The following is a 91,638-nucleotide window of genomic DNA, read 5'->3' on the forward strand; positions in this document are numbered from 1 at the left end:
GGCGTCCTCGCGGCCGCGCTGCAGGCCTTCCACCCGCGCCACACCCGGCGCGTGCGGGGCCGCGACGAGGCCGACCTGGCCGCGCGGCTCGGCCAGCTCCTCGCGCGCAAGCTGCCGATCCGGCTCGCGCGCCAGCTCAGCGCCCAGTTCAAGGAGCGCGAGCAGGAGGGCTTCGACAGCCGCGACTGGCGCGCGTGGGTCCAGCGCTCCGGCGATCGCGTCGGCCTGTGCCTGTCGCGCAACCTCGGCGCCGCCCTCGACATCCTCGGCCTGCCCCAAGAGCCAGGTGAACGCAGCGCCGCCCTCAAGGCCCGCGCCGCCCGCGACGGCGACCTCCGCGATCTGCTGGTGTTCGCCGTCAGCCCGGCCTACGTCGCCGCCCGGCGCGGCCTCGGCTTCGAGGTCAAGACCCGCTGACCTCGGCTCCGCGCGCCCACCCTGGGCGCGTACCGGCCTGCGCGCGGTCGGCCTCGCCGATCGCCGATCGCCGTCTTCGGCCCCGCGCGGGCCTTGCGGCGCCCGGCGAATCGTGGACAAATCGGTCCCTGCACATGCACACCGCGTCGCGCCTCACGCTCTCGCTGTCTGCGGCCCTCGCCCTGCAGGCTTGCCTCGACCCCAACGCCAACACCGAGAGCGCCTCGACCACGACCGGTCCCGGCACCCCCGGCACCGACACCACCAGCGGCGTCCCGAGCGACCCGACCACCGGCGATCCGACCGGCGACCCGCCCGTCACCACCGGCGCCGACCCGGTCTGCGGCGACGGCTTCGTCGACGCCGACGAGGAGTGCGACCTCGGCCCCGCCAACGCCGACGACGGCGACTGCACCACCGCCTGTCGCAACGCCGTGTGCGGCGACGGCCTCGTCAACCTCGCCGCCGAACAGTGCGACGAGGGCCCCGACAACGCCGACGACGGCGCCTGCACCACCGCCTGCCTCCCGGGCGTGTGCGGCGACGGCCTGGTCAAGTCCGACGAGGCCTGCGACGACGGCGTCAACGACGGCAGCTACGGCGGCTGCGCCGCGGACTGCAGCGCCCTCGCCCCGGCCTGCGGCGACGGCCAGCTCGACGGCGAATTCGAGGACTGCGACGACGGCCCCGACTGCCTGCCGACCTGCAAGTTCGCCCGCAGCTGCCTCGACTGGCAGGCGGCCGATCCGGCCGCGGTCAGCGGCGTCTTCACGATCCGCCGCGAGGGCATCATGGAGCCGCTCGACGTGTGGTGCGCGCTCGAGGCCGACGTCGACGGCGGCGGCTACACCTTCCTCAAGGTCGACGCCTCCGGCATGAACCCGAACGCGCCCTCGGCCAGCAGCGCCGAGACCACCTGCGCCGACTTCGGCATGCGACTGTTCGTCCCGCGCAGCGCGGCGCACCTGGTCGCCGCGCATCAGTTCGCCGTCGCCGACAACCTCCCGCCGGTCGGGGGCGGCATGACGGGGAGCGGCGCCGACTACCTGCAGATCCTGGGGATCTATCCGGTCACGCCGGGCGAGAGCTGCGTCGATCAGCCGCTCAACGCCGAGGCCTGCCCCGAGTGGCGGGCCGGCGACGAGCAGACCTGGTGGGTCAGCGACGCGGCCGTGGGCAGCGGCGAGCCCGACACCATCGGCGCCTGCTCGGGCTGCTCGATGCTCTACCAGTGGAACCAGGACGGCAGCGTGAAGAGCTACAAGGCCCTGCCGCAGCCGGGCGGCTTCAGCTTCCGCTTCCTGTGCGACGTGGGCGATAAATTGCCCTGACGCGCGCGGCGGGTTGTGTCATTTTTTCGCCATGGCTCGCTTACCCCGCAAAATCGCGCTCTTCGTCGCTCTGGCGCTCGTGCCCGGCTGCATCATCACGGGCGGCAACACCACCGGCGACTCCGACACCAGCAGCGAGTTCGTGTGCGACGACCCGAACTCCTACCTCGACGGCGAGACCTGCTACTGCGACCAGGGCTACGAGTACTGCACCGACGACCCCGACGATCTGTCGTGCTGTCCGATCGACGACACCACCACCTCGCCGAGCGTCGGCACCACCACCGTCGAGCCGACCTCGACGAGCGCGCCGACCACCACCGAGCCGACCACCGAGACCGAGGCCACCAGCCTCCCGGAGACCACGACCACCGGCCCGACCAGCACCACCACCGCCGAGACCACCGAGGGTGAGAGCACCACCACCGGCGGCGTCGAGTGCATGGGCGCCCAGCCGCCGCCCGACGGCTGCAGCAACGGCCAGTTCTGGTGCACGATGCCCGAGGCCTGCGGCCCCGAGGGCAGCGAGGTCTACCGCTGCGAGGGCAACGAGTGGGTGCTCGAGCCCAACCTCGCCAAGGACAGCTGCAACTTCGACGGCTACGACTTCGCCTACGGCTGCGTCGACGACGGCAAGACCGTCGAGTTCGTGTGCGGCGACGGCCCCGGCACCCCGTGCGACAACGCCGACGCCTCCACCTGCGCCGACCAGACCAACCTCAACACCTGCATCTACGGCAAGCTGGCCGAGTTCGACTGCTTCGTCCAGTGCACCGAGGTCGGCGACGACATGATGGCCCTCTACGACCACGGCTTCTGCGGCGACGACATGGGCACCTCGGTGTGCCTCTGCTGCGACATGGGCGATCCCGGCTGCCCGATCTAGCGGCGCGCGACCGAAGACGCGGGGCCGTGGAGAGCTGGGTGACGGCGGGCACGGAGCGGCGGAGCAGGTCCCTTGTATGTTCCCCACACGAGGTGAGCCCGACGAGGGGAGGCCGAAGGTCCCTGGGGCTTCGAGCCCGTTCGCGAGTACCCGGAGCTCGGTCGTCTGAGCCGCCGCGAGATCAGCGCCCTCGTCGGCGTCGCTCCCATGAACCGCGACAGCGGCCGCCAGCACGGCAAGCGCTCCATCAAGGGCGGCCGCAGCGAGGTCCGCGACATGCTCTACATGGGCGTCGTGAGCGCGGCGAAGTGGAACCCGCCGATCCGAGCCCTCTTCGAACGCCTCACGGCCGCCGGGAAGCTCTTCAAGGTCGTCATGACGGCCTGCATGCGCAAGCTGATCGTCATCCTCAATGCCATGGTCGCTCATGGCAGGCCCTGGTCGAATCCGGCTTGACGCCGCGACACAACTGCTCGCGATGGCGGCGGTGGCGGGGCCCTCCCAGGCAAAGTGCTCGGCGCCTCGGGCTTCGATGGCGAGCTGTCGTTAAGGACAGGTTCGTTCGTGCCTCGCGGACGATGCCGCCTGCGCGCGGTTGCCTGCGGTCCCTCCGCCTTTGTCCCACCGCCCCCCTCCGAACACCGCCGGCCCCGCATGGGCCCCCGCTCTCCACGAATTCGGCGTTCTGAGGGGGGCCGGTGTTCCCGGACTCTCCGGCTGGCGAGCGAGCAAGAACAGGACGAACGAGCGGGCCGGGTAGTAATGGATCTTTTCGTCCGACAGGGTCATGTAGGGCCGGGGATCGGGCAACGGACCCGGCGGCGTGCTCACTACGTAGCGCGGACCCAGATGAGCCCCGTCCTACGGCTTCAGACGACCGCGAGCCTGCTTCCTGCTGGGCGTGCAGCCGGACGTCGACGCGCGAACTCGCTCCTTGATCCCCCTGCAGGAAAGGCCCTAGCTAGCTCATGCTCCGAGACTTGTGTTTTATGAGCTTCGCTCCGCCGTCCCCCTCCTGTGCCCTCCGCCCGCTTCTGGTTGTGACGCTTGGCCTCTGGGCCATGGCGGCGCCCTCGGAGGCTCACGCAGTCGAAGTCTCGCTGGTCCCGCCGTCCGTCCCCGGCGTCACCTGCGTCAACATCACATACGACTGCGTAGAGCCCTCCTTCGTGGAGGTCTCCGTGGACGCCACGATCGCGGGTACGTACACGCCCGGCCTGGACATCTTCACGGTCCCGCGGTCGATCTGTTTCACGGAGGCTGCCTACGGTGGCGGGATCCGGGTGATCGCGGTCGAGGCGGACTGCGAGGGCCAGGTCCCCAAAAACACCACGGACAGCGTTTCGACCACCTTCGCCAACCCTCCTGTCGGCCTCGAAGGGATCGAGGACGAGCAGGTCGAGTGGAGCGCGGGTGACACCATCTCCATCCTCGTCCATGCCCAGGACGAGGACCTCGACGTCGCCGTGGACTTCAGCGCGGTCGCCAGCGACTATATGCCCGGCGACGAGATCGTCACGGACCTCGGCGGAGGCGACTACGAGGTCGACTACACGCTCTCCGTCGCAAATACGAGAAGCGCCGGCGAGTACCGCCTCCCAGTCGAGATCTCCGACGGCACCGTAAGCCGGACGTACTCCGACGCCGTCCTGGTCCGCTACACGCCGTCGCCGACCGGTGTGATCGAGTTCCAGGACGTCCTGAACGGGGACTTCGTTTTCCGCGACATGCCTACCGGTATATACACCGGCGTGTCGCTCACCTCGGCGCTGATTCGACCGCAGCCCGGCGCCCTAGCCAAGGTCTTCGCCGAGATCTGGTCGGAGAACAACCTCGATGGTACGGCGCTCATCCTCAACGCGCGTGAGGCCGGGACCGACGGCTATGCGTCGACCGAGGTTTGGATCTCGGGGTCGACGTGCTCGTCGACCCCACCCATCGGGTGCATCGCCGAGTTCGAGGTGCCGCTGACGATCCGTCCCTCGCGGATGGATGACGTCGCCGACGAGGACGAGATCGACGTCGAACTGAGCCTCGGACTTTACACCCCGACCGGCCCGGTCTTCACCGTCGCCGCACTCGTTCCGATTCCGTGGCTCGTCGACAAGCAGCCAGCGAACACCATCGCCATGAGCGGGCGACTCCTGTACGAGCGCCTCCGCCAAGGCGCCAAGGAGGACATCAACAACCCCAATCACCCAGAGTACGCGATTCTGGAGGTCACTCCGGAGGTAAATCCCGTTCGACGCGTGACGATCGAAGTCACGGACGCCTGCTCCCACACGTATACCACGCGAACCAGCGAGACGGGGTTCTGGCAGACGTACGTGCCCAAGGAGTGCGCCAACACGACCTACTCGCTCAAGGCCCGGCCGACCACCTCCAACTTCGGCATCTACCGGGTACGGACGCGCGACTTCGACGACCTCGTACCCGTCATCGAAATCGCTACCGCCAGCGTGCCGGGCACGACGAAGGCGTGGGGCACCGAGTACTTCGACTTCTCCAGCCTCAGCGTCGGCGAGTTCCGGACGTTCATGGCCGGCCTCCGTGTCCAGGAGTGGGCCAAGCCGTATCTGGTGGGTGATGCGAAGGTGAGCTCGTTCCCATGGTTGAGCATCAGGTATGAGGGCGGAGCCGAGTCCAAGCCCTCCTGCGCGCCCACTTCGTGCTACACGGCGGACACTGAGATCGTTCACGTGAACGCTGGCAACAGCAACGACGATTCACAAGACGAATTCACGCTCTTGCACGAGTGCTTCCATTGGTTTCAGCACATGTTCATGGCGAGATTGGACGGCAACGGGAGCCCGTCCACCTACGCATGGGCAGGGGCCTTCGGCGAGGGCTTCGCCTCGATGATGCCAGCGGTCCTGCGCGGCGATCGATGGGCATTCCGCGACCTGAACTTCGGCAACGAAGGCAAGGGGTATCACGATGCTGAACTCCTCGACTTCCAGGGAACCTTTACGCTCGCGGGGAACATCGCGAACAACTGGTTCCCGGCGCTTCCGTACGACCTCTACAACACGGAGAACGACAAGGGCAGCGGCGGCTGGTCATGGCGGCTCCTGTGGGACTTCTTTGACGACTCGGACCTCGAGCCCGAACACGAGTTCGCCCGATATGACGCTGACGGCACCAGCGACATCAGCGCGTCGAACCCCCCTGTCGTCGACTATGGCCTGCTGTTCGACGACATCGGCTCCGCGGCGATCTTCCAGGACGTTATTGTCCGCTACCTCGGCGGCAACCACATGCCTGCCAACACCTCCCGGCCCGGCCTCGACACGCGCGGGGGGCTCGGGCTCGACATGACAGAGTTCCTCGACGGCATTCTCTGCCGCGGGCACCATGAGTGGGAAGACATCGAGTGGATCGTGCACGACGTCATGGATTTCGCCGCCTACGACCCTGCGAACGCGCCGACGTCCTGCCCTTGATGCTGGCGACCGGTCGCTCAGGCGGAGACGCAGCGAAACCCACTATCAAGCGTCTCGGCGGCGTCGTCCTCGCCGCCGCCTTTGCGCCTTGATGTCCGCAACGAGTAGCCAATGGGGCTGAGGGAGAACCCCCCCCATCCCGCGTTGCGCCGGGCGAGAGAGGTTCCTATGGGTTCGCGAAACGGATCCTTTGGGGGGAGATCTCCGTACCCATTGTCGTCATACCCATCGGCGGCCCACTCCGCGACGTTCCCCGCCATGTCGCACAGACCATACACTGACGCTCCCTTGGCACAGAACATTCCGACTGGGGTCAGAGTCTGATACGTTTCGCGGTACGGGCACTCGGGTCCTGGAGTCATGGTGACGTAGTCCGTGGGCTGGAAGTTGGCGTGTTCACAGGTCGGCTCCGACATGCCCCACGGGTACTTGCGCCCGTCGATACCGCGGGCGGCCTTCTCCCACTCTGCTTCGGTTGGGAGCCGCTTGCCAACCCACTCGCAGTACGTCTTGGCCTGAATCCACGTCACCGACGCCGCGGGCATCTCATCGAGCCCGGGTACGAAGACACCGTTGTCTTTTTCCCCCTGATACCACTCCGCGTCCCAGCGCGGCGGCGGCGCGCACACGCCCGCGTCCATGCACTTGCGGTACGCCCCCTTCGTCACCTCCGTCTTGTCGATCCAGAACGCGGAGACGTTCACCTCCCGGTATGGTAGCTCGGACGCGGGGCACGGCCCGGTGAGCTCGTCGGTGTCGACCCCCTCACGGCAGCCCATCCAGAACAGCCCAGCGGGGACGTGCATCATGCCGTCCTTCTCCTCGGTGCACGTCCCCGTGTCCGGGTTGCAGCTCCCCTGGCTGCACGTCAGGTCGAGGTTGCACGGGCAGCCAAGCGTCCCGCACGAACAGGGCTCATCACCCTTGCACGTCGGAACGCCTCCGGTCTCGCCGCCCGTCCCTGCCGGCGTGCTCGAGCTGCCCGCTGTCGTGCCGGACGAACTTCCCGCTGTCCCTGAAGCGCTATCCGTCGTACTCGGCCCCGTAGTGCTCGACCCTGTCCCCGATGGAGCGCTGCAGCAGCATGCGGTGACGAGCCACGATGCCGCGATACATTCCAACACGAAGGACACTCGACGATGGACTGGATCCGCGAGCTTATGCATCACGGGCTCACCCCACCCGAAGACTCCCGGTACGTCAAGGACCATCGCTCAACGCGCCGGGACAAGACCGCGCAAGCCGCGAACGCCCGGATTTTAGCGACCGGCTAGCGAGCCTTCTCAGGTCGCCGTTGTCCGCCGACCGCAAATCGCGCAACCAACGCCTCGAGCTCGGGCGGGGCGGCACGCGCCGGCACTCGAGGTGGTTGGGGAGCTCGCCGGTGCAGAGGAGGAAGATGGTCCCGCCGAGCCCGAAGACATCGAAGCCCGGAGGGTCGGCCGTACGAGCGCAGCCTCGGGCGGGGTGAACCCGGGCGTGCCGTAGGCGCCCCCTCCCGGCCTTGCCACAAGTCACCGGGTTCTTGACAAGAATGCCGCAAGTACCACCGACCAGGACGCCCGCAGTGGCACCGGCGAGCGCACCGGCGATCGAGCACTTGAGCTCCCTGGCTTCGAGCGGCTCGATGGGCGTGGCGAGCGCCTCCTCGAGCTGATTTTCGGACCAGACCTGCATGATGCTCGCCGCGACCGCTTCCACCTGCTCCGGGCGGAAGTCAGAGCAGTCGACAGCTCGGCGCGCCTCGACTCTACGCCGACCCGTGACCGACGAGCACTTCTTCGCACCGCTCGACCTGTCTCTGTGACCAGGTCATCGTCGGAACCCGGGGCGCCGCACGGCCCCCTGGTCGGCCGCCCAGGCGATCCAGAACGCGTCGTCGGGCTCGACCTCCGCCCGCACGGCCCCGGCGATCGGCGCGTCCCGGAGCGCCCGCTCGACGAATTCGTCGGGCAAGAGCAGCTGGTGGACCTCGACGTAGTGCGCCAGGCCCTCCGGCCAGACCCACACGCCGTCCGTGAGGCACCGCGAGCCCATGTGCGCGTCCGCGATCCCGCAGTCGAACCGGCAGAACGAGAGGCCGCGCCACGCCGCGAACACCTCGCCGCGCCGCAGCCAGTCGGCGATCCGGCGCAGCTGGCCGGGATCTTGATCCGTCGCGACCAGCGCCTGCGGCTCGGGATAGTCGCCATGCCACTCGTCGCGCCAGTAGCCCACGGCGCGCAACGGAGGCTCCAGGGGAAGCACCGGCTCGACGCCACCGGCTCGCCCGTCTCGCCGCCTCGCTGGCATCGCCCCGCCCCGACTCAGCGGCGCGCCAGCAGCTCGGCGTGGTGGCGCAGGTGGTCGCCGATCACCGTCGCCACGAAGAAGTACCCGTGGTCGTAGCCCGGGTGCCGGCGCAGCTCGATCGGCTGGCCTGCCCGCTCGCACGCCGCCGCGAACACCTCCGGCCGGAGCTGCTCGCCGAGGAACTTGTCGGCCTCGCCCTGATCGATGCGCAGCACGTCGGCGCGGCGGCGGCCGCCCTCGATCAGCGCCGTCGCGTCGTAGTCGCGCCACAGCGCCGCGTCCGGCCCGAGGTACGCCGAGAACGCCTTGATCCCCCACGGCACCTGCGACGGCGTGACGATCGGGGCCAGCGCCGACACCGAGCCGAACAGGGCCTGCTCGCGCAGCCCGAGCACCAGCGCCCCGTGGCCGCCCATCGAGTGGCCCATGATCCCGAGCGCGCCGGGCCGCTGCGGGAAGTTGGCGGCGATCAGCGCCGGCAGCTCCTCGGCCACGTACGAGTACATGCGAAAGTGCGGCGCCCACGGCGACTGCAGCGCGTCGACGTAGAACCCCGCGCCCTGCCCGAGGTCGTAGGCCGGGTCGTCGGCGACGTCCTGCCCGCGCGGGCTGGTGTCGGGCGCCACCACGATGAGCCCCAGCTCGGCCGCGTAGCGCTGGGCCCCGGCCTTGACCGTGAAGTTCTCCTCGGTGCACGACAGCCCCGACAGGTAGACGACGACCGGCAGGGCGCGCCGCGTGGCCTCCTCCGGCACGAACACCGACAGCCGCATCTCCGTCCCCGTCGCCGTCGACGCGTGGCTGTAGGTCCCCTGTACGCCGCCGAAGCAGCGGCTCTCGCTGATCGTCTTCAGTGCCATCACGGCGACCGTAGCACCCGCCGACCCACGCGGGAAGCCACGCCCGTCACTCCACCGCGACCGGAGGCATCGACGCTCGCCTGGCCGATCGGTCAGGCGCTAGAACCGGCCGCTGAGGCCGATGCCGCCGCCGCCGCGGTTGAACGTCGGGAACAGCGACAGCTGCGACGCGCGCTCGCGGTTGAGCCGGCGGTGCTTGGCCAGCTTGACCGAGGCCAGGACGATGAGGCCCACGCCGGCGACGGCGACGAACACACCGGCGACGGTGACCAGGTCGCCCTTGACCTCGGGCCGCAGCTCGACCTGCGTCAGCACCCCGGCCGAGTCCCCGCCCGTGTCGGTGCCCGTGTCGGTGCCCGGGTCGGTGCCCGTATCGGTCCCGTCGCCCTCCTCGCGGAAGCGGACGCGGCCGCGTTCGGGGAGCGTCTCGTCGACCGGGTCGAAGCGCGGGCTGGTGCGGGCCCAGTAGGTCAGCGCCACGCCGCCCGCGGCCATCACCGTGCCGACGGCGAACGCCGCCCCGATCCACGGCGGCGCCGAGGGCTGCATGATCGCGCGGTTGAACGGCCGCCCGCCCGGCGCCGTGTCGATCTCGGGCGCGATCTTCTTGACCTTCGGCTGCGCCTCGTCGATCCGCTTCATCAATTCTTCGAGCCGCTTGCGGGCGTCGGCGGTCTCGGGGTAGCGGTCGCAGGCGGTGCCGTAGCGCTTCTTGCAGGTGCGCAAGTAGTCACCGATGATGAGCTGCCCGCGCTGGAGCATCTCGACCTCGCCGGTCTCGACGAACAGCTGCTCGTAGGCGGTGACCGCGTTGAGCAGCATCGCCGAGCGGACCGAGTGGTTCGACTCGTTCTCGGACAGGGCCTCGAGCGCCTTCACCCACAGGCGGGCCGCCTCGCGGTAGTCGCCCTCGTCGAATTGGGCCGACGCCTCGGCGTCGAACTGCAGGGCCAGGGTGTCGCTGCCGACGTTCGGCTTGCGCGACATCGTGATGCCCGAGCCCCGCTGCGGCCCCGCGCCGCTGGTGGCCCGGGCCCCGGGCGCGACCTGGCCCTCCTCGAGCGCGTCGGGGATCCCCTCGTCGCCGGCCTCCGGCATGTCGGGGTCGATCGGCCTGCTCGTGCTCGCGGTGCCGGCCGGCGCCGCTTCCTTGGTCTTCGCCGGCTTGGCCGCCACGGGGGGCGCGATCAGCGAGGCTGCGAGCACGACGCACAGGCCGTGGAGCGGACGACGCGGGAGCTGCATGGACGTCCGTGAGGATGACGCGACCCCCCGGCCTCGCGCAAGGCCCCGCCGAAATCGCCAAAACGCCTCTCCGCGGCCGCCCTGGCGCCATTTGGGCACGGCCGGAGGTCAACTTGACACGCCCGTCTGTCAACCTGGCGCTGCGCACCTGCGCACCCCCTCGGTTTGCGCCGAAAACTCGCCTCGCGCGCGCACATGTGCGAGCCCCCTGGGCGTGACCTCGAGCGAGGCAGCGGCCCCCGACTGCGGCGGCGACCCGATCGCCGAGCCCGCGGAGGGCTCGCCGTCGCCCGTGGCGGACGCGGGCGACGAGCGGCGGGCCATGGACCCGTGGCTGTTCTTCGCCGCCATGTCGCTGGCCTGCCTCGGCCTCGTCATGGTCTACAGCGCCAGCGTCTACACCGCCCGGGTGCGCTACCACGACTGGGAGTACTTCCTCGGCCGTCAGAGCGTGCTGTTCGCGCTCGGCACCGCCGTCATGGTCCTCACCTCGCGGCTCGACTACCGGCTGTTCCGCCGCTTCGCCCCGCACCTGATGGGCATCGGCCTGCTCGGCCTCCTCCTCGTGCTCGCCGTCGGCGACGAGGTCAACGGCGCGCGCCGGTGGATCCGCGCCCCCGGCATCAACATCCAGCCGAGCGAGCTCGCCAAGGTGTTCCTGGCGATGTTCCTCTCGTCCGTCCTGGCCCGCCAGGGCGAGCGCGTGCGCCGCTTCAAGGCCGGCTTCCTCCCGCCGCTCCTCGTCGCCTCGATCACCATGCTGCTGGTCCTGCTCGAGAAGGACCTCGGCACCACGATCCTCCTCGGCGCCGTGACCCTCACCGCGCTGTTCGTCGCCGGCACGCGGATCACCTACGTGGTCGCCGCCATGATGCTGGCCGCGCCGCTCGCCTGGTCGCAGATCGTCGGCGTCGGCTTCCGCAAGGGCCGCCTGCTCGACTTCCTCTCGGGCGAGCAGTCGTACCAGATCCAGCAGTCGCTGATCGCCGTCGGCTCGGGCGGCACGTGGGGCCTCGGCCTCGGCGCCGGCCGGCAGAAGCTCGGGTTTTTGCCCGAGAACCACACCGACTTCATCCTCGCCAGCATCGCCGAGGAGCTCGGCCTCGTCGGCGTATGGACCGTCATCGGCCTGTTCTGCCTGCTGGTGTGGCGCGGCCTCGTGGCCGCTCGCGGCGCCCCGGACCGCTTCGGCACCTACCTCGCCGTCGCGCTCTCGGCCCTGTTCGGCTTCCAGGCCCTGATCAACATCTCCGTCGTCCTCGACGTGATCCCCGCCAAGGGCATCACCCTCCCGTTCCTGTCGTACGGCGGCTCGTCGCTGCTCGTCAGCATGGGCGCCACCGGGATCTTGCTCTCGATCTCCCGCCGCCCGCGCCCGTGGCGGATCAGCGACCAGCGCAGCCGCGCCCCCGCGCCCGAGCGCCCGTCGCGGACGGCTCGCCTCGCGCGCACCGGCGAGCCGCCGCGCCGCTCCTGGTGGCCGTGGAAGCGCGCCCCGGCCGCCGCCGCCGCCCCCGCGCGCCGCAACACCCGCATCGCGCGCCCCTGAGCGGCCGGCGGGCGCATCGGCTGGCAAACCTCATGGGCCCGCGCTCCGCCGCGAGCATCCGCCGCGGCTTCGCCGGACCTGCGCTCCCCAGACGCGCTCGCTCACGGTTGAGCGGCGCACGGCCCACGCCTTCGCGCGGACGGCCGCCGATTCCTCAGCGAGCGCACAACGCACGGTCTTCTGGCGCACGCGTCCTGGCCCCGGCACCGGGCCGCTGGCGGGCGCCGGAGAAATCGCCAATACTCCCGCGCACGTGCCCCTGCGCGCCCTGCCCGAAGCGCTCACCTACCGCGTCGACCTCGCGCCCGGCGAGGTCCTCGCGCGGCTCCGCGGCGACGCCGACGTCCAGGTCGTCGAGGGTTTTCCGGCCCGCAGCCGCACCCGGCGCAAGTTCCTCGCCGAGCTCGGCCCGCGCAAGTTCCGCGTCTGTCAAAACCAGACCGCCGGCGTCGTCGACACCGGGCCGGCCATCATGCGGCGCATGACCCTCGAGGCCGAGCTCGTGCCCATGCCCCAAGGGACAGCCGTCCAGGTCCGCTTCACGCGCGGCCCGTTCGCCCGCCAGGCCAGCTTTTGGATCATGTGGGCCACCAGCCTGGCCTGGCTCGGCCTCACCGGCATCACCGGCGCCAAGCTGGGCCTCGTCGCCATGTTCATGGTCCTCACCGTCCCGGCCTTCTTCTACGACCTCGCCCGCGCCCGCGGCACCGACGAGGAGCGCCTCGAGCTGCTCAACCTCATGGAGCACCTCCTCGGGCCCTCGCTGGTCGGCGACAACCCGCTGGAGAACACCCCCTACCGCCGCCCCCGCCGTCTCCCGCAGGCCACCAGCTGAGGTCCGCGAGCGACCGCGACGGCCTCGCGCGGCTCCGGGTGAGCGCACGTGTTCGTGAATCGGCGGCCGCGATCGCGGCTCCGAGTCATGGCCCCCGGACGCCGCCCGAGACGGCGCCGCGCCGACCCGCGCCTCGACACTCGTTGGCCGCGCGGCTAGCTTTCCCGGGCCATGTTCCGCGTCGTCGTCGCGTCGTTCGCCCTGGCCGTCACCGGCTGCATCTTCTTCCCGCCGGCCGGCGGCACCGACAGCGACGGCGGCACCGCGGGCGAGCCGCCCAGCGAGCTGTTCATCGCCGTGGGCGACGGCGGCAGCATCGTGCGCTCGGAGAACGGCGCCGACTGGACCATCTCCACCTCGGGAGTCACCGTCGCGCTCAACGACGTCGCCTACGGCGCCGAGATGTACGTCGCCGTCGGCCAGGCCGGCAAGATCCTCCACTCCGAGGACGGCGTCGAGTGGGCCGCCTCCTCGAGCCCCTCGACGCGCGACCTCTACGCCGTGCGCTATCACGGCAGCCGCTTCATCGCCGTCGGCGGCGATTACAGCATCGGCGCCGAGACCCTCGAATCGGAGGACGGCATCACCTGGACCCGGCCCGACCTGCCGATGCCCAAGCACATGCTCGTCGACCTCGCCGGCGACGGCGTCACCCTGGTCGCCATCGGCAATTACCAGGCCGACGCCATGAACTTCGGCGCCTTCAACTGGCAGGACGGCGTCGGCTGGGTCCAGCGCATCGACGGCAGCCCCACCGGCGATCGCTACAGCGCCATCGGCCACGGCGCCCCGAACTTCGCCATGCTCGGCCCGAGCAAGGCCGCCTATTCGGGCGACGGCCTGACCTGGAATTACACCCCGCTGTTCAACCTCGCCGCCGACCCGCGCGGCCTCACCTACGGCCCGGGCGGCTGGATCGCCGTCGGTGGCGGCGGCCAGATCCTCGGCTCGAGCGACGCCATCACCTGGCTCGTGCGCGCCTCCCCGTTCATGACCACCCTGCTCGACGTCGCCAGCGACGGCGCCCGCCACGTCGCCGTCGGCGCCGGCGGCAACATCACCTACAGCCCCGACGGCCTCACCTGGACCGCCGTCACCCCGCCCGTCACCGCCGACCTCCGCGGCGTCGCCCACACCCGCCAATAGCGGCAGGTGGCGACGAGCACCTCCCGCTCGTCGCCTCGCCGGTGAGTCTCGCGCAGCCTCGCGCTCCATGAGCCGCGAATCGGCGCCTCGCTCGCGACCGTGACGACCTCGTGGGACGACGACTGCGATCACCCGGCATGAGCCTCCTGCGTCATCCGGGACGAATCAGGAGAGACCGATGAGCGAGAGCGCCGAGTATCATTTCCTGGACCTCTTGATCGATGATTGCGCAGATGGCCTGCGCAAGGTCGCCCTGTCCGCGGACAACCTCACCATCCAGTGGCGAGCGCTTCCCGCCGGCGGGCTGCGCGAAATGCTCGATCTCCTGCGAGATCGGAACGGAGACTATCTACAGTTGAACGTCGGGCGCCTGTTCGACGATGCCGCCGTGTTCCTGGTCCGGCGAGAGACCATCATCAGTTTCAAGGTGACCTCCGAGCACCGCCCGAGCGATCTTGTGCTCGTGCATCTCACAGAGGCCATGATCTCCAGGCTCGAGGATGCGTTGGTGGACGCCATCGAAGATTGGGGGCCGTAGAACCGCGTTGCTCGTCGGTCCCATGGTGGCCCGACATGCTCCCTCCTCGCTACGACGACTCGAAATGGCCCGGTCGCGGCGCTGGAGCGACGGACGCTCGCCACGGCCGGGCGAGGTCGGCCTCGCCCGCATCCCTCGCGCCGACGTCGGGCCAGGCGCCGGGCGTCAGTCGCTCGTCCGAGCGTCGCTTCCTCGCCCCACACTCGCTACCATGGCGTTCGTGTCCTCGCCGCTCTTCACCGCCCCTTCGCGGCTCCTCCTCGCCGCGCTGCTCGGCTGCGGCGCGCGCGTCGACCCGCCTCCCGCCGAGCCGACCTCCGCCGCGCCGCCCGATCCATCGGCCACCGCCCCGGCCGTGGCCGCCACCTGTCCGATCGACCAGCCGGCCGCCGAGGAGCTCCGCCTCGCCGCGGTCGTCGACCTCGGCGACGTCGCCGGCAAGCGCTGGCTGGTCGCGCGCGAGGGCGACCTCCCCGTCCTCCTCCACCTCGACGCTGCAGGTGCGCTCGCGCGGACCCGCCTCCCCGACTGGACCGAGGACATCGCCGTCGAGCGCGACAGCGGCCTGCGGCTGTTCTTCACCGACGAGCCCACCTGGGCGGCCGTCGACCTGCGCGACCGCGACGCCCCCGTCGTCGCCGCCCCCGTCGCCGTCCCGGGCCTCGTCCCCGGCGAGTATCCCAAGGGCGTCGCCAGCGACGGCGCCCGCGCCCTCGTCTCCCTCTACCGCGACGCCCGGCGCCCCGGCGGCGAGCGCCACGACGGCGACACCTTCCTCCTCGACGTCGCCACCGGCGGCCGCCTCGGCCCGCGCGCCGGCATGACCGTGTGGGCCGCCCACTGCGACGCCGGCCGCTGCCTCGGCGTCGCCACCCCCAACGGCGACCGGAAGTCGCGCACCCTCGTCGAGCTCGGCGAAAGCGGCGCCGTCCGGCTCGGCGATCTCGGCCGCTGGGACTGCAGCGGCCTCGTCACCTGGCTCGAAGGCCAGGAGTGGCGGATCGCCTGGTCGGAGCGCAAGACGATCGGCCTCGCCGCCTTCGACCTCGAGGCCGGCAAGCTCCGTCAGGACTCCTTCCCCACCGCCGATCCCGACTGCGCCGACCTCGCTCACCTCGCCCTCCCCGACCGCCACGGCCTCGTCGTCACCGCCGCCGACGCCCGGCGCGCCTTCGTCCCGATCGGCCCGGACCTGCGCCCCGGCGCCCCCGAGCTCCTGCCGAAGTTCGAGCACGCCCGCCAGCGCTTCCTCGCCCTCGGCGACGGCGTCCTCCTCGTCGACTTCGCCGCCAGCGCCGGCCTGCGCCACGGCCCCGAGGACGCCGACGGCGTCCGCGAGTACCACGACGTCTGGCAATTCGCCGGCCGGCGACAGTACGCCCGTCCTGCCCCCGGCGAATGGAAAGCCGAGCCCGCGGTCGCCCTCCCGCACGACGGCGAGCGCGGAGAGATCGCCCGCGGCTACGACGTCCACCTCCTCGCCCGCCCCGGCCACGCCGGCGTCCTGCTCGCCGGCGACGGCCTCCCCAGCACCTGGCTCCCGCTGCGCCGCCCCTGTCCTTGAGGACAGCGCGAGCGTCTCACGGCTGGCACAACATCGCCTCGACCCATTCGTTGCTGCCGAGATTCGGCGGTCCGAACGACCCGTCGGTCTGGCCGGAGATCACCGGCGCACCGAAGCTGGTCACCGCGATGTCGCTCGCGAAGTCGGACTTGTTCGTGCCGCGCTGGCGGGACCACAACTGGGTCCCGCCCTTGGAGTACAGGGTCACGAAGTAGTCGTAGAGACCGGCGTTGCTGCCGCCCAGGTTGCCCGTGGTGAACCCGCCCACGTAGATGTTGTTCGACGCGTCGATGGCGACACCCTTGGGCTCGTCGCCGGCGCCCGTACCGAACATGCGGCTCCATACCTTGGCGCCGGCCGGGTCGAACTTCACGACGAGCACGTCCCCGCCGCCCAGGTACGGATGGAGATCGTACGCCTTGTACACCTGCGCGACGACGATGACGTTGTCGTGGCCGTCGGCGGCCACTCCGTAGCCGTAGTCGGAGTCGTTCGTGCCGAACTGGCGGGTCCACTGTTTGGCCCCGGCCGCCGAGTGCTTGGTGACGAAGATGTCGCTGTTTCCGAGGGAGACGTTGCCGTCGAGCGCTCCCTGGGTGAAGCCGACGACGAGGACGTCGCCGGCGCCGTCGACCGCGATCCCCTCGACGGCCTCGAGCTGCGGCGAGCCGAGCGTACGCGTCCACTGATGGAAACCGCTCGCGTCGTATTTGAGGATGAACAGGTCGTTGCCGCCGACGTTGACGTGTCCGTCGAGGTGGCCGCCGGTGTGGCCGGCGACCAGGACGTCGCCGGCGCTGTCGACCGCGACGTCGACCCCGACGTCGGTGGCGGGGGTGCCCAGCTGGCGGGTCCACAGCTTGGTGCCGTCCGGGCCGTATTTCATGAGGAACACGTCGGCGCCGCCGGCCCCGATGTTGCCGTCGAGCGAGCCGCCGGTCGCTCCGGTGACCAGGAGGTTGCCGGCGGCGTCGCTGGCGACGCCCATGGCGTAGTCCGAGTTGGTCGTGCCGGTCTGGCGCAGCCACAGCTTGGTCCCCGCGGGCGAGTACTTGGTCACGACGATGTCGTTGCCGAACGCGTTGACGTTGCCGTCGAGTTCACCCGAGGTCTGGCCGACGGTGAGTACGTTGTCGGCCGGGTCGACCGCGATCCCGAACGCGCGGTCGTCCTTGCTCGAGCCGAACTGGCGGATCCACTGCGTGCAGGTGTCCTTGCACACGCCGGCCTGGCACGACCCGCTGCGGCAGTCGCCGTCGACCTGGCAGCCGCTCCCGGTCGGGCAGGCGTCACAGCTCCCGCCGCAGTCGGTGCCGGTCTCGTCGCCGTCCAGCAGGAGGTTCTGACACGACGGGGTGAGGCAGTCGGACGGGCACTCGTCGCCGTCGTCGGCGTCGCCGTCGTCGCAGTCCTCCTCGCCCTCCCACACGTGGCCGTCGCCGCAGCTGGCCGCCTCGCACGTCGAGAGGCAAGCGTCGCTGTCGTCGGCGTTGCCGTCGTCGCAGGCCTCCACCCCGGCCCACACGTGACCGTCGCCGCAGCCGGCCGCCTCGCACGTCGAGAGGCAAGCGTCGGTGTCGTCGGCGTTACCGTCGTCGCACGCCTCCACCCCGGCCCACACGTGACCGTCGCCGCAGCCGGCCGCCTCGCACGTCGAGAGGCAAGCGTCGGTGTCGTCGGCGTTACCGTCGTCGCACGCCTCCACCCCGGCCCACACGAAACCGTCGCCGCAGCTCGCGGCCGCGCAGGTGTCGAGGCAGGCGTCGCTGTCGTCGGCGTTGCCGTCGTCGCACGCCTCGCCGGCGTCGACCTGGCCGTCGCCGCAGCTCGCCGGGGCGCAGACGTTGGAGCAGCCGTCGTCGTCGGCGGCATTGCCGTCGTCGCAGCCCTCGCCGGGGCCGACGTGGCCGTCGCCGCAGCTCGCGGCCGCGCAGGTGTCGAGGCAGGCGTCGGTGTTGTCGCCGTTGCCGTCGTCGCACGCCTCGACCCCGGCCCACACCACGCCGTCGCCGCAGCTCGCGGCCACGCAGGTGTGGAGGCAGGCGTCGTCGTCGTCGCCGTCGCCGTCGTCGCACGCCTCGACCCCGGCCCACACCACGCCGTCGCCGCAACCGGCCGCCACGCAGTTGTTGAGGCAGGCGTCGGTGTTGTCGTCGTTGCCGTCGTCGCACGCCTCGTCGCCGCCGATCTGGCCGTCGCCGCAGTTCGGTGGCGCGCAGGCGTTGTTGCACCCGTCGTCGTCGATGCCGTTGCCGTCGTCGCAGCTCTCGCCCGGCCCGACGTGGCCGTCGCCGCAGCGGGCGTCGGTGCAGTCGGCGAGGCATGCGTCGTCGTTGTCGGCGTCGCCGTCGTCGCACTCCTCGTCGCCCTCGACGACCCCATCGCCGCAGACCGCGGGATCAGCGTTCGTGTCGGTCGAGGGTTCGGGCTCGGTCATCGTCGTCGACCCGGACGTCGGCCCGGAGTCGGTGGTCAGCTCGGTCGTCGTCGGCGCCTCGCCGCCGGTGGTACTCGTCGTCGCCAGGGTACTCGTCACCTCGCCGGTGCTCGTCGCGGCCTCCGTGTCGGTGGCCGCGACGGTGTCGGGGCTCGTCATGCCGCCGCCGTCGGCGGTGCAGGCGAACCCGGTGAGTGCAAGGACGGCGACGCGCGCCGTCTTCGAGGGCGAAGGCGTGACGGACGAGAGCATGTTCCAATGACCAGCAGGTCCCAATATCCACGCGGTTGTCGCATGATCGCGGCTGGCGGCGCAAGCCGCAAACCGGCGCCGGCCGCTCGTCTGGCCCGTGAGAGCCCTGGCTCTCCGGCCCCGCGTGACGCGAAATCCGGCGGTCCATCGCCGAACCCAGGAGGGCCTGCGGCCCTCATTCAGGACCGGCGAAACAGGGTGCCGATCGAGCCATCACTCCGCTACCCCACGATGGCCCACCTCGCCTCGACAAGCGGGGCCCGCGACGTTCTCCGCGGGGGCGGACGAGGGGCGGCGAAGCGGGAAGCAGCGGGAGGACCTGAGGCTCGCGCGGAGGCGCCGCAGGTCCATGCACCCGCGACAATCGACCGGAAGCGACCGCCACCATCGCAGCGACAGCGGCGCCGAGCACGTGCCTCGGGAGGACCCGCGTCGCAGGGACCCGCCTTCGCCGCCCCCCGTCCGCCCCCTCGACGATCTTCACGGCCCCGCGTCTTCGCCCGCGCTCTGTCGCTACGACAGACCCGCGCCCCGCGAGCGTTCCGCCCAGTCGAGCAGATCGCTCTCGCACGCGCGCCCACTCCGCCCGCCCCGCCGCCCCAACGAGCGCGCGCAGGACCACCAGCACCAGCTTCGCGCCCGCCCCCGCGAGCAGCAGGCACAGCGCGGCGCCCCGCGCGGCCCCGCCCTCGGCGGCCCCCCGACGAGGTCCTCGCGCGGCCCGTCCCGCCCGGGCATCCTCGAATCGGAGGAGCGGGCGATGCGAGGCACGACGGCGGCGATCGGCATCTTCACCACGGTGCTCGCGGGCGCCTGTCTGTTCCACGACGATCCCACCGGTCCCACGACCTCGACCGGCAGCACCGGCGGCACCACCGACGACATTCCGACCACCGGCGCCGATCAGTGTCCCAACAATTGCCCGTTCCCCGGGCCGTGCCGGCAGATCACCTGCGCCGACGGCGCCTGCGGCCTCGCCGACCTGCCCGCCGGGACAGTCTGGCCCGGCACCGTCGGTGATTGTCGGCAGGACGTCTGCGACGGCGAGGGCGGCCTGCAGAGCCAGCTCGCCGACGACCCGCCGCCGCAGGTGCCCGGCGACTGCCAGCGCTACGTGTGCGACGCCGGCGACATCGTCACCGTGCTCGACGCCTCCGACGTCCCCGACGACGCCAACGATTGCACCGACGACACCTGCGAGGGCGCCACGCCGGTCAACACCCCCAGGCCGATGCACACCGCCTGCGGCCCCGGCCTGAGCCGGTTCTGCCACACCGACGCCGCCTGTCGCCCGTGCAAGCAGGTCACCGACGCCTGCGAGGATTACGGCGCCGAGCCGCACGACAATCAGGAGACCGCCCTCAACCTCGGCACGATCAGCGACGACGACGGCGACGGCTCGTTCGCCTGCGGCACGATCAAGGGCGCCAACGACGTCGACTGGTTCACCTTCGCCGGCGACGACGCCTTCCTCAACTACGTCGACCCCGTGCGCAGCCTCGTCACCCAGGACGGCGGCGGCGGGCGGGTCTGCGTCTACCTGCAGTGCAACAGCGGCGGCACCAGCATCAATTGCGGCGGCGCCACCGACGACATCGCCCCGCTGGGCCAGAAAGGCTGCTGCAGCGCCAGCAGCGTGGCCCCCAAGCTCAACTGCGACGGCCTCGACGACAGCGCCAAGATCTGGATCCGCGTCGACACCCCGCAGAACCTCGCCTGCGTGCCGTACCAGCTCGACTATCACTTCTGAGCGCGCACCGACGAGCTCACGGGCCTCGCCGATCCCACACGCCGGATCACACCGGCCGAGTTCGCCGTCATCGACGCGAGCGGCCGGATCGAGCTCGAGTCGAGCGCGGCGGGGGGCCACGCGCACATCGTCTGGAGCGGCTGCGAATGACGGCAGCGTGATCCTGCCGTCATTCGAGAACGACGCGCGGCGGGGCCCGGCCACCACGGCGCACCTCACTGCGATCGAAACTCGGCCGCACGAGCGCGCCTCGGCGCACCCGCGCGCCTTGACAACTGTGGGCACAGTTCGGTCTCCTGCCCTCCACCATGCGCGCGCCGAACGCCCCATTGTGCCACCTCCTGCTCACCGCCGCGCTCGCCGCGGCGTGCGGCGACGGCACCGCCGGCAGCACGTCGAGCGCCGGGACCGCAGGCACCACCGACGCCACCACCGACGTGGCCACCACCGACCCGGACACGGCGACGCCGACCACCACCTCGTCCGCCGCCACGACCGTCGAGCCGCCCACCACCTCTGCCACCGCCACCGACGGCACCACGACCGCGGACGCGACCACCGGCGAGACCACCGGCGATCCCGTCGACAGCACCCCCTGCTGGCCGTTCGATGCCCCGCCGCTGAGCGAGCTGCGCGACTCGCCGAAGAAGGTGTTCGCGCACTACTTCTCGCCCTACCCGGTGTCCCTCGACAACAAGGATCCCGCCGAGGACTACTACGCCAAGCACTACCTGCGGCCCGAGGGCGAGGACGGCAAGTTCGCCTACTGCGGCGGCTTCATCAAGGAGCGCCCGCTCCCGCAGCCCCCGCGGCCGCAGGACGTCGACTACGAGCTGGCCAACTTCGAGCAGGAGGTCCGCCGCGCCGTCGCGCTCGGGCTCGACGGCTTCACCTACGACATCCTCAACACCAGCGGGACCCACTGGAACCGCCTGCTCAAGCTGCTCGACGCCAGCAGCAACGCCGACCCCGACTTCCGCATCGTCCTCATGCCCGACATGACCTCGACCTACGAGGGCAGCGACATGGAGGCCCAGGTCGCCTTCGTCGACTCGATCGCCGAGGTCGCCGGGCACCCCGCGGTGTTCCGCGCCGAGGGCGGCGAGCTGCTGCTCGCCCCGTTCGCCGCCGACAAGCGCAGCCCCGCGTGGTGGGCGTCGACGATCGACGCCCTCGCCGCCGAGGGCATCGACGCCGTGCTGTGGCCGGTCTTCGTGTCGCCATGGAGCGCCGCCACCACGAGCTTCCAGGCCGAGCTGCCGCTCCTCGGCACCTCGTCGTGGGGCCCCGCCACGGTCTCCGGCGCGACCGGCTACGCCAGCAACGCCGAGCAGGCCCACGCGCTCGGCGTGAAGTGGATGTCGCCGGTGCGCCCGCAGGACTCGCGGCCGAAGGACCTCATCTTCAGCGAGGCCGGCAACACACAGACGATGCGCCTGCTGTGGGACGCCGCCGTCGAAGGCGACGCCGAATGGGTCCAGCTCATCACCTGGAACGACTACTCCGAGGCCTCCGAGGTCTCGCCGTCGAGCGGCACGCAATGGGCCCTGTTCGACCTGACCGCCTATTACGTCACCTGGTTCAAGACCGGCCAGCAGCCGCCGATCGTCCGCGACGCCCTCTATTATTCACACCGCCTGCAGGCGACCACCGCCATGCCCGATCTCGCGCTGCAGGAGTCGGTCTACGAGCCGGTCAACGGCGGCGCCCCGCTCGACGAGATCGAGCTGCTCGCGTTCTTGACGGCCCCCGCGACCCTCGAGATCGAGGTCGGCGGCGAGGTCGAGACCACCGAGGCCGGGGCCGGGATCCAGTCGTTCCGCGTCCCGCTGGCCGAGGGCACGCCGAGCTTCCGCGTCGTCCGCGACGGCGCCACCGTCGCCGAGGCCGTCAGCGCCTTCCCGATCGACAACACCATCGTCTATCAGGACATGCTCTACCGCTCGGGCGGCAGCCTGCCCTGCGACCGCAGCCCGCTCATGCAGTAGCGCTCACTCGTAGCCGTACGGCGTCAGCGCGGCGTCGATGAGGACATTCAGCTTGTTGCCCGGATCGACGCGCACGTCGATCTGGGTGTCGGGCTGGACCCGCGAGATCGCCAGCTTCGACACCAGGCTCGTGACCTGCACGCGATAGGGCTCCTGCCCCGGGAGCGTCACCTCGAGGTCGAAGTCGATGTTGGGGTGACCATTGATGGCGCCGCCCTTCGTGCCGATCGTGACGATGCGGGCGCGCCCCGGCGTCCCGCCCTGCCACACGCGCAGCCGCTCGGCGTTGCGGGCCGAGCTCGCGCGCGCCTTGATCGTGATCGCGCCCACGGCGGTGACGACGAACAGCACCACCGCCCCGCCGATCATGAACGTGTTCTTGGTGAAGATCCCCGCCAGCACCAGGACCCAGAAGAGCGTCCCGGGGATGAAGAGGAGCGCGAGCCCGGGGTTCGTGGACGTGCCGGTCATCGCGGCGAGTATCGCACAAACTCCGCGCGTGCATCAGGGCGCCAGCACCAGCACCTTGACCTGGCTCGGCACCACGCGCACGCCCGGGCAGTTGGTCGAGTTCTGCAGCGCCATGCTGGTCACGCGGGTCACCGGCAGGCCGCCGACGAGGCACGTGAAGGCGCCGGTCAAGTGACGCGACGGGCCCATCACCGTGCCCGAGGCGACGCCCGTGGCGAGGCCCGCGTTGTCGCCATTGGTCATCGGGATCGTCGTCGCCATGTTGTGCGCCGGGGCGCACATGAACAGCACGTTGTAGACGGCGGGCACGCCCATCGGCCCGGCGGTGATGTTCGGGTACGGGACCGGCACCGGGCCGGCCGGCGAGGGTGTCAGGCAGACATCGGGGAAGCCGGTGTCGACGCCCATCATCTGTGTATTGGCGAACATGATGGCTCCTTTCGTGAGGCTCAGCCGAGGTGGATCTGGCCGCCGTCGATCTTGACCAGCTCGGCGCCGGTGACGAGCGCGTGCTCGGCCCCGATCTGGGCGCTGCACGTCGCGCGGTAGTCGATGGTGCCGGCCTTGACCTGATCGATCTGCTCGACGCTGCGCTGCGAGATCTTGCTGTGCTGGCTGATCCGGTCGGCCAGCGTCTCGACCACCTTGCCGACCACCGTCACCTTGCTCGCGTGGGTGAACAGCGTGCGCAGCACCGACGAGCACTCGTCGAGCACCACCCGCGCGAGCCGGCCGCGCGCGCGCAGCTCGTCGGCCTGCAGCTCGAGCTGCGCCTCGGCGCGGAGCGTCAGCCGGGTCGCCTCGATCCGCAGCTCCGGCGCCCCCGCGACGTCGAGCCGGGCCGCCGCGTCGCCCTCGCGCTCGAGCACCGCCGTCACGAAGCAGCGCTGCTGCCCGGGCGCGCCGGCCTCGACCACGAACCACACGCGATCGCCCACCTCCGGCGCGAGCAGGCAGCTGGCCGCCCGGCGAGCGATCCACGCCTCGCCGTCCGGCTCCTCGCTCAGCGCGATCGACTGCTCGCGCAGCTCGCGGACGATCGCGCTGCCCTGATGCGCGGGCGCGGTCGCGGGGACACGGAGACGCTGGAGATCGTGGACTTGCATTCGCTACTCCTTGGGAGGGGGCATGGTCGGGCGCCAGCCCTGGGCGGCGGCCAGCTCGGGGTCGGTCCCGAGGGTGACGGCGCGGTTCGGGATCTTCGCCCCTTCGTCCTCGACCGCGTGGAGGTTGGCACGGAACATCGACGCACCGGTGAAGTCGGCGCCGGCGACGATCGCCTGCGAGAAGTCGGCGTAGACCAGGTCGGCCCCGCGGAACGTCGCCTCGCGACAATTCGCCCGGTGCAGGATGCACTGATACATCGTCGCCCCGGCGCACTGGGCCCGCTCGAGCCGGGCGTCGACGAAGATCGCCTGCGTGAGCTCGGCCCCCTGCAGATCGGCGCCGCGCAGGTCGGCCTCGACGAACAGCGCGTTCGTCAGGCGCGCCCGCCCCGCCCTGAGCTTCGCCAGCTTCGCCCCCTTGAAGTTGCAGTTGCGCAGATCGGCGCCGCTCAGGTCGCAGCCCTCGAGCGCCGCGTCGGTGAATTGCGTGAACGGGAAGCGCATGCCGTGAAGGCGCATGCCGGACAGCGTGGCCTTGATCAGCGTGCAGCGCTCGAACTCCGCGCCCTCGATCAGCGTCGCCCGCAGATCGGTCGCCAGCAGCGTCACCGAGTCGAGCCGGCACGCCCGCAGGTCGGCGCCCGCCAGCTCGCACTCGAGGAAGGCGCAGCGCACCAGCTTGGCCCCGCCGAGGCGCGCCCGGTCGAGCCGGCACTTGACGAACGACGCCACCCGCAGATCGGTGTCGCCCAGATCGATCTCCGTCGCCACCAGCTCGTGCACCTTGGCGCCGGTCAACGTCGCCTCGCGCAAGCTGGCGGCGACGAGGCTGCACTTGCTCAGCACGGCCTGATGCAGGTTGGCGCCGGCGAGGCTGGCGCCGTCGAGGCGACACTCGGTCAGGCACGCCTCGCGCAGGTCGGCCCCGTCGAGCGCGCTGCCGGAGAAGTCGACCTCGTGGAAGATCGCCCCGCCGAGCTTGACCCCGCGCAGGTCTCGCCGCGACAGATCGATCTTCCGCAGCTCGCGACCCTCATGCACCTGCCGCGCCAGCTCGTCGGCGTCGGCCGGCGGCCGCCACTGCGTCGGGTCGTCCATGCGCAGCGACGTCATCGGCGGCGCTCCTCCCGGGGCTGCTCGACGTGCTTCGGGTGCACGCGGACCTTCGTCATCAGCGCCTGGTCGAGCCGCAGCCTGTCATCGGTGCGCACGCGGGCCATGTCGGCGCCGTGCAGGTTGGCCCCGCGCAGATCGGCGCCGTAGAGGGCCGCGCGGGCCAGGCTCGCGCCCATGAGGTTGGCCGCCAGCAGCTCGGCGCCGCGCAGGTCGGCGACCTCGAAGCGAGCCTCGCGGGCGCTCGCCTGGTAGAGCCGCGCCCCGGCCAGGTCGCACTCGCTGAGGTCCGCGCCGTCGAGCAGCGCCTCGCGCAGGTTGGCCGCCGCGAGCGAGGTGCCGCGCAGGTTGGCCCGCTTCAGCGTGGCGCCCGCGAGCTCGGCCCGGTCGAGGGCGCAGCCGCCGACGAAGCGCGACTGCTCGAGGTTCGCGCCGGCGAACTCGACGCCCTCGGCGTCGCACTCGAGGAACGTGCACGACTGGAGCGCCGCCCGGGCGAACCGGGCCCCGCGCAGCCGCAGCTTGATGAAGCTCGAGCCGGTCAGCCGGGCCCCGCTGAAATCGGCGCTGACGATCGTCATCTCGAGGAAGTTGAGCTTCTCGCCGACCAGGCCGCGCGCGTCGACGCTGCACAGGTGCGCGCCCATCCACGTCGCCCCGGTGGCGCAGGCGCGCTGCAGGTCGGCGCCGTCGAGCCGGGCCTCGGTCAGGATCGCGTCGCGCAGGTCGGCGTCGGCGAGCACGGTGCGCGTCAGCCTGGCCTTGCCGAGGTTCACGCGCTGCAGACAGGCGCCGTCGAGCCGCGCGTCGGTCAGGTCGGCGTGGGCCAGCACCACCCGCGTCAGTTTGCATCCGCGCAAATCGGCGCCCGTCAGGTTCGCGCTCTCGAAAAGCCCGCCCGTCAGGTCGGCGCCGCGCAGGTCCATGCCCGCGAGGTCGGCCCCGGTGAAGTTGAGGGTCGAGAGGTCCTCCTTCTGCTCCAGCGCCAGACGCAGCCGTTCGCGGGTCGGCTCGCGCCACTCCGGCGCCATCGCCGGCGCCGGGTGTTGCACATGCGCCACGAGCCGGTAGCTCTCGCGCATGTTGTGCTCGGTCTCCTGCCACTGCGCGTAGAGGGCCTTGTCGACGATCATGTCCTCGATCTCGTCGACGATGGTGTCGCGGCGCCGGCAGTCGACCGCGATCGCCACCAGCGACGCGTGCATCGCCGCCGCGGTGAACGTCGGCGGCCCGACCTGCTTGGCGTCGATCTCCGCGCGCAGCGACTTGCCGTCGAAGCCCGGGATGTTGGCCGCGTCGGCGTCGCGCTCGGCCTCGGCCAGCTTGGTCGCGTAGGTCGCCTCGTACTCGGCCTGCTTCTTCTTGCAGTCGGCCTGGATCCTGGCGATGAGGTCCGGCAGCTCGTGCAGCTTCGGCGGCGGCGGCTGCGGCGGCGGGATCTCGGGGCCGTGGACGTCGGGATCGAGGCCGTAGCTGGCGACGATGTCGCGCGCCTTCTGCGACTCGGCGACCATGCGCCGGTGCAGGTTCTGCTGGGTCAGGCCCTCGACCTGGCTGAGCTGCTCGTCCTCGTCGGGCGGCTGGTCGGGCAGCAGCGCCAGATCTTCGGGCAGCAGCTCGCCGTCCATCAGCGCCGCCAGCGTGCCCCACTCCGGATCGAGGCGGGCGGCCAGCGTGGTCACGTAGTGCTCGAGCGGCTTGGCGCGCCCCTCGTGCTCGCCTGCGACCAGCAGGTGCACGACGTCGGCGCCGTCCTCCTCGGCCACGTGCACCTGGCCCTGCCACACGAGCACCGCTCGCTCGGCCTCGGGGAAGAACCACAAGGTCTGCAGCGCCAGCTCGACCTCGTCGATCGCCGCGGGCGGCTGCCTCGCCGCCTTCTTCACCGCCGCGAAGCTCGCCCGCGGCTCGCCGGGCGCGTGCGAGCGGCTGATGAACGCGCGGGCGCGGACCTTCGGCAGCGCGCCCGCGACGACCCGGGCCGGGTGCATGTTGTCGAAGCGATACGCCTCTTCGCCGGTCCAGAAGCCCTCGACCTGCTGATCGCGCGCGGCGATGTTGTGAAGGCCCCAGTCGATGTCACGGGCGAAGCCCGGCATCAGGTTCTCGAGCCAGTCCTGATCGTAGGTGCCGGCCAGCGCGGCGCGCTGCGGCCAGGTGATGTCGATCGGCCCGAAGCCGACCGGCTCCGGTCGGTCGCGCGGCGAGCCGATCCGCTGCAGCGGCGACTCGAGGTTCGGCAGCGGCCGCACCTTCGCTCCGCCGACCTCGACCTCGGCGTGGCCCTTGCCGAGCGGGTTGTGCGGGAATTCAGGGCCGCCGAACGCGTGGGCCCAGTCGAGCGGCATCTCGGTGATCGGCGCCGGCGACGTCATGGTCGAGCCGCGCCAGCTGCGATCGCCGAACACCTCGACGGTCTTCTTCGACGCGCCGACCTGCGCCGAGGCCGAGAACCGAGGCCGGGCCGCGCCGCCGGGCGCGTAGGCCTTGCCGATCACCAGGAACTCGCCGCGGCGCTTGGGGATCCCGACATCGAGCGACCCGCCGCCGAGCTGCTTGGCGGCGAACTTCCACATGTCGACCTCGCTCAGCAGGATCGGCGCCGGCGCGGCCAGCCCGATCGGGATGAACGCCAGCACCGACACGCCCATGTAGTAGCGGCGCTCGTGCTCGTAACAGCGGGTGAGCACCCCGAGTTTGCCGGGCTTGACGACGCGCATGGGCTACAGAATCGACAGGAGGCCGAAGGTGTGCAGGCTGGCGTAGCCCTGCATCAGCGCCGCGCCGACGGACTTGACCTCGGCGCCGTCGTGCGAGAACGAGGCGGTCTTGTACTCGATGGCCATGCCGACGTGCTCGAGCTTGATGTTGGTGTGCGCCATCGAGATCCCGATCATCTCGAGCTTGATCCCCGTGATCCCGAGCGCCCACGCGAACGCGTCGCCCTGGCCGCCGCCGAACTTCCAGAAGTCCTGATCGATCGTCTTGGTCCCGCCGGGCGCGATGACGGTGAAGCCGGCCGGGGCGATCATCTTGATCCCGCCGGTCGCGGTCATCGTCACGCCGCCGACCGCGGTCACGTCGTAGGTCGACGGCGTGGTGACGGTGACCCCGCCGGTGATCGTCTGCGACAGCGAGCCGGTGATCGACTCGGTCACGCTGCCGGTGATCGTGCGCGTGACGCTGCCGCCGATCGTCTCGCTCTGGTCGCTTGAGATGTTGCGCGTCTCGCTGGCCGAGAACGTCTCCTCGACCGCGCCGGTGACCGTGCGCGTCTCGGTCCCGTCGATGGTCTCGGTGAAGTTGCCCTTGACGTGCATCGTCCGGTCGGCGCCGACCGTGGTGGACTGGTTGCTGCCGATCGTGATCGTCTCGTCGCAGCCGACATCCTCGGTGTGATTGTTGAGCACCACCTCGTCGAGGTCGCGCTGGGCGTGGAGGAAGATCTGCTCGCCGCCCTTGTTGTCCTCGAAGCGCAGCTCGTTGAAGCCGCCGCCGCCGCGCGACGACTCCGACTTGATCGTCGACTTCGTCTTGTCCTCGGGCAGCGGGTACGGCGGCACGTTCTGGCCGGTGTAGACGCGGCCGGTGATCACCGGTCGGTCGGGGTCGCCCTCGATGAAGTCGATCAGCACCTCGTGGCCGATCCGCGGGATGAACATCGCGCCCCAGCCGTTGCCCGCCCACATCTGGCTGACGCGGACCCAGCACGAGCTGGTCTCGTTGAACGGCTCGTCGCGGTCCCAGTGGAACTGCACCTTCACGCGCCCGTGCTCGTCGGTGTACACGTCCTCGCCCTCGGGCCCGACCACCGTCGCGGTCTGCAGCCCGCGCATCACCGGGCGCGGGGTCGATTGCGCCGGCCGGAACGGCGCGTCGAGCTCGGTGACGGTGAAGCTGTTCTCGTAGTGGAACGCGCCCGACGCGTCCTGCTCGAGCGCCTGCGGCTGCTGCCCGGTGTGCTTGACGTGGAGGATCCGGTACGACGCGTCGAGCTCCATGCGCGGGTGGCCGACCAGCGACAGCGTGTGCCCCGCGGTGAGCCGCGGCGAATCGCTGGTGGCCGAGCCGACCCTTCGGTGGGCCTCGTGGGCCTCCAGCCGCAGCTTGGCCAGCGTCTGCCCCTGGTGCGGCCCCGCCCGGCCCGGGTCCTGATATTCGCCGGGGTATGTATAGACCTCGAGGTCGGTGTGGCGCTTGCCGAGCTTGCGCACCTCCATGGGCTCGCTCGGCTTGTGCAGGTTGTAGTCGCGCAGCGTGACCGCGCCGGGACGGATCCGCTCGCCGAAGCGGAAGCTGTGGATCGCCTCCTGCTGGCTGACCTCGCCGTCGGGCGGCCGGAACCACACGTTCGGGTCGCCCGGGATCGGCGGGTGCGCGCCCGCGTGGTCGGCGAACACGAGCGTGTGCGCGTCCTTGGCGTGCTCGAAGAAGAAGAAGATCCCGTCCTCCTCGAGCAATCGGCACAGGAACGTCAGGTCGTCCTCCTGGTATTGCACGCAGTAGTTGCGCGGCGCGTACGTCTCGATGAGGCTGAACCTGAACCCGTCGCTCTCGATCCCGGCGTCCTTCAACACCTTGCGGGCGATGTCCGGCGTGGTCATGTCCTGGAAGATCCGGCTGTTGCGGCGGAACTGCAGGCGCCACAGCGCCGGCACGATCAGCGCCTCGTACAGCTGCAGCTCGCGGGTGTGACCGACGTAGTCGAACGAGGCGCAGATGCCCGAGAGATAGCGCGGGGTGTCGATGCCCGCGATCTCCAGGGTCATCGGCGCGTCGATCGCCCCGGCGAGGTCGACCTCGGGCCCTGCCAGCTCGACGCTGACCTCGAACAGGCTCGACAATCCCTCCGTGGCGGTGAACCGGACGACGCGGAGCTCCTTGCCCGCCGTCGTCAGCGTAAACAGCGGATGGTTGCCCAGGAGCGCCTTCAGCGTCGACAGGTGACTCATCGTCCTCCCCGGCGAGCACCATACAACGAGCCGGGCCACGCCCGCGAACAATCTCTCGCAGCTGTCTCGCCGGCGATTTTCGCCCGGGCGCCGCTCTCGGCGCAGGCCGGTTCCGAGCGCATCACCGACGCTTGCGCGCAGACTGGACGTCGGCGCCCGATCCGCGGACACGAGCATTCGCCGAGGCCGCGGCGACGACACGCGCCAGGGTCTCCTCGCCACATTTGCGGCACGGCGTCCGCACGACGACCTGCGCGCAATCCCGGCCCCGACCCGGCCCTTGGGCGGCTTCGCCCGCGTCCCTGAACTCGAGTTCGCCGGTGAGTGCACGCGGCCCGCGGGCCGGTCGCCGTCGGCGCATTCGTGGCAGGCCAGAGTGGTGGCGATATCGCAGTCCGACGAATGTCCGGTGGTCCGGCTCGATATGCGGGTCGACGTCGGCCGGGGCCTCGCGCCTGTCCGATCCTCCGTCCCGGGTCCCTGCCGCGGGAGAACCGCGGCTGAGCCGCTCGCGGACCTGGTACGCTGACACGACATGGGCCTCGAGCGCAGGATCCTCGTCATCGCGCTCGCCGTCGGGCTGGCGCTCACGGGGGCGGAGCTTGCGCAGGCGTGCTCGTGCGCGCGCGACAAGATCGGCCCGGGTCGCCTGTACCTCGGGACAGGAGACACGTTGCCGGCAAACGCGCCGGGGATCCCGTGGTCCGGCACGCCGAACATGACCCGTGATCAAGTCCGGGTGACGCGAAAGATCGGTGGCCGCCAGGTCGTCGTGGCGCACGACCTCACCCCCGACGGAGACATCGTGCTGATCGTGCCGCGGACCCGGCTCAAGCCTGGCGACGTGTACACCGTGACGGTGCGTGAAGATCGCTGGCGCGCGATGAAGGAGCTCCGCCCCGCGCTCGAGCGCCAATTCGGCGACGCTATCCCGCCCGCCGAGCTCACCACGACCGTCACGGTGACCGCGAAGACGTTCGTGCTCGCGGACACGACGCTGCGGATCACCGAGCACGTCGAGGGCCCCGTACACAGCCAGTGGGCGGTCTCCGGCGCGTGCAGCAGCCCGGTCGTGGCCGACGCGCTGGCGTTCTCGGTCGACCTGCCGCCGGAGGTCGAGCCGTTCCGCGACTATCTGCTGTACGCGACCTTCGTCGACGATCTCGCGTGGGAACACGCGGCGAACAAGTGCGGGAGCCATGAGCCCGGTCGAACGTGGACGGAGCACCCGGGGACCGACCGGATCTTCAGTGAATGCCCCGCCGAACCGGACGCCGAACACGGGCTCGGCCGCGGCCTCGTGCCCGGGCGACATCGCGTCCAGGTCCGGATCCGTGCACCGGGCGGGCGACACGTCGCTACCGCGAGCGGAGAGTTCGAGCTCGGCTGCGGACGACGCAGCGATCCTCCGGCCCAGCGCCCCTCCCCGCCGGCTCCCGAACCCGACGCGGCGCCGACCGCTCCGCCTCGCTCGGAGCCTCCTCCGCTCGAGAGGAGCGGCTGCGCCGTCGCCGGCGACGCAGCTCCGACGACCCTCGCGGTGTGGGGTCCGCCGGTGATATTCGCATTGGGCCGGAGACTCGCCCGCGAGCGATGAGTCGACGCCGAGTCGCTCGAGCGCGCGCTCGATGCCGTGGAAGCACGTCGGTGCATGTCGTCATGGACATGCTCGTTCGCTCCGGCGTCCCGGCGCGCCCCCAGCCCGCTCAGTCGGGCGTGGGGATCCACAGCTCGACGTTGCGCTGGTCGGGCCCGGTGCCGCGGCCGTCGTTCTCCCAGCCCGTCGTGAAGTCGGCGACGGCGAGGGTGCGGCCCTGCTCGGCGATCGGGTCGCCGTCGGTGACGAGGTCGAACGCCCGCGCCTTGATCGTCAGCGAGCCGTTGTCCTGGTCCCACACCTCGATCATTCGCATCTGCGACGGGAAGTCGTTGAGCGACGGCGTCACCATCTCCCAGTACGGGTGGCCGCCGACGGGCAGCATCGGCTCGGCCATCAGCCGGTGGGTGTGCGCGGCGAGGTGCATGATCACGTTGTCGTAGCCGCCGAGGAACTCGCGCCATTGCTCGGGCGTCAGCGCGTCGTCGAACTTGGTGCCGATCCCGAACTCCTGGCCGTTGCTCAGGCTGCCCGAGCGGTGGTGCGACGTCACGATCACCCACTTGCCGTCGGCCACCGCCTGGTCGAGCGTCGGGCCGATGATGTTCTCGAGGTCGACCGGGCGGATCAGGCCGAGGCTCGCGCCGGTGATCGTCGCCGTGCTGAGGACGAAGAACCGCAGCGGTGTGCCCTCGACGTCGAAGGTGTAGAACGCGCGCCCGAGCTCGACGGCCGCCGCCGTGATCCCGTGGCCGTCGCCGTCGCCGGCCACCAGCGCGACCTGGTCCGGCTCCTCGAGGAACGCCCGCGCCGGGTCGGCCGGGACCGTGCCCTTGACGATCGGCGCGCCCGGCTGGCCGTAGTCGCGGGTGCCGCCGACCGACTCGCCCTCGATCGGCTCGCTCCAGTCGAGGATCGCGAACGTGCCCTGGCGAAGGATGTCGTGGTTGCCGGTCACCCACCGCCACGGCACGTCGAGGCCGACCGGCGCGAAGCGGTCCTTCTGGTCGTTGTCGGGCCCGGGCACCGGATCGTCGTCGATCGCCGAGTCACACTCGACCACCGGCGCCCCGTTCAAGATCCCCATGAACCACTCGAGCTCGTTGCTCTGGGCGTTGTCGGTGTTGTCGCCGCCGAGCAGCACGAAGTCGAGCGGCGTATCGACGTGCAGCGCGTTGATCGTGCGCACGCCGGCGTTGAGCATGTGGCACACGTGGCCCTCCTGCGGGCGGAACGCGCCGCCGGATACCTCGTCGAACCCGGCCAGGCGCGCCGGCGACTCGTCGTCGGCCAGCTGCGTGTCGGCGAGGTGGACGAAGCGCGTGAGCAGCTTCGGCGCCGGCCCGGGCGCCGGCGGCTCCTGATCGTCGAGCGTGCGCGGCAGCACCGGCTCGCCCGGGCCCACCATCACGTCGCCGTAACCCTCCGCCAGCGCCTTCTCGACGTCGGCGGGCACCCGCAGGTCGAGCAGCTTGTCCTCGTCGACCGGGTGCGCCGGCGTGCGCAGCTCCTCGTCGGTCAGCGGCACCGGCCCCGGCAACGGCGGCAGCGGCTCCGGCAGCGGCTCCGTCGTGCTCGTGCTGCTGTCGTCGTCGCCCGTGGTGCTGCTGGTGGTCGGCTCCGGCGGCTCGCCCGTGGTCGACGACGTCGCAGTCGTCGTCGTCGTGTCCGGTGCCTCGCCGGAGGTCTCGCTGTCGGAGCCGCTCGCGGTCGGCGAGTTGCAGGCGGCGAGCACGAGGAGGACAGGGACGAGGCGACCGAAGGACATGCCGCCTCACCATACCGGAGCGGCGGCCGTTCGACGCGGCATGCGAGGGCCGTCACCATCGGCAGGCGGCGCGCGATTTTCGTCACGGTCGATGCATTATCGGGTCCTATCAATGGGCACGTCGCAGTGCCGGCGCTGGAGATCGCGACGGGGCTGCTCTCGCGCAGACCGCCAATGACGCCCCGACGTGGCACCGCCGACCTCGCCGCTCGTGCGCGGCCCGCATGTGAGCCTTCCGTGCCCCAGTTCTGTCTCCTCGGGCCCGGATCCCAGCGTCCCCGTCGAGCCGACGTGTCGACCGGCAAGGTGATCGCCCGGGCACGCGGTGACGAGCACTGCGGCGTCAGGGCGTCAACGATCTTCATGGCGGGGACGCAGGCGCTGTCCGTGAGCATTGCGTCGAGGGGCGGCATCGACCCGTGCGGATGGCCGTGAAATGGTCGTCGGCACGGCAGCGTTTCCAGTGCCTGATCCCCATGGGCATCCGTCGTCCGCAGCTCACAACCGCCTTCGTGCTCGTCGCCATGGCCATCATCACGGCCTGCCCGCACGCCACGCCTGCAACGTCCCATCAGCCAGCGCCCGACGCCGTGGGGTCCGCCGGCATCACGTCGACCAACCCCGGGCCGCCCCATGCCTTCGACGTCTCCGGCAGCTACGATGACGGCGCAGGGTGCCGGCCGCACGGGGACCTCGTCGAATTGAAGGGCGTGATCGTCGTCGAGCCGTTCGGCAAGGGCATCGACGGCGCGCGCCTGGTCGCCGCCGACGGCGAGCGATGGATCCTGAACTACGGGGCGCGCGGCGTATACCGCGAGCTCGACGGCAAGCGGGTGACCGCACGCGGCCGCGCTTGCGACATGCAGGGGGAGGCGATCATGGGCCGCCACTTCGACCCCGCGACGCTCACCGTCGACTGACGCGCACGACAAGTCACATGTCCCGAAGGACAGCGACCGCACGCGTGCTCCGACGAGCGGCGCCCTTCACTGCGGCCCGTCGCCAGTGCGCGTGCCGAACAGCTGGAAGCTCGGAAGTTGCGGCCGCTTCGGCGGGCTGCGGATCTGCGTCGGCGGCTCGGGGTCGGCGTCGTCGCCGCTGAACGTGATCACCTGCGCGGTCGCGCCCGCCTTCGTCGGGACAGGCGCCGCGGGCTCGGCCGCGTCCTCGCGGGTCTCCAGCGTCGTCGCCGGGGGATCCGGCGCGTCCAGGGCCTCCGGTGAGGCGCCGCGATGGGCACAAGCCGCGAGGACGAGGGCGAGGAGGAGCGCGGACCGGGCGGGAGGCATGTCATCGGGCGAACGCGCGGAGGTGGCCGACGATTCGTGCGGTCGAACCCCGGCGGACACGACGCCGGCGAGCCCTGCGCGCGGCCATGCGCACCGGCTCTCCGCAGCGGTCCCCCGGCTATGATCATAGGAGACCATCGACGCCGGCCCACACCGGCGCGCCGACCTCGTCGCGCGCCGGTCCTCGCGTCACGCCGCCGGTCGCCCGTGGAACAGCGCCACGCGATCGAGGATCTCCTCGAACCCGAGGTGGCGCGACGGCGCGGCCACCGTGTAGTGCAGCGCCCCGGTGGCAGGATCGTGCTCGAGCGCCAGCAGGTTGACCTCGCCGTGCTCGTTGACGAGGAACGCCGCCCCGGCGGCGAGGTCGTGGTAGAGCTCGATGCCCTGGGCGCGCATCGGCTCGTTCGGGCTCGTGTGGGTCACGTTCGCCAGCGAGAAGCTGCGGCGGGCCGGCTGGGCGGGCATCTCCGGGTAGCTCGCGGCGGGGGCGCCGCGCAGCACGTGCGACGTGGCCCGGCCGGTGAAGAAGCCGCGCAGGTACGCGTTGGTGAACGTCGCGCCGTCGGGGTCGATGCGGTCGCGCACGGCCAGGAATTGCTCGAGCCGGCTCGGCGCCGCGCCGGTCTTCGCGGCCAGGATCGCGTGCACGTACTCGTCGATACCGGGCACGCTGCCGAGGTCCTTGCCCCAATTGGGCAGGCCGCCCCACTTCTTCCACCCGAGCCCGTGCGCCTCGCTGTAGAACTCGCCGTTGAAGGCGTCGTACGTGGTGGTGAGCGAGCCGTGCGAGTAGCTGAGGTACTCGAAGTAGCAGGTGTGCTGCGACGAGCCGGCCGGCGCGTAGGCCGGCGACAGCGTCGCCTGGCTGTTGCGGACGAAGCGGGCGTGGGCGTTGAGGTTGATCGGGTACGGCATGTCGCCCTCGCTGCCGCTGCGCCACGCCTCCATGCGGTCGACCAATTGATAGAACGCGGCGACGATGTCGGCGAAGCCCTGGTCGCCCTGCATCGGCATCGTGAACTCGAGGTCGAGGAAGTGGCGGAAGTAGTGCTTCTGATAGAGAAACGCGTCGGGCGGGGTGAGCACGACCGGGTCGCTGAAGTGGTTCTTCCACTTCATCGTCCGCAGGGCGAAGCTCGACATCGCCGGCACGACCTTCGGGTGGGCGTCGACGAGCGGGCCGATCGCCCCGCCCGCCAGCGCCAGCACCCCGAACACGTCGTTCCACAGCTCGACGAAGCCGGCGTCGGCGCTGACCGGATCGCTGGTGCGATCGAAGCACATCACCCACAGCGTGTCCTTCTCCGGCCCGGCCGGCACCGGGGTGAGCCAGTGCATCTTGTAGTTGTTGTAGGGGAACCAGAAGATCTCGACGTAATCGTGGCCCTCGATCAGCCGCTGCAGCTTCGACGGATCGGCGCGGTCGAACACGTCGGTGACCGGCACGAACTGATTGGTGACCCGCAGGTTGAACGGCTCGGCCGGCAGCTGGAACACGATCCGCGCCAGCACCCCGAGCGCGCCCTGATTGACCCGCACCACGTTCATCAGCTCGGCCGCGCCGAGCCCGAGGTCCTCGAAGCCGGGCGGGATCGAGTCGGCGGTGAACGACAGCACCCGGCCGTCGGGCGCCACCAGGTCGAGTCCGTACACCAATTCGGCGATCGTCGGCTCCGACCAGCCGGTGCCGTGACAGCCGTTGGCGACGAAGCCGCTCAGCGTGATGTCGGGCGCCGGGCCCTGGGTCGGCAGCGGCGCGCCGAGGCGCTGGGCCAGCTCGGCGAAGTCGCCCTGGCACATCCCGGCCGGCACGCCGATCCGGCGGTACTTGCGGCCGTCGCCGCCGGTCACGAGCTCGTCGGTGACCTCCATGCAATTGCGGCCGCCCGCGCCGAGCGCGTTGCACACGCAGGCGTGCTTGTTGTCGGGCGTCAGCTTGCCGGTGTTGACCGAACAATCGGCGGTGACGATCGCGTCGTTCCACGAATGGCCGCTGCCGCGGGCGCGGACCTGCCGGCGCGCGGCGTGGGCCAGGCGCACGACCTCGCGCAGCTCGGTGAGGCAGCCCGGCTCGGCGTAGGTCGCCGGCGTGAACGTGACGGTGTCCGACCAATTGGTCTGCGGGGTGGCGCGGGTCGCCGCGACGGTGGCGTCGGCGGCCTCGATGTCGTTGCTGGTGCGATCGTCGGTCATGACATGGCCTCCTGCGATCGACTCAGAACCCCGGCCGCCAGACGGTGCGCGGCTCCGTGCTGATCGCGCGTGCCGCCAGCATGCCCGAGGTGGTGGCGGCCTCGACGCAGCCGCAATTGAGATCGGTGCGGGTCCAGTCGCCGCACAGCAGGAGGCCGCGCACCCCCGACTCGGCCTGCCCGAGCCGGAGCGCGGTCGAGCCGGGCTGGCTCAACACGTAGAGGTTCGACGGCTGGACGTCGGCGATCAAATGCTGCCAGGCCAGCCGCGCCGAGCCCTCGAGCGGCTCGCCTTCGACCACGAGGTCGTCGAGGAAGCCGGCGAAGCTGCGCGGCGTGCCCGTGCCGTCGTAGAACGCGAGGTAGTTGTCGCCGAGCCACTGCTGGACCTTGACCACCCACTGGGCCTGGATCCGCTCGGGATAGTCGGGCCCGCAGGCCGGCGGCAGCGGCGGGTGACCGGCCACCGACGCGCCGGTGAAGTACGACAGCAGGTGCGGCTTGACCGTCCGCCACTCCTCGTAGGCGAGCAGCGGCGTGAAATCGCCGTAGCTCGGCTCGGGCTGGGCGTAGCAGGTCAAGAGGCCGCGCTGCGCCCCGCTGAACAGGGCGCCCGCGTTCGGCTTCAGCCACAGCTGGAACGACAGCGTCTGCGTCAGCGCGATCCCGTCGATCATCCGCTTCCACACAGGGTCGGCGTCGGGCCGCGCGGGCTGGGTCAGCGGCGAGTCGATGAGCGGCAGCGCGCCGAGCGGGACGCCGAGCACCACGAGATCGAAGTCCTTGTCGTGCTCGAGCACCACCGGCCTGGCCCTGGTGTTCTCGTCCGCGCGCCAGGCGTTGAAGAAGTCGATGTCGTGGGCCTTGAACCAGTCGCCGTCGACCAATTGATCCCAGTGCGGGTCGAGCGGCCAGTCGTGCAATTCGGGCGGGTTGTTGGCGAGGTCGGGCGTGACGAGCGGCGAATAGGCGCCCGGGCCGCCCTTGACCTCGGCCTGTCGTTGCAGGTGCACGCGCACCAGCCGGCGCTGCTCGCCGCTGCCGTCGAGCTCGAGGCCGGTGACGGTGTGGAAGAAGTTGACCTCGGCGCCGAGCCGCTTGAGCGCCAGGTAGAGCGGCGTCATCATCGTCTGGGCGCAGCTGTACTCGAAGCGGTAGGCCGGGGCGCCGCGGTAGCCGAGGCTCTCGAGCAAGAACCACCGCGTGGCCACGCCCGCGGCCAGGTGGGCCGGGCGGACGTCGGTGTCGAGCAGCGTGCAGGCGTCCTTGTGCGGGTCGGCGTTCTGGTGGGCGAACAGGGTCTCGTAGACCTGATTGATGACCTCCCACGATTCGCCGGCGGCCTCGTGCAGGCCGTTGGCCCGGAGCCACTCGCGGAAGTCGTAGCCGTCGAGCTCGGACAGGTTGCGGATCGGGTGCTTGAGCAGGCCGATGAAGATGGTGAGCATCGTGTCGGCGCCGGTCCACAGGAACCACAAGTAGGTCGACAGCGAGGTGTCGGCGCGCACGCGGGCGGCCAGGTCGTCGCGCACCTTCGCGACCTCGCCGCCGATCGCCGTGTCGAGCCCGCCGAACCCGGTCTCGATCAGCTTCTCCGCCGCGCTCGTGACGAGGCCGACGACGGCGCTGCGCAGCCGGTGCAGCACCGAGGTGTGACCCTCGAGCGCGTCGGCGAGCCCGGCGTGGGCGTCGGACATGGCCTTGAAGTGATCGAGCGTGCGCCGCACCAGCGCCTCGACCGCGCCCAGCAGCGCGTGCGCGCCGGTGCTCCCGCCGGTCGATGTCGACGACGCCGCGGCCGACAGGCTCGGCAGCGGGCAGTACGACCACTCGCCGTTGTGATGCACCATCAGCCCGTTGTACTTCTCCTGGTAGAACGCGCGCTGATACAGCGCGTCGCCGATCTCGGGCGTGGCGAAGCCGTCGTGGTAGGCGTCCTGCACCGTCGTGAAGGCGTTGTGATAGAAGCCGAGGAACGCGTGCAGGCCGTGCTCCTCGACGCGCCAGGCCTTGTCGGGGTTGCGCCACGACTGGCACTTGCCGCCCAGGCGATAGCCGGTGGTGTAGAGCGACACCTCGTAGCGGTCGGTCTGGCGCGCCAGATACAGCGCGGTCGTGCAGGCCGCCGGCCCGCCGCCGAGCACCGCGACCCTGAGCTTGCGCGTCGCCGGCGGCCGCGGGTAGTCGGCCTTGGCGCACGAGCCGGGCAGCGAGATGGCCTGCGGGCAGCGGATCCGGAACGCGCCCAGCTCCGCGTCGACGAGGCTCGGCACGCGGTAGGTGCCCGGCGGGATGCCCGGCGGGGTCAGCGAGGCGCCGATCGTGATGGTCGCGGCGAGCGGCTGAATCGTGGCGCTCGGGTCGTCGGCCTGGAGGATGTTGTTGGCGGCCAGGAACGGCCCGGCGTGCGGCGAGTTGAACGAATTGGGATCGATGATGTGCAGCGCCTGCGAGATCGTCGGCTGCTCGAACAGCTGGCGCACGATCAGGAAGTTGCGCACGTCGGCCGACGACTTGGGCCCGACGCCCGGGACCTCGGTGAACTCGCCGGTCACCGCCGGCGCGCTGCCCCCCTTCGGCGTGACGGTGAACTGCACCTTCGGGGAGCCGTCGCCGACGACGTTGAGCGTGCCCATCTGCTTCTCCCACCCGTACATGTGCACGCCGAGCTCGCACGGCAGCAGCTCGTTGAGATAGAGCCGCGGCATGTAGATGAAGGGGCCGGGATAGCTGGCCTTCGGATCGCTGATCTGCACCCACGGGACGCCGATCAGCAGCTCCTCGTAATCCATGGTGCCGAACCACGCGCGGAAGATCTCGTGCGAGAAGAACAGATAGACCGGGTGCCAGCCCGACGGCACCACCGGCTGCGGCGCCAGCTCGAGCCCGGCCGGCAGCAGCTGCCGCACCGTCTCCGAGGGCAATACGAGCACCGCGACGCGCGCGTCGAGGGTGCCCTGGGCCTGATAACCGCCGAGCGACTTGCCGTTCGCGTCGGTGTGGCCGAACTGCAGCGCCAGCTCGCTGGTCAGCGCCGCGGCGCGCGACTCCGGATCGGTGGTGCCGGGGGACTGAGACAGGGCAATGGCCAATTCACGGGCTCGGCTGAGGTCCTTCATCACGCTGCTCCTGATTGTCGGGGGTGCTCGTCTATGCCCGCCGGACGAAGCCCGGCGCGACCATGTCGGTGAAGCGATCGGGGCGGGCGATCCGGTGCTCGCTCATCCACGCGTCCGCCTTCTGCTGGTGCGCGCGGCCCTCGTCGCCGGCGACGAGCGCGGCCAGGCGCCGGCGCGTCGCCGCCAGATCGGTGCCCATCGCCAGGCGCTCGAAGATGGCGACCGTGCGGCGCAGCTCCGTCACCGCGAGCTCGGTCTTGCCCTCGAGCGCGGCGACGCTGGCGAGCGTGAGGTGGCCGTAGGCGTCGGACATCGGCAGCGGCACGCGGAAGTTGTGCTTCGCGGCCGCGCGCGCGATCTTGAGGAGGGGCGCCGGGTCGCTGGTCTGCGCCGCCAGGGCCAGCGCGTTGGCGGCGCGCGAGCGGTGGAACTCGGCCTTGACGAACGGCACGCGGAAGAACAGCAGCTTCTCGACCAGCGGCGAGTCGATCTCGTTCTGCCGCCACGCGCCCTCGGCGTCGCCGCGGTAGCGCAGCAGCTCGGTCTGCTTGGACGCGCAGTTGAAGAAGTGCGCCTCGAACCGCTTGGGCGCGTGGCGCCGGTAGTGCTCGAGCTGCTCGGTGGCGGCGTCGACCTGGTCCTGGGCGAGGTACACGTAATTGCCGAGCACCCCGCGCGCGAAGCCCTCGACGTACGGGTTGGGCCGCTCGGCGCACTCGCGGAGCAGGCGGAACGCGACGTCGGCCAGCTCGCCGATCCGGCCGAGGTACATCAGCACCGTCATGCGGTGGGCTTCCATCTGGGCGATCTCGTCCATCACCCCGGTGCACTGCTCGCGCAAGATGGCGATGCCCCGCTCGTAGTCGACCAGCGCCTGCTCGAATCGACACAGCATCTGGTGCGTGCCGGCGCGGTACTGTGCCAACATTCCGCGGACGTACGGGCTGGCCTGGACCTCGGCCGAGGCCTCGAGGCTGTCGAAGATCGCGGTCGCCTGGGCGTCGGCGGTGCCGCCCTCCATCAGCGCGCGCACGTAGGCCTCGTAGCCGATCGCCCGCGCGGCCCGCAGCGGATCGCCGCTGTTCAGCGCCAGCCGCAGGTGCCGCGCGTGGAACAGCGCCGAGGCGATGCCGTCGCTGTAGATGAGCCCGCGCGTGACCGTCCAGCAGACGTCGAGCCGCTGGGCGTCGAGCTCGGACAATTGATTGGCGCCGGCCGGCGGCAGCTCGAGCTTGCGCGCGGCCAGCAGGGCGCGCTGCCCGAGCAGCGCGACGATGGTCGAGGCGGTGCCGCGGGTCAGCGACAGGCCGACGCGCGGCAGCAGCTCCTCGAGCACCGCCCTGCCCTCGTCGTGATGCCCCGTCGACAGGAAGTGCGCGGCCGCCAGGCGCAACCACTCGGTCCGCTGCGCCTCGCTGGCGGCGCCGTCGCCCGCGTGCGCGGCGTCGGTGTAGACGCGGGCCGCGGCGTGCAGGCGGCCGGCGTTGGCCAGCGCCTCGGCCAGGCGCGCGCGCGTGTGCGTGGCCGCGGCCGCGTCGATGCCCCCGATCGACAGCGTGGCCCGGAACAGCTCGGCGGCCTGATCGAAGGCCAGCGCGCGCGCGGCGTCCTCGGCGGCGGCGAGGGTGAACCGCGTGGCCCGCTCGGTGTCGTTGGCGGCGCGGAAGTGATGCGCCAGCGTGGCGGTGTCGGCCGAGCCGGAGCGCAGCAGCGCCTCGCCGATCGCCCGGTGGATCGCCGCGAGCTCGGACCCGTGCGATTCGGCGGCCTCCTGCGCCGCGGCCTCGCGCACGCGATCGTGGTAGGTCTCGAGCACGTCGTCCTGCGACGAATCGGCGATCCGGATCAGGTGCTCGGCGCGCAGTCGGGCCAGCGTGCCGCGATCGACCGGCCCGGCGGCGGCGGTGACGATGTCGACCGCGAGCGTGCGCGGCAGCCGGCCGCCGGCCACCGCGAGCACCTCGACCAGGCGCTTGGCCGAGAGCGGCAGGCGCTGCAGGTGCGTGCGCAGCAGGCCGTCGAGGCTGAGACCGGCGCCGTCGAGGCCGCCGTGGGCGAGCGCGTAGCGGACCAGCTCGCCGATGAAGAACGGGCTGCCGCCGGCCTCGCGAGCGACGCGCGCGGCCACCGGATCGTCGACGGGACCGCCGAGCAGGCGCGCCGCGAGGGCGATCGACTGCTCCTCGGACAGCGGCCCGACCACCACGCGGCGCAGCGCCACCTGCTCGCTGGCCTCGAGGCTGCTCCACAAACGCGCCAGCGGGGCGCGCGTCGCCTCGGTGCCCTCGCGGTGGCTGCCGAGCAGCGCGACCGGCGGCGGGTGTTTGCGCAGCAGCACCGACTCGAGCAGGAGCACGCTGTCGAGATCGGCCCATTGCAGATCGTCGAGCGCGAGCACCACCCGGCGCCGGATCGCGATGCGCGTGAGCAGCTCGGCCAGCGAGTCGGCGGCGCGGCGGCGGATCTCGATCGGATCGCAGCCGTCGAGGCGCGCGTCGTCGATCGCGCGGATCGCCGGCACCGTGCGCAGCACCGGGAACAGCCGGGCCAGGGCCGCCAGGTCCTCGCGCCGGCCGATCGCGGTCGCGTCGCCGGCGTCGCTGCTGCACAGGTGCACGCCGAGCGCGTCGATCGCCGAATCGAGGGCCTTGAACGGGATCGACTCGCGCTCCGAGCAGCTGCCGGAGAACGCGACGATGCCGTCCTCGCGGCGGGCGACGTCGAGGACGTGCTCGACCAACGTGGTCTTGCCGAAGCCCGAGGGCCCGCTGACGAACACCGCGCTGGTGCGGCCGGGCTGGACGATGTGGTCGCGCAGCAGCCGGGCCTCCTGCTCGCGCCCGAGCAGGCCCTGGACCGTCAGCTCGATCGCCACCAGGTCGCCGCGACCCAGGCGCGTGAGCACCTGCGCTGCGGTCGGGCGATCGTCCGGCTCGCGCGCCAGCAGGTCGACGCACAGGCGATCGAGGTGCTGCGGCACGCCGGCGCGCCGGCGCGACGGGGGCTCGGGCGCCTCCAGCAATTTGCGCTCGAACACCTCGACCAGCGGGCGACCGGCGTGGCGCGACTCGCCGCTCAGGCACTCCCACAGCACCTCGCCGACGGCGTACCAGTCGGCGGGCGGGCCGGCGTCGTCGGAGCGCACGATCTGCTCCGGCGCCATGTACAGCGGCGTGCCGAGCAGCGCCGAATTCTCGCCGACGTTGTCGAACGAGGCGACCCGGCTCTCGCGCACCAGCCCGAGGTCGAGCACGACCACGCGGCCCGACGCGGTGACCATCACGTTCGACGGCTTGATGTCGCGGTGGACCAGGCCGTGGCGGTGCACGCACGACAGCCCGCAGGCCAGGCCCACCATGCAGTCCTGCAATCGCCGCAGGCCGGCCTCGTCGAGCCCCTCGCCGTCGGGAAGCTCGTCGCGCACCGCGCTCACGAAGTGCGCGCCGCGGAGCAGTTCCATGGTGAAGAACGCCAGCCCCGCGCCGCGCTCGTCGTCGACGTGGACGAGGTCGTAGAGCGCGACGATGTTGGGGTGGACCACCGCCGACAGCGAGCGGAACTCGCGCTTGAAGCGATACAGCCGCTCGGGGCTGGTGCCGCGAATGATCTTCAGCGCCACCGTGGTGCCGTCGGGCGCGCGCGCCTCGAACACCTGGCCCATGCCGCCCATCCCGAGCGGTCGCACCAGCACGTGGCGGCCGATGCTCATCGGCATCGCCGAGGCGACGAACACGTTGGCCGCGTCGTGCGAGGCGGTGCTGTCGAGGTGCGCGGGCAGGCGGGCGCGCCCGCCCGAGCCGATGCTCATGCCCGCGCTCGGCCCGTCGACCGTCTCGGAGTCGACGGTGTCGATGGTGTCGGAGTCGACGGTGGCCGCCAGGCCGAGGTCGCCGCGAGCCGCCGCGCCGCCGCGAGCGTCGCCCGCCTTGGCCTCGGGCGAGTCGCCGCCGTGGACTGCCATGCGGCCCATGCGTACCCCAAGCCGCCAGCCGGCGTCAACGGGACCACTGGTGCGAATCGGCCGCTGCGACGCGTTCCACGCAGGCGTCTGCGGGCAGGCCGAACGGCGGTAGCCGTCACGGCGTCGTCGCGGCCCGCGGCGACGTCTGGCGTCGCGCGAACTCGACGACGGCCTGCGGACCTCGCGGCGCGATCGTGCGCGCCGCTCGCGGGCATCCGTCCGCGCGTATCGAAGCGCGTCGACGAATCACCACAGCCCGTCGCTAGCGGACACCCACCATTCGCCCTTCGACAATTTCATGATTCATCGCCGGGCGCTTGACGGCCGCCGGCACCCATGATAGATCGTCCGCATGTTCCCTCGTCGTTCCGATCGGACCCTGAGTCCTCGATCCCGCAGCGGATTCGGGCGCTCGAGTTCGTCGTCACGATAGCGTGGGCGCCGCGGCGCCGTCACGCGATTGCGACGGCGTGAGCTCGCAGCATCTGCGGCCGGAAGGCCGTTTCGGCCGGCGTGAGCCGCGATGGTGACCGAGCGTCGCCCTCGTGGTCGAGCGCCAGGCGCCGGCGACTGGGGGTCGTCGCCGATGCGAGCGCACGCGATCGCGATCCCGCGATTGCGACCGGGCCCGCGCGTCCGCCCGACACCTACGATTCTGGAAGGATGGCCGAGAGGCAAGGCTCCGGGGTGCTAACCCGTGGACGGGCCTGAAAACCCGCGCGCGTTCGATCCGCGCTCCTTCCGTCGTCTTCACATTCGGAGCAGTCGTCCAGTGGTCCAGGACACCGGCCTGGAGAGCCGGGGGGCTCGCGCCTCCGGGGGTTCGAATCCCTCCTGCTCCGCACATCTCCTGGAAGAGCGGCCATTTGGTCTGGCAAACGGTCCCGAAAACCGTCGCGGGTGACACCGTAGCAGGTTCGATTCCTGTCTCTTCCGTTCATTCATCAATCATCGCGCCGCGCCCTGCCCTCACTGGCTGGCGTCGAACAGCGCCTGCACGAACGCGGGCGGCTCGGGCTCGGCGCGCCAGTCGACCTGCTTGCGCCCGCGCGTCCAGTCCCAGCGGTACAGCCACGACACCCCCGACGCGCCGGTGAAGCGGTCGGCCTCGCGGTATGCGGGGTCGGTCAACGCCTCGTCCAAAGTGATGAAGCGATAGCCGCGGCGCCTGTAGATCGCCACGATGTCGTCGAAGTACTCGGCGTTGATCTCGTTGGCGTGGAGCAGCAGCACGTGGCGGATCGGCCGGCCGAACAGCGCCGCCGTCGCGTCCTCGTGGAACGTCAGCGCCGCCTCCATCGACGCGACGAACGCCTCGCCGACGCGGCGCATCGTCTCGCCGTCGCCGCGCGACTTCGCGTCGGTGTAGACGAAGTTGTAGAGCCAGTCCGAGTTGTCGACCGTCACCGGCGCGACCGTGTAGCCGCGCTCTGCGAGGAAGCGATCGATCTCCGCGCGGACCTCGATCGACGTGCCCGTGTGCAGGTACGGGTGGCGGAACCAGCGCAGCCCGAGCCCGCGCGACGCGTTGAGCTCGCGGATCTCCGGCTCGCCGCGGATCACGTCCGCCTCGTAGTCCGCCACCGCCGTCGCGTGCAGCGACGGGTGGGAGAACGTGTGGTTGCCGAGCTCGACCCCGGCCTCCGTCCACAGCCGGAGGATCCGCAGGCGCTCGGTCTTCGCCGGTCCGTCCTGCAGCTTCGCCGCGTTGACGAAGCCGACGGTCGGCACCGCGCCGTCGCGGAGGTGACCGAGCAGCGCGCGCGTCATCGCCTCGGTGCGGGCCGGCTCGAGATCGCGGCCGCCGACGATCAGATCGTCGAACGTCACCGCCACCGCCGGCGTGTCGCTCGCGGGCGCCGGTGCGGGTGCGGGTGCAGGCGCGGTCGCGGCCGCCGGCGTGCACCCGATCACGAGGGTGAGCAGGACGGCGACACGCAGGGTGGACGGCGAGAGCATCGCGCGACCATATCAGGGCGGGGCGTGAGCGGTGGGACTCGCGGCACGCCGCGACCGTGGCCGTCCGCGGACTCGGCGGTAAAGAACAGGGCATGTCGCTTCGCCTCCCCTCGCTCGCCCTGTTCGTCCCGTGCCTCGTGTGCGCCTGTGGCGGCGACGACCACGGCGGAGCCAGCGCGAGCAGCGGCGCGGGGATCACCACCGCACCGGCCGCGAGCGGCATTCCCAACGTCGACGACCTGCTGCCGACCACCTCCACGGGCTCCGGCACCGGGGGCCCCGGCACGAGCGAGGGCGACGACAGCGACGCGCTCAAGCTCGACATCGGCGCGCAGGCCGACTTCGGCAGCCCCGTCGGCCTCGGCTGCGAGTTCATCGACGTCCTGTTCGTCGTCGACGTCTCGGCCTCGATGAACGAGGAGAAGGCCAACCTCGACGCCAACTTCCCCGACTTCGTCGCCGTGCTCGACGCCTACATCGCGGACCCGAGCAAGGAGGCCGTGGGCTACCGGCTCGGCGTCACCAATTCCTCGATCGTCGACAACAAGGACGGCAAGTCGACCATGGGCCTCGACGGCGCGCTGTTCGACGGCGACAACCTGTTCGACGACGACTGTGACCTCGGCGGCAGGCTGTGGATCGACGGTCCCGGGGCGAACGTCACCGGCTCCTTCAGCTGCCTGGCGCCGGACCCCAAGTCCCCGTGTAACTTCTGCACCGACCTCGGGCGCGAGCGGCCGCTCGACGCCATCGAGATGTTCATCGCCAAGTCGGAGCCCGGCCAGGTCAACGCCGGCTTCTACCGCGGCGACGCCTCGCTGCTCGTGATCGTCCTCCTCACCGACGAGGACGACGACGTGAACAACACCACCACCACGCCCGCGGCCACCAAGAAGGCGCTCGACAAGTTCGCCGGCGGCGACGAGCGCTACGTCGTCGTCACCATCACCGGCCCGCAGGCCGCCGAGTGCGACTCGGCGTTCGGCAGCGCCGCCGCGGCCCCGCTCCTGCACGAGTTCACCTCGCTGGTCCCCAACGGACTGATGGGCGACATCTGTCAGGGAGATCTGGCTCAGGCGCTCGACCAGGCGCTCGCGCTCATCCAGCTGTCCTGCGACGAGCTGCCGCCGCCGGTCGGCTGAGCGCGCGACGGATCCTCGTCCAGGCGGCGTGCTCACCGGCGGACCACCACCGCCTCATGCGCCGCGGTCGCCGTCCGCCACAAAAAGTCCCATGAGATCTATGATCTGTCCCATGGGACATGCCCGCCAAGACAGGCGCGGCAGCGCCGGCCCGTCGCCGTCGCTCACGGGCCCTGGCACTCGGGGACGCCCTCGAACTTCATGTCGTCCGAGCCGCCGCCGCTGGCGATGAGGCGCTCGTCGGCGCTGAACGTGATGCGATGGGTCGAGCCGCCGTCGCCGGTGAGCACCAGCGCGTCGCCTTCGCGGGCCCAGCGGCCGCCCTCCGTCGCGTCGAGCAAGCGATACTGGTACGAGCCGTCGGGGCAGAGCGAGAGCTCGTAGTTGCCGCCGCGTCCGCCGACCGGCGCTCCGGCGTAACGGCGGCCCGCGGACTCCAGCGGCGGCAGCCCGTCGGTCGCCGCGGGCTCGGCCGCCGGCGTGGTCGGAGATTCGGTGCTCGGGGTCGATCCGCCGCGGCATGCGGACAGGACCAGCGCGAAGAACAGTGTGAGACGCAGGGACACGATGACCTCTCTTGAAGAGCCTCTTCGTGCGGCGGTCGAGGGTGCCTCGCTCATCCCGCAGGTGAATCGGCGCGGCACTCTTTACCACCCCCGGTGCGGGCCGGATACCGAGCGTCCTCGATCTCCACGGGCTCCTCGACGATCCCCTCGCCGCTCGCCCGCGCGGCCGAACGGCGGCGCACGCGCGCGTCGCATGACCGCCAGGTCCGTCAGGACCGGCGAGCCCGCGCGGGGGCCCCGATACGAACATCAGCGGCGCCGGCGTCGTCGCGGCAAGGCTGCGAGCATCAGCAGCAACCAGGCCGACGTCCTGCCGTCCCCGGCCGCGCAGCCGCAGCCGCTCTCGCCGCTCGCCGGTGAACCGCCGCTCGCGCCGTCGCCCGTGCTCGCGCCCGTCGCGGTCGCGCCGTCGCTCGTGCTCGTGGCGTCGGTCGCCGACGTCGTCGGCGCCTCGCCGGACTCGCCGGTGCCGCTGCCCTCGCCGGTCGTCGGCGCGCACGCGGGGTCGCCCTCGCCGTCGCAGTCGTTGTCGATGCAATCGTCGGCGATCTCGATCGCGCCCGGCCAGCGCGCCGGATCGGCGTCGTCGCAATCTCCCGCGCACAGGCGGACGCCGTCGTCGTCGCCGTCGACCTCCTCAGCGGGCAGCTCGCCGTCGCAGTCGTTGTCGCGCCCGTCGCAGACCTCCCTCGCGCCGGGGTGGCTCGCCGGATCGGCGTCGTCGCAGTCGTCGCCGCCGCAGCCGGCCGCGAAGTGCCCGTCGGCGTCGGCGTCCTCGCACGTGCAGTACAGCCCGGCCGCCGCGAGGCCGTCGATCATGCCCCAGCCGCCGTCGTTGTCGGGCGCGTCGGGGTGCGTCGCGGTCGCGCGCAGCAGCGCCAGCATGCCGGCCGGATCGAGGTCGGGGTAGGCTTCCAGCAGCAGCGCGCCGATGCCGGCCGCCAGCGGCGTCGACAGGCTGGTGCCCTGCGCCATCTCGTAGGCCACGAGGGTCCCGGTCCGCACCATCCACACGTCCTGGCCGGGGGCCACCACATCGGGCTTGATCCGGTCGTCGGCCGTCGGCCCGCGCGAGGAGAATGACGTGACCACGCCGTCAAAGTCGGTCGCGCCCACGGCGATCACGCCGTCGACGTCGGCGGGCGCGTCCAGGGTCGTCGGATCGGGCCCTTCGTTGCCCATGGCGGAGAATATGATGAGCCCGTCGGCGAGCGCCACCGCGGCGGCCTGCGAGACGACCGTCGTCTCGCCGTCGAGCTGCGATTGCTCGTACCAATCCGAGTACCCGAGCGACGCCGTGAAGATGTCCGCGCCCATGCCCTCGATCCACTCGAGGCCGGCGACGTAGTAGTCCTCCTCGTACGGCTCCTCGACGTCGATCTGCTCGGTCTTGGCCAGCAGCACCGCGGCGCCGGGCGCCACGCCGGAGAAGACCTCGCCGTCGCTGCCGACGATCAGCGACAATACGCCGGTGCCGTGATAATGCTGCCCCGGCGTGTCGCCCTCCTGATCGGCCACGACGTCGTCCTCTTGAATGAAGTCGCGGGTCGCGATCACCTGCAGCCCGGCGAACGCCTGGTGCTCGAGCAAGAACCCCGTGTCCTGCACGCCGATGACCACGCCGGCGCCGGTCAGGCCGCACGCGTGCAGGTCCGGGACGTGCAGCGCCGACAGCTGCGGCCACGACAGGCCCTTCGCGCGCGCGGGCGTCGATTCGTCGGTCCACGGCCGGCGATGTTCATGACGCCGCGTCCGCGCCAGCGGCTGCACGCGGGCAACGAACGGCAAGCTGGCGATCGCGGCCCGCTGAGCCGCGTCGGCCTCGACGCTCACCGCATTGAGCCAGCGCGAGGTCGCACGGATCTGGCCGCCCGTGGCCGCGATCGCTCGCACGTAGGCGGGCGCCGGCGGCACGTCGCGGAGGTCGACCCCGCGGTCGCCGCGGACCCGCACGCGCCGGCGCAGGGCTCGCGGCGCGAGCTCCCGCTCCTGCCGCACGAGGGCCGCCTCGAGGTCGGCCGGCGCGACCTGCTTGTCGGTGAAGAACACCCACGTCGGCGGCTCCACCAGACCGGTGACGATGGCAAGCGCGGCGAGCTGCAGCACGTTCGCTCCTCTCCTCGAGGCCGCAGTATCGCCGCGGCCTTGCGCGGGCGCGGCCCGTCGCCTGCGCGAGCGGGTGAGGCATGTCTCGGCCCTCGCTGCGACGGATTCGTCCGCACCCGGCCGCCGCGCTCCCCCTACGTACACCACCGACGACTCCTCGCGCGCGCTCGTGTCCGCCTCGCCGCGGACCGCCGCGTCGCTCCATTCGCCAGCGCATCAGTCGGTCGGTTGCGGTCGCCGTGCTCGTCGCGTCGGGGGAGCGGAGGGAGGACGACATGAGGAACCCGCGGGCCGTCGCGCGGGGTCGACCCGGCCGGCTGCGAACAATCTGCTCACCCGAGCGCGAAGTGGGCAAATACGGCAGGGGTCGGCAGACTACGTCGCGCGTCGGGTCCGCCCGGAGCGCGGATATTTCCCCATCATTCACGCGTTCACGTGACGCGTCACGATTTTTCGACTCGACGCAATTGTTCGCGGAGCGGCCCTCACTGTCCCGGCAAGGGCGCTGATTCCGGCGCCCGGTTCGACCCCTGACCTCACGGCCGAGCGCCGTGGGCAACACCGATACGTCGAGTCAAGGAGATATCCATGCGTTCCATTCGTTCGTTCTCCGTCATCGCCATCGCGCTCTCGTTCGGCGCCATCGCCTTCGGGGCGCGCACCGCCCAGGCGAACATCTGCTGCAGCGCCCCGATCTGCCAGCAGGACTTCCCGCCGTCGCTGTGCGACCGCTGCACCCCGACCTGCGCCGAGGACGAGGCGCCCGCGGCCGCCGAGATCGTCTACGACGACGCCGAGCAGCTCTGCTACGTCGCCGGCGACGCCATCTGACGCGTGCGCGGCCGGCGTGAGCCCCGGTGCGTCGCACCGTCCCCTCGTCCGCAACCTGGGGCCCGGCCCCCGCGGGGCAGGACGAGCCCGCGCGATGCGACCTCCGGGGCCCTGGCGCCTCGTCCACCTGGCCCCCGGCGCGGCTCCTGCCGCCCGGGGTGTCCGCATGTTCCGGCGCACGCCTCCTGTCCTCGAGGTCATGTATGATCATTGCCTCGCGGCCCGCCCCGCCGTTTGCGAGAGCGTCTCAAGGAACATGTCCCTCCGGTCATCTTCGACGCCGCACGCCCCTGGCCTGCCCCTTCGGACAGCTCGCCTCCTCACCCCCTGGGCCCGGCGGCGCTCGCTCCAGCGCACCCGCGCACGCCACGCTCGACCTGACCCGTGGCCGCGACCGGAGCGATCCGGCAGCTCGCCGGACGCTCGTCCTGCGCCACCGTGCCACCTCCGATCGGGAAGCGCCTGACCCGCGGGACACGCGGGCGAAGATGCCCTTCGGAACACGATCGCCGCATCCGGCCCCAAAAGACAGGTTTGTCGCCGGCCTGCGGGCCCCCGTCCTTCTTCATCCAGGACGACCGGTGACAGTCCAGGTCGCCGCCCTCGCGGCGAGGGGCTTCCCCCGTGCGAACCCGCGCTCATGAGTGGTTCTTCAGCGACGCCATCCGAGAGGTTCCACTCGTCGCCGATCGCGAGAAACCACTCTCCCCACGATGCCGGATCGCCGGGGTCTTCCGCATCATCGCCGGCATGACGCTGAAGATTGCAGGCAAGCGGTGGCTCGCGGTCCCCGTGGCGGTCGGGCTCGCGGGTTGCGGGGACTCGGGCAACGCGACGGGCACCGAGTCCGGGACGATGACCCAGGGGACCGTGGATCCCACCCTCACGGGCACCGCCACCACGCCGACGACCAGCAACAGCGCGACGGACACGGACACGGGCGGGTCGATGTCGAACAGCGCGACGATGGCGACCACGAGCGTACCGACGACGTCGACCACCGACGCGACGGCGACGCTGACGGCCGGGCCGACCACCGACACGACCACGACCACGACCGACACCACCACCACCACCACGAACACCGACACCACCGGCACCACCACCGGCGGCGTGTGTCAGCCGGGCGACACCGGCAATCCGGGCATGGCGGAGAAGAGCTACATCTTCATCCCCAGCGAGAACCTCGACGACGTCGCCAAGGTCAACACCCAGACCTTGATCGAGGAGGCGCGCTACAAGATCGGCCCCGGAGGCGAGAGCGCCTCGCGCACGGCCGTCAGCGCCGACGGCCGCTTCGTCGTCGTCAACAACCGCCAGACCGGGCGCAGCACCATGCTCGCCGCCAACCTCGACGACTGCGTCGACACCAACGGCAACGGCGTGATCGACACCTCGCAGAGCGGCGCCGACGTGCGGCCCTGGGGCCAGGACGAGTGCATCCTGTGGCAGATCCAGTGGCCCTACGGCGGCGCCTGGGACGACGGCCCGCGCGGCGTGACCTGGACCCCGGGCACCTGGGACACCGACGTCTGCGCCTACGTCGATCCGAAGGTGTGGATCGGCTACATGGCCGCCGATCAGACCAGCGTGCACCTCGTGCGCGTGGCCGTGAACGGCACCGTCGAGGAGACCATCGTCGTGCCGGGCTGGAACGGCAGCGGCTTCGCGCCCTACGGCGCCGCGCTCGACCCCGACTTCAAGCCGTGGTTCTCGAGCCTGCGCGGCGAGTTCGTGCGCGTCAACACCGACGTGAACCCGATCACCGTCGACCGCTTCACCCCGCCGGGCAACGTGCAGTCGTACGGCTTCACCGTCGACCCCGACGGCGACCCGTGGTTCGGCGGCAACTGCGGCCCGATCACCCGCTTCGACCCCGACGCGATGCAGTTCATCGCCATCCCCGGGACCGAGGGCGGCTGCTGGCGCGGCGTCACGGCCGACAAGAACTTCACGTGGGTCGCCAACAACCAGCCGTGCGCGCTGGCCCAGGTCGACCGCACCACCAACACCCTCGTCGCCCAGCACAACACCAACCCGTGCTCGACCGCCATCGGCCTCAGCGTCGACATCGAGGACTACGTGTGGCTCGTCGACATGGGCGGCTGGGCGTGGAAGATCGATCCCGACAACGTCGCGGGCATGCAGCAGGTCATCGTCCCCGGCAGCCACTACGTCTACTCCGACATGACGGGCGGCCAGCTGAAGAGCGTCATCCCGATGTGACGCGGGCCCGGAGCCGCCGCCTCGCCGCACGTCCGCGTTCCTCCCGGACGTGCTGGCGGGGCGCGCGGCCCTGCCGTGGATTGCTGCCAGTGGCGCTCTCATTGTCAGCAGTCCGACCTGCCGCCGGCGGTCGACGCGGCCTGGTCGCGCCGGCGGGAGTTCCAGCACACGGCCGTCGGGCTCGCGCTCGATCACCGCGTCGAGGCATCTCGCCGCGGTGATGCGGCCCTTCCGCCGCCGGCGCTGCGCGGAAGCGAGCGCCCACATGCGCTCACCCAACGCCGTCGCGGCGAGGCACACTGAGCCGGCATGAGCGCCGGCGACTACGAGATCGCGGAGCAGCTCCACGACGGTCGGACCTCGCAGGTGTTCCGCGGGGTCCGTCGTCGCGACGGCGCGCGCGTGATCCTCAAGGCGCTGCGGCGCGAGTACAGCGACAGCGCCGGCGCGGCGCGGCTCGAGCGGGAGGCCGAGCTGCTGCGCCGCTGCGCCGGGCCGGCGGTGCCCGAGGTGCTCGCGCTCGAGCGCTGGGACACCAGCCCCGTGTTGGTCCTGCGCGACATCGGCGGGCTCGCGCTGCACCGCTACCGCAAGGGGCGCGAGCTCTCGCTGGTGGCCCGCCTCGACCTCGCGCTCGCGGCGTGCGGCGTGCTCGCGCTGGTGCACGCCGCCGGCGTGGTTCACCGCGACATCAAGCCGGCCAACATCATCATCCACGGCGAGGGCGAGCGCGTGCAGCTGATCGACTTCAGCGCCGCCGCGGCCGGCGAGGGCACGCTGCAGTACATGTCGCCCGAGGCGACCGGCCGCACCGGCCGCGACGTCGACCCGCGCAGCGACTACTACGCGCTCGGCGTCACCCTCTACGAGCTGTTCACCGGGCGCTTGCCGTTCGCCAGCGACGACCCGCTCGAGCTGGTCCACGCCCACCTCGCGCGCGTGCCCGCGGCCCCGGCCGCGCTCGAACCTGTCCTCGGGGACACGTTGTCGCGGATCGTCCTGCGCCTGCTCGAGAAGAGCCCCGAGGCCCGCTACCAGAGCCTCGACGGCCTGCGCCACGACCTCGCCCGCTGCCGCGACGCGTTCGCCCGCGGCGAGGTGCCCGACTTCCCGCCGGCCACGCGCGACCGCCCGCCGGGCCTGCAGCTGCCGACGACCCTGTTCGGCCGCGACCGCGAGCTCGCCGACCTCCTGTCCGTTTGGACAGGCGTACGCGCCGGCGCCCGCGCCCTCGCCCTCGTCGCCGGCCCCTCGGGCGCGGGCAAGTCGAGCATCCTGCGCGCGCTCGCCGGGGCCGTGCGCGAGGCCGGCGGCCGCTTCGTCACCGGGCGCTTCGAACAGGTCGAGCGGGTCATCCCCTACGCCGGCCTCCTGGCCGCGCTCGACCGCCTGCTGCGCCGCGCTCTCGCCGAGCCCGAGGAGCGCCTCGCCGCCACCCGCACCGCCCTGCTCGCCGCCCTCGGCGACAGCGCGGCCGGCCTCGCCGACGTCCTGCCCGCGCTCGCGCTCGTCACCGGCGTCCGCCCGCGCCCGACCGAGGCCCTGCCCGCCGAGGCCGCCGGCCGCTTCCACGCCGCCGTCACCCGCCTCGTGCGCGTGTTCGCCGGCCCCGACGCCCCGCTCGTGCTCGCCGTCGACGACCTCCAGTGGGCCGACCCCGCCAGCGTCCGCCTGCTCGACGAGCTCGCGCGCGAGCCCGACCTCGACCACCTGCTCCTCGTCGGCTGCTACCGCGACGACGAGCTGGCCGCCGGCCACCCGCTGCACGGGCTCGCGGCCGACCTGCGCGTCCACCTCGGTCCGCTCGCCGCCGCCGACGTCGCGCAGCTGATCGGCGAGACGCTCGCCTGGCCCGAAAGACAGGCCGAGGCCCTCGCCGCGGTCGTCGCCGCCAACACCGACAACAACCCGCTGTTCGTGCGCGCCTACCTGCGCTGGCTGTTCGACCAGGGCCTGCTCGTGTGGTCGCCCGAGCACGAGGGCTGGGAGTGGGACGCCGCCCGCACCGCCCGCGCCGCCCCCGGCGACGACATCGTCGCGCTCATGACCCGCCGCCTCGCCGCCCTCGACCCCGACGTCCGCGCCGCCCTCGAGGCCGCGGCCTGCATCGGCGCCCGCTTCGACGTCGCCCGCCTGGCCGGCCTGCTCGGCCGCGACCCGGCCGCCGTCAAGGCCGCCCTCGCCCAGGCGATCGAGCGCAACCTCGTACTCGCCGCCGACGCCGACGTCTACGAGTTCGTCCACGACCGCGTGCAGCAGGCCGCCTACGCCGCGCTCGCGCCCGCGGAGCGCCTGCGCCTCCACCTCGCCCTGGCCCGCGGCCTGCTCCGCGACGCCGCACCACCTGTCCTCGAGGACATGCTCTTCGAGATCGTCGGCCACTACAACCTCGCCGCCGCCGGCCTCGCCGACCCCGCCGAGCGCCTGCGCCTGGCCGAGCTCGACCTCGCCGCCGGCCGCAAGGCCAGGGGCGCCGCCGCCTTCGCCTCCGCGGTGCAGCTGCTGCGCCAGGGCATCGCCGCCCTGCCCGACGACGCCTGGTCGACCCACTACCCGCTGGCCTTCGCGCTGCACCGCGACTGCATGGAGTGCGAGCACTTCGCCGGCGACCCCGACGCCGCCGAGGCCCGCTTCGCCCCGCTGCTGGCCCGCGCCCGCGACGACGTCGACCGCGCCGCCGTCCACGACCTCAAGGTCGGGCTCGAGACCGACCGCGCCAACGTCCAGGCCGCCCTCGCCGCCGGCCGCGCCGGCCTCGCCCTGCTCGGCGTGCAGGTGCCCGCCAGCGCCTCGCGCCTGAGCCTCCTGCGCGAGCTGGCGACCGTCCGCTGGCTCCGCGGCCGCGCCCCCCTGCGCGACCTCGCCGATCTGCCCGAGGCCCAGGACGTCCGGATCCGCCGCTCCCTGCGGCTGCTGTCGACGATGTGCGTCTCGGCCTACTACCACCAGCCCGACCTCGCCCTCGTCTACGGCCTGCGCGCGCTGGGCCTGTCGCTGCGCCACGGCGTGATCGGCGAGTCGGCGATCGCCGTCGCCCTCCACGCCTTCATCCACGTCCACATGTTCAACGACCCCGCCGGCGGCCGGGCCCTGCAGGACGCCGCCTACGCGCTCGCCGACCGCTTCGGCGACCCGCGGCTCCGCCCGCAGCTGGCCAACTACTGCGGCGTCTACGTCGACGCCTGGCTCGAGCCGCTGGCCGCCGTGGCCCCGCGGCTCGAGCGGGAGATCGATCGCGCGATCCAGATCGGCGACCCGTCGATGGCGCTCTACATCGCCGCCGGCGCGATGTACGGCCGCTGGCTCGGCCTCGGCGACCTCGATCAATTGCAGGCCAGCGCCCGCGCCATGGGCTCGATCGGCGCGCGCCTGCCCGGCCTCGATCAGCGCAGCTGGCACCTGATGTTCGTGCGCACCTGCATGGCCCTGCGCGGCGAGACCGACGGCCCGACCTCGCTCTCGAGCCCGGGCTGGGACGAGGACCACCTCGTCGACGAGCTCGGCCCGCACAGCCGCGCCCTCTCCTCGGCCTACCACCTCGTCAAGCTGGCCCTCCTCTACCACCACGGCGCCTACGACCAGGCCCGCGCGCTGTCGAAGCGGATGCGCTGGGCTCGCGCCGAGGGCACCCTCCTGCTCGTCGACCAAATCACCCTCGGGCTGCTCGCCCTCACCGGCCCCGGCGAGCCGCTGCACCCCAAGGCCCAGCGACGCGCCCTCGCCTGGCTCGGTCACCTGCGCCGCTGGGCCGAGCTGTGCAAGGAGAACATCGAGGGCCGCCTGCTGCTCGCCGAGGCCGAGCTGGCCCGCTGCCGCGGCGACCACGACCAGGCCGCCCTGCTCTACCCGCGCGCCGTCGAGTCCGCCCGCCGCGCCGGTCACCTGCGCATCGAGGCCCTCGCGCTCGAGCGGGCCGGCCGGCACGCCCTGGCCCGCGAGTTACATGTCCTTGCGAACATGTACCTCGGGGCAGCCGCGGACTGCTACGACCGCTGGGGCGCCCGCACCCTGGCCGCCCGCCTGCGCGCCGAGTTCCCCGGCCTCGCCGCCCCCGCCCCCGTGGCCCCGCCGCCGCCCGGCCCGCCCAGCTCCGGCGCCGAGGCGGTCGACGTCGCCGCCCTCCTGCGCAGCACCCGGGCGATCACCGGCGAGCTCGTGCTCCCGCGGCTGCTGCGCGCCCTCGTGCGCACCGTCGTCGAGGTCGCCGGCGCCCGCCGCTGCTTCGTCCTGCTGGCCGGCGACGGCGGCCTGCAGATCGCCGCCGCCGCCGACGTCGCCGCCGACCGGCTCGACGTCTTGCAATCTCGGGCCATGTCCGAAGAGCCAGGTCTTCCGCAGTCGCTGGTCCACTTCGTCGCCCGCACCCGCCGCGACGTCGTCCTCGCCGACGCCGCCGTCGACCACGACTTCGCCGGCGACCCCGCGCTGGCCGGCGTGCGCTCGGTCCTGTGCGCGCCGATCCTCGGCCACGGCGGGCTCGTCGGCGTCCTCTACCTCGACAACGACCTCGCCCCGCACACCTTCGGCAGCGGCCGCCTCGTGCTGCTGCGCCACCTCGCCGCCCAGATCGCCACCTCGATCGACAACGCCCGCCTCTACGAGGACCTGGCCCGCGCCCGCGACGCGGCCGTGCGCACCGACCGGCTCAAGACCCGCTTCTTGCTCAACATGAGCCACGAGCTGCGCACCCCGCTCAACGCCGTGATCGGCTACGCCGAGCTGATCCGCGAGTCGGCGGCCGAGGGCGACCTCGCGGCGATCGACGCCGACACCGACCGGATCCGCCGCGCCGCCGTCCGCCTGGTCCGCACGCTCACCAACATCCTCGAGCTGTCACGGCTCGAGGCCGACGACGTGAGGCCCGCGCGGGTCGCCGTCGACCCGGCCGCGATCGTGCGCGAGGCGGTGGCCGCCTGCGAGGCCGAGGCGTACGCGCGCGGCGACGCGCTCGACCTCGACCTCGACCCGACGCTCGGCGTCTGCCTGACCGATCCCGGCATGTTCGCCCACTGCGTGCAGACCCTCGTCGACAACGCGGTGCACTTCACCTCGCGCGGCCGCGTCGCCGTCCGCCTCGCCGCCGTCGTCCGGGGCGACGCGCCGTGGCTCGAGCTGCGCGTCGCCGACACCGGGGTCGGCATCGCGGCCGACGACCTGCCGCGCCTGTTCGTCGCCTTCCAGCCGCTCGACGACGCGCCCACGCGGGCCCACGAGGGCAGCGGCGTGAGCCTCGCACTCGCCCACCGGTTCGCCCGCCTCCTCGGCGGCGACATCGACGTCGCCAGCTTCCCCGGCCGCGGCTCGACCTTCGTGCTGCGTCTCCCGGCGCCGCGCGAGTGATGCCCCGGCCCACGCCCTGCCACCTGTGACCCCCGACCCGCGGCGCAGGTGCGGCCGGGCCGCGGCGACGTCGCCTCGACAAGCTGCACCGCCTCCGGCATCCTCGCCCTGGCATGGTCTCGCGCGGTCGCTTGCGACGTTCGGACATCGTCGGCGACTCCCCCCACCCGCGCGGACGGGCCCGCGCCGCCGTCGTCCTCGGCCTCGCTACGCTGCTCGGCCTCGCCTGTCGGCCCGACGACCCGCCCGCCGACAAACCTGTCCCTCCGGCCAGCCCCGCCTCCACCCTCACCGTCTACCGGTTCGCCCGCGTCGTCACCGCCCCGCACCAGGTCGTCGAGGGCGGCGCCGTGGTCGTCGACGGCAAGCGCTTCCACGGCGTCCTCGCGGCGGGCGAGGCCCTGCCCGCCGGGGCCCAGCTCGTCGACTACACCCGCTACACCGCGATCCCCGGGCTCATCGACGCGCACACCCACATCACCTTCTGCTGGGACCCCGCGTGGGGCGAGCGGGCCCCACACGACCCGTTCCAGATCGCCCAGTCGAAGGAGGAGCTGGAGCCGCTGGTCGCCGTAAACGCCCGCACCCTGCTGTCGCTCGGCGTCACCACCATCCGCGACCTCGGCTCCGACAACATGCTCGACCTCGAGACCGGGCGGCGGATCGAGGCCGGCGAGCTCGTCGGCCCGCGGATCTTCGGCGCCGGCGACGGCGTGTGGTCGTCCCGCCTCGCGCCCAAGGAGTCGAACCGGCCCGGCCAGGCCGACGGCCCCGAGCAGATCGCCGCCACCGTGCGCCGCGAGATCGAGGCCGGCGTGCACGTCGTCAAGCTGTGGGCCTCGACCGGCAGCGACGACGACCTCACCGGCGAGCGCACCTACTCGTACGAGGAGATCAAGGCCGCCGTCGACGTCGCCCACGCGCGCGGGATCCCCGTCGCCGTCCACGACACCCTCGGCGTCGTCACCGACGACGTCGTCCGCGCCGGCGCCGACAGCGTCGAGCACCCGCGCCACCTGTCCCCCGAGACTCTCGCGGCCATGCGCGAGCGCGGCGTCGCCTACGTGCCGACCATCCACCACAATCACTACTACCGCGACAACATCGAGCGCTTCGGCTTCAGCCCCGACAAGCACGCCGCCTTCGACGCCTTCATCGCCGACAACGTCGCCACCGCCCGCGCCGCCCACGCCGCCGGCGTCTCGATCGTCATGGGCTCCGACGCCGTCTACACCGCCTTCGACCAGAGCACCCGCGAGCTCGACGTGTTCGTCCGCGACGTCGGCATGACCCCCATGGAGGCGCTCGCCACCGCCACCACCAACGCCGCCAAGCTCCTGCGCGTCGACGACCAGCTCGGCGCGATCCGGCCCGCCTACCTCGCCGACTTCGTGGTGATCGACGGCGACCTGTCGCAGATCGAGCACATCCACAACGTGGTCGCGGTGGTGAAAGAGGGCGCCGTCGTGTTCGAGAAGTCAGCCGCGGGCAAGTAGCGCGCGCAGCTCGTCGTCGCTCGCGTCCGCGAGCGCGAGCACGGCGAGGTACGGATCGTCGCCCGGCAGCCCGAGCCAGCGGGCGAACGCCGGCTCGGTCTTGAGGCCCTCGCGCTTGTACTGCGTGATCGCGGCGATCGCCGGCGCGCCCGCCAGCGCCAGCACGCGCGCCTCGACCTGCAAGTGACGCCAGCCGTGCTGCGCCGCCACCGGCTGCGGCTGCCCGAACAGCTCGACCGCGAACTCGCCAGCGCGGAAGTTGACGACCGTCGAGGCCACCCCGCGCACCGCCACGTGCTGCACCACGAACCCCGGCCGCGCCGCGTACGCCCCGCACGCGCGCACGAACGCGTCCCGGTCGTGCACCTCGCACAGCACGTCGAGGTCGCTCGCCTCGGTGTGGATCGGCAGCGGCAACGTGCCCGCGAGCGCGGGATGAAACGCCGCCAGGCGCTCGAAGATCGCCAGCTCCTCCAGCACGATGGCGGCCCTGCGCTGCCGCGGGTCCCCGCGTCGCAGCGGCCCCAGGTCGGTCCACGCGCGCATGGACGCGATGCTAGCCGGATCTCGACGCCATTGCTCACCGGACGAGGCCGCGTCGCCGATCTTGTTCCCGGAGCGGCGTCCTGGCAACCTTGGAGCGATGCAGCTCGCGGCGCACGACGCTCACGTCCTGATGCGAGACGGCTGTCCGCTGCACTACTGGCTCGTCGGCGACCCCGTGCGCCCGCTCGTGCTCCTCACCCACGGCGCCGGCCTCGACCACGACCTCTGGCGCGACAACCTCGCCGCCCTCGCCGCGTGTCACCGCGTGCTCGTCTGGGACGTCCGCGGCCACGGCCTGTCGCGCCCGACCAGCGCGCGCTTCAGCGTCGCGACTGCCCTCGAAGACATGCTGGCGCTGCTCGACGCCGCCGGCGCCGCCGAGGCCGTGCTCGTCGGGCAGAGCATGGGGGGCAACCTCTCGCAGGAGTTCGTGCGGCGCCACCCCGACCGCGTGCGCGCGCTCGTGCTGGTCGAGTGCGCCTGCAACACCGCCCCGCTGACTGCGCTCGAGCGCCTCGGCCTGCGCCTGACCCCCGCGCTGCTCAAGCTCTACCCCTACGGCGCGCTGCTCCGGCACAGCGCGCGCTCGATCTCGGCCCGAGAGAACGTGCGCGCCTACTGCCACCAGGCGATGTCCCGCCTCACCAAGCAGGACGTGCTCGACGTCATGCTCGCTACCCTCGGCTGCGTGCGCGACGAGCCCGACTACCGGATCGCCCGCCCCTTCATGCTCGTCCGCGGCGCGCTGAGCCGTGCCGGCTCGATCGCCAGGCAGGGCCCGGAGTGGGCCAAGCGCGAGCCACAGTGCCGCGCCGACGTCGTGATCCCCGACGCGAACCACTGCGTCAACATGGACGCCCCCGCCGCCTTCGACGCCGCCGTGCTGCAATTCCTCGCAGCGCTCGCGTGAACTGCTGGCGAGCACGGAGGCGCATCACGTGGTCGTCCGCCTGCGGAGAAGCTCATGACGGTGACGATCGACAACGGGGGCGACTCGGACAGCATGACGGGGGACGCGCTCGCGCGGCTGTTCGCGGACCCACGGGGGCAGTGGAAGAACCTCGAGATCGCGGTGCAGGTCGGACGGACATACGCGGCGATCCACTGGACGGGGTTCGACGAGGACCAGGAGGCGGTGGGCTCGGGGTTCTTGATCCGGATGGACGGCGAGAGTCCGCTCGGGGCGAGCGACACCCCGGAGATCATCGGGCTGCTCGACGGCGGGAGCGAGCCGTTCAAGGCGACGGCGCGGCACCTGCTGACCGCGGAGGAGGCGTGCTGGCTGGTCGGACGGCTCGGCCGCGGCGAGCGCCCGACGCACTGGCCCGACGGGCGCCCGCTCGTGTGGAGCGCGGCGATGGTCGACGACGCGCCGTGGCAGGCGGTCGGGATCGTGGAGCAGCCGTACTGGGAGCGGCAGACGGAGCTGCTGTACGGGGGCGTGATCGACGACGAGGGAGACGATGAGCCGGAGTGGATCGGTCAGCGGCGGCTGCTGGTGCGGCGGACGCTGACGGCCGACCAGGCGGAGGCGCTGCCGCAGACGGCGATCTGGCCGGTGCTGCGCCAGCTCCACGACGTCGACGACCCGCTGTGGTTGGCGACGATCGCCCGGCATCCGCTGCCGTGGTTGCAGTCGCTGATCGTCGTGCTCGACGAGCTGGACGGGCTCGCGGAGGCGGTGCGGGTGCTGCCGCGGCTGGTCGAGCTGGGGGTCCACAGCCTGTCGCCGACGCTGCCGGCGATAGCGAGCGAGTGTCTGGAAGAGCTGCTGCTCGAGGGCCTGGACGGGGGGCTGCTCGACGCGTTCCTGCGCGAGTCCCGGCTACCGGCGCTGCGGGTGCTGGCGATCGACAGCAACATGCTGACGGCCCCGGTCGACTTCTCGCCGCTGGGCGAGGAAGTGCTCGTGCACGTCGAGTACGCGCCGGACGACGACCTCGGGACCATCCGCCACGCGGCGAGCGCTCGCACGCTGGCGCTCGCGCTCGAGCCCACGCACACGCCGGAGGCGCTCGTCGCGGCGCTCGAGTCGCGGGAAGGCGACGCGTGGGTATCGACGGTGTGGGAGCACGCCGATGCCGCGGTCGAGCTGGCGCGCGCCCGCGGCATCCGGCTGCAGGCGCGTTGAGGGACGTATTCGCCGAGGGTACGTGCGGACCGACGAGAGCGTCATGCATGCCGGCCGCGGAGGCGATGGCGCAGGTGTGGATGTGGATGTCGCGTCGTGAGCGTCATCGCACCGGCGCGCGAGCTCTCCCTCGTCGAGTGCATGGAGCCGAGGCCGAGGCGCTGCCGCCGACCGCGAACGCGGCGCCCTCGGCCCCGCAGCTCGACGACCTGCACCTCCGCTTCGCGGTCAGCCGCGACGAGGAGTACGTCGAGCTGATCGCCACCCACGCCGGCCGCGTGTTCGACCTCCAGGCCCGCAGCCACCACTACCCGCTGCTCTTGCTGTCGCGTGCGCGCCCGCGCCAGCGCGACGTCCCGCTCGCCTACCAGGGCTGGGTCCACCAGCACGCGCTGCTCGATCAGCTGCGCATCGATCGTGCAACATCTGGAGATCGTCGCGTACGACGACGGTTCGGATGACGCGCGCCGTCGCCTCGCGCGCTCACTTCGGTGACAGAGCCTCGGCCCCTCGACCGACCGTTGACGCTCCCCCTCGGTGTTGCGGAGCGAGCGGGTCGAGCTGGCCAGGTGGTGCGCGAGCCGCCGGGCTGATCACGGAGACGTCGCGGGCTGCGGGGGGTCGAGGGCCAGGAGCTCGACGCGGCGGTTGCGGGCGCGCTGGTCGTCGGTGGCGCCCGCCGTCAGCGGTCGAGTCCCGCCGAACGAGCGCAGCTCGATGCGCGCCGGGTCGATGCCCTGCGCGACGAGGTGATCGCGGACGACCTCGGCGCGACGCAGACCGAGGCGCTCGCGCCCGGCCTCGCTGTTCGCCTCGCGTGGGTCGGCGTGGCCGTCGATCGCCACGCGCACCGCGGGGTGTTCGCGCAGCACCTTGACGAGCTCGGCGAGCACGTTCTCGGCGTGGTCCGGGAGGCGGGTGCTGCCGGCGCGGGCGAACGTGATGTGCTTCGGACGAGCGGGGTGGGTATTGACGATCACGATGCGGGTCGCCTGATCGGGGCAGCCGTCGTCGTCCTCGAGACCGTTGTGGTCCTCGGGCTCGTGCGGGCAGCGGTCGTCGGCGTCGACGATCCGGTCGTCGTCGCTGTCGAGCGGCGGGCAACCGGGTCCCGCGGGAGCGCCCGCGGGGCAAGGATCGCTGGGCGCGACGGGGCGGGCGACCGGATCGTGCCGGCGGTCGTCGCGGCCGTTCGCGGCGCATCCGGCCGCCTGCGGGTCGCTCGCGCACGGATCGCCGGGCTCCGGCACGGACCGGGCCGCCGGCGCCGCGGGTCGGCACGAGGCCAAAGCGAGGACGAGGGCGATGCGGCGCACGCAGATCATGTGTACCCGAAAGATCGCGGCTCGAGCCGAGCCGAAGGTCACGTCACCACGCGTGACCCCGGTTGGGGAGACCGCATCGGGGCCTCGAGACCGCGCGGCTCGCCGCTCGACGAAATTTCAGCCGACTTTCACCGACGCGCCGGCGCCCGCAGGGGCTCGAGTTCCGGAGGGTGTCCTCGACGCGGGTGGACGCACGCCGCCGCTCACCCGGACGCGCGCTTGCCGAGCGCCTGCGTCACGAAGGCCACGAACGACCGCTCGAGCCGGCTCGGCACACGGTCGAGCAGGCGCACCAGCGAGATCCGGTTGGTCAGCGCTCGCCGGCGCGTCGTGATCGCCACCAGCTCGTCGCTGGCCAGCGCGCGCGCCACCGTGTGGGCCGGCACCACGCCGAGGCCCATCCCGGCGCTGGTCGCCGCGATCACGGCCTGCACGCTCTCCACCGCCAGCGCCGGCTCGAGCCGCGCCGGCACGCGCCCGAAGTGGTGGCGGAACCACCCGCGCACCGCCGGCGCGCTCGCGTGGTAGTCGACGAAGCGGGCCGCGGCCAGGCGGGCGAACGCGCGGCTGCCCTGCAGCAGCTCGGCCTCGACGGCCGGCGCCGCGATCAGCAGCAGCGCCTCCTCCATCACCGGCGCGACCTCGAAGCCCGCGAGCCGGGTCCCGGTTGCACCTGTCCCTTCGAACACATCGGCGAACCCGAGGTCGAGCCGGCCCTCCTCGAGCAGCGGCACGATCTCGGCCGGGTGCCCGAGGCGCAGCGTGAAGCGCACCCCCGGGTGCACGCGCGCGAACGCGGCCAGCACCTCCGGCAGGCGGTGCGACCCGAACTCGACCGGCGCGCCGATCTGCAGGGTGCCGGCCAGCTCGTGGCGCGCGCGGTGGATCTGGCCGACCCGCTCCTGCAGCCCGGCGACGAACGGCGCGACCACGGCGAACAGCGCCTCGCCTGCCGCCGTCGGCACGATCGCGCGGTGGCGGCGGACGAACAGCTGCGCCTTCAGCTCGTCCTCGAGCTTGGCCAGGCTCTGGCTCACCGCCGACTGCGTCACGTGCAGCGCCGCCGCGGCCGCGCTGACGCTGCGCGCCTCGTGGACGTGGAAGAACACCCGCAGGCGGTTGAAGTCCGGCAGCATCAGCTCGCCTTATAGCACGCCGCCCGCGCTCGACCGAGGCTTATGCGTCGCTCGCCCGCGTGCTCTCCCGGCCGCGATGGCATTAGCCCTGGTGATGCGAACCCCGAGAATCTCGAACGTGACTGATGCGTCGGCTGCCCGCATCTTCGTCGGCGGGAGGGCCCGCGAGGCGCGGGCGAGCGACGAATGACGACCACGACGAACGCGACAGACATCACCGACGAGACCCTGGCCCCGCGCGGGCGCGACAAGATCGAGTGGGCCGAGCGGGCCATGCCCGTGCTGGCGGCCGTGCGCGAGCGGTTCGCCCGCGAGCGTCCGCTCGCCGGCGTGCGGGTGGCGGCCTGCTTGCACGTCACCGCCGAGACGGCCGCGCTGGTGCGGACCCTCGCGGCCGGCGGCGCCGAGGTGCGGCTGTGCGCCAGCAACCCGCTCAGCACCCAGGACGACGTCGCCGCCGCGCTGGCGGTGCACGACGGCGTCGGCGTGCTCGCCCGCGCCGGCGAGGACCGGGCCACCTACTTCGCCCACCTCGCGGCCGCGCTCGGCCACCGCCCGCAGCTGGCGATGGACGACGGCGCCGACCTGGCCACGCTCGTGCACACCAGCCACGCCGCGCTCGGCGACGCGCTCGTCGGCGGCACCGAGGAGACCACCACCGGCGTCACGCGCCTGCGGGCGATGGCCCGCGAGGGCGTGCTGCGCTACCCGGTGATCGCGGTCAACGACGCCGTCACCAAGCACATGTTCGACAACCGCTACGGCACCGGCCAGAGCACCATCGACGGCATCCTGCGGGCCACCAATCGCCTGCTCGCCGGCGCCTGCTTCGTCGTCTGCGGCTACGGCTGGTGCGGCCGCGGCCTGGCCGCGCGGGCGGCCGGCATGGGCGCGCGCGTGCTCGTCACCGAGGTCGACCCGCTGCGCGCGCTCGAGGCGACGATGGACGGCTATCAGGTGCTGCCGATCGCCCGCGCCGCCGCGCTCGGCGACGTCTTCGTCACCGTCGCCGGCAACCGCGGCGTCATCGGCGGCCCCGAGTTCGCGGCCATGAAGGACGGCGCCGTCGTCGCCAACGCCGGTCACTTCGACGTCGAGCTCGACCTCGCGGCGCTCGCCGACCTCGCCCCGCAGCGGCGGCGGATCCGGCCCTCGCTCGACGAGTACCGCCAGCCCGACGGCCGCCGGATCTACCTGCTCGCCGAGGGTCGCCTGGTCAACCTCGCCGCCGCCGAGGGCCACCCGGCCGCGGTCATGGACCTCAGCTTCGCCGACCAGGCGCTGGCCGCCGAGTACGTGCTCGCCTCGGCGCGCGAGCTCGCCGCCGACGTCCACGCCTTGCCGCGCGCGATCGACGAAGACGTCGCGCGCCTCAAGCTGCGCGCGCTCGGGGTCGAGATCGACGTCCTCAGCGCCGACCAGCGCGAGTACCTGCGCGCCTGGACGACCGGCACGTGATCAGATCCACGGCCAGTTGACGCGACAGCTGCCGCAGATCCGGTGTGAATTGCGGCGCTCGCTCAGGTGGCGCTCGCGCAGCGCCGCGTAGGCCGGGCCGTGGTAGATCTCGCGCAGCGTGTTGTCGTTGGCGTCGCCGAGGATCAGCTGGCGCAGCGCCGCGTCCTCGCAGCACGGCGCCACGCGCCCGTCGGCGTACACGTAGAGCTTGTGCCACGGCGCCGGGCACGGCATCTGCCACTGCGCGTCGTCCATCACCCGCAGCCGCCCGCGCACCGGCGCGGCCCTGTCGGTCTTCTTGAGCTCGCCGAGCCAGTCGGTGCGGTCGGCGATGCTGACGCGGTCGACCCGCGGCTGCCAGTAGCGCACGAACTCGGGTAGCTCGTGCACGTTCTCGGCCAGGGTCACGCACGACACCGTGACCCGCGGCACCGCGCCGCGGTGAGCCCGGCGCAGCGCGAGGAACCGCTCGATGTTGCCGTACACGCGCTCGCGCGACAGCGGCGGCATCACGGCCTCGTAGACCGCCTGCGAGAAGCCGTTGACGCTGAAGTTGACCTCCGACCAGCCGCCGAGCTCGAGCATCGCCGCCGCCAGCTCCGGCGTCAGCATGCTCGCGTTGGAGAAGAAGTTGTACGTCATGCCGGCCGCGCGCACGTACTGCACGCGCTCGAGCCAGCGCTTGTCGACCATCGGCTCGCCGTAGATGCTCAGGCACACCGACCCGATCCCCCACTCGGCCGCCTCGTCGACCAGGCGGCGAAACAGCTCCATCGGCATCACCCCGACCATCTTGCGCTCGCTGTGGACGCACATCGTGCACCTCGCGTTGCACGTCAGCACCGTCTCGATCCACAGCTGCGGCGGCGCCCCGGCGCGCACCGCCGCGTCGGCCGCGGCCACGCGGGTGCGGATGAAGCGGCGGAACAGCGGCGTGCGCTGCAGCGCCGGCGTGCGGTAGATCCGCTTGGCCAGCGCGACCGCGGCGGGCGAGCGCGCCACCAGCCGCCGCAGCTGCGCCAGGGACGGACGCGGGAGCGAGATCCTCATGACGCCTCCGGTGCGCCGGACGGCGCGACAATCACAACACATGACCCAAAGGACAGCATACACCTCCGCCGACCCCGCCCGCGGCTCTCGACGAAGCCGTGGTCGCGGTCCTGATCGAGACAGTGGCCGGGCTCGACGCCGTCCGTCACGCCGTTCAGCGCACGCGCGACGAATCACAGCAGCGCCGCAGGCGTGGCCACCTGCGGCGCGGTCCGTCACGCGTGCTCCGGAGGTCCTCTCATTCGCCGCGCCGGCGCCACGAATCCGCCGCGCGGCTGCGCCGTGTGGCCGCACGCCGCCCCGTCCGTCTCGCGGGCTCCGGACGTCCTCTCATTCACCAGAGGCGGCGTCAGCGCCGCATCCCCGCCGCCCCTCCGTCGCGTGGCCGCGCGCCGCTCCGTCCGTCTCGCGGGCTTCGGACGTCTCCCCATTCACCAGAGGACTCGCGCGGACCCGACGGCGTCGCGGCCCACGCCCCGCCGTCGTCGGCCGCTGCGACCAGGCCCTCAGAGCAGCGGGCAATCGCCGGCCGGGTTGAACGAGAGCTGGCACGTCGCCTCGACGAACACGCCTGACTGCGCCGGCGCCGAGCGGATGAGCAAGAACTGGAGGTTGAAGCCCTCGGCGACGCACTCCGGGCTCATGTCGTCGATCGAGCTCGGCGTCTGCCCGCTGCCGTCGGTCAGCTCGCCGAAGCACACCGTCGATCCGGCGGGCGCCGTCCACTCGCCGTCGATCACCATGCACGGAGGGATCGCGGTGCGGGTCTCGTTCAGCAGGTCGACCTCGAACAGCTCGCAGTTCGGCTCGAGCGTCGGCGTGTTCGGCTCGACGTCGGCGACGCACTTCGGCATGCAGGCCGGCCGGACCTGATCGGCGATCGTCCCGGCCATCGCCGCCAGCGCCGCGTCGTAGCTGTCCTGGCAGATCGAGAACAGGTCGCGGCCCTCGCCGACCTCGAACGCCTCGGCGAACACCCGCTCGCGCACCGGCGGGATCGCGGTGAGGCCGTCGGATCCGACGCAGCCGGGGCCGATGCCGAAGTCGGTCTGGAACTGCGGATCGGGCGCGTCCTCGTACACGATCTCGGCGTCGTGCGACTCGTAGCCGACGGGCACGCCGGTGAGCATCATGACCCGCACCTCCGCGCCCGGATCGAACACGTGCTTGTCGTTCTCGATCGTCTGCACGAGGTCGATGTAGCGCGCCAGGGGCCGCAGCACCGCCTGCTCGTCGGGCACGTCGGAGGAGCCGTCGCTGCCGAAGTTGGCCGAGGTGCAGGTCTCGAACGTCGGCCCGGCGCCCTTGCACGCCACCCCCGCGTTCCAGCACGCCGCGCTCGTCGGCGCCGCCGCGTCCGGGTCCTCCCAGAACACCTTGTTGCTGGTGAAGATCTCTTCGCTGGCCCACGAGCAGTCGGCCTCGTCGCTGACGAAGATCACCGACAGGCTCGCGTGCGGGCGGATGAAGCCGTGGTTGGTCGGCGACGTGTCGTCGCTGGCCTGGCTCAGCGCGAGGAACATCGACTCGAGGTGCGACTCCATCCCGCAGCCGGCGACCCCCTGCGGGATGAAGCACTGCAACGCGTCGACCGGATCGACGCCGTCGGGCAGGTTGGTCACGTGGTTGATCTGCTCGACCCATTTGCGCGGCGCGAGCTCGCCGTTCGACAGGTGTGTCTCGGTCGGCTTGATCGGCAGGTCGGCGTCGGTCAGCGCGCACAGGTCGGTGCACGCCGACGACGCGTCCTCGCCGAGCACCTCGAACTCGCCCTGCTCCACCCGCTGGATGCAGCTCGTCAGCTGCAGCCGCCCGCGCTCCGGCGTGGTGACCATCTCGTCGCAGCGCGGGTTGCCGCTGTCGGTCGTGGTGATGCCGATGCGGTAGTTCAGCCCCTCGAGCCGCTCGAGGAAGCTGTCCATCGCCGCCGCCAGCTTGGCCTGCCGCGTGGCCATCGAGAGCGAGTTGTCGATCACGAACAGGATGTCGGCGTCGGCGTTGAAGGCGATCACCACCGACTCACCCGGATCCGGACCGGAGGTCGGATCGCCGTCGGTGTCCGGGGTCGGCCCGTCGGTCGGATCGGTGGTGGTCGGCGGGTCCGTGGTCGTCGGCGGGTCGTTCGTGGTCGGGCCGTCGGTCGCCGGGCCGTCCGTGATCGTCGTCGTATCGTCGCCATCGGTCTCCTCGCCGGGGTGACGCTCGGTGCACGCGGAAGCCGCGACGATCGCCGAACACAGGCCGAGGGAGCGCGTCGAGAAAAGCCAAGGAGTCGAGCTCATCACGGAGTTATAACGCATGGCCGAAATTTCCGCCGGCCCGCACGACGCGCGTCCATGAACGCTCCTGCTTCCGGTCGCAGGGACCGGCGCCGGCCCGTCAGCCGACCGGCTCGGTCACCGGCCCGGACGCGTCGCCGCAGTGCCACTGGAAGTTGTCGACCAGCACGAAGCTGTCCCAGTTGACGTCGTCGAGGTCGAAGATCGCCAGCACCAGCTCGATGGTCTCGCCGGGCACAACGTCGGCCGTGGTCGTCAGCCACTTCGTGCCGGCGCTGTAGCGCATGCACGTGCCGGCGAACTCGGGCAGGTCGCCGGCGTCGTCGTACAGCTCGAGGAACGCCGCGTTGAGCGACAGCGCCTTGCCCTGATCGTCGAACGAGATGTTGCCGGTCCAGTTGGTCGACTGCAGCCAGCCGATGAACATGTCGTTGTACGGCTGGTTCTTCCACGTCGGATACTCCTTGGTGAAGAACGCCAGGTCGAAGCTGAACGACTCGGCGCCCTCCGGGACCGTCGCGGTGAAGCGCAGCTCCTGGTAGTCGTACTTGAAGCCGCTCTGCTCGAACTGGTTCTCGATCGTCTTCGAGCAGTCGCCGGTGCCGACCAGCGACGGGTCGGCCAGGCAATCGCCCTGCACCGGCTGCTTGGTGATCGGCGGCGGGAACTTGGTCGTGTCCATGCCGTCGCCCGGCGAAAACCACGAGTTGCAGTGATAGGCGACGTCGCCCTTGTCGGCCGGCACGTCGTGCATCTCCGCCAGGTCGCCGGTGCTGAGCACCAGGAAGCTGCTGCCCTCGCGCGGCGTGAACGTGGCGGCCTGGCCCCACTGCGAGATGACCCGCAGCCCGGCGGCGTTGCCGTCGAAGCCGCCGGTGACCGCGAGCTCGCCCGGGCAGTTGAGGCCGATCGCCTGCAACGGGTCGCCGTCGACCGCGTCGCAGGCGGTGTGCAGCTCGGCCGAGCACTCCTCGCCGCCGCCGAAGTCGGGCGTGCCGACGTCGAGCAGCGGCCCGCCGCTCGACGTCGGCGCGCCGGTGCTGTCGTCGCTGCTCGTCGCGCCGGGGGGCTCGCCCGTCGTGCTCGTCGGCAGCCCGCCGCTCGACGTCCCGGTCGTCCCCGTCGCCGGGAGCGAGGTCGCGCCCGTGACCCCCGTGGCCCCCGTATTGCTGCTCCCGCCGTCGTCTCCGCACGCGAGGAGGAGGAGCGAGGCGCACGACAGGACAGGACCCGCACAAGACAACAGCCGCATGGGTCCACACGTTATCACGCCGCGCCAGCCTGCTCGCGCCGATGCGGCGCGGACGAAGATGTCCGAAGTCACTGGTTTTCCGCCGGACGGTCGTCCGAATTTCCGGCGCCCGCGGTGTGCCCATTGCGAGGTCGCCGGGACCCAGCCCGCCCGGAAATCATAGGAGTCGGCGCGCGACCGATTCCTCGCACCGATTGCGCCGAGCGAGCGCCCGCGCGACGAGGCGGGAGCCGGCCGTCGTCCCCCGGACCCTCTCGCGGCCGACAGCCTGCACCGCGCCGCGCCACGCCGCCCCGCTCGCCGCGGACGACGGTATAGTGCCCCGGCGTGTCTCCCAAGCCCGCCCCTCCTCGCCGGCCTCGCCGGCTCCTCGCCGGCCTCGGCGTCGCGCTGCTGGCCGCGCTCGTCTTCCTCGCCGGGTGGATCTTGCCGACGGCGACCGGCTACGTGGCCAAGAACGCCTGCTCGGCCGTGTTCGTGGCCGGCCGCGATCCGGGCCGCGTCGGCGCCGAGGACCTCGCGCCGCAATCGTACGTGTCGTTCACCGTCGACCGCGAGCAGCGACGCGTCCGCGCCAGCGTGTTCGGCCTGGCCGCGCGGACGGCCGTGTACCGCGACGGCCTCGGCTGCGCGCTGGCGATCGGCGCCGCCCCGGAGTCGCTGCAGGCCCAGACCGTCGCGCTCCCGCACGCGCCCGCGAGCGACGCCCCGTGGCCGATCGGCGAGGGCGAGCGCCTGGCCGCCGATCCGCCCGGGCTCGACCGCGCCGCGCTCGACGCGGCCGTCGCCGCCGCGTTCGCCGAGCCGAACCCCGACTCGCTCCGCCGCACCCGCGCCGTCGTCGTCGTCCACGGCGGGGCGATCGTCGCCGAGCGCTACGCCGACGGCTTCGACCGCGACACCCGGCACCTCGGCTGGTCGATGTCGAAGAGCGTCACGAACGCGCTGGTCGGGATCCTCGTCGGCCGCGGCCTGCTGACCCGCGACGCGCCCGCGCCGGTGCCCGGGTGGGCCGGCGACCCGCGCCGCGCGGTCACCCTCGACCAGCTGCTGCGGATGAGCAGCGGCCTCGAGTTCGAGGAGCGCTACGGCCCGCTCGCCGACGCCACGCGCATGCTGTTCGAGGTCGACGACGCCGCCGACGTGGCCCTGGCGCGGCCGCTCGCGCACGACCCCGACACCGTGTTCTCCTACTCGAGCGGCACCACCAACATCCTCAGCTGGATCGTGCGCCGTCAGTTCCCCGAGCTCGCGGCCTACCATCGCTTCCCGCACGAGGCCCTGTTCGCGCCGCTCGGCATGCGCTCCGCCGTGTTCGAGACCGACGCCAGCGGCACGTTCCTCGGCTCCTCGTTCGTCCACGCGACCGCGCGCGACTGGGCCCGCTTCGGCCTGCTGTACCTGCGCGACGGCGTGTGGGACGGCGCGCGGATCCTCCCCGAGGGCTGGGTCGCGTACAGCCGCACGCCGACGAAGACCGGCGTCGGCGACTACGCGGCGCACTTCTGGGCCAACGCCCCCGACCCCGCCGACCCGGACAAGCGCCGCCTGCCGCACGTGCCCGCCGACGCCTACCAGGCCGCCGGCTTCCAGGGCCAGGCGGTCCTCATCGTCCCGTCGCGCGACGCCGTGATCGTGCGCCTCGGCATGACCCACGACCGCGCCGCCTGGGACCTCGACGGCTTCGCGTCCGCGGTGCTCGCCGCCCTGCCCGCGGCCTGATCGCTCGCCTCCCCGCGCCGGGCTCCTTCCGCGCATACATGCTCGTTCGAGCATGTCCTTTCGAACCTATCCTTCAGGGCCTGTCTCTTCGAGCACGAGAGGCGGCGTCACGCCGGCGCGTCCGCGTCACAGGTCCTCCACCGCGACGCTCGTGCACTCCGGCGGCGCCGTGACCGGGTTGCAGCGGGCCGGGTTGCCGTCGGGGAAATCGAGCCAGTAGGTCATCCCGTCGACGGCCGCCGGGAAGTCGTCCTTGAGCATGTGGATCCCCGCGGCCTTGGCGGCCGCCATCCGCTCCGTGCATTCGCCGTCGTCGTCGCCGGCGCCGCACACGTTGGTGGCGATCAGCATCCTCGCCGCGTGCGCCTGCGCCAGCGCCTCGGCCTCGCCGATCCCGAGCTTGGCGATCGCCGCCCACCCCGCCGTGAACTGGTTCGGCGTCGCGCGGGCGAACATCGCCCGGCCGTCCAGCGACGTGAACCCGTCGGTGTACTCCTGGGCGTGGCCGTCCTCGACGTTGAGCAGCACCACCAGGACCTGCCCTCGCACCTGCGCCAGCGTCGGCCAGCCCTCGGCCTCGAGCGCCGCGCGCACGTCCGCGTGGGCGCCGCGCAGGTCGTCGGGCGTGAACAGCTGCTCGGGCGGCAGCGCCTCGCGGATCACGTCGTCGATCGCGTCGAGGTCGCCGGCGCCGATCGGCAGCCCGCCGGTCGAGTCCTTGATCTCGATCCACACCACGATCGGCACGTGCTGCGGGTGCGCCAGCGACCACCCGCCGATCACCCCCAGGCACTCCGACAGCGTCGAGCAGGTCGTCACCGAGTCGATCACCGAGATGTGATAGACCTCGAACGCGCTCAACCCCTTGTGCACGTCGAGCTCGAACGCCCGCACGCCCTGCGCGTCGAGCTGCACGTCGAGCGGCGCGTGGCTGTACTCGTGGCTGGCGTCGAACGCGATCAGCGGCTCGCGGTGGTAGCTGTTGTGCGTGCCCTTGACCTGCACGTGCTGCAGCGTCAGCACGTCGTCGAACGATCCGCCGCCGGTCGTGTCGGTGTCGCCGTCGCCGGTGGTCGTCGAGTCCGAGCTCGTCGAGCTCGTCGCGGCCGAGCTCGTCGACGTCGAGGTCGTCGACGTCAGCGCCTCGCTGGTCGCCGCCTCCGACGTCGAGGTCGTCGACGTCGTCTCCCCGCCGGTGCCCGAGCCGGACGTCGGCGTCGTGGTGGTCGGCGCGTCCGTCGTCGCCCCGGGCGTCGTGCTCGTGCCTGTGCTCGTGCTCGTGCTCGTGCCCGTCGCCGTCTCGCCCGTCGCGCCGCCGGGGTTCGGCTCGCCGCAACCCGCCAGCCCCAGCGCTCCGCACAACACCCCGCGTATCAGCCCGCTCGCGCGCATGCGAGCATCCTCGCACGCCTCTAGCGCCTCTGTCACGGCCACGGGTCGCGCGCCGGCTCGCCCTCGCCGCCCGCCTCAGCCCCGGCGCCCGCGCGAGCGCCAGATCACCGCGTCGACGATGTAATGGTGAAAGTTCACCGTCTGATGGCAGACCAGCACGAACGGCAGCACGTCCCACGACATGCGGCCGGTCGCCTGGCCGAGCGTGAAGTAGAACCCGGCGCCCAGCGCCAGGCACACCAGCGCGTAGCGCAGCGCCTGGTCCGGCTGGCACAGACGCGACACGAACGGCCGCTGCGGGTCGACGCCGCGCTCGAACCGGCGCACGTTCATCGCCCACACGAACAGCAGGTACTGCGCGTTGTGCCAGATGTTGATGAACAGCCAGCCGAGCGTGATCTCCGGGATCGCGACGTAGCTGACCGCCGTGATCACCACGTGCGACAGCACGAACAGCGCCTGCCCGGCGCTGCGCGGTCGGCCCGATCGCAGCGACCGCAGGTGGCGCAGCGTCCACGCCGCCAGCGCCGCGAGGGCCACCGCCCCGGCCGCCGTCACCAGCAGCTTCGGCGCCGGGGGCAGCCACAACGGCCCGCCGTAGAACAGCGCCGGTCCCTGGTGCGCGCGGTGCAGCAGGCCCCACAGCGGCCACGCGAACACCACCGCGTCGCTGAGGCGATCGCCGGCCGGGTCGACGCCGGCGCTGCGGTGGTAGGCGCGCGCGATCCCGTAGCTCTGGCGGGTGTAGTGCCACGATTGCCAGAAGAAATAGATGGTGTTGACCGCCAGCACGCCGCCGAGGGCCACCGCCCCGGCCGTGGCCGCGAACACCAGCGGCGGCAGGCCGAACAGCAGGAACGCGTGGGCTCGCGCGCCCTGGCGGTCGAAGGCGATCCGCGTGAACGTCGACGCCGCGTGGGGATACGCGAGCAGCCAGAAGTCGACGGCGATCACCGCGGCGAACAGCGCCGGCGACAGGCAGGCCGCCCCGCCGAGCACCAGCGCCAGCGCCAGCACGCCGGCGATCAGCGACAGGTCGAAGCGCGGCCCGCGGAGCCAGTCGACCGATCGCACCGCGTCGTCGGACCCGCGCACGGTCTCCACCTCGCGGCCCCGCGTCAGGTCGGCGGCGGCGGCAGCGGGCGCGGCTCCGGCTCCGGCCGGGTCTCGGGCTGCGGCTGCGGCTGCGGCTCGGGCTGCGGCTTCGCGTCGGGCTTCGCGTCGGGCGGAGGCGGCGCGTACGTGCCTGGCGCCTCCGGCTGCTTCGGCGCGGTCTCCTTGTCGCCCGGCTTGGTCGCAGCGGCCCCGCCGGTGCAGCCGGTCAGCGCCACGGCGCCGCCCGTGAGCAGGAGCAGGACCGACGCCGCCGCCCTCAGGGGGGCGCGGCGCGGGGAGGATCCGGGGGAGCGCGGTGGAGTCGCCATCCCGTCACGCTAACACGCCGGCCCGACGACGACACGCGATCTCTCGCGCTCGAGGCCGCCCCGGTCGCGCGAACGCCTTCGAACAGACATGACCGATCGGGCATATCCCCAAAGACATGCTCAAACAAGCATGTCTTCGAGCGCATGTCCGCCCGGACATGTCCGCGCGCGCCGTCCGGCTCAGGTCACCGGCGGCGGGTGCTCGGGCACCGGCTCGGGGATCGGCTCCGGCGTCGGCTCCGGCTTCGGCTCCGGCTTCGGCTCCGGCTTCGGCTCCGTGATCGGCTGCTGCGCCGGCTTGGGCTCGGTCTGCTGGATCGGCCTGGACGGCGGGGTCTGGGCGCAGCTCTCGAGGCCGAGGAGCGCAGCGCCGCCGAGCACGACCGTGACGGCGACCGCGGCCACGCCCGAGGCGAGCCGCTGCGACGAGGGAGGCGTGGACATCGTCGCCAGGCTAACACGCCCGCGCGGGGGGGTCGCGCGCGGCGCGGCGGGCCCTGGCTGCGCGATCCCGGCCGCTGCGCCCCGATCCGTGGGATTGTCTCCTGTCCGGAGCCGGGCGGGCGTATAGTGTCCCGCCTCGATGCTCCTGTCCGAGCTCATCCCGCGCGTCACGTCCCAGATCCGCATGCTCGCGGCCGGACTCGCGCTCGACCCGGCGACACTGGTGGTGCGCCACGTCGCGGGGCCCGGCGATCCCGCCACGACCTCGTTCTCGATCGCCGACGCGCACGCCCGCTACTACCTCCAGCTGGCCGAGCACCCTGGGGGCCACGCCGCCCTGCGCCGCTGGCTCGACCTCGGCGCCCTGCTGTCGGCCCGCTACCACGCGCCGCGGATCCGCGGCTGGCTCGAGATCGTCGACACGCCGTTCGCGGGGCTTTTGTTCGAGCACCCTGACGGCCACGTCGTCGACCTGTCCCGAGTGCCAGATCTGGGTCAGGCCCTCGGCCGGTTGGTCGGGCGCCTGCACGCCGACCGCGAGCTGGCGGCGCGGCTGCCCGGGCCGGCGCCGACCTGCCGCGACGCCTACCTCGCCGGCCAGTGCGCCCGCGCCACGGCCACGCTGAAGGCCGCGCGCGCCGCCTGCCCGCCGTTCGTCGACACCGCGACGCTGGCCTACCTCGCGGCCGAGCTCGATCGCATGACCGCCCACGTGCGCGCCTCGACGGCCTTCGCGGCGCCCGCCGATCTGCCGATCCACGGCGACCTCCACCCCGGCCACGTGCGCCTGACCGACAGGGGCACCTTCCACGTGCTCGGCTGGGACACGCTGCGCCTCGGCGATCCGGCGCTCGACCTCGCCGCCCTGCCGCCGCGCACCGCCGTCGTCGATCCCGGCGCCGACACCATGCAGGCCACGCGGGCGATCCGCGAGCCGTGGCTGTCCGAGCGGGTCGCCCTGCTGCGGCGGGCCCTCGCGCTGGCCGGCGTCGTCGATCCGCTGCACGCGTGGCTGGCGGCCGCGGCCGTGCCCGAGGGTCGCGAGCCGGGGCTGGCGCAGCTCCAGCGCGCGCACGAGACGGCGCTGGCGGCGTACCGGCAGGACCACGCGTGATCCGGGCGCGCCCTGCTCCGCCCGCCGCCAGCGACCTGCCCGCGATCGACAGCCTGCGCTGCTTCGTCGCCGCCGCCGAGCACCTGAACTTCAGGACAGCTGCCCGCGCCCTCGCGTTGACCCCCGCGGCCGTCGGCCAGCGGATCCGCCTGCTCGAGGAGCAGCTCGGCGCGACCCTGTTCGCCCGCACCACCCGCTCGGTGCGGCTCACCGACGCCGGCCTGTCGCTGCTGCCGCGCGCGCGCGCCTGCCTCGGCGAGGCGGCCGCGTGCGTCCGCGTCGTCCGCGGCGAGGACGACCCGCCGCCGATCGAGCTGACCCTCGGCACCCGCTTCGAGCTCGGCATGTCGTGGATCGTGCCGACGCTGCCGCGCCTGGCGGCCGCGCTGCCGCGGGTCACCATGCACCTGTTCTTCGGGTCAGGTCAGGAGATCGTCGACCGCCTGCGCGGCGGCCTGGTCGACTGCGCCGTCACCTCGGCCAAGCTCGACGACGACCGGCTGCTCGCCGAGCGCCTGCACGAGGAGCGCTACGCCTTCGTCGCCGCGCCCGAGCTGCTGCAGCGGATCCCGCTCGAGCGCCCCGAGGACGTGCCGCGCCACGTCCTGCTCGACATCGACGCCCGCACCCCGCTGTTCGCCTACTTCCGCGGCGCGCCCGGGGCCCCGGCGCTGCCGCGGTTCGGCGGCCACCGCTGGCTCGGGCTCGGCGCCGCCGTCAAGGTCCAGGTGCTCGCCGGCGAGGGCGTCGCCGTGCTGCCGATCTACATGATCGAGGCCGAGCTGCGGGCCGGTCGCCTGCGCCGGCTGTTCCCCGCGGTCGCGCCGCTCATCGACTACTTCCGCCTGCTCTACCGCGACCACGACCCGCGTCAGTCGGTGTACCGCGCGCTCGCGGCCGAGCTGGCCCAGACCCCGATCTCCTGAGCCGCGCGCCAGGCCGACAGCGCCGGCAGCCCCGCCGCCTGCAGGCCCGGCACGATCACCTCGTTCACGGTGGCGAAGAACAGCCGCCGCGCCGCCAGGCCGTCGCACACCCCGATCGCCTCGGCCGCGCGCGACGGGCTCGGGCGCGCCGGCAGGTGGGCCAGCTCGTGCGTCGCCAGCTCGTCGAGCGCGATCACCAGGTAGTCGGCGAGCCGCTCGCGCAGCGCCGGCGACAGCGACGGCGCCAGGTCCTCGAGCAGCCGCCAGCCGAACCGCGCGTGCCCGACCTCGTCGGCGAGGATCTCCGCCAGCAGCCGCTGCAGCGCCGGCGGCCCGGCGGACCGGCGCTCGGCGTCGATCAGCGCCACCGCCACCGTCTCGCTCAGGCACGACACGCTGATCACGTTGCGCAGCACCGCCTCGAGCGGGTCGGCGTCCTCGTGCTCGGGCACCGGCGGCAGCGCCGGCAGCTCGATCACCGGCGAGCCGCCGAGCACCTCGACCACCGCCGCGCAGCGGTCGGCGTGCAGCCACTCCTCCGCGACCATCGCCGCCACCCGGGCCGGGCGATCGCCGCGCACCCCGGCGCGCTCGAGCTGCCGCGCCAGCGCCGTGAACACGCGCGCCGACACGTGCTCGTTGAGCATGCGCCCGCGCCAGGTGAGGATCGCCGACGCGCGATCGAGCTCGTCGAGCTCGTCGAGCGCGCCCCGCTCGAGTCGGAGATCGGCGCGGCGCGCCGCCCCGCGCAGATCGAGGCTCATACCCACCTCCCGCGGGCCGCGCGGGCTCGCTGCAGGCGCTCGCCGAGCGCGGCCGGCGGCGCCGGCGGGCCCCACGGCGTGCACTGCGGCGCCGGCAGCCACTCCTGGCGCTCGCAGCAGACCCAGTCGATCTCGCCGGTGCGCAAGTCGACGCAGTCGCCGAGCTCCCCCGTCGAGGTGCTGCCCGTGCCGTCGTCCGTGGTCGCGCCGGAGTCGGTCTCGTCCGTGGTGGAGCTCGCGCTCGAGGTCGTCGTCGCCAGCGTCGTCGCGTCGGTGAGCAGCGTCGCCTCGCCGCTGCTCGTCGTCCCCTCGCCGCTCGTGCTCGTCGTCGCCGTCGTCGTCGCCTCCTCCGCGCCCGTCCCGGTCAGCCCCTCGCTGCCGCCCGCGCTCGAGCTCGTGGTCGCCGGCGCCGTCGTGTCCGCCGCGCTCGATCCCGTCGAGCCGTCGCTCGGCGCGTCCGTCTCGCCCTCGTTCGGCCCCGGCCCGCAGGCCGCGATCAGCGTGAGCACCAGGCCGGCGCGCAGCCGCGGCCGCCCGACCAGCCCCGCGGCGGCCGCCAGCGCGCGTTCGTGATGAGATGTCTTGAAAGCCATGTCGAAGATTCCTCCCGCCTCGAACATGGCCCGTCGCGCGCGTACACGGAAACGATCTTGTGTTGGCGGCGCTGTAAACCACCGCTTTACAGCGCGCTCGCGTGCCCCTCCCGCCGCGAGGCCCGCTGTCGCGCCTCGACGGTCTCCCCTTCAACCAATCCGGCGAGGTCGTTCTCGCCATGGGCGCCGGCCTCCGGTGCCCGTTCGAATTCCTCGATCCGCCGGCCAGCGGCACGGCGAACCTGACCGCCGCCCCGGGCGTCGGCCGCGTCCTCGCGGTCAGCGGACCGCGTGACCGCTACGCGCGTCGCATCGCGAAGGCGATGCCGCTCTGCAGCGTGCCGCGCGTGACGATGTTGCCGAGGTCCACACCGAGGCCCACCAGCGCCTGGGCCACCTCGGCGCGTATCCCCGTGAGCACGACCTCGGCGCCGAGCAGCCGCACGGCCCTGGCGGCGCGCAGGAGCCCCTCGGCGACCGCTGCGTCGACGGCGGCCACGCCGGTGATGTCGAGGATCGCGACCTTCGCGCCGCGGGCGCTCACGCCTGCCAGCAAGCTCTCGAGCACCTGGTTCGCGCGGTTCTCGTCGACCGTCCCGATCAGCGGCATCACCACGACATCGTCGCTGATCGGGATGAGGGGCGTCGAGAGGTCCGCGAGCATGGCCGCTTGCGTGCGAATCACCTCGTCCTGCAGCTGCCGCCGCTCCTCCTCGGCACGTCTCGCGGCCCGCAGGTCACGGGTGACCGCGCCGATGCCGAGCGGCTGCCCGGTCTGCTGATCCTTGACCATGAACGCGTTGTATTGCGTCGGGAAGGACTCGCCCGTCACGAGGTGCCTGAACTCGAGCTCTCCCTCCCAGCGCCCGGTCGCCTGGATCGCCGGGACGATGTGTTGCAGGAAGTAGCGGGTGGCCTCGGGCGTCAGCGCCTGCGAGACATCGAATCCCCGCATGTCCGCATCCAGGTCATATCCGATCAACCTGCGGCCGGCTGGGTTGCAGTAAATCGCGCGACCGTCGAGCGAGCAGATGCCGATGAAGTCCGCGCAATTCTCGACTGCGGCGAGCATCTGCTGGCGCTCCTCCTCGAGGCTGTCCCTGGCGCGGAGCAGCTCGATGGTCCGATCCCTCGCGGCGACCTGCTCCTCGAGCTCGGCGACCCGCCGGGACAGCGCATTCAACCGCTCGCGCTCCTCGGCCCCCTCGTCCGACGCACCATTCATGACGACCACCCTATCCGAGCGGCGCTCGAATTGCGACGACGACAGGATGGTGAGAGCAGGTACGAGTCGGGTGCACGCCTCCGGCCGCCCCAGTCTTCCGGGCGTCGAGCCGTCGCGCAGCGCAATGGATTGCGACCCCGCGAGATTTCTCTGACGGACGCTCGTCCGCGAGCCCGTGACCCTCGGCGAGTCCACGACCTCGTCGGCACCGCGACCGCGCTCGATCCTCCACGCGTCCGCGATCGCCTCGCGTGCGGCGGCCACGCTCGCCGCGTTCCTCCTCGGCGTCGCGCTCCGGCACGGCAGCACGTGGATCGAGCCGCGCTAGAAACGGACGTCTCTGTCCGTTTCGTCTCCGCGCGACCTGCAGTCCCGTCGGGTCCGCGCCGCGCGCCGCCACGCGCGCCGATCTCGCGGCTCAACTGGACACCCGTGTCCGTTTCGCACAGACTCGAGCGACGGCGCGACCGCAGCCTCGCGCCGCCGGAGGGAGAGCCGATGAACCCCGCAGTGAACCCCGACGTGAACCCCGCGACGTACCCGACCCTGCCGGCCAACGCGTCGTTCGTCACCCGCGTCCGCCTGGCGGTGCGCGCGCTCAACGTGTTGAAGGACGACCCGGCGAACGCGTACTACGGCCCGCTCGTCAACGCGTGCATGGACAGCGAGACCTACACGAAGCTGGCCCGCACCTGGCGCGAGAGCCCGGAGGGCCGCCGGCTGCTCGACGAGCGCCCCACCCTGCAGGGCTGCGACCTCGACCTCGACGCCCTCGCCCGGCTGCCCGAGGGCACGCTCGGCCACGAGTTCATGCGGTACTTCCGCGACAACGGCATCGCCCCGTTCGCCACCACCTTCCCCGTCGAGACCGACGTCGACTACCTCAGCAAGCGCTACCGCGAGACGCACGACCTGTTCCACGTCCTCACCGGCTACGGCACCGACGAGGCCGGCGAGATGGAGCTGCAGGCGTTCGTGCTCGGCAACCTCGGGGTCCGCCAGGCGGCGCTGATCCTCGCGTTCTCGCTGCCGCGGCGGCTCCAGCAGAAGGGCTTCAAGGGCCTGGGGGCCTACCTCGGCCGCCTGCGCGCGGCCTACCGCCGCGGCCGTCGCTCGCGCGAGCTGCTCAGCGTCAGCTACGAGAAGCTGTGGGCGCAGCCGGTGTCGGAGATCTCCGCGTTGCTGTGCGCCCCGTGACCCCGGGCCCCGCGCGAGGCGACGGTGCATCCGTCGCCCCCGCGACCCGTGGTCCCGGCTCGAGAGCTCTCGCCGGCGACGATCGCCTCACCACGAGGCCGCTCGATGGCCGCGTCACGCCTGCTCGTCCAGCCGGATCGCCGCGCCCGGGCACACGCACGCCGCCTCGCGGACCGCCGCGTGCAGCTCGCTCGCGGGCGCCGCGTCGAGCAGGACGACGATGCCGTCGTCCCGCTGATCGAACACCTTCGGCGCGACAAGCACGCACTGACCTGCTCCGCAACATTTCTCGGTGTCGACAATCACTCGCATCGTTGCACTCTCGTTTCGTCGATTCGTATCCGGGTCAATCCGTCGAGGTGAAGGGGGCCTGCCACAGCCCCAACAGGGCGTCGAGCAGTCCGATCTCGGCGGCCTTCCACGTCGCGCGCGGCGTGGGCGTGCCCTCGTGCAGCGCCCGCTCGCGCTCGGCGCACACGTGGACGATGAGCTGCCGGCTCATGTCGCTCCGCTCCTCACGCACCTCCGCGGGGAGGATCGGCATGAGCCGGGTCAGCCCCGCGATGGTCGCCTGCATCGACGGCGAGGCGACCGTCTCGTCGATCACGACCTTGCGCAGGGCCGGGTCGGTCGTCGCCTGGGCGATGAAGCGCGCGTACCAGCTGGGGCTGCCGAGCGACTCGAGGTGCTCGGTGGGCGGGCGGACGAGGCAGGCGATCCAGTCGCGCAGGTCGGTCGAGCCGGCGATCGTGGCGAGCATGCCCGCCCGCCGCTGCTCGAGCGCCGGCGCGTGCCGGCGGACGATGGCGAGCACGAGATCGGCCTTGGTGCCGAAGTGGTAGCCGACGGCGAAGTTGTTGGCCTGCCCGGCCGCCTCGCTGATCTGGCGGTTCGACACCGCCGCCACGCCGTGCTCGGCGAACAGCCGCTCGGCCGTGGCGAGGATGAACTCGCGTGTCTCGTTCCCGTGCGCTTGCCTCGTCCTGGTCCCGGCCATGCATCACCAGCGTACAGGAACGCCCTCGAGTCCGCCGACGAGCAGCCCCTCGCGCCGGGCCAGCGACCCGGCGGGGACCGCGAGCTCGAGGGTGGGGAGCCGGCGCAGGAGCACGCTCAGCACCGTCTGCAGCTCGGTGCGCGCCAGGGCCTGACCGACGCAGGAGTGCGGCCCGGCGCCGAACGTCAAGTGCGGGTTCGGCGACCGGCGCAGATCCATCGCGTCGGCCCGCTCGTACGCCTGGTCGTCGCGGTTGGCCGCGGCCATGCTGCAGATCACCGTCGTGCCGCGCGGCAGGGTCTGCCCCCCGACCTCGACGTCCTCCGAGAGGAAGCGCGGCAGGCCGAAGCCGGCGTTCGCGTCGAAGCGCAGCACCTCCTCGACGGCCACGCGGACGAGCGACGGATCGGCGACGAGCTGCTCCCAGCGGGCCCGGTCGGCGAGCAGCATCGCCATCATCTTGCCGATCATGTTCGAGGTGGTCTCGTGCCCGGCCACCAGGACCCCCTGCCCGATCATCATCAGCTCGCGCTCGGTCAGGTGCTGCCCCTCGTCGACGGCCAGGATCAGCTCGCTCAGCAGATCGTCGCCCGGCTCGGCGCGCTTGGCGGCGATGTGCGCCATGAAGTAGCGGGCGAACTCCGCCTGCGCCGCGTCGATCTCCGCCTGCGTGTAGTGCGACACGCTGAGCATCGTGTTCGACCAGTAGGCCAGCTTGTCGCGGTCCACCCCCGGCATCCCCAGCAATTCGCAGATCACCCACACCGGCAACGGGAAGCCGACGGCGCCCAGCAGATCGGCGGGGCTGCCCTGCCGCGTCATGTCGTCGATGAGCTGCTCGGTCATCGCCTCGATCCGCGGCTGCATCGCCGACACCCGCTTGGCGATCAGCGACTTGTTCAGCAGACGCCGCCACCGCTGGTGCCCGTCGACCAGCGACGCCGCCGCCTCGTTCTCGAACACCGTGCCCGACTCATTGGTCGCGATCCGGGCCGCGCCTTCCTGCGCGAGCTGATGCGAGAACCGCGGGTCCGCGAGCAGCTGGCGGACGTCGGCGTAGCGCGTCAGCAGCACCGCCCTGTCGCCGCTGGGCAGACGAATGTGCGCGACCGGACAACCCGCGCGCAACTTGGCCCATTCCTCGGCCGGCTCCAACGGACCGGGGGCGCGGAATGGATAATCCAGGACCTGCTCGCTGCTTTCGGTGCTCATCAAGACCTCCGCGGGAGGGTCTAAGTCGATCGACTCAGTAAGTCAAGCGACTTAGTCCCGGAGAGATCCAGAACGGCCTGGACGGCCGGTTTTGCGCTGTCGGAGCCTGGAACCAGCGCGATTTCGCGCCTCCAGATGTGCCATTTCGCGCGGCCTCGCGCGTCACGACGACGCCGATCGCGGCCGCCGCGCATGGCAGCCCGGCCGATTCATGGGCCGGCCCGAATGTTCACACACCGATCCCAAACTCGCCGTACGCCACGCCGTCGAGCGCTGCAAATATGCACACCGCGGCCCCGCGCGCCGCCTACGTCCCCTTGGACTTGGCGACCGCGGCCAGGCAATGCGCCCGCAGCTCGCGGAGCCCCTCGAGCGTCGCCTTGCCGGCGGCCAGCGCCGTCACGGCCTTGTCGAGCGCCGAGCGCGTGCTCGACGTCTGCGCCGACGCGGCGATCGCCGCCAGCGCGAGCGCGTCGGCGAGCGACCGTTCGGCCAGCGCGAGCGCGACCTCGAGGAGCGTCAGCTCCGTCCACTCCGGCGTCACCGAGCCGGCGAGCAACGGCGCCTGCCCGAGCGACTGGGCGAGGAAGGCCGCGACGCGCCCGCCCGGGCTGACGTAGCCGCGCGGGAGCTCGAGCTCGTCGAACAGCGACTCGAGCGCGGCGACGTGCGACGTATAGATGTTGATAAGCGCCTGATGGACCTTGCGCAGCTCGCCGACCTTGCTCTTCTCCGCCGCGCTACAGGCGAAGCGCGCCGACACGCGGGCGTGCATCGCCTGGGCGCTGATGAGGTCGGCGACGACGACGCCCTTCAGGCCCGCGAGGTCGCCGAGCGCCTGCAACGCGGGGAGCGGCACCTCGCTCCCCGGTGGTACGACGGTCATACTTTCGCTTCGGCCGGCGCCGCCGCTGTCTTTCGTCACGATCAACGTTGCCATGATCTTCTCCTCACTCCTCGGTATCGTCGGCCTCGGGTCGCGAGCGCAGCGACTCCACGGGGTGCGGGCCCTCGGTGGTCGCGCGGAAGTCGTGGCCGAACTGCTTGACGTGCTCCTCGATGACCTTCTCGCTCGGTACCGCGACACCCTCGTTCACCGCTTTCTGGTACTTGAAGTAGCGCGCGTCCGGGGGCAGCGACTGGACCGGCACGAACTCGGTCCCCCGGGCCGTGAGGTCGATCTGCGCCGCCAGCACCTCGCGGATGTAGTGCTTGTTGTCCTGGAACCGCGTCGGCTCCGGCATCTCCGCCGGCAGGAGCTGCTGCGGATCGACGCCCTCGTGGCGCTTCAGCAGCTCGCCCGCCACACGGACGTGCTCGATCTCCATCATCAGGTGCAGCTCCCACAGGTCGCGGATCCGCGGGTCGACCTCGTCCTGCATGAACGACCAGTACAGGTAACATTCGTTGTAGTGGTGGAACAGCTCGCGCTGGAACCACGAGTCGAGCGGGTCGAGCAGCGACTCGTACTGCGTCACGTGCTGCTCCTCGATCTCGGCGATCTCGAGGTACAGCCCGCGCGCCAGCCGGGGCACGTACATCGGCCCCACGTTCATGTAAAAGTTCATCGTCTGCTGCTCGGCCGCCACGATCGTCATCGCGTGCATGCGCGACAGCGGGTCGACCGTGTGGCTGTCGAAGTGCCGCCGCACCTCGTCGTACGGGTGGCGGTGCTCGACGATCGTCGGCCGCCCGGGCATGACCTCGGTGAGGTCGCCGACGATCTCCGTCACCCGGTGCGGCCCCTCGATCAGGTCGATCAGGTTGGCGTAGCGGTAGAGGTGGTCGAAGTCCTCGAGCAGGCCGAAGTCGAGCACCTGCTTCAGATACGGGTCGGGCTCGGTGCGCGCCAGCCAGGCCGTGAGATCGATGGCGACCTGCTCGTACGCCAGCGTGGTCTCCAGCACCGATTGATCGCCGGGGAGCAGCCAGTTCACGACCTTCTGCTGCTGCTGGTCGGCGCGGCGCATCAGCGCCAGGCGGGTCTTGACCTCCCAGTCGTCGGTGTGCCGCGCGAACTGGTGCGACGAGAGGATGGACTCGACCTCGATCCCGTTCATCACGATCACGCGGGCCCGCGTGTACGGGTGCACGTCCCGCTTGTCGAACGGCTGGATGTTGAGCTCCCTCCAATTGCGGATCTGCTTGCCCAGTGGGATGCCTTGCTCGGTGAGCGGATTGAAGCCCATGCTGCCTCTCTTTCACCCGTGGTGTCTGCGTCGCCCACGGCTCGACTTACATTTCGCGCGGAGCGGTCGATCCGTAACACCGACGATCGGCGCCGCAACCTCGAGGCCGTCGCTTCCCCGGCGAAGTGCCCCAGGGGCCGCCCCGGCCCGCGATCCACGACTTGCGGAGGCGCCGCTGCACGCAATCACGGCGGTGCGTCGGTCGCGGCCCGTCGCAATGCGCGAAATCATCGCACCACGGGGCGCGGCCGCGATCGCATCAAAATGCGTTGATGTCGACGAGCATATCTGCGCACCTCGCAGATCGAGACGGCGCGAGAGCACCCTCGCGGACATCGTCGCCGAGACTGACGCGCCCTGGGCTCTCGTGGCCGCAGCGCTCGTCGATCGGTCGACCCGGCAGCGCCAGGGCATCTTCCAGGCTCGCGCCGGCCGCCCGAACCCGGGTTCGAGCGGACGACTGGCCCGCAGAGGCAGCGTCGCGCCGTGGTGACCGCGCTCGCTTGCCTTCCCGGCCCGCTCGCGCCACGGAGCAGCCGCCCCATGAACGCTCCCCATCCCCCGACGCGGCTCACCCCGGCGGAGGCGGTCCGTGCCGAGCCTCGCCGAGTCCTCCCGGAGGTCCGCAAGATCGCGGTGCTGCGGGCCAACGCGATCGGCGACCTGGTCTTCGTCCTGCCGGCCCTCCAGGCGCTGCGAGCGGCCTATCCGCGCGCCGAGCTCGTGCTCCTCGCCCGCGCCTGGCATGCTCGATTCCTCCGCGATCGGCCCGGCCCCGTGGATCGCGTGATCGTCGTCCCCAGAAGTCGCGGCGTGAACGGCTCCGAGACCGACGACGACGACCCCGTCGAGCTGAACCGATTCTTCGCCGCGATGCGAGAGGAGCGCTTCGACCTCGCGATCCAGCTGCACGGCGGCGGCCGCCACTCCAACCCGTTCGTCCGTCGCCTCGGCGCGCGGCTCGCCATCGGTCTGAAGTCGCCGGACGCCGAGCCGCTCGACCGCTGGGTGCCCTACGTCTACTTTCAGCCGGAGAGCGTCCGCTACCTCGAGGTCGTCACGCTGGTCGGCGCGTGCCCGGTGGATCTCGAGCCGCGGCTGGCGGTCACGGACGGCGATCGTGAAGAGGCGGCCACGGTCGTGCCGCCGAGCGAGCGGCCGCTCGCCCTGCTCCACCCCGGCGCGGGCGACCCGCGGCGGCGCTGGCCGGTCGCCGGCTTCGTGGCCGTGGCCGACGCCCTCGCGGCCGCCGGAGTCCAGGTGGGCGTGCTCGGCTCCGGCGGCGAGCGCCCGATCGTCGACGCGATCCTCGGCGGCATGCACACCCCTGGGCTCGACCTCTGCGACCGGCTCACGCTCGGCGGGTTGGCGGGCCTGCTGCAACGAGCCGGCGTGGTCGTGTCCAACGATTCGGGCCCGCTGCACCTCGCGGCCGCGGTCGGGGCGCGCACCGTCGGCATTTACTGGTGCTTCAATCTGTTCACCTCGTCGCCGCTCACGCGATTGCGCCACCGCCCCTTCACCTCCTGGCAGACCCACTGCCCCGAGTGCGGGGCCTGCCTCCTCGCGGGCCGATGCGAGCACTCCCTGAGCCTGGTCTCGTCAGTCCCCGTGGACGACGTCCGCGAGGCCGCGCTCGAGCTGCTCGCCATGGCGTGAGCCTCGCGGGGCGCGTGCGACGGAAGCGGTCGCTCGACGGAGCCGGACCGGCCGGCCGGCGTCGCCCGCGAATGTCGTGCCGGCGCTCGCGGCCGTCGGCGGGCATCCGCTCGCCCGCGTCATTCGTCGAGCTCGCCGCGAGCGAGCAGCAGCGACCCGGCGCCCGGCCAGGCCGCACGACCGCCACGATTAGCGTCGACCGGCTCGCGCGCTAGTCTGGGTCGCATGCGACGCTCTCCTGACACCGGCACGCTGTCGCCGGACGCTCACGGCGCCCTCGACAGCGTGCTCATCTGCGTGCTGGCCATGGCCCCCGCCATGTTCCCCGCCGGAACGCCCCGCGTTGCCGTGCTCGCGTGTTACGCGGTCATGCTCGTGCTGTGGGTATTGTCGATGCTCACGCGTTATTCGTTCGGCATCTCCAGCGCGATCCGCTTCAGGGCCCACGGGGTCATCGAGATGGTGCTGGCGCCGCTGCTCGTCGCGCTCCCCTGGCTCGCCGGCTTCGCGGAGTGGCCCCGGGCCCGCGCCGTGTTCGTGCTCGCCGGCGTCGCGGTGCTGCTGCTGGGCCTGACGGCCGAGCGCCTGCCGGAGCGCGACTACGAGATCCCGGACGAGCCGCCGATCGATCGCGGAGCCCTGCCACCGCATCAGGGGCCCTGAGCTTCGGGGCGCGCCCGGGCGCCGGCCTCGCCACACAAACCCACGTTTTCACTCATCTTTCATCGTTCGACCGGGACCGCGAAGATTTTTTTCGGGGCCGTGTCGATTTCGCCGCACGTCCTTCGACGCCTGTGTGAACAACCCACCGGCGTCCGGGACGCCGCAGCGAAAGGACACGACGATGAAGGTCATGGTGATCGTGAAGGCCACGAAGAACAGCGAAGCGGGCGTCATGCCGAGCGAGAACATGCTCGCCGAGATGGGCAGGTTCAACGAGGAGCTCGTCAAGGCCGGCATCATGCTCGCCGGCGACGGCCTCCACCCGAGCGTCAGGGGCAAGCGGATCCAGTTCTCCGCGGGCAAGCGCAACGTCGTCGACGGCCCGTTCGCCGAGACGAAGGAGCTCATCGCCGGCTACTGGATCTGGCAGGTCCGGTCGATGGACGAGGCGGTCGAGTGGGCGCGCCGTTGCCCCGATCCGATGCCGGGCGAGGAGTCCGAGCTCGAGCTGCGCCCGATCTTCGAGGCCGAGGACTTCGGCGCGGAGTTCACCCCCGAGCTGCGCGCCAGGGAGGAGGCGCTGCGCGCCGAGCTCGAGCGCCAGCAGAAGGCGTAGCTACCACTCGGCGCGCACGCGCCCTCGCATCGCGGCGCACGCGGCCCCGATTCGCCGGCCGCCTCGTGCGCCTCGTTCGTGCCCGCGCTCGCCCGGCCCGCCGACGCGAGGCCGCGTCGGCTCGCGAGCGGACAGCGATGAACCGACGCTCCGCAGCGTCCGGGCCGCTCGCCGCGGCCCTCGTCGGAGCAGGAGGTCATCGCATCCGGACGCCGCCTAGCAGTCCTCCGTGCACACCCCGTCCTTGCACTCCTCGTCCGCGCCGCAGTCCGCGTCCGACCAGCACGTCTTCACGCACTTGTAGTCCTTGCATGTCTCGTCGGCGTCGCAGTCCTCGTCCGACCAGCACTTGTCCTCCGCCACCGCCACGCACCTGGAGTCCTTGCACTTCTCGCCCGCGTCGCAGTCCGCGTCCGACCAGCACTTGTCCTCCTCGACCGCCACGCACTCATTGTCCTTGCACTTCGCGCCCGGGCGGCAGTCCGCGTCCGACCAGCACTCGTCCTCCTCCACCGCCACGCACTCATGGTTCTCGCACGTCTCGTGCGGGTCACAGTGGAAGTCGAATTCGCACTCGTTCGCCTCGGCCTGCACGCACTCGCCGCGGACGCACTCCTCGTCATATTTGCAGTCCGAATCTTTATAGCACTCCTTGGGATCGTGCGGCTGCCAGTCGCAGGTCGGCTCGACCCAGGGGATAGCGAAAGCGAGGGTCAACGACCCGAGGAGGAGACTCGTCTGGTTGAATAGCATGGTGTTCTCTGCCCTTTCAGAGCGGCGCCCCGTCGCATAGGCCGGACGGCGTCGTCGGGGCTAGTCTGCGAGGATTCACAGCAGGGGCAACGAGGCGACGACGCCTCGACCACACCGCCCGCACAGTATCCCACCGACCCGCCGGCGTCGGCCCGGACCCGTCCAGAACGCCGACTCTGCCGGCCTCTGACGAATATCAGCACCAATCATCGCTTCCCCGGGTGGCAGATCCGACAATTGGCCACACCCGATGAGAACGGCGATTTCAGCGCCGCGGCGGCCGCCGCGGCGGAATCGAGGAATGGGTCACAGCATCGCCACGCCGCGGAGGGGCCAGCGCCGGAGCGCCGATGAAGCCGCCAGAGCGGGCCCGGCGCCGCACGATTCGGCCGCGTGGCGCCTTGCCTGAATTACGCCGGCGAGGCCTCCCGAACGGCCCCTCGCTGGGTTCTGACGCCAGCTCTCGCGGCGCTGTGGGCTTCCATCGCGGTCATCGCATTGTATCGGGGCAATCCCGACACCACGAACCTGCACACATCCGCAGAATCGTCTCACCTCGTCCGCGTCGAGGGACGTCGCGTCCTCGCCGGCACGCGCCGGCGAGGCCTCCGTGTGCCTTCTCGCGGGCAGTTCCGGCAGCGCCCGACCCGCCGTGCCCTGAATCACGGCCGGCACATCGGGGCATTCGCGTCGTCCCGCAGAAAGCGAAGGCTCAGAACGAGTCACAGCAATCGGCGAACTTGTCGAAGATCGCGTCGCCTTGCTGGCACACGCCTTCCGCGGGGCAGGACGCCACCTCCATCCCGTCCTCGAAGCAGGTGCAGGTGTCGGCGTCGCACACCAGCTCCTGCGTCGGTTCGCCGGGGCACTCGTTCGTCAACCCGCACTCCTCCCCCTCGCTCAGCGACTGCTCGCAGCCGACGGGGCCGGTGTCGGCGCACACGAGGAAACTCCCGAACACGTCCGCGCACGGGCCCTCGCTGACCTCGCCCTCCAGATCGGAGCAGCTCGCCTGCGACAGGCAGAGCAGGAAGTCGAGGGTCACGGGGAGGCACTCCTCCGCCACCTGGTTGAACTGCAGGGCGCACCCGACGATGCAGGGCATGAGCTCGGTCGTGGTCCCACACTCGACCTGGCGCTCGCAGGTCGCCGTGCAGGCCTCGTAGAGGTCGGCATCGCCGGGATCGCCGATCGTGGGATCGTCGCTGGTGGTGGCGCCCTCCGTCGTCGTGGCTTCGTCGTCGCCCGTGGTCGCGGTGGTGGTCTCGGCGTCCGTCGTCGGCGTCTCGGCGGTCGCCGCAGACGTCGAGGTCGTGGCGGCGTCCGGGTCGCCGTCGGTGGTCCCGCCGCCCGCCGGGCAGGCGCCGAGGAGCAACAACGTGACAGTGAGGGCGGAGTGCTTGAGCTGCATGATGGCGGTGGAGTCGTCGGAGCCGCCGGGAAAATTGCCCGCGCGCCGGCGCCTCGTGTGAGCCTCCGCGCGTCCGATGCCCGCGGCCTGCGCGCGCGTCCTCGGCCGCCTCGGGCCGGACCTGTCCGGTGAGACAGGGCCCCGTTCGGCCGGCTCTCGGGCGCGAGCAGCATCGTCGCCGGCGCGGGCCCGGTGAAGCGCGCTCACCAGGACATGTCCGATCGGTCATCTGCTCCGTCGACGTCATCGAGGCCGCGCGCGAGCGCGTCCGCGCCGGCGGGCGCGCGGACGAACGCGCCGTGCCCGTCACCTGCCGTGCTACCGTCGCCCCGGCATGCCCGACGACCTCCCGCCCGACCTCGGCGCCAAGCTCGACGCGTTCCTGCGCAA

At 72.0% G+C, this 91,638-nt stretch carries 69 protein-coding genes, 3 tRNA genes and 1 pseudogene; 33 read left to right on the top strand and 40 right to left on the bottom strand.

Annotated elements, in window-relative coordinates; all coding sequences use genetic code 11:
- From K7C98_RS14420 to K7C98_RS14440, 5 genes and pseudogenes are all read left to right on the top strand, one after another.
- Positions 1 to 417: hypothetical protein (locus tag K7C98_RS14420; RefSeq protein WP_224192225.1), on the top strand; the 417-nt coding region annotated here is incomplete at its 5' end.
- 134 nt (positions 418 to 551) lie between these two features.
- On the top strand, positions 552 to 1,748 hold the full coding sequence (locus K7C98_RS14425) for a hypothetical protein (protein ID WP_224192226.1): 1,197 nt from the start codon (positions 552 to 554) through the stop codon (positions 1,746 to 1,748).
- 31 nt (positions 1,749 to 1,779) lie between these two features.
- The gene (locus K7C98_RS14430) at positions 1,780 to 2,634 is read left to right on the top strand and encodes a hypothetical protein (protein WP_224192227.1); all 855 of its coding nucleotides are present in this window, start codon (positions 1,780 to 1,782) and stop codon (positions 2,632 to 2,634) included.
- Between the two features lie 138 nt (positions 2,635 to 2,772).
- Positions 2,773 to 3,090 (top strand): annotated as a pseudogene (locus K7C98_RS14435) (transposase); the annotation flags it as partial.
- 533 nt (positions 3,091 to 3,623) lie between these two features.
- The gene (locus K7C98_RS14440) at positions 3,624 to 6,077 is read left to right on the top strand and encodes a hypothetical protein (protein WP_224192228.1); all 2,454 of its coding nucleotides are present in this window, start codon (positions 3,624 to 3,626) and stop codon (positions 6,075 to 6,077) included.
- 17 nt (positions 6,078 to 6,094) lie between these two features.
- On the opposite strand, the gene K7C98_RS14445 is transcribed toward K7C98_RS14440, so the two are convergent.
- The 4 genes from K7C98_RS14445 to K7C98_RS14460 form a co-directional block, all read right to left on the bottom strand.
- Entirely contained in the window at positions 6,095 to 6,886 is a 792-nt protein-coding gene (locus tag K7C98_RS14445) for a formylglycine-generating enzyme family protein (RefSeq protein WP_263429506.1), read from the bottom strand.
- Between the two features lie 1,003 nt (positions 6,887 to 7,889).
- The gene (locus K7C98_RS14450) at positions 7,890 to 8,303 is read right to left on the bottom strand and encodes a hypothetical protein (RefSeq protein WP_224192230.1); all 414 of its coding nucleotides are present in this window, start codon (positions 8,301 to 8,303) and stop codon (positions 7,890 to 7,892) included.
- Positions 8,304 to 8,383: 80 nt separating this feature from the next.
- On the bottom strand, positions 8,384 to 9,229 hold the full coding sequence (gene fghA / locus K7C98_RS14455; protein WP_276572668.1) for an S-formylglutathione hydrolase: 846 nt from the start codon (positions 9,227 to 9,229) through the stop codon (positions 8,384 to 8,386).
- A gap of 99 nt (positions 9,230 to 9,328) precedes the next feature.
- Positions 9,329 to 10,474, bottom strand: coding sequence for a hypothetical protein (locus K7C98_RS14460; RefSeq protein WP_224192231.1), 1,146 nt, complete (start codon positions 10,472 to 10,474; stop codon positions 9,329 to 9,331).
- Between the two features lie 214 nt (positions 10,475 to 10,688).
- Between K7C98_RS14460 and ftsW the strand changes: the two genes are divergently transcribed.
- The 5 genes from ftsW to K7C98_RS14485 all read left to right on the top strand — a co-directional run bounded on the left by ftsW (position 10,689) and on the right by K7C98_RS14485 (position 16,106).
- Positions 10,689 to 12,023, top strand: coding sequence for a putative lipid II flippase FtsW (gene ftsW / locus K7C98_RS14465; RefSeq protein WP_224192232.1), 1,335 nt, complete (start codon positions 10,689 to 10,691; stop codon positions 12,021 to 12,023).
- Positions 12,024 to 12,276: 253 nt separating this feature from the next.
- On the top strand, positions 12,277 to 12,858 hold the full coding sequence (locus tag K7C98_RS14470) for a hypothetical protein (protein WP_224192233.1): 582 nt from the start codon (positions 12,277 to 12,279) through the stop codon (positions 12,856 to 12,858).
- A 171-nt stretch (positions 12,859 to 13,029) separates the two neighbouring features.
- Positions 13,030 to 14,004, top strand: coding sequence for a hypothetical protein (locus K7C98_RS14475; RefSeq protein WP_224192234.1), 975 nt, complete (start codon positions 13,030 to 13,032; stop codon positions 14,002 to 14,004).
- A 178-nt stretch (positions 14,005 to 14,182) separates the two neighbouring features.
- A complete protein-coding gene (locus K7C98_RS14480; RefSeq protein WP_224192235.1) occupies positions 14,183 to 14,542 on the top strand; it encodes a hypothetical protein in 360 nt (119 codons plus the stop codon).
- A 220-nt stretch (positions 14,543 to 14,762) separates the two neighbouring features.
- Positions 14,763 to 16,106, top strand: a complete 1,344-nt coding sequence (locus K7C98_RS14485) for a hypothetical protein (protein ID WP_224192236.1) — start codon at positions 14,763 to 14,765, stop codon at positions 16,104 to 16,106.
- A 16-nt stretch (positions 16,107 to 16,122) separates the two neighbouring features.
- Here K7C98_RS14485 and K7C98_RS14490 read toward each other — a convergent pair whose 3' ends face one another.
- A complete protein-coding gene (locus K7C98_RS14490) occupies positions 16,123 to 18,795 on the bottom strand; it encodes an SBBP repeat-containing protein (protein WP_224192237.1) in 2,673 nt (890 codons plus the stop codon).
- A 760-nt stretch (positions 18,796 to 19,555) separates the two neighbouring features.
- Between K7C98_RS14490 and K7C98_RS14495 the strand changes: the two genes are divergently transcribed.
- Positions 19,556 to 20,545, top strand: a complete 990-nt coding sequence (locus K7C98_RS14495; RefSeq protein ID WP_224192238.1) for a hypothetical protein — start codon at positions 19,556 to 19,558, stop codon at positions 20,543 to 20,545.
- Positions 20,546 to 20,853: 308 nt separating this feature from the next.
- Positions 20,854 to 22,533 (top strand): glycoside hydrolase family 71 protein, encoded by a 1,680-nt coding sequence (locus K7C98_RS14500; RefSeq protein WP_224192239.1) that lies wholly within the window; start codon positions 20,854 to 20,856, stop codon positions 22,531 to 22,533.
- Positions 22,534 to 22,536: 3 nt separating this feature from the next.
- Here the strand turns inward: K7C98_RS14500 and K7C98_RS14505 are convergent, their stop codons facing one another.
- From K7C98_RS14505 to K7C98_RS14530, 6 genes are read right to left on the bottom strand one after another with little or no spacing between them, the layout of a single operon-like run.
- Positions 22,537 to 23,004 carry a hypothetical protein gene (locus K7C98_RS14505; protein WP_224192240.1) on the bottom strand — a complete coding sequence of 156 codons (468 nt, stop codon included), beginning with the start codon at positions 23,002 to 23,004 and terminating at the stop codon, positions 22,537 to 22,539.
- Between the two features lie 33 nt (positions 23,005 to 23,037).
- On the bottom strand, positions 23,038 to 23,433 hold the full coding sequence (locus tag K7C98_RS14510; protein WP_224192241.1) for a DUF4150 domain-containing protein: 396 nt from the start codon (positions 23,431 to 23,433) through the stop codon (positions 23,038 to 23,040).
- A 20-nt stretch (positions 23,434 to 23,453) separates the two neighbouring features.
- Entirely contained in the window at positions 23,454 to 24,110 is a 657-nt protein-coding gene (locus K7C98_RS14515; RefSeq protein WP_224192242.1) for a DUF3540 domain-containing protein, read from the bottom strand.
- A 3-nt stretch (positions 24,111 to 24,113) separates the two neighbouring features.
- Entirely contained in the window at positions 24,114 to 25,223 is a 1,110-nt protein-coding gene (locus K7C98_RS14520) for a pentapeptide repeat-containing protein (RefSeq protein ID WP_224192243.1), read from the bottom strand.
- Entirely contained in the window at positions 25,220 to 27,943 is a 2,724-nt protein-coding gene (locus tag K7C98_RS14525; RefSeq protein ID WP_224192244.1) for a DUF2169 family type VI secretion system accessory protein, read from the bottom strand. Before K7C98_RS14525 ends, K7C98_RS14520 begins: the two co-directional genes overlap by 4 nt.
- A 3-nt stretch (positions 27,944 to 27,946) precedes the next feature.
- A complete protein-coding gene (locus tag K7C98_RS14530; protein WP_224192245.1) occupies positions 27,947 to 30,175 on the bottom strand; it encodes a type VI secretion system Vgr family protein in 2,229 nt (742 codons plus the stop codon).
- 535 nt (positions 30,176 to 30,710) lie between these two features.
- Between K7C98_RS14530 and K7C98_RS14535 the strand changes: the two genes are divergently transcribed.
- Entirely contained in the window at positions 30,711 to 31,772 is a 1,062-nt protein-coding gene (locus K7C98_RS14535; protein ID WP_224192246.1) for a hypothetical protein, read from the top strand.
- Between the two features lie 109 nt (positions 31,773 to 31,881).
- Here the strand turns inward: K7C98_RS14535 and K7C98_RS14540 are convergent, their stop codons facing one another.
- Positions 31,882 to 33,540, bottom strand: coding sequence for a metallophosphoesterase (locus tag K7C98_RS14540; RefSeq protein WP_224192247.1), 1,659 nt, complete (start codon positions 33,538 to 33,540; stop codon positions 31,882 to 31,884).
- A 425-nt stretch (positions 33,541 to 33,965) separates the two neighbouring features.
- Here K7C98_RS14540 and K7C98_RS14545 point away from each other — a divergent pair, with 425 nt between their 5' ends.
- Positions 33,966 to 34,460: a hypothetical protein gene (locus K7C98_RS14545; protein WP_224192248.1), complete on the top strand. Its 495-nt coding sequence runs from the start codon at positions 33,966 to 33,968 to the stop codon at positions 34,458 to 34,460.
- Positions 34,461 to 34,526: 66 nt separating this feature from the next.
- Here K7C98_RS14545 and K7C98_RS14550 read toward each other — a convergent pair whose 3' ends face one another.
- The 4 genes from K7C98_RS14550 to K7C98_RS14565 all read right to left on the bottom strand — a co-directional run bounded on the left by K7C98_RS14550 (position 34,527) and on the right by K7C98_RS14565 (position 44,104).
- Positions 34,527 to 34,829, bottom strand: coding sequence for a hypothetical protein (locus K7C98_RS14550; RefSeq protein ID WP_224192249.1), 303 nt, complete (start codon positions 34,827 to 34,829; stop codon positions 34,527 to 34,529).
- A 189-nt stretch (positions 34,830 to 35,018) separates the two neighbouring features.
- Entirely contained in the window at positions 35,019 to 37,025 is a 2,007-nt protein-coding gene (locus K7C98_RS14555) for a D-arabinono-1,4-lactone oxidase (protein ID WP_224192250.1), read from the bottom strand.
- Between the two features lie 22 nt (positions 37,026 to 37,047).
- Positions 37,048 to 40,143, bottom strand: coding sequence for an NAD(P)-binding protein (locus K7C98_RS14560; RefSeq protein ID WP_224192251.1), 3,096 nt, complete (start codon positions 40,141 to 40,143; stop codon positions 37,048 to 37,050).
- Between the two features lie 31 nt (positions 40,144 to 40,174).
- Positions 40,175 to 44,104, bottom strand: coding sequence for a serine/threonine-protein kinase PknK (locus K7C98_RS14565; protein WP_224192252.1), 3,930 nt, complete (start codon positions 44,102 to 44,104; stop codon positions 40,175 to 40,177).
- A 657-nt stretch (positions 44,105 to 44,761) separates the two neighbouring features.
- Between K7C98_RS14565 and K7C98_RS14570 the strand changes: the two genes are divergently transcribed.
- The 3 genes from K7C98_RS14570 (at position 44,762) to K7C98_RS14580 (ending at position 45,040) form a co-directional block, all read left to right on the top strand.
- Positions 44,762 to 44,848 (top strand) — tRNA-Ser (locus K7C98_RS14570).
- 14 nt (positions 44,849 to 44,862) lie between these two features.
- Positions 44,863 to 44,946: transfer RNA gene (locus tag K7C98_RS14575), tRNA-Ser, on the top strand.
- Positions 44,947 to 44,956: 10 nt separating this feature from the next.
- Positions 44,957 to 45,040: transfer RNA gene (locus K7C98_RS14580), tRNA-Ser, on the top strand.
- 33 nt (positions 45,041 to 45,073) lie between these two features.
- On the opposite strand, the gene K7C98_RS14585 is transcribed toward K7C98_RS14580, so the two are convergent.
- Positions 45,074 to 46,063, bottom strand: a complete 990-nt coding sequence (locus K7C98_RS14585) for a polysaccharide deacetylase family protein (RefSeq protein WP_224192253.1) — start codon at positions 46,061 to 46,063, stop codon at positions 45,074 to 45,076.
- A 92-nt stretch (positions 46,064 to 46,155) separates the two neighbouring features.
- Between K7C98_RS14585 and K7C98_RS14590 the strand changes: the two genes are divergently transcribed.
- Positions 46,156 to 47,205 carry a hypothetical protein gene (locus K7C98_RS14590; protein WP_224192254.1) on the top strand — a complete coding sequence of 350 codons (1,050 nt, stop codon included), beginning with the start codon at positions 46,156 to 46,158 and terminating at the stop codon, positions 47,203 to 47,205.
- A gap of 164 nt (positions 47,206 to 47,369) precedes the next feature.
- On the opposite strand, the gene K7C98_RS14595 is transcribed toward K7C98_RS14590, so the two are convergent.
- Both K7C98_RS14595 and K7C98_RS14600 read right to left on the bottom strand, forming a co-directional pair.
- On the bottom strand, positions 47,370 to 47,771 hold the full coding sequence (locus K7C98_RS14595) for a hypothetical protein (RefSeq protein WP_224192255.1): 402 nt from the start codon (positions 47,769 to 47,771) through the stop codon (positions 47,370 to 47,372).
- 249 nt (positions 47,772 to 48,020) lie between these two features.
- Entirely contained in the window at positions 48,021 to 49,877 is a 1,857-nt protein-coding gene (locus K7C98_RS14600) for a S8 family serine peptidase (RefSeq protein ID WP_224192256.1), read from the bottom strand.
- Between the two features lie 588 nt (positions 49,878 to 50,465).
- On the opposite strand from K7C98_RS14600, the gene K7C98_RS14605 reads away from it, so the two are divergent.
- From K7C98_RS14605 to K7C98_RS14620, 4 genes are all read left to right on the top strand, one after another.
- A complete protein-coding gene (locus K7C98_RS14605; protein ID WP_224192257.1) occupies positions 50,466 to 50,708 on the top strand; it encodes a hypothetical protein in 243 nt (80 codons plus the stop codon).
- Positions 50,709 to 51,458: 750 nt separating this feature from the next.
- Positions 51,459 to 52,934, top strand: coding sequence for a lyase (locus K7C98_RS14610; RefSeq protein ID WP_224192258.1), 1,476 nt, complete (start codon positions 51,459 to 51,461; stop codon positions 52,932 to 52,934).
- 309 nt (positions 52,935 to 53,243) lie between these two features.
- Positions 53,244 to 58,274 (top strand): AAA family ATPase, encoded by a 5,031-nt coding sequence (locus K7C98_RS14615; protein ID WP_224192259.1) that lies wholly within the window; start codon positions 53,244 to 53,246, stop codon positions 58,272 to 58,274.
- Positions 58,275 to 58,405: 131 nt separating this feature from the next.
- A complete protein-coding gene (locus tag K7C98_RS14620; protein WP_224192260.1) occupies positions 58,406 to 59,770 on the top strand; it encodes an amidohydrolase family protein in 1,365 nt (454 codons plus the stop codon).
- Here K7C98_RS14620 and K7C98_RS14625 read toward each other — a convergent pair.
- Positions 59,753 to 60,316, bottom strand: coding sequence for a DUF4269 domain-containing protein (locus tag K7C98_RS14625; protein WP_224192261.1), 564 nt, complete (start codon positions 60,314 to 60,316; stop codon positions 59,753 to 59,755). The genes K7C98_RS14620 and K7C98_RS14625 overlap by 18 nt on opposite strands.
- 97 nt (positions 60,317 to 60,413) lie before the next feature.
- On the opposite strand from K7C98_RS14625, the gene K7C98_RS14630 reads away from it, so the two are divergent.
- From K7C98_RS14630 to K7C98_RS14640, 3 genes are all read left to right on the top strand, one after another.
- Positions 60,414 to 61,226: an alpha/beta fold hydrolase gene (locus tag K7C98_RS14630; RefSeq protein ID WP_224192262.1), complete on the top strand. Its 813-nt coding sequence runs from the start codon at positions 60,414 to 60,416 to the stop codon at positions 61,224 to 61,226.
- A gap of 54 nt (positions 61,227 to 61,280) precedes the next feature.
- Positions 61,281 to 62,447, top strand: a complete 1,167-nt coding sequence (locus tag K7C98_RS14635; protein WP_224192263.1) for a hypothetical protein — start codon at positions 61,281 to 61,283, stop codon at positions 62,445 to 62,447.
- Positions 62,448 to 62,584: 137 nt separating this feature from the next.
- Complete coding sequence (locus K7C98_RS14640; RefSeq protein WP_224192264.1) at positions 62,585 to 62,908, top strand: hypothetical protein; 324 nt, start codon at positions 62,585 to 62,587, stop codon at positions 62,906 to 62,908.
- A 132-nt stretch (positions 62,909 to 63,040) separates the two neighbouring features.
- Here the strand turns inward: K7C98_RS14640 and K7C98_RS14645 are convergent, their stop codons facing one another.
- Together K7C98_RS14645 and K7C98_RS14650 are read right to left on the bottom strand one after the other, a co-directional pair.
- Positions 63,041 to 63,763: an OmpA family protein gene (locus tag K7C98_RS14645; RefSeq protein ID WP_224192265.1), complete on the bottom strand. Its 723-nt coding sequence runs from the start codon at positions 63,761 to 63,763 to the stop codon at positions 63,041 to 63,043.
- Positions 63,764 to 63,975: 212 nt separating this feature from the next.
- Entirely contained in the window at positions 63,976 to 64,908 is a 933-nt protein-coding gene (locus K7C98_RS14650; RefSeq protein WP_224192266.1) for a LysR family transcriptional regulator, read from the bottom strand.
- Between the two features lie 186 nt (positions 64,909 to 65,094).
- On the opposite strand from K7C98_RS14650, the gene ahcY reads away from it, so the two are divergent.
- Positions 65,095 to 66,366 (top strand): adenosylhomocysteinase, encoded by a 1,272-nt coding sequence (ahcY, locus tag K7C98_RS14655; RefSeq protein WP_224192267.1) that lies wholly within the window; start codon positions 65,095 to 65,097, stop codon positions 66,364 to 66,366.
- Here the strand turns inward: ahcY and K7C98_RS14660 are convergent, their stop codons facing one another.
- From K7C98_RS14660 to K7C98_RS14670, 3 genes are all read right to left on the bottom strand, one after another.
- Complete coding sequence (locus K7C98_RS14660; RefSeq protein ID WP_224192268.1) at positions 66,367 to 67,416, bottom strand: radical SAM/SPASM domain-containing protein; 1,050 nt, start codon at positions 67,414 to 67,416, stop codon at positions 66,367 to 66,369.
- A gap of 506 nt (positions 67,417 to 67,922) precedes the next feature.
- On the bottom strand, positions 67,923 to 69,698 hold the full coding sequence (locus K7C98_RS14665) for a vWA domain-containing protein (protein ID WP_224192269.1): 1,776 nt from the start codon (positions 69,696 to 69,698) through the stop codon (positions 67,923 to 67,925).
- Positions 69,699 to 69,795: 97 nt separating this feature from the next.
- The gene (locus K7C98_RS14670; RefSeq protein WP_224192270.1) at positions 69,796 to 70,947 is read right to left on the bottom strand and encodes a choice-of-anchor L domain-containing protein; all 1,152 of its coding nucleotides are present in this window, start codon (positions 70,945 to 70,947) and stop codon (positions 69,796 to 69,798) included.
- A 327-nt stretch (positions 70,948 to 71,274) separates the two neighbouring features.
- Here K7C98_RS14670 and K7C98_RS14675 point away from each other — a divergent pair, with 327 nt between their 5' ends.
- Positions 71,275 to 72,669, top strand: coding sequence for a serine hydrolase domain-containing protein (locus K7C98_RS14675; RefSeq protein ID WP_224192271.1), 1,395 nt, complete (start codon positions 71,275 to 71,277; stop codon positions 72,667 to 72,669).
- Positions 72,670 to 72,795: 126 nt separating this feature from the next.
- Here K7C98_RS14675 and K7C98_RS14680 read toward each other — a convergent pair whose 3' ends face one another.
- The 4 genes from K7C98_RS14680 to K7C98_RS14695 all read right to left on the bottom strand — a co-directional run bounded on the left by K7C98_RS14680 (position 72,796) and on the right by K7C98_RS14695 (position 75,929).
- Complete coding sequence (locus K7C98_RS14680; RefSeq protein WP_224192272.1) at positions 72,796 to 74,061, bottom strand: phosphatidylinositol-specific phospholipase C domain-containing protein; 1,266 nt, start codon at positions 74,059 to 74,061, stop codon at positions 72,796 to 72,798.
- A gap of 75 nt (positions 74,062 to 74,136) precedes the next feature.
- Entirely contained in the window at positions 74,137 to 75,156 is a 1,020-nt protein-coding gene (locus tag K7C98_RS14685; RefSeq protein ID WP_224192273.1) for a hypothetical protein, read from the bottom strand.
- 23 nt (positions 75,157 to 75,179) lie between these two features.
- Positions 75,180 to 75,485 carry a hypothetical protein gene (locus K7C98_RS14690; RefSeq protein WP_224192274.1) on the bottom strand — a complete coding sequence of 102 codons (306 nt, stop codon included), beginning with the start codon at positions 75,483 to 75,485 and terminating at the stop codon, positions 75,180 to 75,182.
- A gap of 180 nt (positions 75,486 to 75,665) precedes the next feature.
- Positions 75,666 to 75,929 carry a hypothetical protein gene (locus K7C98_RS14695; RefSeq protein WP_224192275.1) on the bottom strand — a complete coding sequence of 88 codons (264 nt, stop codon included), beginning with the start codon at positions 75,927 to 75,929 and terminating at the stop codon, positions 75,666 to 75,668.
- A 139-nt stretch (positions 75,930 to 76,068) separates the two neighbouring features.
- Here K7C98_RS14695 and K7C98_RS14700 point away from each other — a divergent pair, with 139 nt between their 5' ends.
- Both K7C98_RS14700 and K7C98_RS14705 read left to right on the top strand, forming a co-directional pair.
- The gene (locus tag K7C98_RS14700; RefSeq protein WP_224192276.1) at positions 76,069 to 77,043 is read left to right on the top strand and encodes a phosphotransferase; all 975 of its coding nucleotides are present in this window, start codon (positions 76,069 to 76,071) and stop codon (positions 77,041 to 77,043) included.
- Positions 77,040 to 77,969 carry a LysR family transcriptional regulator gene (locus tag K7C98_RS14705; RefSeq protein WP_224192277.1) on the top strand — a complete coding sequence of 310 codons (930 nt, stop codon included), beginning with the start codon at positions 77,040 to 77,042 and terminating at the stop codon, positions 77,967 to 77,969. The genes K7C98_RS14700 and K7C98_RS14705 overlap by 4 nt, the downstream gene beginning before the upstream one ends.
- On the opposite strand, the gene K7C98_RS14710 is transcribed toward K7C98_RS14705, so the two are convergent.
- The 3 genes from K7C98_RS14710 to K7C98_RS44790 form a co-directional block, all read right to left on the bottom strand.
- A complete protein-coding gene (locus tag K7C98_RS14710; RefSeq protein WP_224192278.1) occupies positions 77,915 to 78,733 on the bottom strand; it encodes a ferritin-like domain-containing protein in 819 nt (272 codons plus the stop codon). The genes K7C98_RS14705 and K7C98_RS14710 overlap by 55 nt on opposite strands.
- Positions 78,730 to 79,326 carry a hypothetical protein gene (locus K7C98_RS14715; RefSeq protein WP_224192279.1) on the bottom strand — a complete coding sequence of 199 codons (597 nt, stop codon included), beginning with the start codon at positions 79,324 to 79,326 and terminating at the stop codon, positions 78,730 to 78,732. Before K7C98_RS14715 ends, K7C98_RS14710 begins: the two co-directional genes overlap by 4 nt.
- Positions 79,327 to 79,624: 298 nt before the next feature.
- A complete protein-coding gene (locus tag K7C98_RS44790; protein ID WP_224192280.1) occupies positions 79,625 to 80,815 on the bottom strand; it encodes an STAS domain-containing protein in 1,191 nt (396 codons plus the stop codon).
- A gap of 234 nt (positions 80,816 to 81,049) precedes the next feature.
- On the opposite strand from K7C98_RS44790, the gene K7C98_RS14725 reads away from it, so the two are divergent.
- Positions 81,050 to 81,748 (top strand): Coq4 family protein, encoded by a 699-nt coding sequence (locus K7C98_RS14725; RefSeq protein ID WP_224192281.1) that lies wholly within the window; start codon positions 81,050 to 81,052, stop codon positions 81,746 to 81,748.
- A gap of 114 nt (positions 81,749 to 81,862) precedes the next feature.
- On the opposite strand, the gene K7C98_RS14730 is transcribed toward K7C98_RS14725, so the two are convergent.
- From K7C98_RS14730 to K7C98_RS14750, 5 genes are all read right to left on the bottom strand, one after another.
- Positions 81,863 to 82,060, bottom strand: a complete 198-nt coding sequence (locus K7C98_RS14730) for a ferredoxin (RefSeq protein ID WP_224192282.1) — start codon at positions 82,058 to 82,060, stop codon at positions 81,863 to 81,865.
- Between the two features lie 34 nt (positions 82,061 to 82,094).
- Positions 82,095 to 82,745 carry a TetR/AcrR family transcriptional regulator gene (locus K7C98_RS14735; protein WP_224192283.1) on the bottom strand — a complete coding sequence of 217 codons (651 nt, stop codon included), beginning with the start codon at positions 82,743 to 82,745 and terminating at the stop codon, positions 82,095 to 82,097.
- Positions 82,746 to 82,748: 3 nt separating this feature from the next.
- Entirely contained in the window at positions 82,749 to 83,957 is a 1,209-nt protein-coding gene (locus tag K7C98_RS14740) for a cytochrome P450 (protein WP_224192284.1), read from the bottom strand.
- A 307-nt stretch (positions 83,958 to 84,264) separates the two neighbouring features.
- A complete protein-coding gene (locus K7C98_RS14745; protein WP_224192285.1) occupies positions 84,265 to 84,897 on the bottom strand; it encodes a hypothetical protein in 633 nt (210 codons plus the stop codon).
- Positions 84,898 to 84,907: 10 nt separating this feature from the next.
- Positions 84,908 to 86,146: a hypothetical protein gene (locus K7C98_RS14750; RefSeq protein ID WP_224192286.1), complete on the bottom strand. Its 1,239-nt coding sequence runs from the start codon at positions 86,144 to 86,146 to the stop codon at positions 84,908 to 84,910.
- A gap of 543 nt (positions 86,147 to 86,689) precedes the next feature.
- Between K7C98_RS14750 and K7C98_RS14755 the strand changes: the two genes are divergently transcribed.
- Together K7C98_RS14755 and K7C98_RS14760 are read left to right on the top strand one after the other, a co-directional pair.
- Positions 86,690 to 87,805, top strand: coding sequence for a glycosyltransferase family 9 protein (locus tag K7C98_RS14755; RefSeq protein WP_224192287.1), 1,116 nt, complete (start codon positions 86,690 to 86,692; stop codon positions 87,803 to 87,805).
- 225 nt (positions 87,806 to 88,030) lie between these two features.
- Positions 88,031 to 88,468, top strand: coding sequence for a hypothetical protein (locus K7C98_RS14760; protein ID WP_224192288.1), 438 nt, complete (start codon positions 88,031 to 88,033; stop codon positions 88,466 to 88,468).
- Positions 88,469 to 88,516: 48 nt separating this feature from the next.
- Here the strand turns inward: K7C98_RS14760 and K7C98_RS14765 are convergent, their stop codons facing one another.
- Positions 88,517 to 88,717 (bottom strand): hypothetical protein, encoded by a 201-nt coding sequence (locus tag K7C98_RS14765; RefSeq protein WP_224192294.1) that lies wholly within the window; start codon positions 88,715 to 88,717, stop codon positions 88,517 to 88,519.
- On the opposite strand from K7C98_RS14765, the gene K7C98_RS14770 reads away from it, so the two are divergent.
- The gene (locus tag K7C98_RS14770; protein ID WP_224192289.1) at positions 88,650 to 89,084 is read left to right on the top strand and encodes a YciI family protein; all 435 of its coding nucleotides are present in this window, start codon (positions 88,650 to 88,652) and stop codon (positions 89,082 to 89,084) included. The genes K7C98_RS14765 and K7C98_RS14770 overlap by 68 nt on opposite strands.
- 216 nt (positions 89,085 to 89,300) lie before the next feature.
- On the opposite strand, the gene K7C98_RS14775 is transcribed toward K7C98_RS14770, so the two are convergent.
- The gene (locus tag K7C98_RS14775; protein ID WP_224192290.1) at positions 89,301 to 89,837 is read right to left on the bottom strand and encodes a hypothetical protein; all 537 of its coding nucleotides are present in this window, start codon (positions 89,835 to 89,837) and stop codon (positions 89,301 to 89,303) included.
- 712 nt (positions 89,838 to 90,549) lie between these two features.
- Entirely contained in the window at positions 90,550 to 91,248 is a 699-nt protein-coding gene (locus K7C98_RS14780; protein WP_224192291.1) for a hypothetical protein, read from the bottom strand.
- Between the last annotated feature and the right edge of the window lie 390 nt (positions 91,249 to 91,638).

Source organism: Nannocystis pusilla, from assembly GCF_020073745.1.
GTDB lineage: Bacteria > Myxococcota_A > Polyangia > Nannocystales > Nannocystaceae > Nannocystis > Nannocystis radixulma.

What these genes read in the sequence shown, in the direction of transcription:
- K7C98_RS14755 (WP_224192287.1), top strand. Translation starts at nt 86,690, where the DNA reads ATGAACGCTCCCCATCCCCCGACGCGGCTCACCCCGGCGGAGGCGGTC.
- K7C98_RS14565 (WP_224192252.1), bottom strand. Translation starts at nt 44,104, where the DNA reads ATGGCAGTCCACGGCGGCGACTCGCCCGAGGCCAAGGCGGGCGACGCT.
- K7C98_RS14550 (WP_224192249.1), bottom strand. Translation starts at nt 34,829, where the DNA reads ATGCCTCCCGCCCGGTCCGCGCTCCTCCTCGCCCTCGTCCTCGCGGCT.
- K7C98_RS14710 (WP_224192278.1), bottom strand. Translation starts at nt 78,733, where the DNA reads ATGAGCCTCGATCTGCGCGGGGCGGCGCGCCGCGCCGATCTCCGACTC.
- K7C98_RS14735 (WP_224192283.1), bottom strand. Translation starts at nt 82,745, where the DNA reads ATGGCCGGGACCAGGACGAGGCAAGCGCACGGGAACGAGACACGCGAG.
- K7C98_RS14610 (WP_224192258.1), top strand. Translation starts at nt 51,459, where the DNA reads ATGACGCTGAAGATTGCAGGCAAGCGGTGGCTCGCGGTCCCCGTGGCG.
- K7C98_RS14780 (WP_224192291.1), bottom strand. Translation starts at nt 91,248, where the DNA reads ATGCAGCTCAAGCACTCCGCCCTCACTGTCACGTTGTTGCTCCTCGGC.
- ahcY (WP_224192267.1), top strand. Translation starts at nt 65,095, where the DNA reads ATGACGACCACGACGAACGCGACAGACATCACCGACGAGACCCTGGCC.
- K7C98_RS14425 (WP_224192226.1), top strand. Translation starts at nt 552, where the DNA reads ATGCACACCGCGTCGCGCCTCACGCTCTCGCTGTCTGCGGCCCTCGCC.
- K7C98_RS14725 (WP_224192281.1), top strand. Translation starts at nt 81,050, where the DNA reads ATGAACCCCGCAGTGAACCCCGACGTGAACCCCGCGACGTACCCGACC.
- K7C98_RS14650 (WP_224192266.1), bottom strand. Translation starts at nt 64,908, where the DNA reads ATGCTGCCGGACTTCAACCGCCTGCGGGTGTTCTTCCACGTCCACGAG.
- K7C98_RS14475 (WP_224192234.1), top strand. Translation starts at nt 13,030, where the DNA reads ATGTTCCGCGTCGTCGTCGCGTCGTTCGCCCTGGCCGTCACCGGCTGC.
- K7C98_RS14680 (WP_224192272.1), bottom strand. Translation starts at nt 74,061, where the DNA reads ATGCGCGCGAGCGGGCTGATACGCGGGGTGTTGTGCGGAGCGCTGGGG.
- K7C98_RS14700 (WP_224192276.1), top strand. Translation starts at nt 76,069, where the DNA reads ATGCTCCTGTCCGAGCTCATCCCGCGCGTCACGTCCCAGATCCGCATG.
- K7C98_RS14460 (WP_224192231.1), bottom strand. Translation starts at nt 10,474, where the DNA reads ATGCAGCTCCCGCGTCGTCCGCTCCACGGCCTGTGCGTCGTGCTCGCA.
- K7C98_RS14555 (WP_224192250.1), bottom strand. Translation starts at nt 37,025, where the DNA reads ATGACCGACGATCGCACCAGCAACGACATCGAGGCCGCCGACGCCACC.
- K7C98_RS14480 (WP_224192235.1), top strand. Translation starts at nt 14,183, where the DNA reads ATGAGCGAGAGCGCCGAGTATCATTTCCTGGACCTCTTGATCGATGAT.
- K7C98_RS14495 (WP_224192238.1), top strand. Translation starts at nt 19,556, where the DNA reads ATGCGAGGCACGACGGCGGCGATCGGCATCTTCACCACGGTGCTCGCG.
- K7C98_RS14770 (WP_224192289.1), top strand. Translation starts at nt 88,650, where the DNA reads ATGAAGGTCATGGTGATCGTGAAGGCCACGAAGAACAGCGAAGCGGGC.
- K7C98_RS14510 (WP_224192241.1), bottom strand. Translation starts at nt 23,433, where the DNA reads ATGTTCGCCAATACACAGATGATGGGCGTCGACACCGGCTTCCCCGAT.
- K7C98_RS14535 (WP_224192246.1), top strand. Translation starts at nt 30,711, where the DNA reads ATGGGCCTCGAGCGCAGGATCCTCGTCATCGCGCTCGCCGTCGGGCTG.
- K7C98_RS14730 (WP_224192282.1), bottom strand. Translation starts at nt 82,060, where the DNA reads ATGCGAGTGATTGTCGACACCGAGAAATGTTGCGGAGCAGGTCAGTGC.
- K7C98_RS14765 (WP_224192294.1), bottom strand. Translation starts at nt 88,717, where the DNA reads ATGTTCTCGCTCGGCATGACGCCCGCTTCGCTGTTCTTCGTGGCCTTC.
- K7C98_RS14635 (WP_224192263.1), top strand. Translation starts at nt 61,281, where the DNA reads ATGACGGTGACGATCGACAACGGGGGCGACTCGGACAGCATGACGGGG.
- K7C98_RS14715 (WP_224192279.1), bottom strand. Translation starts at nt 79,326, where the DNA reads ATGGCTTTCAAGACATCTCATCACGAACGCGCGCTGGCGGCCGCCGCG.
- K7C98_RS14690 (WP_224192274.1), bottom strand. Translation starts at nt 75,485, where the DNA reads ATGGCGACTCCACCGCGCTCCCCCGGATCCTCCCCGCGCCGCGCCCCC.
- K7C98_RS14660 (WP_224192268.1), bottom strand. Translation starts at nt 67,416, where the DNA reads ATGAGGATCTCGCTCCCGCGTCCGTCCCTGGCGCAGCTGCGGCGGCTG.
- K7C98_RS14590 (WP_224192254.1), top strand. Translation starts at nt 46,156, where the DNA reads ATGTCGCTTCGCCTCCCCTCGCTCGCCCTGTTCGTCCCGTGCCTCGTG.
- fghA (WP_276572668.1), bottom strand. Translation starts at nt 9,229, where the DNA reads ATGGCACTGAAGACGATCAGCGAGAGCCGCTGCTTCGGCGGCGTACAG.
- K7C98_RS14525 (WP_224192244.1), bottom strand. Translation starts at nt 27,943, where the DNA reads ATGCGCGTCGTCAAGCCCGGCAAACTCGGGGTGCTCACCCGCTGTTAC.
- K7C98_RS14585 (WP_224192253.1), bottom strand. Translation starts at nt 46,063, where the DNA reads ATGCTCTCGCCGTCCACCCTGCGTGTCGCCGTCCTGCTCACCCTCGTG.
- K7C98_RS14505 (WP_224192240.1), bottom strand. Translation starts at nt 23,004, where the DNA reads ATGACCGGCACGTCCACGAACCCCGGGCTCGCGCTCCTCTTCATCCCC.
- K7C98_RS14490 (WP_224192237.1), bottom strand. Translation starts at nt 18,795, where the DNA reads ATGCTCTCGTCCGTCACGCCTTCGCCCTCGAAGACGGCGCGCGTCGCC.
- K7C98_RS14740 (WP_224192284.1), bottom strand. Translation starts at nt 83,957, where the DNA reads ATGAGCACCGAAAGCAGCGAGCAGGTCCTGGATTATCCATTCCGCGCC.
- K7C98_RS14625 (WP_224192261.1), bottom strand. Translation starts at nt 60,316, where the DNA reads ATGCGCGCGTGGACCGACCTGGGGCCGCTGCGACGCGGGGACCCGCGG.
- K7C98_RS14670 (WP_224192270.1), bottom strand. Translation starts at nt 70,947, where the DNA reads ATGCGGCTGTTGTCTTGTGCGGGTCCTGTCCTGTCGTGCGCCTCGCTC.
- K7C98_RS14540 (WP_224192247.1), bottom strand. Translation starts at nt 33,540, where the DNA reads ATGTCCTTCGGTCGCCTCGTCCCTGTCCTCCTCGTGCTCGCCGCCTGC.
- K7C98_RS14775 (WP_224192290.1), bottom strand. Translation starts at nt 89,837, where the DNA reads ATGCTATTCAACCAGACGAGTCTCCTCCTCGGGTCGTTGACCCTCGCT.
- K7C98_RS14440 (WP_224192228.1), top strand. Translation starts at nt 3,624, where the DNA reads ATGAGCTTCGCTCCGCCGTCCCCCTCCTGTGCCCTCCGCCCGCTTCTG.
- K7C98_RS14515 (WP_224192242.1), bottom strand. Translation starts at nt 24,110, where the DNA reads ATGCAAGTCCACGATCTCCAGCGTCTCCGTGTCCCCGCGACCGCGCCC.
- K7C98_RS14750 (WP_224192286.1), bottom strand. Translation starts at nt 86,146, where the DNA reads ATGGGCTTCAATCCGCTCACCGAGCAAGGCATCCCACTGGGCAAGCAG.
- K7C98_RS14665 (WP_224192269.1), bottom strand. Translation starts at nt 69,698, where the DNA reads ATGAGCTCGACTCCTTGGCTTTTCTCGACGCGCTCCCTCGGCCTGTGT.
- K7C98_RS14500 (WP_224192239.1), top strand. Translation starts at nt 20,854, where the DNA reads ATGCGCGCGCCGAACGCCCCATTGTGCCACCTCCTGCTCACCGCCGCG.
- K7C98_RS14695 (WP_224192275.1), bottom strand. Translation starts at nt 75,929, where the DNA reads ATGTCCACGCCTCCCTCGTCGCAGCGGCTCGCCTCGGGCGTGGCCGCG.
- K7C98_RS14520 (WP_224192243.1), bottom strand. Translation starts at nt 25,223, where the DNA reads ATGACGTCGCTGCGCATGGACGACCCGACGCAGTGGCGGCCGCCGGCC.
- K7C98_RS14615 (WP_224192259.1), top strand. Translation starts at nt 53,244, where the DNA reads ATGAGCGCCGGCGACTACGAGATCGCGGAGCAGCTCCACGACGGTCGG.
- K7C98_RS14630 (WP_224192262.1), top strand. Translation starts at nt 60,414, where the DNA reads ATGCAGCTCGCGGCGCACGACGCTCACGTCCTGATGCGAGACGGCTGT.
- K7C98_RS14430 (WP_224192227.1), top strand. Translation starts at nt 1,780, where the DNA reads ATGGCTCGCTTACCCCGCAAAATCGCGCTCTTCGTCGCTCTGGCGCTC.
- K7C98_RS14545 (WP_224192248.1), top strand. Translation starts at nt 33,966, where the DNA reads ATGGCCGTGAAATGGTCGTCGGCACGGCAGCGTTTCCAGTGCCTGATC.
- K7C98_RS14445 (WP_263429506.1), bottom strand. Translation starts at nt 6,886, where the DNA reads ATGATGCACGTCCCCGCTGGGCTGTTCTGGATGGGCTGCCGTGAGGGG.
- K7C98_RS14760 (WP_224192288.1), top strand. Translation starts at nt 88,031, where the DNA reads ATGCGACGCTCTCCTGACACCGGCACGCTGTCGCCGGACGCTCACGGC.
- K7C98_RS14605 (WP_224192257.1), top strand. Translation starts at nt 50,466, where the DNA reads ATGCGTTCCATTCGTTCGTTCTCCGTCATCGCCATCGCGCTCTCGTTC.
- K7C98_RS14745 (WP_224192285.1), bottom strand. Translation starts at nt 84,897, where the DNA reads ATGGCAACGTTGATCGTGACGAAAGACAGCGGCGGCGCCGGCCGAAGC.
- K7C98_RS14530 (WP_224192245.1), bottom strand. Translation starts at nt 30,175, where the DNA reads ATGAGTCACCTGTCGACGCTGAAGGCGCTCCTGGGCAACCATCCGCTG.
- K7C98_RS14560 (WP_224192251.1), bottom strand. Translation starts at nt 40,143, where the DNA reads ATGAAGGACCTCAGCCGAGCCCGTGAATTGGCCATTGCCCTGTCTCAG.